Raw genomic sequence first — 111,066 nt, forward strand, 5'->3', positions numbered from 1 at the left:
AGCCCGTCTCGCCATGAGCCGGGCTTTTTTCATGACCCCAGGGTTTCCTCGATGACCTATGCCATCTACGTCCTGGCAGCCCTTGCCGAGATCGCCGGCTGCTTTTCCTTCTGGGCCTGGTGGCGGCTCGACAAGTCGGCGCTGTGGCTGATCCCCGGCGTCGCCGCGCTCATCGCCTTCGGCTGGCTGCTGGCCCTGGTCGATGCCGACGCCGCCGGCCGCAGTTACGCCGCTTATGGCGGCATCTACATCGCAGCGTCGCTGGCCTGGCTTTGGCTCGCCGAAGGCATCCGCCCCGACCGCTGGGACATGATCGGCGCCGCCATCTGCATCCTCGGCGCCTCGGTCATCCTGCTTGCGCCGCGCGGCGCCTAGCTGACCTCCGGCCAAACCGCGCGCGGCCTCGTCACCATTTGACCTGCAGGCCGATATTGCCTTCGAAGCTGCGGCTGCGCTCGCCGCCCAGATTGAAGCTGTAATCGGCGACCGCAAAGGCGCTGACCTTGTCGGTGAAGGCATGGCTGATGCCGGCGCCGAGCTCGAGCCGGGTGCCGCCGGTTTCAACCCGGATCGCGTCGCTGTCGAAATAGGTGACATCCTCGCCGTCGAAGCCGTGCCAGAGATTGGCCTTGAGATAGGGCTTGAGCTGGCCCGAGGCGGTGTCGAACGTGCCCTCGAGGCGCGCGCCGATGCGGCCGGTGACGCCGGGCCCCTCGTCGAAGCGCACGCCCGACAAGGTGTCGTCGGCGTCATCCAGGGACACATCCTGCCAGATGATCTGGGCCTGCGGCTCGAGCATCCAGCTTGCGGTCAAAGCGATCGGCGCCCCCGCCTCCAGCGAGGCGGTCACCACGCGGCCGTCGGCATCGATGGCGATGGCGCGGTCAGAGCCTGCATCGCCGCCGAGCCAGCTTCCCATCAGCACGGCATCGACATACCAGCCGCCCGCACCGACGTGGGTAAAGTAGCCGCCGACGCTGGAGGCATCGAGGTCGAGCTTGCCGGCGGCCAGATCGGCCTGGCCCTGCACCGCACCGCGGATATCGGCGTTGAGGCTGGCATAACCGAGGAACAGGCCGGCGGCGTGACGCGCGCCCGCTTCGGTCTCGCCGCGCCAGAGATCGAGGCCGGCCTGGATGCCGAGCGTCGTGCTGTCGGCCGACGGCGACACCGTGCCGGCCCAGTCCTGGCTGGAGCTTGAGCCGAACACCCGTCCCCATCCGACCGAAAGATCATCGCCGCCGGCAAGGAAACCCTGCTCGCCGCGGCGCTCGTGGAAGGTGCCGAGCGTCGCCAGCGCGACGTCGCGGGCCATTGGCGGCATCACGGAATAATCAGCCGTCTCGGGCCGGATCAGCGGGATGCCGGGCTCGCTCGGGTCGACCGGGTTGACCAGTTCGGAGCGCAGATACCAGTTCTCGCCCAGCCCCGCGGCATCGCCGCGGAACAGCAGATATTCGTAGGCGCCATAAGCCACCGGGCTCGCCAGCGTGAAGGCGCCGGCATCGGTGGTGCCGCCCGAGGTCGTTTCGACGACCAGGATGCCGTCGGCATCGGTCTGCTCGCCGGTGCCGCCGAGATTGACGATGATGATGCCGGTCGAGCCGCTGGCGTTGCCGCCCTCGATCACCAGCCGGTCCGACGGCGCGCCGTCACCTGAAACAACCGTGTCGAGCCTGATGTAACCGCCGGCGCCGATGTAGTTGCCGACGACGGTGAAGCTGTCTGTGGCACTTGCCGCACCATTGGTCAGGTCGACGGTGCCGGCATTGGTCAGCATCACCGCATTGCCTCCGGTGAAGGCGCGAACGGCGGCATTGACGCCGGCCCCGGCGCGCAGCGTGCTCGACGCGTCGATGCTCAGGCTGCCGGTGTTGGACAGGCCATCGCCCAGCACCAGATCGCCGTCGAGCGTGAATTGGGAGCCTTGCGTCAGATTGACGGTTTCCCAGTTGACGTAGCGGGCGACCGAGGTCGAACCGGTGCCCTCGAAGGTCAGCGTGTCGATACTGGCGCTGGTTCCGCCGTCGATGAGCTGGCCGGCGGCAAAACTGGCCTCGGTCAGGCCGCGCAGCAAGGCCGTGTCCTGCCCGGTGCCCATCGTGACATTGCCGCCGATGCTGCCGCCGCCGAGCCAGCGGAAGCTGTTGTTGCCGTTGCCGAGATTGATGAACGTGCCGACAGCGGCGGTTCCGGAGATCTCAAGCAGGTCGTTGCCCTGCACTGCGACAATCGAGGTGTCGACGCTGCCGCCCGACATCCGCATCTCGTTGTTGGCCTGCTCGAGATTGACGTTGCCGATGCGCCCGCCGGTCATGGTCACGAAGTCGCCGGCGAAGAATTCACCGATGATATGGCCGCCGCTGATCGTCGCCGTATCGAGGGCACTGCCCTGGTTGAGCGATCCGATCACGCCGCCTGACATGACGAAGTCGTCGATACCGCCGCTCTGGTTGACCGCGCCATTGATCACCCCTGAATGGATGGTGACGACATCGCGGAAATTGCCGAAGACGACGTCGCCGTTGATCGTGCCGGTGCCGCCAGCAGGCATCGTCAGCGCATTGGTGCCGTCCGTGTCAGTGAGCCCGGCGCTGGCGCCGCTGTCGCAGACATAGACGCTGTTGCCGGCCGTCGGCGTCAGGTCGCAGGCGGCGAAACCGGCCTCGGTCGAGGCCAACAGAACCATGGCGGTGGAAGCCAGCCAGACCAGTCGGGCCGGTGCCGGGCGAAGAACGTGCATGTTGCCTCCTCAAGCAGACGAGGCCCGCGCCGCAGCAGCGCAGAATTGGCCCCTGACAGCCCTCGGACATATGCTTCGCCATGTGCCGCATCGCGATGAACAAGCCCTCGGGATGGTAAGGATCAGCGAATGTCTGAATAAAATCAACAGCCGATGTATACGAACGACCCTGGAATTATGCTGAGCGGCTTCTTGGTAAACAAAACTGCTTGAGGAATATTCCTGTTTTGTTCCTTCCGATTTCCGGTTACGATTGCGCCGATTCGCGGACCGGTTTCCGCTGCCGGCGCCTGTGCCGTGGGGAGTCTGACTCGCAGGAGGCATCTTTCCCGTGGTTCAATGCCGTGCCGCGTGCAGTTCGGCCCTAAGGATTCGATGGTTTTGGAGAAATACGCGAGCCGGGATTCGGCAACAGTCAAATTGATTCCGGCGGTAGGATTCATGTCCTGTGGATGGTTTCGCCCGGCCTGTGAATTCTTGGGCAAACTGGCCTTGAAACCCAGCTAAAGCAGATTGAGCCAGCACTTCGATATCGGACTCTGCTACGGGAGTATCTGGTTCAGCGACGGGGACGACATTGGCAGAGGCAGCGCGCAAATTCGAAGTGGCGGAGGCGACCCCGCTCTATCGGGAAGCCCCCAACAACATCGAGGCTGAACAGGCCCTGCTCGGCGCGATACTGGTCAACAACGACGCCTTCTACCGCGTCTCCGACTTCCTCAAGGCGACCCATTTCTACGAGCCGCTGCACCGCAAGATCTTCGAGGTGTCCGCCGAGCTCATCCGCATGGGCAAGATGGCGAACCCGGTGACGCTGAAGACCTTCCTGCCGGCCGACGAGAAGGTCGGCGACATGACGGTCATGCAATATCTCGTCGCCCTTGCCGCCAACGCAGTGACCGTCATCAACGCCTCCGACTATGGCCGCGCCGTCTATGACCTCGCCACCCGCCGGGCGCTGATCACCGTCGGCGAGGACATGGTCAACATCGCCTATGACGCGCCCGTCGACATGTCGCCGGCCGAGCAGATCGAGGACGCCGAACGGCGCCTGTTCGAGCTCGCCGAAACCGGCCGCTATGACGGCGGCTTCGAAAGCTTCTCCGACGCGGTCAAGACGGCCATCGACATGGCCAGTGCGGCCTATATGCGCGACGGCCATCTTTCCGGCGTCGCCTCCGGCCTGCACGACCTCGACGCCCGCATGGGCGGCCTGCAATCCTCCGACTTGATCGTGCTCGCCGGCCGCCCGGGCATGGGCAAGACCTCGCTGGTCACCAACATCGCCTTCAACGTCGCCCATGCCTATGTGCCGGCACAGCAGGCGGACGGCTCGTTCAAGGCCGAAAACGGCGGCGTCGTCGGCTTCTTCTCGCTCGAAATGTCGTCCGAGCAGCTCGCCACCCGTATTATTTCAGAGCAGGCCGAGGTGCCCTCCTCCAAGATCCGCCGCGGCGATCTCACCGAGGCCGACTTCGAAAAGCTGGTCAGCTGCACCCAGACGCTGCAGAAGATCCCGCTGTTCATCGACTCGACCGGCGGTATCTCCATCGCCCAGCTCGCGGCACGCGCCCGCCGCCTCAAGCGCCAGCGCGGCCTCGACCTGATCATCATCGACTATATCCAGCTGATGCAGGGCTCGTCGGCCAAGGCGTCGCAGAACCGCGTCCAGGAAATCACCGAGATCACCACCGGCCTCAAGGCGCTGGCCAAGGAGCTCAACGTTCCGATCATCGCGCTGTCGCAGCTGTCGCGTCAGGTCGAAAGCCGCGACGACAAGCGCCCGCAGCTCTCCGACCTGCGTGAATCGGGCTCGATCGAGCAGGACGCCGACGTGGTGATCTTCGTCTACCGCGAGGAATATTACCTCAAGAACAAGGAGCCGAAGCCCGGCACCGACGAATACCTGCAGTGGGAAGCCAACATGAACGACGTGCGCGGCAAGGCCGAAGTCATCGTCGCCAAGCAGCGTCACGGCCCCACCGGCACCGTCAGCCTCGGCTTCCAGGGCGAATTCACCCGCTTCTTCGACCTCGCGCCCGAGCATCATCTGCCCGACAGGTTCGGGGAAGAGTAGGCTTTGGCCAACGCGGCATTCCTTCGCACCCCCCTCTGGCCTGCCGGCCATCTCCCCCGCAAGGGGGGAGATCGGCTGTCATCGCGACCTTCGCCAATCGGCGAGGTTGACGGATTGGTCCGGAGGGCGGCGCTGCCAATCTCCCCCCTTGCGGGGGAGATGTCCGGCCCTCTGATCAACATGGGGCCAGAGGGGGGTGCGAAGAAGCCCGACCTCTCCCAATCAGCATTGCAGCATTCCCATGGCTAAAGCCCGCGTTCAATTCATCTGCCAGAACTGCGGTGCCGCGCATCAGCGCTGGGCCGGCAAGTGCGATTCCTGCGGCGAGTGGAACACGCTGGTCGAGGAAGGCACGGCGGGCGGCATCGGCAGCGGTCCGGGCTCGCTGAAGAGCGCGCGAAAAGGCCGCGCCGTCACGCTGACCTCGCTCGACGGCGACATCGAGGATGCGCCGCGCATCGTCTCGGGCATCGGCGAACTCGACCGCGCCACCGGCGGCGGCTTCGTGCGCGGCTCGGCGCTTTTGATCGGCGGCGATCCCGGCATCGGCAAGTCGACGCTGTTGACCCAGGCGGCGGCGGCGCTCGCCGCGCGCGGCCACCGCGTCGTCTATGTCTCGGGCGAAGAAGCCGTTGCCCAGATCAGGCTGCGCGCCCAGCGTCTCGGCGTCGCCTCGACACCGGTCGAACTCGCCGCCGAGACCAATGTCGAAGACATCCTCGCCACCATCGCCGACGGCAAGCGGCCGGACCTGGTCATCATCGATTCGATCCAGACCCTGTGGACCGACCTCGCCGATTCGGCGCCTGGTACCGTCACCCAGGTGCGGGCGGCGTCCCAGGCGATGATCCGCTACGCCAAGTCGACGGGTGCGGCGGTGGTGCTCGTCGGCCATGTCACCAAGGAAGGCCAGATCGCCGGCCCCCGCGTCGTCGAGCACATGGTCGACGGCGTGCTCTATTTCGAGGGCGAAGGCGGCCACCATTTCCGCATCCTGCGCACGGTCAAGAACCGCTTCGGCCCGACCGACGAGATCGGCGTCTTCGAAATGTCCGACAAGGGCCTGCGCGAGGTCGCCAACCCGTCCGAGCTGTTCCTCGGCGAACGCCATTCCAAGGCGCCGGGAGCCGCGGTCTTTGCCGCCATCGAAGGCACGCGACCGGTGCTGGTCGAAATCCAGGCGCTTGTCGCCGCCTCCAGCCTGGGCACGCCGCGCCGAGCCGTCGTCGGCTGGGATTCGTCGCGGCTGTCGATGATCCTCGCCGTGCTCGAGGCGCATTGCGGCGTGCGCTTCGGCCAGCACGACGTCTATCTCAACGTTGCCGGCGGCTACCGCATCTCGGAGCCGGCGGCCGATCTGGCCGTGGCTTCCGCACTGGTTTCATCGCTCACCGGTATTGCCCTGCCTGCTGATTGCGTCTATTTCGGCGAAATCAGCCTTTCTGGCGCCGTGAGGCCGGTTGCGCATGCGCAGCAACGCCTTAAAGAGGCCGAAAAGCTGGGCTTCGGAAGGGCCGTGCTGCCCTCCGGCAGCGGGGAGCTCGCAGGTGGAATCGGAGCCGGTTCGTTCCAGCCGACCGCACTGGCGGATCTGGTGGCGCGGATAGCCGGCTCAAGGCGAAGCCGCGCGGAAGAGACGGACTGAAACCGTCGCCATGGAGTGAGTGGACACGATGCCGATTACGCTGCTTGACGGAATTCTTGTCGGCTTCACCCTGGTCTCGGCGATGCTCGCCATGGTGCGCGGTTTTTCCCGCGAGGTGCTGTCGGTCGCCTCATGGGCCGCTGCCGCCGCTGCCGCCTTCTTCTTCTACAAGCCTGTCGTGCCTTACGTTCAACCCTATATCGACAACGAAAAGATCGCCATGGCGGCTGCCGCCGGCATCGTCTTTATCATCGCGCTGATCGTCGTCACCATCATCACCATGAAGATCGCCGATTTCATCATCGACAGCCGCATCGGCGCGCTCGATCGCACGCTCGGCTTCCTCTACGGTGCCGCCCGCGGCATCCTGGTCGTTGCCGTCGGCCTTTTGTTCTTCAACTGGCTGGTCGGCCCCAACGCTCCGGCCTGGGTCGCGGAGGCGAAGTCGCGGCCGCTGCTCGAGAGCATCGGCACCTCGATCGAGAACCTTCTGCCCGAGGATCCCGAGAATTCGATCCTCAAGAAGCTCAATTCGCAGACCGGCGAACCGGAAGCCGGCGCCACCACGCCGCCTGCCGAGGCGCCTGCCGAAGGCGAGGCGCCGGCCGAGCCGGCACCGACCAACAACTGATTGCGCCTGAGGCGGGATGGCGCGTTGCCCTTGCCGCCTCATCGCACTATATAGCGTTTTTGCTAGAAGAGGCCGCCCCCGATGGCAGACGCAGCTGACGTGCTTTCCGCGGAAGCCGATGATCATTTCCACGACGAATGCGGTGTGTTCGGCATTTTTGGCCGACAGGACGCCGCGGCAATCGTCACGCTGGGGCTGCATGCGCTCCAGCATCGCGGCCAGGAGGCCGCCGGCATCGTCAGTTATGACGGCAGCCAGTTCCATGTCGAGCGCCATGTCGGCCTGATCGGCGACACCTTCACCAAGCAGCGTGTCATCGACAGCCTCAAAGGCAACCGCGCCATCGGCCACACCCGCTACGCCACGACGGGCGGCGCCGGCGTCCGCAACATCCAGCCTTTCTTCGCCGAACTCGCCGATGGCGGCTTCGCTGTCGCGCATAACGGCAACCTGACCAATGCGATGACGGTGCAGCGCGCGCTGCAGAAGCAGGGCTCGATCTTCTCGTCGACCTCCGACACCGAAACCATCCTGCATCTCGTCGCCACCTCGAAGGAACGCGACCTCAATGCGCGCTTCATCGATGCGGTGCGCCAGGTCGAGGGTGCCTTCTCGCTAGTCGCGCTGTCGTCGAAGAAGATGATCGGCTGCCGCGATCCGCTCGGCATCCGCCCGCTGGTGCTCGGCGATCTCGACGGCGCCTGGATCCTCGCCTCCGAGACCTGCGCGCTCGACATCATCGGCGCGCGTTTCGTGCGCGACCTCAAGCCCGGCGAGATGGTCATCGTCACCTCCAAGGGCATCGAGAGCATCTTCCCGTTCGAGCCGCAGAAGCCGCGCTTCTGCATCTTCGAATATGTCTATTTCGCCCGTCCCGATTCTTCGGTCGAGGGCCGCAACGTCTATGACGTGCGCAAGCGCATCGGCGCCGAACTGGCGCTCGAAAGCCCCGTCGACGCCGACATCGTCGTGCCGGTGCCGGATTCGGGCACCCCGGCAGCCATCGGCTTCTCGCAAGCCGCCGGCCTCCCCTTCGAGCTCGGCATCATCCGCAACCACTATGTCGGCCGCACCTTCATCTCGCCGGGCGATTCCATCCGCCACATGGGCGTCAAGCTGAAGCACAATGCCAACCGCCGCATGATCGAAGGCAAGCGCATCGTGCTGGTCGACGATTCCATCGTCCGCGGCACCACCAGCCAGAAGATCGTGCAGATGGTCCGCGATGCCGGTGCCAAGGAGGTGCATATGCGCATCGCCTCGCCGCCGACCCGCGCCTCCTGCTTCTACGGCGTCGACACGCCGGAAAAGTCCAAGCTTCTCGCCTCGCGCATGACGATCGAGGAAATGGCCGAGTTCATCCGCGTCGACTCGCTCGGCTTCCTGTCGATGAACGGTCTCTACCGCGCCGTCGGCGAGGCGAGCCGCAATGACGAGCAGCCGCAATATTGCGATGCCTGCTTCTCCGGCCAGTACCCGACCCGCCTGCTCGACCTCGAAGGCGCCGACAATGTGCGCTCGCTGTCGCTTCTGGCCACCGGCGGGCTGTAGCAGCGGCACCTTCAGCATGCTTCCGCGTCAATGCGCGGAAGCAGCCTTGTCCTTCCAGATCAAGCCTTGCCGCAGCGCGAGCCGCTCGCCCGGGCCGTGGACGGCTGCGTAAAGCAGTCCGGCCAGGAAGGTGAAGTGATCGACGAAGAAGCCGAATTCGGCTGGGTTGCCCTGCCAGTGCGACGGACCGTGGAAGGCGAAGGCCAGGAAAACGACATAGGCGCCGGCCAGCAGGGCCGCCTCCGAAAAGAACGCGCCGGTGAGGAAGGCCAGCACAAGCCCGAGTTCGAAAAAGGCCGCCAGCCATGCCAATGGCAAGGCAAAAGGAAAGCCGGCGGCCGAGATGTAGGCGGCGGTCTCGGTCATTCCGGCGAATTTGAACAAGGCCGCCATGCCGAAGGCGCCGGCGAAGATCAGTCTGGCCACCAGGATTGCAACGCTTCTGCCCATCATGTCCTCCTCCAGGGTATGTTTCATCCCTAGGACGGATACCGGCCGGCATTCCCGACATCGTCGGCAGGAAATAGGGCGACGGCGAGAAATAAGGCCCGCCGCCGGCGCCTGCGGCATCCATTCCGGACGCGTGGGGTTTTGTTCCAGACAAAATCGTCCTATCAGGCTGCGGACCGACAAGATCGAACTGGATGCCATGATGACAACCACTCCCGACCTCTCCGGCCGCATCGCGCTCGTCACCGGCGCATCGCGCGGCATCGGCTACAACACGGCCAAGCAGCTTGCCGCGGCGGGTGCCCATGTGATTGCCGTGGCGCGTACGGTCGGCGGGCTGGAAGAGCTCGACGACGAGATCAAGGCATCAGGCGGCCAGGCGACGCTGGTGCCGCTCGACCTCACCGACATGGCCGGCATCGACCGTCTCGGCAGCTCGATCAACGACCGCTGGGGCAAGCTCGACATTCTGGTCGCCAATGCCGCCGTGCTCGGCGTCATCGCCCCCATCGGCCATGTCGAGGCCAAGGTCTTCGACAAGGTCATGGCTGTCAACGTCACCGGCACCTGGCGCCTGATCCGCTCGGTCGATCCGCTGCTGCGCAAGTCGGATGCCGGCCGCGCCGTCATCGTCAGCTCCGGCTCCGCCCATTCGGCGCGCGCCTTCTGGGCGCCCTATGCCGCCTCCAAGGCCGCCGTCGAGGCGCTCGCCCGCTCCTGGGCCGACGAGACCAAAAACACCGCCTTGCGCGTCAACATCTTCGACCCCGGCACCAGCCGCACCGCGATGCGGGCGTTGGCCGTGCCCGGCGAGGATCCGGCGACCGTCACCCATCCGTCTGAGACGGCGCGCCACATCCTTGGCATGGTCGACCCTGCGCTGACCCGCACGGGCCAGATCTACCAGATCCGCGAGCAGCGCTGGGTTTCGCACCAGAAGCCGGCCTGATCTTTCCGCGCGACGCGTCGCTGCGGCTAGCGGCGATGCCGGCAACGATGTTGCCGCCGTCGCGTTGACCACTGCTTGAGCGCATCGCAGCGATGCGTGGAACGAAAGTCTTGCAAGTGCCCGCCCGGGCGCTCTATGTCCAGGCGCCCGGGCGCTCTATACTGATGTGGGGGACATCGGCCGCATGACCACCGACCAGTTGATGTCCTTCGCCGTCATAGCGCTGATGATGGCGGCATTCGTCTGGGGCCGGTTCCGTTACGATCTCGTCGCCTGCGGCGCACTCATCGCAGCGGTTGCGATCGGCATCGTGCCGCAGGCCGAAGCGTTCAGCGGCTTCAGCGACGACATCGTCATCATCGTCGGCTCGGCACTTCTGGTCAGCGCCGGCGTCGCGCGCTCGGGCATCATGGAATATGCCATCCAGCGCTTCGCCCCCGACGTCTCGAGCGTCAGGGCGCAATTGGCGCTTTTGGTGATCATCGTCACCATCCTGTCCGCCTTTGTGAAGAACATCGGCGCGCTGGCGATCATGATCCCCATCGCCTTCCAGTTCGCCCGCCGCTCCAACACCTCGCCCTCGGTTTTCCTGATGCCGATGGCCTTCGGTTCGCTGCTCGGCGGGCTGATGACGCTGGTCGGCACCTCGCCCAACATCGTCGTGTCGCGCGTGCGCCAGGACATGACCGGCGACGCCTTCTCGATGTTCGACTTCACCCCTGTCGGCGCAGCACTTGCCGTCGCCGGCCTCGTCTTCCTGGTTCTGTTCTACTGGCTCCTGCCGATCCGCACCCGCGCCTCGGCCTCGATCCACGAGGCGCTCGACGTCAACAACTACGTCACCGAGGCCCGCCTGGTCGCCGACTCCACCGTCGTCGGCAAGACGCTGGCCGACCTGTTGAAGCTCGGCGGCAGCCGCGCGGTGGTAACCTCTATCCTGCGTTCGCGCGCACTGCATGTGACGCCGTTCCCCGACGTCGTGCTGCGCGAGGGCGACATCCTGTTGATCGAGGGCGCCCCTGAAGCGCTCGACCGCATCGTCACCCAGTCCAAGCTCAGCGTCACCGGCAGCCGCGATTCCGCCGGCGGCAAGCATGCGGCCACCGCCGTCGAGGCGATCATCGGCGAAAACTCCACCCTGATCGGCGGCTCGGCGCAGCGCCTGGCGCTCTATGACCGTTTCAACGTCAACCTGCTGGCGGTCAGCCGCAAGGGCGAACGCATCCAGGAGCGGCTCGGCGCCGTCATCCTGCGCCTCGGCGACGTCGTCGTGCTGCAGGGCAACCCGCAGACGATGCCCGACATATTGCGTGAGCTCGGCTGCCTGCCCTTGGCCGAGCGCCCGATCCTGCTCGGCAGTTTCAGGCGCGGCATCGTGCCCCTCGCCATACTGGTTGCTGCGATGGGCGCCACCGCCCTTGGCCTTTTGCCGGTGCCGCTCGCCTTCTTCATCGCCGCTGTCGCCATGGTGCTGTTCCGCGTCATCCCGCTGCGCGAGGTCTATGGCGCCATCGATGGCCCGATCCTGGTGATGCTCGCCGCCCTCATCCCGGTCAGCGACTCGCTGCGCCGGACCGGCGCCACCGACATCATCTCGGCCTGGCTCGCCGAATTCGCCTCGACGCTGCCGCCTGCCGGGGCGCTGACATTGATCATGGTCGTGGCGATGGCGGTCACGCCATTCCTCAACAATGCCGCCACCGTGCTCGTCGTGGCACCGATTGCCGCCGGATTTGCCACCACGCTCGGCTTCCGCCCCGAAGCCTTCCTGATGGCGGTGGCGATCGGCGCCGGCTGTGATTTCCTCACCCCCATCGGCCACCAGTGCAACACCCTTGTCATGGGCCCCGGCGGCTACAAATTCTCCGATTATCCGCGCCTCGGCCTGCCGCTGTCGCTGCTGGTCATCGTCGTCGCCGTGCCGATGCTGATGCTGGTCTGGCCGATGTAGCGACACGCAAGCGTGATTGGCCGGTGAATTCGGCCAGTCCTAGTTTTGCGGCCCTCAAATCAAGAAAATGAGGGAGGACCACGCGATGAAACGCATTCTTCTGATGTCTGCGCTGCTTTTATCAGGCCTGTCGGCGGCCAGCGCGCAGGACGCCACGATGAGCTTCTTCGTCACCAGCAGCGGCATCGGCAAGGGCGCCAATCTCGGCGGCCTCGCTGGCGCCGACGCCCATTGCCAGAGCCTGGCCGAGGCCGCGGGCTCGACCGGCAAGACCTGGCACGCCTATCTCTCGACCAAGGACGTCGACGCCAGGGACCGCATCGGCCAGGGACCATGGGTCAACGCCAAGGGCCAGAAGATCGCCGACGACGTGGCGTCGCTGCACAGCGACGCCAACAACATCAACAAGGAAACCGCCCTCGACGAGAAGGGCAACACCATCAATGGCCGCGGCGACCAGCCCAACAAGCACGACATATTGACCGGTTCCAAACCCGACGGCACCCGCATCGCCGACCAGACCTGCGGCGACTGGACCCTCGACGGCACCGAGGGTGCGGCGATGATGGGCCATCACGACCGCATGGGCCTCGACGATTCCGCGGCGGCCAAATCCTGGAACGCGTCGCATGCCTCGCGCGGCGGCTGCAGCCAGGAGGCGCTGAAGGGAACCGGCGGCGACGCCCTGTTCTACTGCTTCGCCGCCAACTGATGGCAAGCGTCAGGCCGCGGCGCCTGGAACAGCTGATCTGTGAAGGCTCACCGCCACCCGGTGAGCCTTTGCACATCTGAGGCGCGCCGGGCGTCAACGTTCGCCGCAAGGGGTCGGCGCAACTGTACGTCCCGAACCTTAGCGTTCGGCCGAAACGCTCAGTTCCGGCCGGACGTTCAATGTCTGGAACACCACGCAATAACGTTCGGTCAGCCCGATCAGAGCATCGATGCGCTCCTGCGGCTCGTCGGTGTCGAGCTTGAAGGCAAGCCGGATGGCGCGAAAGCCGACCGGCGCACCCCTGGCGACGCCCAGCGTGCCGCGAAAATCGAGGTCGCCCTCGGCCGAGACCACTGCTTCACCGAGGCGGAACTCGAGTGCGGTCGCCACCGCCTTCAGGGTCACGCCGGCGCAGGCGACCAGTGCCTCGAGCAGCATGTCGCCCGAGCACAGCTCCATTCCGCTGCCGCCCGTCGCCGGGTGCAGCCCGGCGGTGACGATTGCCTTGCCGGTGTCGATCTTGCAGGAAATCGACTGCTCGTCGACGGCGCCGCGCGCCCGAAGCGTGATCAGCGCACGCCCGGCATCCGCGCGATAGGCGTCCTTCATCGGCGCCTGCAGCGCCTTCAGCCCAGCAGCATCCATCATTTTCCTCCCGGTCGACGTGGCGTACCATCTTGGCAGCCACCCTAGCATGCCGGCCTGCTGACAGCAGGTTGGCAGTTGCCCTGGGATAGGCTGGACCCGACAGACTGGGCCCCTGACCGGGAAAAGAGGATGACGACAGCAAGCGAAACCGCCGCGCAGCACCGGCTCGGCATGCTGCTTGTGGCAGCATCGGCGGCCGTTTTCGGCCTTGCCGGCATCCTGACAAAGTCGGTCGACGCCGATCCCCTGACCATCACCTCCTGGCGCGGGCTGGTCGGCGGCCTGCTGATATCGGCCTATGTGCTGTGGCGACGGCGAAACGGCACGGGCGAAAGCCTGCATCTCGGCTGGCAGGGCTGGCTGCTGGCCGTGCTGGGCACGATCTCCAGCGTCGCCTTCATCGCCGCCTTCAAGAACACCTATGTCGCCAATGTCGTGGTCATCTACGCCACCGTTCCGTTCGTCGTCGCTTTGTTCGCCTGGGTGATCGCCGGCGAGGTGTTCCGGCGCCAGACGGCAGTGGCAGCGGCCGTCTGCCTTGCGGGCGTCGCCGTCATGGTCTGGTCCGGGCTCGGCGGCGGCCATGCTTTCGGCGATGCGCTGGCGCTGATGATGACCTGCCTGTTTGCCTTCTACGCCGCCCTCGTCAGGCGGTTCCGCAACGCCTCCGTCGTCTGGGCCGGGGCCGTTTCCGCCTTTCTCGGCGTGATCCCGGCATGGCTTCTGACCGATCCGCTCACCGTGCCACGGTCGAGCATCGCGCCGCTCGTTTTCTTCGGCTTCACCTTCGCCCTTGCCGTCATCCTGTGGACCGAAGGCGCGCGCCGCATTCCGGCAGCGGAGGCGGGCCTGCTCGGCACGACCGACGTACCGTTCGGCATCTTCTTCGCCTGGCTGTTCCTGGCCGAGCTGCCGCCGACGGCCAGCCTTGTCGGCGGCGCCATCGTGCTTGGCGCGGTGTTCTGGCACGCCTGGCGCGACGCCCGCTCGGCTGATCGGTTCGCGACTGGCGGAAAATTCCGCCGTGAAACGAGCTAGACAGCCAGTGGCAATTCGAGATCCTGCCGTGAAGATGAGGAATGTGAGGCGTGCGGAGGAAAGAGCACGCGTTCTTGACCGTTTGAGTCCGGCAGTGATGTAACAGGATCCCAGGGTCTCCGCGACGGAGCTGCGCTCCTGCTTCGCCCTAGGATGACGAAGGGGTTGGGGCGTCGCGTGTGGTCCTGGCTTGCCGCGAGCGGCCTCTCGGCTTCGTCATCCCAGAGGCTTGACCCGAGGATTCATGCCGCGAAGGTGAGGAATGCGGAGCGGGTGGAAGAAAGAGCCCTGTTTGCTCGCACGAACACACCGCCTGCCCGACCTGTCGGCGGTCGCGACCTCCGGCACGGGCACGTTCTCCGTCTCTCGGCTGCTTCTCTGCCCGGACCGGCGCGACGACCGCATCGATATGGCGGTTCGCGACAGGACGCGCCGCTTGGTGCCTGCCGTCGCCTGATGCAGCCCGCTTCCGGGCCAGAACGTCTAGAAGCTGGTAATGGGTGGCTGATGGATCCTGATCCGCCGGCCATTGACGATCATGATGAGCCAGGTGCAGCCGGAGGATGTCGCTTCGAGCTTGGTCTCGAGCTTGAACTTCAGGTCTCCTCCGCCGTCCCGGCTTCTTTGCTCCAGCGCCTCTTCGAGAACAGCCGCAACAATGCTGCGCCCGAAGGACTCGTAATTGTGAGCGCCTAGGTGATCCTCAACATACTGTCTGTCTAGAGTATTGGGCATCAGGGCCTCCGTCGCCTTTCTAAGTTGGCAGGAGCGGCGCGACTAAACACGGACTTACAAGCACGGTCTAATATGAACATCGCCTTGGCGAGGGTCGCGGTCAATACGTCATGCCGAATACTGCAAGCGATCCGGTAAAGGTGAGCAGCTTGTCCTGGTTGCGCCCGAAACCAGATGCTCGAACACATCAGGCCCCATCGTCGCCGCTCGCCGGCAGCGCACTTCCGGCTGCGCAGAAGGATACCGTCAGCCGGCGAGAACTGCCCCCTGCCCGGCCCGATCGAAAAAGAATCACAAAAAGCATGATTGCCGTGGAACCAAATGTTAGCGACCGCGTTGTTGGGCTCAGGACGGGTTGCCCCATCCCCCCATCCCCTCCACCCGTCCCTCTGCTTCAAGCCGGTCGCAAGACCGGCTTTTTCCTGTCCTGGTGCCAAGGCCCGACGGCAGCGGGCCTGATGGCAGCGGGGGTGGCGGGATGACGATGCGCATTGACGTTGCGCCGTCATCGTCTAGTTTCGATGCGCGCGGTGGGCTTCGCGTGCATTGGGAGGTGCGGCATGGTCCTGGCCAGTGCAATTGTGCTCGGCTTCGTTGCGGCATGGATGCTTGCATCAGGCGTCTTGATGCACGGACGCGGCATCCGCTTCCGCCAGGCGCTGCTCTATCTGCCGCTCAAGCTGATCTACCGGATCGAGGACCGCGCGCTGATCCAGGCCCGCGACGCCGAAGCGCCCGTCATCTATGTCATTTCACACCAGTCGCGCCTCGAACCGGCGCTGATGCTGTCGCTGCTGCCCGATCAGACGCTGCATATCCTCGACGATGCTTCGGCCCAGGCGTTCTGGCTCGAGCCGTGGCGCGAGCTTGGCCGCACCATCGCCTTCAACGCCGAGCATGTCTTCGTCAGCCGCCGGCTGGTTCGCGTATTGCGCGGCAAGGGCCGCCTCGCCGTCTACCTGCCCGACACCGTCGAGCCCGACGTCAAAGCCTTCCGGCTGTTCCGCGCCGTCGCCCGCATCGCCATGCAGGCCGACGCGCGCATCGTGCCGATCTTCGTCAGCGGCGCCCGCCACCTGCCGTTTTCGCTGACGCCGGCCGAACGGGCGCCGCGCCACTGGTTCCAGCGCCTTCGCATATCAGCCCTCGCCCCGATGACTATGGCCGAGCTGCTGCAGCGCGCCGGCTACAGCCAGACGACGACGGCCAACGCCCTGTTCGACCGCTTCGCCGAGGCCCGCCTTTCCGGCACCGATCTCGACAGGGGCGTGTTCGGCGCAATGGTCGACGCTGCCAGGCGCTACGGCCCGTCGCAGCCGATCGTCGAGGATGTCGTCAGCGGCGCGCTCAGCTACCGCAAGCTGCTTGTCGGCGCGCGCGTGCTCGGCAGCCGCTTCGAAGCCATGTCCAAACAGGGCGAAGCCGTGGGCATCCTGTTGCCCAACGCCAACGGCGTGGTGCTTGCGATGCTCGGCCTGATCTCGGCCGGCCGCGTCGCTGCGATGATCAACTACACGGCGGGAGCCGCCAATGTCGCCTCGGCGGTGAAGACAGCGGCGATCACGACCATCGTCTCGTCACGCGCCTTCGTCCAGAAGGCCGATCTCGGCGACGTCGTCACTGCTGCCGAGCAGGCCGGCGCCAAGATCGTCTGGCTGGAAGAGCTGCGCGACAGCGTCACGACAGCGGAAAAGCTGACGGCCGCCCTGCAATGGTCGCGGCCGCTTGCGCCACAGGATGCGTCAAAGCCAGCCGTCATCCTGTTCACCTCGGGCTCCGAGGGCACGCCCAAGGCGGTGGTGCTGTCGCATCGCAACCTCGTCGCCAATGCCATGCAGGCCGAAGCGCGCATCAGCATCTCGCCAAAAGACAAGCTGTTCAACGTGCTGCCGGTGTTCCACTCCTTCGGCCTCACCGGCGGCACCATCCTGCCGCTTCTGACCGGCATCAGGCTGTTCCTCTACCCCTCGCCGCTGCACTACAAGATCATTCCCGATGTCGCGCGCAAGATCCGTCCGACGATCATGTTCGGCACCGACACCTTCCTCGCCGCCTATGCCCGCACCGCCGAGGACGGCGATTTTTCCAGCCTGCGTTTTGTCGTCGCCGGCGCCGAACCTGTCAGGGCGGAGACGCGCCGGGTCTGGCGCAGCCGCTTCAATGCCGAGATCATCGAGGGTTTCGGCCTGACCGAGGCCGCACCCGTCGTTGCCGTCAACACGGCGACGCATGGCCGCGACGGCACCGTCGGGCGGCTGCTGCCCGGCATGCGCATGCGCCTCGAAGAGGTCGAGGGCGTCGCCGAGGGCGGCCAGCTCTGGCTCACCGGCCCCAACCTGATGATGGGCTACATGACATCGGACCGGCCGGGCGAATTGCAGCCGCTCGACGGCTGGCACGACACCGGCGACATCGTCTCGGTCGACCGCGAGGGTTTCATCACCATCAAGGGCCGCGCCAAGCGTTTCGCCAAGATCGCCGGCGAAATGGTGTCGCTCGGCGCGGTCGAGATGCTGGTCCAGGCGCTGTGGCCGGAACAGCGCCACGCTGCGGTCGCCGTGCCCGACAAGCGCCGGGGCGAGCGCATCGTGCTGGTCACGACAGCCGGAAATGCCGATGCCGAGGCCCTGCGCCTCCATGGCAAGCAGGCCGGCGCCACCGAGCTGATGGTGCCGCACGACATCATCAAGGTGCATGAAATCCCGGTGCTCGGCTCGGGCAAGACGGACTATGTCGCCGCCCGCCGCCTGGCGCTCGACCAGCTCGGGCTGGCGGCCTAGAGCGTAGGCCCTCCAATTCGTCATCCCAGAGGCTTGACCCGGGGATTCATGCCGTGAGGGTGAGGAATGTTATGCAGGGTTGAGAAAGAACACACGTTCGTGACGGCTTGAGCCCGGCGGTAATGTCACGGCATGGATCCCAGGGTCTCCGCGACGGAGCTGCGCTCCTGCTCCGCCCTAGGATGACGAAGGCAGGTGGCGTTCTCCGCCAATCTGCGATGTTTCCTATTGGCTCGAGACAGGCGTTGGAGAATAGCCGGCAACGTCCCCGCTTCGTCATCCTCGGGCCTGACCCGAGGATCCATGCCGTGAGGGTGAAGGGCGTGATGCGGGTGGAGGAAAGTGCAGGCTTTCTCAACCGTCTGCGCAGTGCTGCAGCATCACGGCATGAATCCTAGGGTCTCAGCGACGCCGCTTCGGTACAGCTCAAAATTGTTCCGACTAGACCTTGGGTTCGGCGGGCGTTTCAGCCGCCGTGGCCGCAGCCGCAGCCGCTGCAGCTTCGATCTTGGAGCGGCGCGCATAAGCGCTGGCACTGAGCGGCAGGAAGATCAGATATGCGCCGACCGAGGCGGTCAGCGTCTGCCAGGGATAGACGGTCAGAAGCAGCACGTAGAACACCGCCAAAAGCATGACAGGCAGCAGGTGCTCGCGTTTGATCTTCAGCTTCTTGCCGGAATAGACGGGCAAGCGGCTGACCAGCAGGAAGGCGACCAGAATGGTGAAAACGGTGGCGATGTAGGCGGCGTTGCGGGTGCCTTCGAGGCCGAGGAAGCCGAGATACATCGGCAGCATCAAGGTGATGGCGCCGATCGGCGCCGGCACGCCGACGAAATATTCGGCCTGCCATGCCGGCCGGTCGAGATCTTCGTCGAGCACGTTGAAGCGCGCCAGCCTCAGCCCCATGGCGATGGCAAACAAAAGCGTCGCGATCCAGCCGAGCGAGCCGGCCTTGTCGAGCAGGTAGGCGTAGAGCACCAGCGCCGGCACGACGCCGAAATTGACGATGTCGGCGAGCGAGTCCATCTGCGCGCCAAAGCGCGAGGTCGCCTTGAGCATGCGCGCCAGGCGGCCGTCGATGCCGTCGAGAAAGGCCGCCAGCAGCACCATCACGACGGCCGATTCGAAGCGGCCCTCGAAGGCGAGCCGGATGCCCGACAGGCCGGCGCAGATCGCCAGCACGGTGATCAGGTTGGGCAGCACCATGCGCAGCGGGATCTCGCGAATGCGCGGGCCGCCGCTGCCATGCGGTTCAAAGGGCTTGAACGGCGCGACCATCAGGAGACCCGCACCAGCGGCGGATGGCTGGCGCCGCCAAATTCGGCAAGCACGGTTTCGCCGGCGACCGCGGTCTGGCCGACCGAAACGCGGGCAACCGCATGGTTGGGCAGGAACACGTCGACGCGCGAGCCGAAGCGGATCAGGCCGAAACGCTCGCCAACGGCGATGTTGCCGCCGACATCGGCCCAGCACAGGATGCGGCGGGCGACGAGGCCGGCGATCTGCACCGCCGCCACCTGGCCGTTGGGGCTGTCGATGACGATGCCGTTGCGCTCGTTTTCCTGGCTTGCCTTGTCGAGCTCGGCATTGAGGAATTTTCCGGGACGGTGCTCGATGCGGACGATCTTGCCACGCACCGGGGCGCGGTTGATGTGCACGGAAAAGACATTCATGAACACCGAGATACGGGTCATCTCGGCGGTGCCGAGATTGAGTTCGCGCGGCGGCACGGCCGGGCCGACGGCCGAGACGACGCCGTCGGCCGGGCTGATCACCAGCCTGTCGTCGACGGGGGTGACGCGCTCGGGGTCACGGTAGAAATAGGCGCACCAGGCCGTCAGGATCGCGCCGATCCAGAACAGCGAAGTAGAAAAGAAGCCCAGCAGGACGGCAACAGCCGCAAATCCGGCAATGAAGGGATATCCCTCGCGATGGACCGGAACGAAGGCGTTGCGGATCGTGTCGGCTATGCTCATGAAGTGGAGGCCGTTGCTGTTGAAGTCCCGGAGTGCTTACCGGAAACGACCGTCAGCCGCAACGCGGCATTGCCGGCGCCCACCGCAATCGCGGGCGACAAACGGCGCTGTCGCCGCTCGCATGAGAAATGATCATGCGAGCCTGATCATGGCAGGCTGTTCGTCTCAGCCGGCTAGCGAGCCGGCGGCTCACTCCGCGTCGTTGGTCACCTCAGGCGTGCGGCGGCGCACGACGACGCCGAGCTCGTCGCCCTCGCGGGCCTGGCGCAGGCGTTCCTCGGCCTCGGTCGCCTCGCGCTGGCGATCCCACATCGAGGCGTAGAGCCCGCCCCGGGCCAAAAGCTCGGCGTGGGTGCCGCGCTCGGCGATGCCGCCATCGGCGAGCACGATGATTTCGTCGGCCGAGATCACCGTCGACAGGCGGTGGGCGATGACGAGCGTGGTGCGGCCCTTGCTGACCAGGTCGAGCGCGCTCTGGATTTCCTGCTCGGTCTGGGTGTCGAGTGCGGAGGTCGCCTCGTCGAGCATCAGGATCGGCGGCGCCTTGAGGATGGTGCGGGCGATCGCCACGCGCTGCTTTTCGCCGCCCGACAGCTTCAGGCCGCGTTCGCCGACCATCGCCTTGTAGCCGTCCGGCAGGCGCTGGATGAAGCCCGATATCTGCGCCAGCTCGGCTGCCTTGCGCACATCCTCCTCGTCGGCGTTCACCCGGCCATAGCGGATGTTGTAGGCGATGGTGTCGTTGAACAGCACCGTGTCCTGCGGCACCATGCCGATCGCCCCGCGCAGGCTCTGCTGCGACACGTCGCGAATGTCCTGGCCGTCGATCAGGATCGCGCCCTGCTGAATGTCGTAGAAACGGAACAGCAGGCGCGAAATCGTCGACTTGCCGGCGCCCGAGGGACCGACGATCGCCACCGTCTTGCCGGCCGGCACTTCGAAGCTGACACCCTTCAGGATCTGGCGGTTCGGGTCATAGGCGAAATGCACGTCGCGGAACTCGACGCGGCCGGTGCCGACGACAAGTGCCTTGGCATCCGGCTTGTCCGTCACCTCCTGGCTGACGTCGAGCAGGTCGAACATCTGTTCGATGTCGGTCAGGCCCTGGCGGATTTCGCGATAGATGAAGCCGATGAAGTTGAGCGGCACCGACAGCTGCATCAGCATGGCGTTGATGAAGACGAAATCGCCGACGGTCTGGGTGCCGGCCATCACCTCCATCGCCGACATGGCCATGACGATGGTCATGCCGATGCCGAAGATGACGCCCTGGCCGAAATTCAGCCAGCCAAGCGAGGTCCAGATGCGGGTCGCCGCCGTCTCGTAGCGAGCCATCGAGCGGTCGAAACGCTCGGCCTCCATGGCCTCGTTGTTGAAATACTTCACCGTCTCGAAATTGAGCAGCGAATCGATCGCCTTGGTGTTGGCGTCGGTGTCGGAATCGTTCATCTCGCGCCGGATGCCGATGCGCCAGTCGCTCGCCCAGACGGTGAACCAGGTGTAGAGCCACACCGTCGCGGCCACCACGGCCACATATTTCCAGCCATAGGCGAAGCCGAAGATGCCTGCGGTGAGGCCGAATTCCAGCACCGTGGGCGCGGTGTTGAGGATGGTGAAACGGACGATCGTCTCGATGCCCTTGGTGCCGCGCTCGATGATGCGCGACAGGCCGCCGGTGCGGCGCTCGAGATGGAAGCGCAGCGACAGCTGGTGCATGTGCACGAAGGTGCGGTGGGCAAGCTGGCGCACCGCATATTGGCCGACGCGGGCAAACAGCGCGTCACGCAGCTGGTTGAAGCCGAGCTGGACGATGCGCACCACATTGTAGGCGATCACCAGCATCACCGGCGCCACCAGGAAGGCCGGCAGCGGCAGCGGCGAACGCTGGTCGCCGGCGAGCGCATCGGTCGCCCATTTGAAGAAATACGGGCCGGCGACCAGGGTCAGCTTGGCGACGAACAGGAAGATCGTCGCCCAGATGACCCGCGCCCGGAGGTCGGGTCGGTCTTCCGGCCACATATAGGGCCACAGGTTCCTGATCGTGCTGAAGGTCGAGCCGCGTTCGGCGGATACGGTTTTGCTGGCCACTGTGCTTGCCTTGATTAGATGTGCGCGCCGCCGGCGGCGCAAAAGGTGTCGACCAGCGCCGTGACCGACACGGAGACGGCGCGCAGCGCCGCCTGGTCGATCTCATAACGCGAGCGCTGCCGCTCCGGCGCGTAACGCACCAGACCGGCTTCGACCAGGATTTTCAGATGTTGCGAGACTGTCGACTGGGCGAGGTCGAGATGCTCGACCACTTCCTTGCAGCAGCATGACCTGCCGCCGGCCAGGCATTTCAGGATTTCGAGCCGCGCCGGATGAGACAGCGCGGCAAGCTTCTGCGTCACGTCGGTGACGGAGCTGCAGCAGGATGGCGGGGAGGAGAAAGAATTCATCGTTTATCGACGATAGACGATGAACTCTTTCCAATCAACCGGAAAAGCGGAAAACCGTTCCCGGCACTTACGGCTTGGGCGCCGGCATCGCCTGCTCGCCCATGGCGCCCATATTGGCGGCCTCGCCCTCTTTCGACTTTTCCGGAACGCGGAACACCTGGCCCGGCCAGATGCGGTCCGGATCCTGGATCTGGTCCTGATTGGCGAGATAGATGTTGGAGTAGCGCACGCCGTGGCCATAGACGCGGCGCGAGATGCGCCACAAGGAATCGCCGCGACGGATGATGACGGCGCCATTGACGGCTTCGAGCTTGGGCGCCGTGGTCTCTGGCGCAACAGGTGCGGCGGCGACTTCAGCCGGCTTGTCGGCAGTAGCCGTGGCGGCCGGAGCAGTTGCCTGTGCCGGTGCCGTCGCTTCGGCAGCCGGGTCTGCAGGCTTGGCAGGTACTTCGCCCGCCATCGCCGTCTTGGCCTCGGCCGTTGATGCAGCTGCGGGCGCGGGTGCGGCTGCGGCGGTTGCATCGACGGCCGGCGCTGCTGATACCGTCGGCTGCGGCGCGACCGCTGCCACCGCCTTCCCCGGCTCGCGCTGGAACGGCACGGCGGCGCGGGCGACGACCTTGGCGCCGTTCGGCTCGAGCGCGTCGACGCGGATGATGTAGTCGCCGACCGGCAATTCACGCTCGGCCTCGATCAGGAAGCGACCTTCGGGCGAGGTCTGCGTCTCGCCGATCAGGATCTCGTTGGCATAGGCGCGCACCTTGCGCCCGGCATCGGCCGAGCCGGCGATGAAGATCTTCTTGCCTTCGATCTCGACGGCCTCGACGGCGACCTTGATCTCCGCTGCCGGCGCGGCCGACTTGGCCGGTGCGGGTTCTGCTGCGGGGGCGGTCGCAGGCGCGCTGGCCTGTTGTTCGCCGCTGGCCGGCGCCGCCGGCGCGTCAGCCGGCTTCGGCACGGTGATCAGCTGCGCCGGCTTGCCCGGTTCCTCGACCAGGGCCAGCACCTGGCCACCCGGATCGGACGGCACCGAAACCACCGCCGTCTCGGTCGAGGTCGCCACGACATTGTCGGGCGCGGTTGCGCGCAGCACGATCTGGTAGTCGCCGGGCTTCAGCGGATCGTCGAGCACGACGGCGAAATCGCCGTCAGCGCCGGCAACCGCCGCACCGATGACCTTCGATCCGGTAACGATCTCGACCTTGGAATTGCCGGCGGCCTTGCCGGCGATGACCACGGAACCGTTGTTTTCGACACGCACCACGTCGAAGGACGGGGCGATCACGGCAGCGGCTGCGGCAGGCGCTGCGGGTGCCGGCGCGACCGCGGCAGGCGTCTCTGCGCCGGCTGCCGGCTTGGCCGGATCTGCGGGCTTGTCGCTCGTCGGCGTCGTTGTCGCGGGTGCCGGCAGTGACGCGATCGCGGCCGGCGGCGCCAGATAGGGATCGAGTGCTCCCGACACATATGCAACGGTCGCAGCAGCGGCTGAGCCACCTGCTGCGAGTAGGAAAATCTTCAACGGATTGATCGCCATATTCCTCTGCCCCTAGCCGCCCGCCGGGCATACCTTGTTTTGCCGGCAGCGACAAGAAAAAGCCCGGTTCGGGCTTGACCCTGCCTGTGGAGGCAATACCCAATCAGCCGATGAACAAGATTCGATCCATCTGCGTCTATTGTGGCTCCTCGCCGGGCCGTGACGAGGTCTACATCAAGGCCGGGCACCTGCTCGGCCATTCGATTGCCAAGGCCGGCGTCCGGCTCGTCTATGGCGGCGGCACCAAGGGCATCATGGGCGCTGTCGCCGATGGCGCGCGGCGCGCCGGCGGCAAGGTCACCGGCATCATCCCGCGCTTCCTGATGAACAGGGAAGCGACGGAAAGCGCGCTGACCAAGCTCGACGAAGTCATCGTCACCGACAACATGCACGAGCGCAAACATCTTATGTTCGAGAAATCGGACGCATTCGTGGCACTGCCCGGCGGCATCGGCACGGTCGAGGAGATCGTCGAGATCATGACCTGGGCCCAGCTCGGCCATCACCGCAAGCCGATCGTCTTTGCCAACGTCAAGGGTTTCTGGGATCCGATGCTGACGCTGCTCGACCATATGAAGACAGAGGGCTTCGTCCATACCTCGCATCTGGTCCAGCCGCTTGTCGTCGACCAGCCGGAAGCGGTGGTCTCGGCGATCATGGTCGCCGCGGGTGCTGATTCCACGCCGACCGAAGGCGTCCAGTCGGTCATCGACAAGATGTAGGTTCGAGGTCGGATCGAACCACGCTCGGCCTGTTTCAGGTCAGGCCGAGCCAAAGATGGTCGCTACCGAGAACCGGAGCGGCGCGTACATTCGGGCACGCGAGTACCGGAAGCGCAGGCAACGGCCATTTGCAGGCCGGCCTCACCTGAACCTCAGCCGTTCTTGGCGCGCTCGGAAAACATCGACCAGGTATAGATGGCCAGTGCCGCCCAGATCAGGGCGAAGGCAACCGCGCGTTCGCTCGAGAACGGCTCCCTGAAGATGAAGATGGCGATGACGAAGATCATCGTCGGCGCGATGTACTGCATGATGCCGATGGTCGACATGCGCAGCAGCTTGGCGCCATTGGCAAACAGGATCAGCGGCACGGCGGTGACGATGCCGCAGCCGAGCATCAGCCAGACGTCGGTCATGCCGGTGGTGCCGAAATGGCCGACGCCGGTGCCCTGGAGATAGGCAATGTAGACCAGCGCCGGGATGCCGAGGATCAGCACCTCGAGGAAAAAGCCCTGCGCCGGGCCGATCGGCAGCGTCTTCTTGAACAGCGCGTAAAAACCCCAGGACAGCGCCAGCACGATCGACACCCAGGGCAAGCCGCCGCTTTCCCAGGTCAGGAGTGCCACCGCGATCACCGCAAGCCCGATCGCCACCATCTGCGCCCGCGTCAGCTTCTCGCCGAGCACGACAGCGCCCAAAAACACCGAAAACAGCGGGTTGATGTAATAGCCGAGTGCGGTTTCGAGCGCCCGGTCATTGCCGATCGCCCAGACATAGACGCCCCAGTTGATGGTGATCAGCGTCGCCGTCAGCGTGCCCATCGCCAAAGTGCGCGGGGTGCGCAAGGCGGTCTTGATGTCGGAGGTGCGGCCGAGCCACCACAACAGCAACGCTGCAATCGGGATCGACCAGGTGATGCGGTGCGCGATCACCTCGGGCGCCGGAATATGGGCCACCGCCTTCATGTAGAAGGGCAGGAAGCCCCACATCAGATAGGCCGAGAGGGCAAACAGGAAGCCGCGGGTGGCTTCGTCGCGGGAAATCGCAGGCGTGTTGGTGCTCATGGCGGGCACCTATGCGCCCGCCCGCCAGCGCATGCCATTTCAAAATAGTGATGGTCCACCCGCTTTTCGTTGATGGATCAATCGACAGGGCCAGCCGCTGCGGCTGGCCCATCATCGCTCACCGCGCCTATTCGGCCGCCACCAGCCCGGCCATCTCGCGGTTCTTCATCAGCTTGTAGATGATCGAATCCATCAGCGCCTGGAACGAGGCGTCGATGATGTTGGTCGACACGCCGACGGTCCACCAGCGGGCGCCGGTCGAGTCATGCGATTCTATCAGCACGCGCGTGATCGCCTCGGTGCCGCCATTGAGGATACGCACCTTGTAGTCGACCAGCTCGAGGTCGCCGATCTCGTCCTGGAACTTGCCGAGATCCTTGCGCAAGGCGATGTCGAGCGCATTTATCGGGCCGTCGCCTTCGGCCACCGACATCTTTTCCTCGCCGTCGACCATGACCTTGACCACGGCTTCCGACACGGTCTTGAGATTGCCATTGGCGTCGAAACGGCGCTCGACGAGGCAGCGGAACGAGGTCACTCGGAAGAAATCCGGCAGGCTGTGCAGCATGCCGCGCGCCAGAAGCTCGAAGCTGGCATCCGCCCCTTCATAGGCATATCCCTCGGCCTCGCGCTCCTTGACCACGGCGATCAGCGCATCGAGCCGGCTGCTATCCTTGGGCACGTCGATGCCGCGCCGCCTGAGCTCGGCGATGAAGTTCGCCTTGCCGCCCTGGTCCGACACCATGACCTTGCGGCGGTTGCCCACCGTCTCCGGCGGCACATGCTCGTAGGTCTTCGGCTCCTTGACGATCGCCGAGGCGTGGATGCCTGCCTTGGTGGCAAAGGCCGATGCGCCGACATAAGGCGCCTGCGCCTCGGGCGCGCGGTTGAGCAATTCGTCGAAGGCGCGCGACAGCCTGGAAAGGCCCGCCAGCGCCTCGGCCGAGACGCCGGTTTCGAAACGTTCGGCGAAATGCGGCTTGAGCGCCAGCGTCGGAATGATGGTGACCAGATTGGCGTTGCCGCAGCGCTCGCCGATGCCGTTGATCGTGCCCTGCACCTGGCGCACGCCGGCTTCGATCGCCGCCAGCGAATTGGCCACCGCCTGGCCGGTATCGTCATGGGCGTGGATGCCGAGATTGGCGCCCGGAATGCCCGCGGCGATCACCTGGGCGACGATGTCGCGCACCTCCGACGGCTGGGTGCCGCCATTGGTGTCGCACAACACCACCCAGCGCGCGCCGGCGTCATAGGCCGTCCGCGCGCAGGCCAGCGCGTAGTCGGGATTGGCCTTGAAACCGTCGAAGAAGTGCTCGCAGTCGACCAGGGGCTCGCGGCCGGCGGCACGCGCCGCCTCGACCGAAGCGCGGATCGTTTCAAGGTTTTCCTCATTGGTGACGCCGAGGGCGACGCGGACATGGTAGTCCCAGCTCTTGGCGACGTAGCAGATGCCGTCGGCCTTGGCCTGCAGCAGGGTTGCCAGGCCCGGATCGTTGGAGGCAGACACCCCTGCCCGCTTGGTCATGCCGAAGGCGACGAACTTCGCCCGCTTGGTCCGCTTTTCCTCAAAGAAGGCGGTGTCGGTCGGATTGGCGCCGGGATAACCGCCCTCGACATAATCGAGGCCGAACTCGTCGAGCATCGCCGCGATCGCGATCTTGTCCTCGACGGAAAAGTCGATGCCCGGCGTCTGCTGGCCGTCGCGCAATGTCGTGTCGAAGAGATAGATGCGTTCTTTCATGGCAACACCTTGTGGGCTAGCGCCCTATGGCACCCCCGTCTGTCCTTGGGGGCCAGCGCCCTTTGGCGCCCCCCTCTGTCCTGCCGGACATCTCCCCCAAGAGGGGGGAGATCGGCAGTATTGACGCCTCGCTCCGTCCTGCAACGCCGGCGATTGGCGAAAGCCGGCATGCCAGCTGATCTCCCCCCCTGTGGGGGAGATGTCCGGCAGGACAGAGGGGGGCAACGTAGGGCGGAAGCGGTCACGACGTTTTCCCCGCGAACCTGTCGGTCGCCCGGACCAGCTGGTCCAATATGCCCGGTTCCGAATAAGCGTGACCGGCGCCCTCGATCAGGTGGAACTCCGCCTCGGGCCAGGCCTTGTGCAGTGCCCAGGCATATTTGGCCGGGCACGGCATGTCATAACGCCCATGGACGATGACACCGGGAATGTCGCGCAGCCTGTGGGCGTCGCGGATCAGCTGGCCTTCGTCCATCCAGCCGGCATGGACGAAATAGTGGTTCTCGATGCGGGCGAAAGCGACGGCGAAGTCGTCCTCGCCAAACTTGCCTGACGTGTCGGGGTCGGGCAGAAGCGTGATCGTCTCGCCTTCCCACAGGCTCCAGGCCAAAGCTGCCTCGACCTTGGCCTTGCGGTCGTCGCCGGTGAGGCGCTTGCGGTAGGCGCCCATCATGTCGCCGCGCTCGGCCTCCGGGATCGGCTTGACGAAACGCTCCCATTTGTCGGGGAACATTTCGGAGACGCCGAACTGGTAATACCAGTCGAGCTCTGCGCGGGTCAGCGTGTAGATGCCGCGCACCACCAGTTCGCTGACGCGATCCGGATGCGTCTCGGCATAGGCGAGCGCCAGCGTCGACCCCCAGGAGCCGCCGAACACCAGCCATGTGTCGTGGCCGGCCATCTCGCGCAGCCGCTCGATGTCGGCGACCAGGTGCCAGGTGGTGTTGGCGTCGAGCGAGGCGTTGGGCAAAGACTTGCCGCAGCCGCGCTGGTCGAACAGCATGATGTCGTACAGCTTGGGGTCGAACAGGCGGCGATGCTTGGGCGAGGTCGCGCCGCCCGGGCCGCCATGCAGGAACACCGCCGGCTTGCCGCCCTTGGTGCCCGAACGTTCCCAGTAGACCTGATGGCCGTCGCCGACATCGAGCATGCCGCTGTCGAAGGGTTCGATCTCGGGATAGAGGCCGCGCAGTTCAGTCGTCATATCTTCAGTCCATGCTCCGGCCAATGGGCCGTCTCTTCATCGGGATGCTGGAAGGAGATGATCTGCTCCTGCCGCTGGTAATAGTCGGGATTGTCGAGCACCGGCTGGTCGAAGATCGTCTCGACCCAGGGCAGGCGGAAGCCGTGATTGATCTGGATCGTCGGCGCGAGGTCGGAGCGGTCGTCGAACGAGCCGATCGACAGCTCGAGGCCTTCCGCGTGGCGGTAGGCCATCGGCGTGCCGCAGCGCTGGCAGAAGCCGCGCGATATGTTGATCGACGACTGGAAGTAGCTCGGCTCCTCGCGGATCCACTCGACGCCATCCACCGGCACCGCGACGAAGGCGCCGAAGAACGAGCCGAACTGCTTCTGGCACATGCGGCAATGGCAGATCGAGCTGCGCCCCAGCGCGCCGTGGATACGGAAGCGGACGGCGCCGCACTGGCAGCCGCCTGTCCTTGCAGTCTCGGTCATGACCTTTTCTCCGCTGGCCATTGTTCAGTGTCGTGGTCGGGGTGCTGGTGGTTCGAAGGGGCAACCGCCGCGTACCAGGCGGTTTCATCGTCCGACAATTCGACCGTGTCGAGTCCGCCGAACCATGGCATCTTCTCGGCCGATCCGCACTGGAATGTCGGTATCACCGCCTTGGGATCGTCGAGCGCGCCGAGCACGACATTGATCGTGTCGCGGTCGATCACGTCGAACAGAAGCGGCGTGCCGCAGTCGCGGCAGAAGCCGCGGCGCACGATGTCGGACGAGTGGAACCAGCCGATCTCGCCGCGCGTCACCGAAAACGTCGCCTTCGGCGTGCGCGCCAGCGGCTGGAAGTAGTTGCCCGATGCCTTCTGGCACATGCGGCAATGGCAGATATGCGCATTCTCCAGCGCCTGGTCGATGCGGTAGCGCACGGCACCGCACTGGCAACCGCCTGTCGTAACGGTCATGTGCGCTCCTCCGGCGGCCAGGTCTCGGTGTCGTGGTCGGGGTGCTGGAACGAGACGATGTCGTTGACGAAGTCGGCCGCGTCAGGGTCCTCTTCGGTCGAATAGCCCTCGAGCTCGTGGATATTGTCGACATAGGGCAGCTTGCCCTCGAGCCCCCACTGCATCGTCGGCGCGATCTCCTCCGGCTCGTCGAATGCGGCGATCGCCAGCGCCACGCCGTCGGGTGCCTCGTAGGTCAGCGGCGTGCCGCAGTCGCCGCAAAAGCCGCGCAGGCCGAAATTCGACGAGCGAAACCGCTTCGGCTCGCCACGCGTCCAGACGAGCCTGGAGTCGCGATGCACCGAAACCAGCGGCGCATAAAAATTGCCGAACGCCTTCTGGCACATGCGGCAATGGCAGACCGAGGCGGCGCCGAGCTTGCCGTCGACATGGAAACGCACGGCGCCACACTGGCACCCGCCGGAATAATGCGGCCTGTTGTCGAGGCTCATCGCGTCAAACCCTCACGCCTCAAACCCTCACGCCGGGACATGGCACACCGCCTCGATGTTGTTGCCGTCGGGATCGAAGACAAAGGCGGCATAATAGTCGGGATGGTAATGCGGCCTCGGCCCCGGCCTGCCATTGTCCCGTCCGCCGGCGGCGATGGCGGCGGCATAAAACGCATCGACCTCGGCCCGGCTGCGCGCGGTGAACGCATAATGCCGCCCCGGTCCGGCCTCGGCTTCATGCAGCCAGAACACCGGCCGCTCGCGGCCATAACCGCCGACCTTGACCCCGCCGGTATATTCGCCCGGCACCATCATCAGAAGCTGTGCCCCCAGCGGCGCGAACGCCTTGTCGTAAAACGCCTGCGCCCTGTCGAAATCGGCGACCGAAATTCCCGTATGGTCGATCATTGCACGAACTCCTCCGTCATGCGGACGGCCATCCCGGCCGAGATCACAATGTTCTGGCAGACGTTATCCATATCGCGAACAACGTCGTCGTTCCAGAAGCGGAGAATGGTCCAGCCGTTGGCCTGAAGAAATGCGGTCCTTGCCGCATCACGTTCGACGTGTTCGGCCCGCGCATGCTGGCTGCCGTCGACCTCGACGATCAGGCGATGCGACGAACAGGCGAAGTCGACGATGTAAGGCCCGATCGGCACCTGTCGCCTGAAACCCAACCCCATCAGCCGATGCGCACGCAACTCGTTCCACAGCTTCAGCTCGGCCTCGGTCATGACATGACGCATTGCCTTGGCATTCTTGCGCTGACGCCGGGGGACGAGGTCGTGGCCCATGGTCAGGTCCTTGCCTTGCGCCGCAAGGTCAGAAGGAGTGCTCTGTCACACCCCCCTCTGTCCTGCGCCCCGCGCCGCAAGATCAGGAGTTGCGTTTTGTCACACCCCCCTCTGTCCTGCCGGACATCTCCCCCGCAAGGGGGGAGATCAGCCGTCACGTCGACCTTCGCCAATCGCAGACGTTGCAGAAAGGACGGTGCGCGCGCCGCTGCCAATCTCCCCCCTTGCGGGGGAGATGTCCGGCAGGACAGAGGGGGGTGCTGTCCCGCAACCCTCTCCGTCAAGACCAGCGCAGTCTGCCCGGCAAGGCAGAGGGGGGCGTGCAGCCCCACCCTATCCTGCCCCGCCGTCATCACCGCTTCACTTCCCACGTCGTCACGCGCTCACCCGTGACCGCGTCCTTGCCGTCCTTGAGCTGCACGCCCTGGGCCAGCAACTCGTCGCGGATGCGATCGGCTTCGGCCCAGTTCTTGGCGTTGATCAGCTCCAGCCGCCGCGCGATGGTAACCGCGACCGCCGCCTCGTCGACATCGGCCGCCTCGAGCCCGAAGCCGAGGAACAGCAGCGCTGCCTTGAGTTCGGCCGCGGCTTGGACATTGCCGGCCGCCTCGCCGGCGAGCTGCGACAGGCCCTGGAAGACGCTCGACGTGGCGAGGTCGTCGCTGAGGGCCGCGATCAGTGCCGCCGGCACCTCGGCTTCGGTGGCGCCGGCGCTGTCGGCCGCACGCTTCCATTTGCGCAATGTGTTTTCGGCTTCCTCCAGCTTGCGCAGCGAGAAGTCGATCGGCTCGCGGTAATGCGTCATCAGCATCGCCAGCCTGAGCACCTCGCCCGGCCAGGTGCGGCCGCCGAAATTCTCCGTCGCGAGCAGTTCGTGGATCGAATAGAAGTTGCCCAGGCTCTTGGACATCTTCTGGCCTTCGACCTGCAGGAAGCCGTTGTGCAGCCAGTAATTGGCCATCACCTCGGTGCCGTGGGCGCAGCGCGACTGGGCGATCTCGTTCTCGTGGTGCGGGAAGATCAGGTCGAGCCCGCCGCCATGGATGTCGAAGACCTCGCCGAGATAGGCGGCCGACATCGCCGAGCACTCGATGTGCCAGCCCGGGCGGCCGCGGCCCCAGGGACTATCCCAGCCCGGCTCCTCGGGTGAAGACGCCTTCCACAGCACGAAGTCGCCGGGGTTCTTCTTGTGCGCCTCGACCTCGACGCGGGCGCCGGCCTGCTGCTCGTCGAGATTGCGCTTCGACAGCTGGCCATAATCTTCCATCGAGCCGGTGTCGAACAGCACTTCGCCTTGCGCTTCATAGGCATGGCCGCGTTCGATCAGGCGTTGAATCAACGACACCATATCCGTCTTGCCGTCCGGCCGCGCGAGCACGAACTCGGTCGCCCTGGGCTCGACTGAAGGCTCGAGGCAACCGAGCGCCTTGACGTCGGCCTGGTACTGGTTGGCGGTCTTTTCGGTGACCCGCCGGATCGCCTCATTGAGCGGCAGATCAGGAAAATCGCGCAAGGCGCGGGCGTTGATCTTGTCGTCGAGGTCGGTGAGGTTGCGCACATAAGTGACGTGGTCTTCGCCATAGACATGGCGCAGCAGGCGGAACAGCACGTCGAAGACGATCGCCGGGCGCGCATTGCCGATATGGGCGAAGTCGTAGACCGTCGGGCCGCAGACATACATCCTGACGTTGTCAGGATCGATCGGCACGAAGTCCTCCTTCGTGCGTGTCAGCGTGTTGGTAAGGCGCAAGCCCTTGAATGCGTCAGACATGGTTCTCCCCGTGTGCGTAACCCCAAGGGATTCTGCACGCAAATTCAGTTTCACGGCGTCCTTTGCGCGTCCAAACGGACGTGCGGCGCCGTGGCCTGCTGGCCCGGGCGTTCAACCTGTCTCGTGTGAAGATGAGGCGAAAACGTCCTGACCAGCGCGAACGCTAGCCAATAAAACAAATGCCGGAAATGGCGAAAGACGTTTTCATCGCGGGCTTTATCGCCTCACCGGGCTGTTGCCGTCAAGACGCAGCGACACGAAACTTTACCGCCCGGACCGGAACGGAAGCGGTACTGAAACACTTTGTTAAACATCCCGGCACCGTAATGAAACATCGCCCGGATAAAAGGCGCCGCACTGCCACGAATTCGACCGAATCCGTAAGCAAATGCAGCCGCTCTCGACAGAGCTGACTTAAGGGAAGAGACCGATGAAACGAAAACAATCCGACCAGGACCGAGCGCGTCACCAGTACGCCGAACTGACCAAGCACTACCGGGCCATCGGCCCCGCCGCAATTCTTGCCGCGCTGATCTGCGCGCCGAAGAAAGAAAAGACAGCCCCCAAGCTAAACAAGGCTGCCTAACAGGCTGAGGCCGATCGCCGCCATCACCAGGCCGATCAGCACATCGAGCACGCGCCACGCGGCAGGCCGGGCAAAGACCGGCTCCAGCAGCCGGGCGCCATAGCCGAGCCCGAAAAACCAGACGAACGATGCGGATGCAGCGCCGATGCCATAGGCAAGGCGCGCCTGTCCTTCATGGGCTGCCGAAAGGCTGCCCAACAGCACCACCGTGTCGAGATAGACATGCGGGTTGAGGAAGGTGAAGGCGAGACAGGCGGCGACCGCAGGCCATAGCTTCGTCCCGACCGATTTTGCCGCCTGCATCGCAGCCGGCTTCATGGCGCGGCGGAAGGCAATGATCGCATAAGCAAACAGGAACAGCGCGCCGCCGACCGTCACCACTGATATCAGGCGCGGCGACTGCGAAATCAGCGTGCCGAGCCCGGCGACGCCGAGGCCGATCAGCAACGCATCCGAGGCGGCACAGATCAGGCTCAGGATGAAGACATGCTGGCGCAGCAGCCCCTGGCGCAGGATGAACGCGTTCTGCGCGCCGATGGCGATGATCAGCGAGGCACCAAGCAGGAATCCGGAGATGGCGGCGGAGAGAATGGGCGTGGACACGCCGCTCTTCTAATGCACCGCCCGGAAAATCAAAATCGATTTCCAGCAGGCAGGATGCAGGGATTGATGATGCCAGAGCGCCCAGCAGCGCGTGGTTCCGCTCCAATCAGAACAGCGTCATCTGTCCGTCATCGGGCTTTTGTTTCTCCGGCTTCGGCTTCGCCGCCCGCTCAGGTGCTGCTTCAGGCAGCGGCTCGACCCGCGCCTGGATCTCCGGCCCTGTATTGGCGACCTTGTTGACCAGCTCCGACACCGGGATCTGCTCGAAGAAATCGGGCTGCGCCGGCCGCATCAGACGGGCGACATCGCGCGGCTCCTGGGTGCGGCAGTCGAGCCAGCGGGCAAAATCCTCCGGCTGGATCACCACCGGCATACGGTCGTGGATATGCATGATGTCGGCGCTGGCACCGGTGGTCAGGATCGCCGCGGTGTCGATCTCCGAGCCGCCCGGCTCGCTCCACGTCTCCATCAGCCCGGCCAGCGCCACCAGTCCGCCCTTGCGCGGCCTCAGCCAATAGGGCTGACGCCGGTTGCCAGGCAGCTTTTTCCACTCATAGAAACCCGAGACAGGGATCAGCGCCCGCCTGTGGCGCATCGCGGTCTTGAACGACGCCTTTTCGATCGCCGTTTCGGAACGCGCATTGATCAACAGCGGCATGTCGGCCGGGTTCTTGGTCCAGGCCGGGATCAGCCCCCAGCGCGCCAGAAGCGCCATGCGGTCTGAGCGATTCGAGCCCGGCGGCCGCTGCGGCCCTGCCGTCACCACCAGGATCGGCTGGGTCGGCGCCACATTGTAGCGCGGCGGAAAGCTCTCGAGATCGTCCAGCCCGAGAAAGGCGGAGGTTGCGTCGGGCGACGCCAATACCGCGATGCGTCCGCACATCAGGTCAGGTTCCGGTTCATCGCCTGAAAGTGGCGATGGATCGCGCCGGCCGCAACCGCTAAAGCGGATAGGATCGGCTGTTCCACAATGGAACGCATTGCCCGAGGTAAAATCATGATCGACGCGACCATCATCCCTGCCGTCTCCGTCGCCGTCCTGCGCAACCGCTCGATCATGCTGGTGCGCCGCGGCCGCGCGCCGTCGAAAGGGCTCTACGCCTTCCCCGGCGGACGTGTCGAAGCAGGCGAGGCGCTGGAAGAGGCCGCCCGCCGCGAGCTGATGGAGGAAACGGGCATTGCGGTCGGCGACCTCGTCCGCTTGCGCGAGCTGCTCATCGACAGCCGCAACGACAGCGGCTCGGTCTACCTGCTCACCGTCTTCGGCGCCCGCCACCTCGAAGGCGAACCGGTTGCCGCCGACGATGCCGACGAGGCCGCCTATTTCGACCTCGCCGAGATCGAACGCCTGCCGCTGACCGATTCGACGCTCGAAATCGTGCTCGAACTGCTCGGCGGTGCGGTCGTACTGCCGGCATAGAGCAATTCCAGGAAAAACCGTGCAGCGCGCATCCCAAGGATTTCGCAAGTCGAAGATCGAGGGATTCCGCTTTTTGACGAAAAGTGAAAGGGATAGAGGCCTCGGCGGCCTTGCCGGGGACAAATTGTTTCGCCACAAAAGCTTATGATGCGCGCTTCGACCTACATCATGGCTATCACGCTTGCCGCGACGACCGCGTTCGCAGCACCGGTACGCGCCGTCGAAGCGCCGTTCGAGCCGGGCCTGATGCGCCTTGCCGAGGTTCTCGGCTCGCTGCATTTCCTGCGCAATCTGTGCGGCGAAAAGGGCAGCCAGTGGCGCGGCGAGATGGAAAAGCTGCTGCAGGCCGAGAACCCCTCGCCCGAGCGCCGCGCCCGTTTCATCGCGTCCTTCAACCGGGGCTATCGCTCCTTCGACGGCACCTACACCGCCTGCACGCCGTCGGCAACCGAAGCGATCAGCCGCTACATGAAGGAAGGCGAGGCTTTGAGCCGCGACATCGCCTCCCGCTTCGGTAATTAACAGGCTATTTACTCTCCCGGCATTGCTTGCCGTACACGAACGGGCGATTGTGCTAGGTGTCTTAACGGGACATTAAAGGGATAGCTCAAGTTGATCCGAATCATCGGGTTGCTGGGCAGGGTGAAAGACCGCAATGGAACAAAGCGTAAGCGACATCGACGCCCTGGTTCGGGAAGAAAAGCGCCTGACCGCTGTCGAGAGCCACAATGAGGCGTGGGCCGAAGGCCTGTCCGCCGGCATCGAGCCCGAGATCATCGCCGAAGCAGCCCTTGCCACGGCTTTTGCCGAGATCGTCGCCGCCAATGGCGAGCCTGCAGCACTGGCCATGCTCGATCGCATGCGCGCCAGGGTGGAAGCCGGTGACTTCGAGCCGGTGCGCCTGCGGCATTGAGCGCCGCCCCACTTCTTTGACTAGCCGACACGGTTTCGGCATCATGCTGGCACATTGAGGGCGTAACCACGCATTGTCGGAACATGATTCCGGGCGGGGTCATGCGATTGAAAGCGTTGCAGCGTCGGCCCGAGAGGGGGCAAACGCTCGGGAATACCGGAGCCAGGGATCTGATGCGGCCAAAGACTGAAACTGCGCCCCGCGGCGCATTGCGACTTGCCGTTCTCGGCCTTGCCGCCTCGCTCGTCCTGCCGCTTCACGCCTCGACGGCTTTTGCGCTTTCCGAAATCAAGCGCGAGGAAATCCCCGCCCCCGTCATGCCGCCCAAGCCGGCCGCCGACCAGGATGCCGTGCCGGAAAAGTCGGTGCCGATGCCCGACCCGATCCAGACGCCGGCGACCACGGCACCTCAAGGGACCGAAGCACCTGCAGGCACCGAAGCACCGTCCGGTTCCGAGCAACCGGCCGACGACCAGCCGGCCGAACCGGATGCCACGCCCACCGAACCGGGCGGCGCCACCGGTCCCGCCGCCCCCAATCTCGATCCGGAAGGCCCGCTGCCCGAAATCGTCTACGACCTCAGCCGCCTGCCCGAGCCGGTCGCGCGCATGCGCAGCCTCTTGGTCGAAGCCGCCAAGACCGGCGACATCGAAAAGCTGCGGCCGCTGGTCGGCCAGGGCGAAGCGATGCCGCAATTGTCGTTCGGCGACATCGAGGGCGATCCGATCGCCTTCATCAAGGGGCTATCCGGCGACGGCGAAGGCCAGGAAATCCTCGCCATCATGGAAGAGGTGCTGAACGCCGGCTACGTCCATTTGGGCGAAGGCACCGACGAAGACCTCTATGTCTGGCCCTATTTCTTCGGCATCCCGCTCGACAAGCTCGATCCGCGCCAGAAGGTCGAGCTGTTCAAGATCGTCACCGCCGGCGACTACGAAGACATGAAGCAATATGGCGCCTACGTCTTCTATCGCCTCGGCATCACTCCCGAAGGCCGCTGGGCGTTTTTCGTCGCGGGTGATTGACCCTCGTTCCTTCGCCCCGTTCACGGGGAGAAGGTGGCCCGAAGGGTCGGATGAGGGGCAGCGCTGACGGCCGGCAAATGTGGAGGGCACTCCCGATCGCCGGCTCCGTTTCCAGAAGGCTTTCGCACCAGTCGATCTTCCGGCAACGGCATGGACTGGGATGACGAATTGGAGAGGCCGCTCGCGGATGGCAGGATTGTCAGCCATTGAGGTCGCATGACCGAGCGACCCCCATGCCCTGCAGTCCGATCTCGCCCACGAACGGCGGGAGGAAAGTCTACTTCACCACGGCTTCCGAAAACTCCACCGCCCTGCCCTGCGACGGCGTGGTGATCTCGGCTTCCCACATGACGCGCATGCCGCGGACGATGGTGCCGACCGGCCAGCCGGTGACCTTCTTGCCGTCATAAGGCGTCCAGCCCGCCTTGGAGCCGGCCTGGGCGTTGGTGATGGTCTGCTCGCGCTTCATGTCGACGACGGTGAAGTCGGCGTCGTAGCCGGCGGCGATGCGGCCCTTGCGGGCCATGCCGAAGATGCGGTTGGGGCCGTGGCTCGCAAGGTCCACGAAGCGCTCCAGCGTCAGCCGGCCCGCATTGACGTGGTCGAGCATGATCGGCACCAGCGTCTGCACGCCGGTCATGCCCGAGGGCGAGGCCGGATAAGGCTTGGCCTTCTCAGTCAGCGTGTGCGGCGCGTGGTCGGAGCCGAGCACGTCGACGATACCTTGCGAAATACCGTGCCAGATGCCGTCGCGGTGACGTGCTGCGCGTACCGGCGGGTTCATCTGCAGCAGCGTGCCGAGACGGGCGTAGTCGTCCGCGCTCATGGTCAGATGATGCGGGGTCGCCTCGCAGGTGGCGACGTCCTTGTGCTGTTCGAGGAAGGTGATTTCCTCCGCCGTCGAGATGTGCAGCACGTGGATGCGGGCGCGCTCTTGCCGGGCGATGCGCACCAGCCGCTCGGTGCACTGAAGTGCTGCGATCTCGTCGCGCCAGATCGGGTGCGAGGACGGGTCGTTGTCGACGCGCAGGTTCTGGCGCTCGCGCAGGCGGAACTCGTCTTCCGAGTGGAAGGCGGCACGGCGGCGGGTGTTGCGCAGGATCGAAGCGACACCCTCGTCGTCCTCGACCAGAAGGTCGCCGGTCGACGAGCCCATGAACACCTTGATGCCGGCAGCACCCGGCAGACGCTCCAGCTCGGCGACGTCGCCGGCGTTGTCGCGGGTGCCGCCGACCCAGAAGGCGAAGTCGCAATGCATGCGCGCGGTCGCCCGGCTGACCTTGTCGGCCAGCGTCGCTTCGCTCGTCGTCAGCGGGTTGGTGTTGGGCATCTCGAAAACAGTGGTGACGCCGCCGAGAACGGCCGCGCGCGAACCACTCTCCAGGTCTTCCTTGTGCTCCAGCCCCGGCTCGCGGAAATGCACCTGGCTGTCGACGACGCCGGGCAGGATGTGCAGGCCGGTGCAATCGATGGTCTCGCCGGCCGAAGCGCGGCCGAGATCGCCGATGGCGGCGATCCTGCCATTGGTGACGCCGACGTCGCGAACGCCGCTGCCGTCATGATTGACGACCGTGCCGCCCTTGAGGATGAGATCGAAGGTGGTAGCCATGTCGCGCGTGCCCTTGTCTGGGAATTGCCTGCGGCTTACGTAATGGCTCTCCGAAATGCAAGATCAGGTCCATGCCGACAGCCATCCTCGCCGACCGCGCCATCATCGATGTTTCCGGCCCCGATGCCGAGCATTTTCTGCAGAACATCCTGACGCTCGACCTGGATGCGCTTGGCCGCAACGAGGCCAAACCCGGTGCGCTGCTCGCCCCGCAAGGCAAGATCATGTTCGATTTCCTGGTCTCGCGCAGCACAGACAATGCGCTCAGGCTGGAATGCCGGGCCGACATAGCAGACGATTTCGTCCGCCGCCTGATGCTCTACCGGCTGCGCGCCAAGGCCGAAATTTCCAAGCAGGATCAGGCTGTTGTTGCGGTTACGTGGCAAGATGATTCAGCTGCTTCGCACTCTGATTCAACTGTCCGCGACAGCCGCTTCCAGCAGCCGGTCTTCCGCCATTACGGCACCGCCCCCGCGCCTAGCGCCTCCGAGGCCGACTGGCACGCGTTCCGCATCGACAATGGCGTCGCCGAAAGCGGCCCCGATTATGCGCTCTCCGACGCCTTCCCGCATGACGTGCTGCTCGACCAGATGGGCGGCATCGGTTTCAGGAAAGGCTGTTTCATCGGCCAGGAGGTCGTGTCGCGCATGCAACATCGCGGCACCGCGCGGCGCCGCGTGCTGCTCGTCTCGGCTGCCTCAGGCCTGCCGGCGCCGGGCACGGAACTCAGGGCCGACGGCAAGGTTCTGGGCACGCTCGGCTCCGTCGACGGTTCGAACGGCCTCGCCATCGCCCGCATCGACAGGGTCAAGGCCGCGCTCGACGCCGGCAGCGCCATCACCGCCGGCGAGGTCACCGTGGCGCTCGCCATTCCCGCCTGGGCCAGCTTCACCTATCCCGAAGCCACCAGTGCGGAAGACGCCTGAGCCATGGCCGACCGTCCCGGCGCCCCGCCCCGCGCCTGGCAGCGCATGCTGTCGGGCCGACGCCTCGACCTGCTGGACCCCTCGCCGCTCGACGTCGAAATATCCGACATCGCCCACGGCCTGGCGCGTGTCGCGCGCTGGAACGGCCAGACCTCGGGCGACCACGCATTCTCGGTGGCGCAGCACTCGCTTCTTGTCGAGCAGATCTTCCGCCGGATCGTGCCGGATGCCGAACCCGAAGCGCTGCTGGCGGCGCTGCTGCATGACGGGCCGGAATATGTCATCGGCGACATGATCTCGCCGTTCAAGTCGGTCGTCGGCGGCGGCTACAAAAGCTGCGAGGAGCGGCTGCAACACGCCATCCACCTGCGTGTCGGCCTGCCGGCCGAGATCGGCCAGGGCCTGAAGAAGGACATCAAGCGCGCCGACCAGATATCGGCCTATTTCGAGGCGACAGTGCTTGCCGGCTTTTCCATCGCCGAGGCGACCGAGTTCTTCGGCCGCCCGCGCGGCATCACCGCCGACGGGCTCGAGCTTGCGCCGCAGCCGGCCAAACGCGTGCAGGAGGCCTTCCTCAAGCGCTTTGCCGCGATCGAGAAGCTGCGCGCTTTCAGGGCGTGAACGCGAAAAACCGCCCGTCTGTTTCCGGGCAGGCTCTGCCGAAAATCCTCAGGCCGGCGGGATGAACTCCTGGCTGATCTCCTTGAACACCGCCGTTGCCTCCAGCCGTGCCGCATCGGCGGCAAGGGCGGGGAATTCGGCCATGTCGAGCAGGCCCTGATGGGCGTCGTTGATGAAGCGCAGCACACAGACAACGGCAATGTCGGCATGGCCGATGCGGTCGCCGAACCAATACGCGCTGCCGCGTTTGGCACGCTCGGCCTCCAGCACCTTGAGCACCGAGGCGATCTGCGTGCGGCAGCGTTCGACCCAGACCTCCGAGACATGGGTGTGCAGCCGCTTCTCGTAGAACAGGCTGACCGCCTTCTCGCCGACGCCGGTGGCGAGCGTCGCGATCTTCAGCGCCTGGTGCCGGGCCGGCTCGGTCTGGGGAAACATCGCCGCGCCTGAAGGCGCAAGATGGTCGAGATAGTCGAGCATCATGTGGCTGTCGATCAGCACCTCGCCATCGTCGAGCACCAAAGTCGGCACCCGGGTCAGCGGGTTGTAGGCACGGATCTTGTCGGCGTCGCCGAAGGCCGACCATGTCTCATGCCGGAACGGGATGCCGTAGAACCGAAGCGCTATGCCGACGCGGCGGACGAAAGGGCTGTCATACTGGCCGATGAGGATCATGTCGTAACGTCCCGCTGCAAAACATCGGGAGATAGTACATCAGGCATCGTTGCGATCCAGAAGCCAGGGATCGGGTTCCGACGCACCAGCCCGTCACATCCCGCCTTGCCTGCGGACTGCAACTGCCTGAGAACGGCCAGGCAATTCCTATCGGGCGGGGCTGAGTCGTGACCCTTGGTGACGTAGCGCTGTGGCAATATCTGCTGGTGGCGGCGGTGTCGTTCTGCGCAGCCATTCTTGGCGGCGTCACAGGTTACGGAACGGGGCTGCTGCTGCCGCCGGTCCTGCTGCCGATCGTCGGACCCGAGGCGGTGGTGCCGATCATCAGCGTCTCGGCCCTGATGACGAACGGCAGCCGGCTGGCGGCCTTCCATGCGCAGTTCGACCGTCGCACCGCCCTCGTCGTCGGCGCTTTCGCCTTGCCCGCCTGCCTTGCCGGCGCCTATGGCTACACCCTGCTTTCGGGGCCCGGCATCACACTGCTGATCGGAACGATGCTGATCATCCTGGTGCCGGTCAGGCATCTCCTGCTGCGCGCCCGCGGCAATCTCCGCGGCGCGGGCCTGCGTGCCGCCGGGCTGGGCTACGGCCTGCTTGCCGGCGGCACGTCGGGGGCCGGTGTCGTCCTCATCACCATCCTGCTTGCCGCTGGCCTTGGCGGCAGGGCGGTGATTGCCACCGACGCCGGCATTTCGATGACTTTGGGCCTCGCCAAGGCTTTGGTCTTCCAGACCACCGGCTTCCTGCCGCTGTCGTCGGTGGCGATGGCCCTGCTCATCGGCCTGTGCGCAACACCGGGCGCCTTCATCGCCAAGCGGCTCGCATCCGGCCTCTCCAACCGGGCCCATATCGCCATCCTCGACGCGGTCGTTGTCGTCGGCGGCGTGCTGCTCATCGCCCAGGGTTTGCGCAGCTGGCTCTAGCCTCGACCCAGTCTTCTAGTCCGCATGATGGTCGACGTGATGTCTGGCCGGCTGCCCCCTGAGTTCGAGCACGGCCACCAGCACCATCACGACAGTGGTCGCCGCCCCGATCGCCAGCGGCGACATGTGGCTGGCAAAGGGCACCATGGCCGCAAGGATGGCGATGCCGATGACATGCGACAGCGGCGCGCGGCCGACGACATAGAATTTGAACAGCAGGTTGCCGGCGAGGTAGAGCGCCGAGCCGCCGATCGCCGTCCAGATCAGCGCCGGCTCGGCATGGCCGAGCGGATGGGCGAGCACCAGCTCGTCCGACACCGCCACGACGATGATGCCGGCGACCAGGATGACCGGGATGTAGGTGTAAGCGACACGGGCGATCTGGCCGGTGTCTGAGGCCGAGGCGATCTTGTGGTGGGCGAGTTCCTGCCCGACGTTGAAATAGACAAGCCACATCGCCACCGAGGCGAAGAATGTGGTCAGGAATGCCGCCAGGTTGACCCAGTTCAGTTCGAGCTCGGCAAAGGTCACGCCCGACACCAGGATCGATTCGCCGAGCGCGATGATGATGAACAGCGCCGAGCGCTCGGCCATGTGGCCACCCTCGACGTCCCAGCCCGTTGTCGACGAGGCGCCGTGCCAGGGCGTCCAGAAGCCGAGCGCCGGCGACACCAGTTCGATCAGCAGTGCCACCGCCCACAGCGCGAAACGGTTCTCGGGCTCGGCCAGTCCGCCCGCAATCCAGAACACACCCGACAATCCGAGCCAAAGTCCGATGCGGACGAAGTTGAGGTAGTTGTCGCGGTTATGGTTCTTCAGCGCCCAGATCACGAACAAAGTGCGCCCGACCTGCATGACGACATAAGCAAGCGCGAATTGCAGGCCCCGCCCCTCGAACGCCTCGGGGATCGAGGTCGACAGCATCAGCCCGGCCAGCATCAGGGCAAACAGCATGCCGCGCACCGGCGCCTTGCGCGGGTCGAGCCAGTTGGTCACCCAGGCGGTGTAGTTCCACACCCACCAGACGGCGACCAGCATCAGCAGTCCCTCGAGCGCACCTGACACCGACAGGTGCTTGAGCAGGAAATGCGACAGCTGCGTCACCGCAAAGACAAAGACGAGGTCGAAAAACAGCTCGACGAACTCGACCCTGGCGCTCTCGCCCTGCTGCCGCTTGCGCTGGTAGTCGTTGCTTGCACCGCTCAATGCCATGCCTGTTTCCTCTGATGTTCAATCATCGATAGCCTCGCGGCATCCCGTTCGGTCCGGCCCATGCGCGGGCTGACCGGACGGCCTTGCCACTCAATCCGGCGGCGGCGGCAAGGATTTGTCGGCCCGGCACCTGGCGAGCGGCAGGATGTCACCGGCAAAAACCTTTCTAATGCGCTGGTTGCCGGCATCGGTCTCGACGGTCATGCAGGCGCAGCCATAACCATAGCCGGCCCCCGGCACGTTGGTCTCGACGAACTGCCTGGGATTGAAGTCAGGCGCCTTGTCGGCACCGGCCGCGTCGGGCCCGTCGGCCTCGCCCTGCGATGTGATCGTCCAGGTCGCATCCTTGTCGATGAGCCAGAGATTGCCCGGCGTCGGGTTGGCGTACCAGCCGCAGCGTCGCTCGGCCGCCGATGCATCACCCAGCGACGCGAGTGCTCCAACCGCAAGAGCAAGAGAGAGAATCCGCCGCATGCACGCCTCCAATGCATCGGCAGGAAAACAAGCCGCCCGGTCATTTGCAAGCGGCATTTGCAAGTCTCGATTGATATGGCGCGCGAGCACACGCGGCTCAAAGATGGGGCGCCAGCCCCGCGGCGGTATCTTTGCTCGATGCCACCGGCACGATCTCGAAGCCGACGAGGTCGGCCCATTCGACGACCCAGCGCTGCAGCAGCGTGACGTTTTCGGCCTCCACCAGCATGAAGCAGCGGCTCATGTCGGCGGCGATCCAGCTGTGGTGAACGATGAAGCCTTCGGGTGCCAGCCGTCCCTTGTCGCGAAATCGGCGGTAGATCGCCTTCGGGTCGCGCCCGCGAAAATCCTCGATGACAAAGAAAAGCATCTTTTGTCCGTGCCCCCAACTCTCCGTGGGAGAAGATCAGGGGGCACGGAACTTGGCAAGCGGTCAGTCGACCAGCGTGCCGCAGCTCAGATTGGCGATCGCCCCGGTCATCGCGCCGGCACGGTCGGATGCGGCGAAGGCGGCGAAATCGCCGATCTCGGCCAGCGTCGGAAAGCGCCTGAGCAACGGCCCGCTGGCGGCGCGGGCGGAAAGCATGTCGTCGACCGACATGCCCGCGCGCTGCGCAAAACCCTCGAAGGCCGCGCGGACATGCGAAACATCAATCGCTTCCGGGATGGCGTCGGGCCGGAGGCAGATCACCCTGATGCCCTGCGCCCCGAGCTCGCCGGCGAGGATGCGCGAAAACGCCTCCACCGCCGCACTTGCCACGCCGTTGCCGAGAAAGCCTGCGCCCGACAGCCGCGCGCCCGGTGTCGACAGGGTCAGGATCACGCCCCTGCCCCTGAAGTGCCGCGCCACCGCTTTCGCGGTCAGGAAGTTGGTCCTGGTGTAGGCTGCGACAGGCAGCTCGAAATCGGCATAGGACAGCTCCGCCAGCGGCGTGCCCTGGACATGGAATATGCCGATGGCATTGAGCGCGATGTCGATGCCGCCGGCCTTTGCCGCCACCATCTCGGCGTGGCGTTCGACTTCGTCCTCGTCGAGCGCGTCGACGACGGCGATATCGACGTCACCGCCCAGCGCCCGGATGTCGCCGGCAACCGCCTCCATCTTCGCCCGCGTCCGCCCGGCGAGGAACACACGCGCCCCGTCGCGGGCGAAGGCCCGGGCCGCGGCGCCGCCGATCGCGCCGCCGCCGCCATAAACAACCGCAATGCGGTTCACGAGCGACATGTCACGCTCCATCCGCATTGCCGATACGCTCGGCATATTCGCTGACAAGCCTTGTGTGGGTGCGCCAGAAGCCGTCGGGCTCGCGGCCCTCGAGCCTGTCGGCCAGGATGCCGAGATGGGTGTGCCAGCCGGCGGCGACATTGAGCATCGCGCCGTGGTCGGTGAGCCGGCGATGGGTGACCGTCAGCAGCACCTTGTCGTTGCGCGGCTCGAGCTCGAAACGCACCTCGGAGCTTTCGCCGGCTTCCGCAGCCCCACCCCAGCTATAGGCCAAAAGATGCGGCGGCTCGCAGGCGATGACCTCGCCCGGCACCCGATGTTCGGCAAAGGCGGCGAGATGCGCCGGCGGCGGATCGTCGTTGCGGGTCAGTTCGGAGTTGCGGAAACGGTTCTCGACCTGCCCGCCGGCCCGCAGTTCCATCGGGCCGCCGGCGAGCCAGGTGCTGCGCTTGTCGGAGTCGGTGAGGTAGCTCCAGATGCGCTCGACCGGGCCCGGCAGCAGGCGCTCGATGCGCACGGTTCCGGGCTCGGTGACGACGCCGTAAGAAGTATGGATATTCATGACCTTTTCCCTTTCTTCTTCGCTTCAGTGGTTTCGGATGGTTTGGCCGCCGCGGCCTGGTCCTCGGCGACGAGCAGGGCTTCGAGGACGTCGAGCTGCTGGTTCCAGAATTTCTCGTAGTGCCGCATCCACTCGACGCCGGCATGCATCGGCATGGCGTCGAGGCTGCAGACATGGGTGCGCCCCTGCACGCTGCGGCGCACCAGCCCGGCCTTCTCCAGCACCTTGATGTGCTTGGAGGCGGCGGCCAGCGTCATGTCGAAGGGTGCGGCGAGGTCGCCGACATTGCGCGGCCCCTTGGCCAGCCCCTGGAGCATCGCCCGGCGGGTCGGATCGGACAGCGCGTGAAAGACCGCGTCAAGATGTTCGGAATGTTCAACCATAAGGTATAATATATGGCGGCAAATCCGAATAGTCAACCGTTCGGTATAATGTTTTTCGAGGCTACTTGCCGTTGCGCTCCAGCCGGTCGAGGAACCATTGGGTCAGGCGTACCCAGACCTCGTCCTTCTCGCCAGAATCCTCGACGCCATGGTCGAGGTTGGGATTGTCGTTGACCTCGATGACGAAGACACCCTCCTTGGTCTCCTTGAGGTCGACGCCATAGAGCCCGTCGCCGATGCAGCGCGCGGCGCGCACGGCGGTGTCGATGACATGCGCCGGCGCATGCTTCAGCGTGAACGTCTTGATGCCGCCCTCGTCGGGCTTGCCGGCGCGGTCGTGGTTGACGATCTGCCAGTGTTTCTTGGCCATCAGATAGTGGATCGCAAACAGCGGCTGGCCGCCGAGCACGCCGACACGCCAGTCATAGTGCGTCGGCATGAATTTCTGCGCGATCAACAAGTCGGAATCCTCGAGCCAGGCGGTTGCCAGCGCCTTCAGCTCGTCAAAGTTCGACGCCTTCTTGACGCCGCGCGAGAACGAGCTGTCCGGTATCTTCAGCACCAGCGGAAAGCCAAGCGTGTCGGCGGCAAGCTTAAGGTCCGAGACACCCGCAATCATCACCGTCGGCGGCACCGGCACGTTGTTGTAGGTCATCAGCTCGTTGAGATAGACCTTGTTGGTGCAGCGGATCATCGACAGCGGATCGTCGATGACAGGCATGCCCTCCTGCTGCGCCCGGCGGGCGAAGCGGTAGGTGTGGTTGGAAATCGAGGTCGTCTCGCGGATCAGGAGCGCATCGTAATTGGCAAGCTTGGCCAGGTCCTTTTTGGTGATCGGCTCGACCTCGACGCCCATCTTCTCGGCGATACGGGCCCAGTAGCGCAGCGAGGCGATCTCCGACGGCGGCAGCTGCTCGTTGGGGTCGATCAGCGTGGCGAAGGTGTAGCGCGACGGCGTACGCGCCTTGGTGTCGCGCCACTCCCGGCTGGTATAGGTCTCGAGCGCCGCAACGAAGCGCTTCTTGTCGGCATCGTCGAGCCGGCCGAGTGCGGCAAAGCCTATTCTGTGGATCGAGGCCCACTCGCCGTCCTTGATCGCCACCTCCAGCGCCGGCGCACGGAACCAGTCGAACAACAGCCTGGTCAAGCGGTCCCAGGCCTTGGACGGGCCGATGCCGAAAAAGATCGTCACCTTGGCCGGAAACGAGCCGCCGAGATCCTTGCGGCACTTGTTCAGCGCCAGCTCAAGCTCGGGCAGCGCGTTTTCGTAGAGCTTGCGTTCCGACAGGTCGATCATCGTCTCGACCGTCGGGATCACCTTGTGGCCGCGCGAGCCGGCCAGCAGCGAGGCGTAATAGCCGCGGCTCTGATAGGCATAACGGTTCGACAGGTTGATGATCTTCGGCCGCTGGCCGCGAAACAGCGCGGGGTGGGCGAGATAGTCGCGGTTGGTGATGATCTTGTGCGGCGTCGCCGTCTGGTCGAGATCGCTTTGGCGGCCGGTGAGAATGACCCAGGTCATCGTTTCGAAGGCTTTCCGAGAGTGATTGCGGCGCGCAGGCCGTCGCGGCCGAACTGCGCCATGCGCATGAAGATGTCGTAGGGGACGGGAATATTGGCGGCGTCCGACGCCGTCTCGCGCTGCTCGTCCTCGATCCAGGGGTCATGGATCAGGATGTGGCCGCCATCGTCGCCAATGGCCAGCACCCAGTGCGGCACCTTCTTGCCGAACATCAGGAAGCCCGAGATCAGCACCAGCACCAGCTTGCCCTCGGCCAGCCTGGCCCTGATGTCGTCGAGCGCGAAGGGACGGTAGGTCACGGGGATGGCGTATTTTTCGGCGCGGGCACGAAAATCGGCCTGGGCCAGCTCCATCACCCGTCGCTTCTCGGCGCTGCGGACGGACTGCAGGAACAAGGCGCCTTCGGCCGAGACGAAGATCTCGGCGCCAAGCCCGGCCTCGTGCCCTGCCACCGCCAGCCCGAACGGCTCGCAGCCGCCCGGCCCCGACATCATGAAGATGGTGGTCGCCTCACGCCACAGCCTGACCTCCATCACCGGGTCGGGTACGAATGTGCTGTCGAAATTGGCCATCGCCATCATCAGGCAGCACGGGCCGCAGGTGAAATCACAGGTCTGGGCGTAGAACGGCACCTTGGTGGCCACGGGCACGTCGCCGCGCAGCGTCTTTTCGTAGCGAAGCGCCGTCATGCCGTCTTCGTAATAGTCGGGCTCGTGGCCGATCCGGCGGTAGCCGTTCTTTTCATAGAGGCCGATGGCGCGGGCATTGTCCTGGCGCACCTCGAGCCTCAGCAGCATGCGGCCATGCCCGTAGGCGACGTCTTCGGCGGCATCAAGCAGCAGGCGGCCGATGCCCTTGCCGCCGAAGTCGGGGGCGATGGCAAAGGAATAGAGCCGGGCGACGCCGCTGCCCTTGCGAAACAGCACCATGGCGTAACCGGCAAGGCGGCCGTCGATCTCGGCGACGAGCGCCTCGGCGGTTTCGTGATCGATGAGCTGGCGGAAGGAGCGGCGCGAGATCCTGTCGCCCGGAAAGACGGCGTTCTCGATGGCGACGAGCGCATCGACATCTTCAGCGCGGGCCGTACGAATGTCGGCAGCCATCTGGTCCTGAGAACCTCGTCTGGGCAGGAGGAGCCCTGAAGGAATGACCTGCGAAGCGCTGGCGCGCGCCGCATTTGCCCTGCGCAGTCACGCCTCGATTCGGGCCTTATTGTGACATGGGCGGCGGCCGGTCGGGCATATGAATCTCATGGGGAGAATGGCGAAATCAGGTGGTGCCGGCACCCCCTGTTTCCCGACCTCACCGGTTGGTGATCGCCGTGTCGTGGTGGATGGATGAAGCCGTTGCCATCTCTCCCGGCTTGAACCTGATGGCGTGTGGCCACTCGACTGTCACGGCATGGCAGCTGGTGATCGCCATGTTGCGCATGTGGATGATCTGCAAAGCCGTTGCCGTCTCTCCCGGCTTCTCCTGATGGCATGTGGCCGTTCGACGGTCACGGCCTGGATCCTAGGGTCTACGCAGTTCGCTGCGCTCCCTGCTTCGCCCTAGGATGACGAAGGCGTAGACGTTGTCGGCCAATCTCCGACGCTTGGCTCAAGGCTTCCGCCAACAGGAAACGTTGGCGATTGGCGGAGCGCTCCCGCACCTTCGTCATCCTAGGGCGGAGCAGGAGCGCAGCTCCGTCGCGGAGACCCTGGGATCCATGCCGTGACCTCCCAACGACCGCAAGCCGTCAGGATCGAGCCACTACGATCAAGAGAAACACGCACTCCGAAAGCACGACCAACCGCGCCACCCTCAAGTCCGCGCCGCCCCGGCGATCAGCTGCTTGTAGGCGTTCCTGGCGACCGTTCCCATCTGCTCGGGCGGCAGCGTGCCGACGATGGCGCAGCCATAACCTTCGTCCTGCCAGTAGACGGCCTCGGGGCCGCCACTCGCCAGGGTGAAGGTGCCCTTGCTCCGCTCGGTGCCTTCGGCCACGACATAGACCGAGATGCGGTTGCCGTCGGCGTCGGCATAAAGCATCAGCGCTGCGGTGGCGCCATCCGCCGGCACCAGGCGCCCGCCAAGCAGCGTGAAGCCGTCCTTGCTGAGATCGGGCGCCACCAGGGTGAGGCCGGTGCGCTTGGAGAGCCAGCCGGTCAGATAGGCCTGGTCGCTGCCGTCGACCTCGACCGGCCGGTTCTTGTCTGAAGCAAAGGTCTGGTGGGCGGCGATTGCCAGCTGCGCCATGCGGTCGTCGGAATCGCCGCCCATGCCAAGGCCGCTCATGCCGGCAAGATAGCCGCCGAGACCGCCTGCGATCAGCAATGAAGCTGCCGCCACCATGCGCCACCACGGCGTCGCCTGCTTGCGCCTCGGCCCCTCGCCATTGACCGCCGTTACCAGCCGTGCCGGCACCGGCTCCTCGAGCACGCCGGCAAACAGGTTGCGCAAGGCGGCGTTGTCGGCGGCATAACGCAGGCTCCTCGCCTTCATGTCGGGATTGGCTTCCAGCCAGATCTGATAGGCGGCGCGCTCGTCTTCGGGCAGCTCGCCATCGAGAGCCAGATGAATGTCACGGTCGGTGAAGCTGCGCGCGCTCATTTCTCGACGATCCTTATCGCCCGCCGGCGTGCCTGGTCGTCAAGCAGCCCGCGCAATTCCTCGCGGCCACGCGCGATGCGCGACATCAGCGTGCCGGCCGGCACGCCGAGCATGGTTGCGGCCTCGGCATAAGAAAAACCTTCGATCGCCACCATTACCAGTGCCGCGCGCCGGTCGGGGCTGATCTGCTGCAACGCGTCGACGATCTCGCGCGAGGCGACGCTCTCGGCCTGGATCGCCGGCGTTGCCAGCGCCTCGCTTGCCTCGAGCGGCAGGATCGCCGCTTCGCCGCGGCGGCTGACCTTGCGCATCTGGTCGATGAAGAGATGGTGCATGATGGTAAACAGCCACCTCCTGGGGCTTTCTCCTGTTCGCCAATTGTCCATGCGCGAAAGCGCGCGCTCGAGACTGTCCTGGACAAGATCGTCGGCGGAATCACGGTCGCGCAGCAGCGCCCTGGCATAGCGGCGCAGGCGGGGGATTTCCTGAAGTATCGCTGCCTTCTTGTCGTCCATGAGCCGGGATCGCAAGCCGTCCTCTTCCACGCCGATTGAACGCGCCCAATTGAACGCGGCTTGTCTGCGCTGCGCAAGCGCCTGGCCATGGCTTTCGCCACCCCGGCCACCCAAGCGCACAACTAACGATTGGCAGCTGCACTCTATTCCCGACACATCAGAATTCTTGAACCATTTCCCTAGTTCAATTGATTTTGAACATCGCGCCGGATCGGGTAAAAACATTCCACTCACGGGAGATTTGACGATGACGGCAGCGGCGGTGAACACCAGGTCGGGGTCGAAAATACCCTGGCTCATCATCATTTGTGGCTGCCTGATCGCAGCGCTGACCTTTGGCCCGCGCTCGGCGATGGGCTTCTTCCAGCTGCCGATGCTTGCCGAAAAGGGCTGGGACCGCACCACCTTCGGCCTCGCCATGGCGATCCAGAACCTGTGCTGGGGCCTCGGCCAGCCGATCTTCGGCGCCATCGCCGACCGTTTCGGCAGCTGGCGCGTGCTGACGCTGGGTGCCGTGCTTTATGCGCTCGGCCTCTATCTGATGGCTCATGCCGACAGCGCCGGCATGCTGCATCTTGGCGGCGGCGTGCTCGTCGGCCTCGGTGTTGCCGCCGGCTCGTTCAGCATCGTGCTGGCCGCCTTCGCCCGCAACACCAACCCGCAGAACCGTTCGATCGTGTTCGGCATCGGCACCGCCGCCGGTTCCGCCGGCATGTTCATCTTCGCCCCGATCAGCCAGGGCCTGATCGACGCCTATGGCTGGTCCGACACGCTGGTCTACATGTCGCTCGCCATGCTGGTGATCCCGGTGCTGGCGATCCCGCTTGTCGGCAATTCGCGCTCCGGCAACGTCTCGCAGGCCGAGGTCGAGCAGACGCTCGGTCAGGCGCTGTCGGAGGCCTTCGGCCACAGAAGCTACCTTCTGCTGGTCTCCGGCTTCTTCGTCTGCGGTTTCCAGGTCGCCTTCATCACCGCCCATTTCCCGGCCTATATCAGGGACATCGGCATCGACGCGCGTTATGCCGTGATAGCACTTGCGCTGATCGGCTTCTTCAACGTCATCGGCTCGCTCGCCTCCGGCGTCATCGGCCAGAAATACTCCAAGCCGCATTTCCTCGCCTGGATCTATCTCGCCCGCTCGGCGCTGGTGACCGCCTTCCTGCTGCTGCCGCAGACGCCGACATCAGTCGTCGTCTTCGCCATCATCATGGGCCTGTTGTGGCTGTCGACGGTGCCGCCGACAAACGGCCTTGTCGCCATCATGTTCGGCACCCGCCATCTCGGCATGCTCGGCGGCATCGTCTTCTTCTCGCACCAGATCGGCTCGTTCCTCGGCGTCTGGCTCGGCGGCTATCTCTACGACCATTTCGGGTCCTACAACCCGGTCTGGTGGCTCGGTGTGATCCTTGGCCTCTTTGCCGCCGCCGTGCACTGGCCGATCAAGGAACGCCCGGTCGCCCGGCCGGCGGTGCTGGCCCCGGCGGAGTGATCTGCCTGCCGGCCTGGCGACCCGCGTCAGGCCAACTTGGCTAGGCAAGATCGGTCAGGCCAGATCGGTCCTGGAAAAGTCGTTGCCCTTGTAGAGCAGTCCGGCACCGAGCGAGATGGCGCAGGCATAGGCAAAACAGTCGCCGAAATTGAGGTCGGCCGGATGGCCTACCGCCTTGCCGTAGCGCATGCCGGCATCGATGGCGAGCGAACCGACATCGCTTGAGATCGCCATGTCCAGCGCCCCGATCTCGACAATGAAGTCATCGACCAGTTCACGCGCCCGCTCGACGAGGTCGGGCGTCGGCTTCCGTCCCGTAGGCTCGGCGGCAGCGCGAGCCAAGGCCATCACCGCCTCGAAGCGAACAAGTGGCGAAACATGAAAGGCGCTGGGCAGGTCGCCCAGCCGCTTGACCAGCTCTTCCCAGCCGGCTTCCTGGTTCAGTATGGCGACGATGACCGACGCATCGACGAACATCATTCGCCGTCCCACATCTCGTCGCTGAATTTCTTCATGTCGAAATCGCTGTTGGGCAGGCCGATGCCGGCAGCCCTGGCCTGCAATTTGGCCAACCGGTCGCGCAGCGGCACCTTGGCGCGGTTGCGCGCAAGTTCATGCAGAAGTGCTGTGCGCACCGCCTCAGTCTTGCTTACGGCACCCGAGACCGCCTGCAGCTCGGCAGCCAGGGCATCGACTTCATTGTCTCTGATGTAGAGCGGCATCTGAATATTCCTTTAAGATATTCAGATATCCCATTTTGCATATTCATTCAAGGTCACCACGCGACTGCCGGCCCTTATCGACAGTAGAAGCGCCGGCCGCCCTCGCCGATGAAGGTGTTGCTGCGGCGGTCGTAGCCGTAGCGCCGGTGGCAGGGGCCGCTCCACTGGTCGCGCTGGCGATCCCGGGAATTCTGCTCGGCCACCGATCCGGCGACGATCGCGCCGACGGCGAGGCCGAGGATGCCGAGGCCGATGGCGGCTTCGGTGTCCTTGTCGCGCTTGTGGCGGTCGCGGCGATCCTGCCTGTCGCGCCAGCGCTCGCATTGGCGGCGCTCGTAGCGGTCACGCGGCCAGTCGCAGTCGATGTCGTCATCGTCGTCCCAATAGCCGCCACCGACCAGCAGCACCGGCGCGTTGCCGGTGTAGCTGCCGCCGGCCTGTGCCGGCAGGCTTGTGGGCAGGCTGCCGCCGGCCTGCGCCGGCAGGCTTGTGGGCAGGCTGCCGCCGGCCTGCGCCGGCAAGCTTGTGAGCAGGCTGGCGGCAATCGCGCAAGCCAGGATCCGTGACACGGACATGAGACATCCTTTCCGGGCCTAGCCCGGTCATCGAAAACAGGCCGATTGGGAGCTGGGCCTGTCTTCGATGTGATGGGTCAGCGTTGTCGGCGCGGCTCGCGTCCCCCTGGAGGACCGGGACGCTGGCCAGCGCCTTGACGGGCAATCTCCTCCCGGGCGACGTGAGCGCCCGGAAAGTGCTGATCAGAAGCCGTAGTTCAGGCCGAGCTTGACGCTGTGGCTGGCGAGGTCTTCGCTGCGTTTTCCGCCGCCCTTGACCACCGCGTTGACGTCGCCATAGTTGACATAGTTGTACTCGACACGCGCCCTGAGGCCGCCGTCGAAGGCCTGTTCGATACCGCCGCCGACGAGGTAGCCGCCTTCCCATTTGTCGTCTGATATGACGTTGCCCTTGCCCTTGAACTTGGCCATCGAGTAGCCGGCCGTGCCGTACACCAGCGTGCGGTCGAGGGCGACGCCGGCGCGGACCTTGGCCGCACCGTTCCAGGTGCGCTGCAATTCGGCGCCGCCGCCGAGATTGTATTTCGAACCCTTGGAGTAGCTGCCTTCGAGCTCGGCGCCATAGACCATCGAGCCGGACTGGAAGTTGGTGCCGACCTGGCCGCCGAGCTGCCAGCCGCTCTTGTCGGCAAACGGGTTCGGGAAGCCCGAGGAGGCCGAGCCGAGATGGACGCCGGCATAAGTGCCCGACCAGTCATAGGCCTGGTTGGAAAAGTCCTGCGGCGCCTCATAGTTCTGGGCGATATCAGCGGCCATTGCAGGCATGGCGAAAGGCGCGAGGCCCGCGAATACGACGAAAAACAGATTTCGCGTGGACATGATAGATCTTGCTCCGACATTTGCGTGGGGCTGCGAAGCAAAGCCTCGCAGCCCGTTGACGGGGCCTCGACGCAGCGGCAACGGGGGGAGATCCCGCCGGCCAAGTCCCGTGCACCATATCATTGGTTGCGAGCGTAACCTCGGCCTTCTGCATTGCAGCAACATTGCATCGAATATAATAAAATCAACTATTTAGCGGTAACCTTTCGGTAATCTTCATTAAGCCTTTCTTAGGCTGACACGCGCGGACAGGCGGCGGCCCGGGATCAACCGAACCGCAGCTGAAGGCAACGCGTCGTGAAGATTGGCTCGCTGGAAGTGAGGCCGGCGCTGACACGCCGACCTCATCCAGCACATGTCAGCGCGCTGCCCGCGTCAGCAGGCGCTGGTAGAACAGGCCGATGCCGATCAACACGCCGCCCAGGCCGATGAAGGACAGCGCCCGCAGCACGCCCTCCAACTCGGACATGTCGAACAAAAAGACCTTGGCCACCGCGATCGAGATCAGCGCTGCCGAGGCGATGCGCAGGACCTGCGACTTCAGCGTCACCCCGGCGACAAGCAGACCGACGCCCATGACCAGCCACAGCGCCGAATAGCTGTAGGTCTCGACCTGGCCGAGCCCGGCCCACATGCCGATATGCTCGCCCTGGAACAGGCGCCGGACCGACAGCGTGGCATAGGCAAAGACCAGCAGGGCTGCGACCAGCGCCAGCATCGCCGAATACCAGTGCGGCCGCTTGTTGCGGGCATAGAGCGCGAGGCCGGCGGCGGCCGCCGCCGGCAGCAGATAGGCGAGGAACAGAAGGTTGAAGAAGACGATGGTGCCGGTGTTTTCGTTGGTGAACAGCGGATTGAGCACCAGGAAGTGCTGGCCAACGATCGACAGCACCGACACGACGCCGATGCCGAGCGAGCCGTAGCGCAGCACCGGGCTCGGCGAGCGCATGTCGAGCGCCACCAGCATCGCGCCACCGCCAAGCGCGATCAGCGTGTAGATCGCCTGTTCGGCCAGCGTCGGCACGTCGGAGGTGATGACGCCGCCATTCATCGCGTGACGCACCAGCATCGCCAGCGTCAAAAGCGCAAACAATGCCGCCACCGCCTCCATCACCAGCCGCGGCCGGCCATTGGTTGTGCGCGCCAGCTGCCAGGCGGCAAAACCGAAGGCTGCCGCCGGGATGCCATAGCCCGGCAGGATCCAGTTGAACACAGGCGTCGTGCCCAGCACGTCGGCGCCGACGATGGTCGGGTCGAAGGCGATGCGCGCCAGCACTGCAACGGCCGCAGCCACGCTCAGCCAGCCGAGCACCGGATAGGAGCGCTGCCTGGTCGCCAGCGCCGGCAGTGCGGCGGCAGCGCCCAGCAGCGCCGTCGTCCAGCCCGAGCCGAAACCCATATGCAGGGCGAGCAGCAGCGCCACCCCTGCCCCGCCAAGGGCGAAGGACACGGCATGCCCGCCGGCCAGCGGCGGCTGCTCGCTGCGGGCGATCCATTCGCCGCCGGCAACGAAGGCGGCAACCATGGCAACAGCCAGAAGCGCGCGCAGGAGATCGCGGTCGGGATTGCCATAAGCGAGCCAGAGCGAGAACAGCACCGCCAGCGGCACGGCAACGCCCCAACCGGCCCAGGACGCCGCACGCCAAGGAGCTGCTACGACCTCGCGCCGTGCGTTCCACAGGCCGGCCGCTGCAAAGACCAGCCCGAGCAGCCAGCCGATCGGCGTCAGCGACGAGCCGGCGACCTCGATCGGCAGCCCCTCGACGGTCAGCGCGCCGATCGGCAGGTCGAGGTCGAAGGTGCCGCCCAGCGCGTTGCGCAGATAGACCAGCACCGAGGCGATGCCTGCGGCAAACAGCAAGGACAAAGCTTGCGGGCGATACAGCGCCACCGCCAGCATGCCGACCAGAAGGATGGTGCCGCGCAGCGGTCCGCCAAGCGAGGCATAGGTCGGGTGGATGAACAGCACGACGGCGGTCACGGCGACGAAAAAGGCCGGCACCATGGACGGCCAGTCGAGCGCCGATGGCTCCTCGTCGCGGCCGAGCCACACAAACGCAAGCGCGCCAAGCGTCACCGCACTGATGAACAGCACGACGGCGAAGCTCGCCAGCGGGGCGTCGGCAAGATAGAGCAGCGTCCACAGGCCGGTGCCGATGAAGGCAGCGCCCATCAAAAGCGACCAGCGGCGGATGCGGGCAACGGCTGATGTCGCCACCAGGACGATGGCGAGATAGCCGAACAGCGCCCAGTAGCTCGGCGCCGTAGACGCCACCAGCACCGGCGTCACCATCGAGCCGAGAAGGCCGAGCCCGGCCAGCGCCTGGCCGTGGGCAAGGGCCGCGGCAATCGTCGCGACGCCGACGATGCCCAGAAGAACGAAGGCCGGGCCGGCACCGATGAAGCCGTAAATGCCATGCGCGGCATAGATGGCGCCGAACAGGGTGAAGGCGCCCGCCGCCGTCAGGATCGCAGGGATATAGGCATTGGAGCCATTCTGGATCGGCACGCGGTAGCCGGTGCGGCGGATGAATTCGCCGCCGCCGACAAGCACCAGTCCGAGCAGTGCTGCCATGCTCAAGCGCAGGCCGGGACCGAAGATGCCGGATTCGATGGAAACCTTGATCAGGAACACGGCGCCGAAGGCCAGCGCCAGGCCGCCGACCCACACCGCCCAGCGGGTGCCGAGCGTTGTTTCAATGTCGGGCGCAGCACGCGCGGCTGCCTGTGCCGGCGCGGCGCGAGCGGCCGCCCACGGCCCGGAAGCTGCCGCATCCGCCTCGACATTCGCCGCCACGGGAAGCTCTTCGGCAGGGGCTGTCTCCGGTATCGTTTCCGGCGCCGCTGCGGTGGGCTGTTCAGCCGCCGCCGGCGCCTCGGGCACCTCGCTCACCGTCTCGGCCGCGACCTCCGCCGAACTGACCTCCACCGGCTTGACCTCCGCCGGCTTGGCGACAGGCGCCGGTGCGGCGCCCGACAGCACCAGCGAGCGCAGCGCGCCCAACTCGCGCTCGAGCAGGCCGAGCCGACTCTGCTGCTTCGAAATGATGATGAACAGCGCCACGATGGCGATGACGCCCAACAGGCTCTCAAGCATGGCCGTTCCCCCTCAGATTGGCCGGCTTACCGCGCCGCCAGATTGGCGACCGGAAAGATCGAACATGTTTCGGTGCCGAAGGCGAGCAGCTTGCCGTCCTTGTCCTTCAGCGTCGCTTCCGACACGGCAAGCGTGCGGCCCTTGTGGATCACCCTGCCCTCGCAGACCACTTCACCGGTTTTCGGCGTGATCGGCCGGGTCAGGTTCACCTTGAACTCGACAGTCGTGTAGGCCTCGCCCTTGTCCAGCGTGCTGTGCACGGCGCAGCCCAGCGCCGAATCGAGCAAGGTCGCGGCCCAGCCGCCATGCACCGTGCCGAGCGGGTTGAGATGGCGGTCGCCGGGCAGGCCACGAAACACCGCGCGGCCCGTTTCGACCTCGGTCAGGCCGAAATTCATCGCAGCCGCGATCGGCGGCGCGGGGTAGAGCCCGTCGACGACGCGCTGCAAAAGCTCGGTGCCGGAATGGAGATGCACGTCCTCATGCGGGATCGTGCCCAGGCCAAGCGGAGACACCAGGCCGGGGAACAGTTCGACTTCGCTCATGCGGCAGTGTCTCCATGGGAAATCGCGCCTGGCGAGATGGCTCGGGCGGCGTGGAATTTCCGCAGCGCCGTCAGAAGCCCGCCGCGCGCATCCGGCGGCTCGATGCCGCGCGGCTCGTAGACATGGCGGGCAAAGAAGAAGCTCGACAGCCGGAAGGCATCCTCGATGGCCTTGAGGTCGGCGCCCTGCCGCGCCCCGCGCTGCAGGAAATGTGGCAGCGGCAGCAGCTTGTCGCGCCATGGCTCGCCGGCGGCGCGCGACACGGCGCGGCCCGACTTTGGCGAGACATAGGTCAGCTCCTCGAGCGCGCCGGTGGCGGCGCATTCGGTGAGATCGAGGCCGAAGCCGAGTTCATCGAGCACCAGCAGCTCGAAGCGCACGACGAGTTCGCCGACGGCGTCGGCATCGTTCAGATGTTCGATCAGGATCGCCAGCGTCTCGTAGAGGCCGGCATGCGGGTCGCGCTCGGGCAGCAGCCGGAGATGGGCGGCGAGTGTCTGCAGCGCATAGACGGCAACCGCGCTGTCGATCAGCCTGGCTGCGTTGAGCTCGATCGGCTCGGCCTGGAAGGTGCCGAGATGTTCGTCGAGGCGGGCGCGCCAGATCAGCTCGACGCGGTTGCCGGCCTGCAGCACCGGCTGCTGCTTGCGCGAGCGGCCGCCGCGCACCAGGCCGAGATGCCGGCCATGGGCGCGCGTCATCACCTCCAGCACGGCGGAGGTTTCGCCATGCCTGCGGGTGCCGAGGATGATTCCTTCGTCGCGCCACTCCATGGCCGGACCATCAGCCGGTTGGGCGACGAAATCAAGAACTATGGCTGGCCAAGACGGTTGGCCGGAACCAGGCCCGGCGGCTCAGCGCTCGGGCAGCGGCGGGATCAGTGCCAGCAGCAGCAACGCGCCCAACACCAGTGCCGCTGCGGCGAGCGCCAGCGGCAACAGGCCAAGCGTGATGAAGGGCGCGACGACTGCCGTGCCGGCCGCCGTCGTGCCGAGGATGGCGACAACCACGAGGGCTGCGCCGCGGGCATCGTCACCATGCGCGGCAACCACCGCGCGGTGGAAGCCGGGCGGACCACGGAAGCCGAGGCCGAAGTTGAACGGCACGAACAGTGCGGTCACCACCAGCGTGCTCGCCCCGCCGATCAGCGCATAGGCGAGCATCGCCACGCCGCCGAGGGCTGAAAGTGCAGTGCCGAACCAGATCATCCGTTCGGCGCCGAAACGCGCCGTCAGCCTGCCGGTGGCATTGGCGGCAACGATGAAGGTGGCGATGCCGGTCAGCTGCATGGCGATGAAATCGCTGAGCCCTGCGCCAAGGGCCGCGACGAACACCGTCGGTGCGGCAAAGACGATGACCAGCAGCGCGCCGAGCGTGAAGGCGTGGCTCACCGCATAACGCAGGAAGGTGGCGTTGCGCAGCAGATGGGCATAGCCGCCGCTGCGGCGGCCGCTGACGACAGCGGGCAGGTGCCGCCCGAGCGTGGCGACGGCCGCGGCAAGCAGCAGCGCGAGTGCGGCGATGACCTCGAACGAGGCATTCCAGCCGCCGACCGACAACAGCCAGACACCGGCTACCGGCGCCAAGGCAGGGGTCAGCGATTCGATGCTTCCGAGCAGGCCGAGCTTGCCTATGGCGCGCTCGTCGCCATAGAGCGCGCGGATCATGCCCGGTGCGAACACCGCCGCGGCCGATCCCGCCGCCCCTTGCAGGAAGCGCAGGCCGATCAGCATGTCGAGCGAGGTGCTGAAGCCGGCCAGCGCCGAGACCAGGCCATAGGCGACAAGCGAGCCGACCAGCAAGCGGCGCTGGTCATAACGCGCGCCGAGCGTGCCGAAGGCCAGCAGGCCAACTGCAGCGCCGGTGACGAAGGCCGCCAGCACGAATTGCGCCTGGGCATAGGTGCCGCCCAGCACCTCGGGCAAGCCAGGCACGGCCGGCAGCACGAGGTCGGTGCCGGCGATGCCGAGCACGGTGCTTGTCACGATGAGCGCAAAGGCGATGCCTGCATGGCCGCCATGCTTGCCGGTTGTCATTGTCTTGCCTGTTCTTGTCTTGGCCCAGCCTTGACCTTGGACCGATCCCGGTCTTGGGCCAGTCCTGGATCGAGGGCTTTTTCGGGACGGCGTCAGTGCCCCAGGACAGGCCACGGGTCAAGCAAAGCCGGTTGGTCCAGCTTGCTGGCGAAAGCCGTTCGAGCCTTACGGGCAGTCGCTGTCGCGGACGAAACGCGCCTTGACCCAGCCCTTGGTGGTGCGGTCGCCATTGTAATGGGTGACCGGGCACCAGCGGCTCGCCCAAGGGGCGCTCGCCGGCCGGCAGGCGGCGTCGAGATGGATGATGCCGTGCGTCTCAGGCGGCAGCACGTCGACGATGCGGGCATTGGCCGAGGGCCGCGCCCGCATGTTGAGCGCATCATTGCCAGCGACATTGACCACCACAAGGCAGCCCGGCCCCGAGGTCGCCATCACAGGCGTGGCGATGGTGAGCGTCAGCAGTGCTGCCAGAAATGCTCCCCGAAATGCTCTCCGCATATTGGTCCTCGCTTGCTCCCGGCCGATGACGCCGGCGCGTGAGCTTAGCCCGACGACTGAGCAGCGCCAAGGCGGCCGCCGCCGATCAAGCGGCGGCCGCCCCCCCTGCCAGGCAAAGCATGTTAGGCGAAGCGTGGTCGCATCACCCGCGTTCCGGCCCAGTCGAGCACGAGCATCACCAAAAGCGAGATGCCGACGAGCGGAAAGGCGATGCCGCCCAAGGCAAGGATGGCGATCAGACCGCGGAACACCTTTGGGTCGTCGGGCAGCGGCGGCACGCCGAGCGAGCCGGACGGACGGCGCTTCCACCACATCACCCCGGCAGACACCGCAAGCAGCACGATGCCGAGGCAGGCGGCCAGCAGCACGAGCTGGGTGACCAGCCCGAACTCCTGGCCCATATGCACCGAGATACCCCACTCCATCCATTTGCCGCCGAGGCCGTAATCGGCAAAACCCATATCGATCAGCGGCTCGCCGCTATACTGGTCGAGATGGACCACCCTCTGCTGGCTGGCAGCATCCGGATAGACCGAGCCGGTGTAGACGCCGGCCGGCTTGCCTGGGATCGCCACCGTATAGCCGCGATGCAGCCCCAGCCTGTCGAAGGTCTCGACAGCCTTGTTCAGCCCGATCGGCGTGCCCGCGGCAGCAGACGATTCCGGCAGCCTGGCCTGCTCCAGCGACCACGACGTCTTGGCGACATGGTCGAGATGTTCGCCCGACATCGGCACGTCGACGCGCACGCCCGAGGGGTAGCCAAAGTTGCTGCCATTGGCCCATTCATTGACCTTTTCGCCCCAGACGCCCGACCAGGGCATGCCTGTTATCGCCAGGAAGACGATGAAGACGCCTGCGAACAGGCCGGTCACCGCATGCAGGTCGCGCCAGAACATGCGGTTCCTGGGCTTGCCGCGCACCGAAACGACGCCGCCCTTCTTGCCGCGCGGCCACCAGAGATAGATGCCGGTGCCGACAAGCAGGATCGACCAGCCGCCGGCAAGTTCGATCACCATGCGCGCGCCGTCGCCGAAATATTTCAGGCTGTGCAGGTAGCGGATGGTCCACATGATGGTGCCGCGATCGGGCAAGGCGCCCAGCACCGACCCGTCATAAGGGTTCACATAGACGGCGAGCTTGCCGAAATCGGCTGATGCGACAGTGATTTCGGCCGAACTCCCAGGCGTTGCCGGGTCGAGATATTTCACCGCCGTGCCGGGATAGTTGGCAAGGGCTGCGTCGACCATGACCTCGGGCGTGACCTTGGTCTGCGCGACGGTCACGCGCTTGAGGTCGGAGTAGACTGATGTGTCGATCTCGTCCTTGAACAGATAGAGCGCGCCAGTGACGGCGAGCGTGATCATGAAGGGCAGCACCATCAGCCCGGCATAGAAGTGCCAGCGCCAGACGGCGCGGTAAAGGTTGGACGCGGAGCGCGCGACGGCGTTCTCCCGTCCGAGGGTCATATCGGACATTGTTGTCTCCATAGCGTGGAAGCACGGGCCTATCGGCCCGCAGGGTTCGACGTCAGACGGAGACAGACGGAGGCGCCCTCGCCTCGGCGATCAGGCCGCGTTGGCCCTGGGGCGCAGGCTGCCCAGGTTCGGCAACGACAGTGCCGGAGGCTTCGGGCCGTTCGAGAATGAAGGCAAGCTGCTCGCCAGGCAGTCCGGGCGACACGCCGACAGCCAGCTGGCACAGCGTGCCGCAGGGACAGTCGGCCGGGCTGCGGGCGGGCCTGGTGTCGCCGCCGGCCGGACCCATGCCGTCCATGGTGCAGATGACGCCGAGCGGGTCGGCGGCGGAGGCGGCCATGGCGCCGGAAGCAGCGCCCGAAAGCAGCGCCTGGAACAGCAGCATGAAGGCGATCATGCCGGCGATGACGCCAGCCGACAGCCTGTCCCGCAAGATGAGCCGCATCCCCTTCATGTCAGCGCCATGCCACAGTGCCGCCGCAAAGTCACTGCGGCACGAGCGCTTGACGCGACAGCCGTGTCAGATCTGCAATGTCACGTCGGCCGTGGCCTTGTCAGCCATGGCGCGGCCATTGCTGGTGCAGCGTATCGATGACGAAGCCATGGGCATGGCGGTGGCCATGACGATGTCCGCCCTCGGTCCAATGCGGGTCGTCATCGGCGAGGCCGTGATGGTGATGGTCGACGATTTCGGGGTCCGACGACGGCCACAGCGCCAGCGCAGTGGCGACCGCAGCAGCCGTGATGCCGGCCATGATGACGAAGGTCATGGGCAGGCCGACCGAGACGCCGAGCCAGCCGGCCAGCGGATAGGTGATGAGCCAGCAGGCATGCGACAGCGCGAACTGCGCGGCAAACAGCGCCGGCCTGTCCTCGGCGTGCGACGAGCGCCGGAGCAGCCGGCCCGCCGGCGTCTGCGCCATCGAATAGCCGAGGCCGAGCAGGAACCACAGCGGCAAGAGCGCGGCAAAACCCTGCACCAGCGTGCCGCAAACGAGCCCGACAGCCAAAAGGGAAATGCCCGCCAGCATGATCGAGCGGTCCGGCACCTTGTCGAGAATCCTGGGCAGCATCAGTGCCGCCGTCATCGAGCCGGCGCCATAGGCGGCGAGCGCCAGTGCGGTCGCCTTCTGCGTCAGGCCATACTCGCCCTGCACGATGACGACGGTGTTGACGATCACCATCGCGCCCGACGCCGCCACCGCCATGCTCACCGCCAGCAGGCCCTGCAGCCGCGGCGTCGCCAGATAGATCTTCAGGCCCCTGGTGGTGCGCTCATAGATGCCGCGCGGCACAGACGGTTTCGGGCTCGGCAGCGTCACCGAGACGACAAGTGCGGCGGAGGCGAGGAAACCGATGACCGTGCCGGCGAACAGCTCGTGGAAGCTGACCACCGTCAGCAGTGCCGCCGCCAGTATGGGGCTGACAAGGCTCTCCAGATCATAGGCAAGCCGGGTCAGGGACAGCGCGCGCGTATAGTCCTTCTCCTCGGGCAACACGTCGGGGATGGTCGCCTGGAATGCCGGGGTGAAGCCGGCGGAGGCCGACTGCAGCACGAAGATCAGCACATAGACCTGCCAGACCTCGGTGACGAAAGGCAGAAGCAGCACCACCGCCGCGCGCACGAGATCGAGGCAGACTAGCATCGAACGCCTGGGCAGCCGCTCGGCGAAGGCTGCGGCAACGGGTGCGACGAGGACGAAGGCGATCATCTTGATCGCCAGCGCGGTGCCGAGAACGACACCCGCATCGGGTCCGGCCAGCTCATAGGCCAAAAGCCCGAGCGCCACGGTGGCGAGGCCGGTGCCGATCAGCGCGATCAGCTGTGCGGCAAAGAGATGCCGGTAGGTTCGGTTGGACAGGATCTGAAGCATGGTCGGGCTCTGGCGGTATCAGGCACTCTGGGACAGCACGGCGACCGGCGCATAGCCGGCGGCCTGCTCAGAGGTACTTGGTGATTTCCTTGAAGTCGTCGATCGACTGGCGCTGCGCGCGCGGCAGGCTTCCGACCGCGTCCTCCAGGCAATGGTCGAGATGATCCTGGATCAAAGTGCGCTTGGCCTGGCCGACGGCTTTTTCCACGGCATGAAGCTGCTGGGCGATGTCGAGGCACGGCCGGCCCGCCTCGATCATGGCGATGATGCCGCGCAGATGGCCCTCGGCCCGCTTCAGCCGCTTGATGGTGTCGGGATGGGAGGTGTGGGGATGAGCATGTTCCGTCATGCCTAATTGCTATCCCCCTGGAGGGGATATGGTCAAGGCCGGCCCCGTGCGAAAATTCCTGGCCTACCCGCTCACCAGCCGCGGAAGCGTGGCCCTCCAACAGGCGAGGCGATGAAAAACGCCGCCGGCCGATCTCCGCCATGCCATCGGCATCTCGGGGACTGGCGCAGACCCGGCTGCAGACGCGTCGTCGCGTTCAGCGATAGCCCGTCGTATCGGCCGGCTTGCCGGCATCCTGCACCTCGACGACATAGGGCCAGGCATTCGGACGGGAACCGTCGAGATCGGTGAAACCATAGACCTGCGCCAGGCCGCCGCTGGACAGCGACTGGCCGTTCCAGCGCGCCACATCGGGGTCGGCCGCCAGGGCCGCCACGGCGCGGCCGACGAAGCGCGGCGTCTCGGAAATGGCGAAATGCGGAACATTTTCAAGCGCGTCGCGCCAGTTGGCTTCGGTGACGCCGAAATGCTCGAGCATCATTTCCGAGCGCAGCCAGCCGGGCGTGATCGCCACCGCGGTCGCGCCATGCGGCGCGAGATCCCTGGCATGCGCCCAGGCCATGCGCAGCACCGCCGACTTGCACAGGTCGTAGAAGGGCGACAGGCGGTAGTTCACCGCATTGTATTCGGCCGTGCCGTCGGTGACCTCGACCAAGAGCCCGCCCGGCTTCTCGATCATCAGCGGCAAAGCATGATGGGCGGTGATCAGATGGGTGTCGATGGAGAGCCGCAGCATCCTGAGGCCGTTGTCGAGATTGTGGTCCCACACCGGCTTGTTCCATTCGAACAGCTTTTCGCCACCCCAGATGTCGTTGACCAGTATGTCGAGCCGGCCCTCGTCCTTGCGGATGCGGGCAACGAGATCGCGGACCTCGTCGGAAACGAGATGGTCGACGCGCACAGCGACGCCCTTGCCGCCAAGCGCGTCGATGGCCTCGGCGGTTTCCTCGATCGTCTCCGGCCGCTGGTATTCGGACTGGCGGTCGCGCGTCGTCCGCCCGGTGACGTAGACGGTGGCGCCGGCCGCGCCCAGTTCCATGGCAATGCCCCTGCCCGCGCCGCGGCTGGCGCCGGCAACAAGCGCTACTTTTCCTTGCAGTGTCATCGATCTCTCCCGAGAGTGTTGCTGTCGGAGGCTGGTCATCGGCTTCGAAGCGATATATAAATGAATATTCGTTTATAAATAAAGGTCAAGATGCCCCGCCGCAAAACCCTGTCCGACGAAGAGGTTCTGGTCGCCGCCTCGCGGCTGCTGCATGAGCACGGCCCCGATGCGCTTACCTTCGAAAGCCTGGGGCGCGCCTGCGGCCTGTCGCCGGCAACGCTGGTGCAACGCTTCGGGACCAAGGCCCGGCTCAAGCAGGCAACACTTCTGCACGCCTGGGACGGGCTCGACGCCAAGACAGCGGCACTTGCCGCCGCGACGCCGAAAACGCCTGAGGGTGCGATCGCCCTGCTTGTCGGCCTGTCGGATTATGGCGGCATCGAAACCTATGCCGAAGGTCTTCTGGTGCTGCGCGAGGATCTGCGCGATCCGGTGCTCAGGGCGCGCGGCGCTGCCTGGAAGGCTGCGCTGTCGGCAGCACTCGACGAGCGTTTCGCCAGGGTTGCCGCAGCACCCCAAGGGATCGGCCTGCTCATGGCCTCGCAGTGGCAAGGCTCGCTTTTGTGGTGGGGCTTCGACCCGCAGGGGCGGGTCGAGGATTTTGTCGCCGCCGGTCTGCGCGGCTTCGTTGCGGCGGTGCTGGCCGAGCCGGCGACGACATGAGAGGGCTGGCATGGCAGCCCGCAGCCTGCCGCGAGCCTGTTCGGCCACCTCATAAGCCTCTCCATAGTGCAGGGATACCTGCATTGACGCTAGGTTATTTTAGACTTAAAAAATTTAAGCTCAAAATAATTTGATTGCTGATTGGGAGGAACTTTATGAGCCATTCCGGTTCCACGGATAGCGGAGCACCTGCATCGAAGATCGGCCGTCGCGGCTTTCTGAAGGCAACGCTGGTCATGGGCGCCGCTGCTGCCGCGCCGGTCGGCAGCAGTGCGCAGACCCAGGGCGCTGCAGCCGGAAATCCGGCATTGGGCAACGAGTTCGTCATTCGCGCCGGTCACATCCTGTCCATGGATGGGGACGTCGGAGATTTTGCCAGCGGCGAGGTTCACGTCAAGGATGGCCGGATCGTTGCGGTCGGCGAGAGACTGAGTGTTGCGGGGATCGAGGCGGTCGATGCCACCGACATGATCGTCATGCCTGGCTTCGTCGACACACATTCTCATCTCTGGAATGCCTTCCTGCGCGGTTCGATAAGAGGCGACGATCCGGTCCGGGGTTACTTCCCGACGACCAATAGGGCAGCCTCGCTGTGCACGCCCGACGACGCGGCCGCCTCGGCAAGGTTCGGGCTTCTGGAAGCGCTTCTCTCCGGCACCACCTGCATCAACAACTTCTGCCACAACACCCGTTCGGTCGAGCACGCCAACGCCGAGATACGCGCCTCGATCGATCTCGGAGTCCGCACACGGTACTCCTATGGAACGCCAGGCCGCGGAGAACGCCTCGACACCAACGGCGTCGAAGCCGTGCGCAAGCAGTGGGCCACGGGACACCCGCTCATCACGATCGGCGTCAACCTCCAGACGCCTGCCCCGGACATCCTGAAAAGCGGCGGCGACGACGACAAGTTCGTCGCAGAAGCACGGTTTGCAAAAGAGCTAGGATTGCCGATTTCGCTTCACTACGGCAACACTGCCCACGGGCTTGTCGGCTTCATGGACAAGCATGGCCTGCTCGGCCCGCATCTCCTGTTCATCCATGCGCAAGGCCTGACCGAGGAAGAACGCGAGACACTGGTCGCCAAGAACGTGCAGTTCTCGATGTCGCCTGCGATCGAGATCCCCTACTCGACGGTCAGGAACGGCTACATCCAGTTCGCCGAGCTCGAGCAGTTGGGTGCGAGCCTCAGCCTGTCCGTCGACGCGTCGAGCGCCATGGCCACCGCCGACTTCTTCACCGTCATGCGGGCACTGCAATGGTCCCACAAGCAGCGTGCCGACGTCGACCGGACGCTTGAGCCGAAACGGATCCTTGAAATCGCTACGCTCGGAGGCGCCAGGGCCCTCGGCCTCGATCGGGAGATCGGCTCGCTGACGCCGGGAAAGAAGGCCGACATCATTCTGGTCCGCAAGACCGACCTCAACATCGCGCCGGTGATCGATCCGTATTTCTCCCTGGTCTTCTCGGGAGGCGCGCGCAACGTCGACACCGTCATCGTTGACGGCGTCCTGGTCGTGAAATCTGGCCAGCATGTCCGAGTCGACGGCTCCGACGTGGTGGCGAAGGCCGAACAGGCCGGGCGTGCCATGCACGAAAAGCTCGAGCACATCATCGCCAACACGAAGGAAAGCGTCGAGCAACTGAACAAAAAGGGATAGTGCGGGCCGGGCGCAGGTTTCGCCTGCGCCCGGATGCCTGATCTCGCAGCCAGACGAATGTCCAGCAGACGGCGACAGCTACTTGTCGCCGGGCTTCCTCTTGCCGCTGAGCAGCGCATAGACCGCCATCGAATGGCCGTGGCCGAGGCCGAACTCGGAGCCCAGCCATTCGACGATCTGCCCGGCCTTCACGCCAGCCTTCAGCTTGCCGGCGTCGGAAAATCCCTTGCCGTCGGCGAGTGCGGCCAATTCCTCCGGTCCCTTGCCGGTCTTGGTCTTGATGGTGTCGAGATAGGCCTGGAAGGACATGTCGTTCTCCTCGTTGAAGTTTGGTTGATCAGGCGCGCTTGCGGTTGGCCAGCACGCCGCCGGCGATGATCGCCGCCAGACCTGCGACCGACAGCACAGTCAGCACGTCGTTGAACAGCATGGCCGCCAGCACCACACCGAAGCCGGTGCCCCAATAGCCGAGCTGGCTGAAGAACACCGGCCCGCCGATCTCCTGCAGGCGGAAGTTGAGCAGATAGGACGAGGCTGACGTCGCGACCATGCAACCGATCCAGAACAGGATGTCGCGGTCGAAAAAGACCCAGCTCGACGGCGCCTCGAAGAACGGCGCCACCAGCGCCACCATCAGACTCGAGCTCAACAGGATGCCGCAGGAAAAGGCGAGCGCCGACGAGCCCTTGGGCCAGTACGCCGTGCGGATGATGTTGCCGGCGGCGGCACAGGCCGGAACGATGATGCCGAGCAGCACCCAGACAGTCTGCGAGAAGTCGATCTCGGCCAGTTGCTGCTGCACCAGGGCCGCCATGCCGGCGAGGCCGATCAGGATGCCGGCGAAACGCCGGAGATACATGCGCTCGATGCCGAGGCCGGCGGCAAAGCTCATCGTCAGCAGCGGCGACAGCGAATAGACCGTCGAGGTGTAGGCCGGCCCGACCCGGTCGACGATGTAGTAGCCGAGCACCGTCGGCACGGTGAAGCTGATGATGCCGAGCACCAGATAGAGCAGGATGTGGCTGCGCTGGCGCGGAATGCCCTGCCCGGAGGCGGCGAGCAGCGGCAGCAGCACCATGCCGGCGCCGACATTGGCGACCAGCGCCAGCTGGAATGGCTGCATGCCGGCATTCAGCGCCGCCTTGGAGATCATGATGCGGGTGGCGAAGACCAGGCCGCACAAGGCCAGCAGGATCAGCGGCGAGCGTGCGGCATAGGACACCGGCAAACGAAGAACTTCCTGTTGCGTCATGGTCAGCCCCGAGATATCTTAGTGCTAAGATAAAAGTGGAATTATCTTAGTGTCAAGACATCTCGACGAGAATATTGGGGAACTGGCCGGCGACGGCCTGCAGGACGGCATCGATGCCCGCCGGGCGCAATGGGCCAGGGAACTGCCGCATCTCGACACGCGCGGCATGGCGATCCTCGGCCGCGCCCGCTGGATCACGCTTGTCGCCCGGCCGAAGATCGAGGCGATCTTCGCCTCCTACGGGCTCGACACCGGCGAGGCCGACGTGCTGTTCACGTTGCTGCGCTCGGGCCCGCCCTACCGGCTGCGTCCGACCGAGCTCTACAAGTCGATGATGATCTCGTCGGGCGGCGCCACCAACCGCATCGTCAAGCTGGTCAAGGCGGGCCTGATCAGGCAGGTCGCGTCCGATGGCGACGGCCGCAGCCTGCCGGTCGAATTGACCGAGGAAGGTCTTGCCCGTGCCCGCGAGGCCTTCGAGGCCGACATGGCGGTGGAAACGCTGATGCTCGAAAGCCTGAGCTGGGACGAGCAGGCGCAACTGGCGCGGCTGCTGCGCAAGCTGGCGCTGTCGCTCGGCAGTTCGCCGTCGCTGGAGTGAAGACCGTCGGCCCCGCCTCGCCGGGCCTTCGCTCAGGACTTCGTCCTGCGCGCCAGTTCCCGGTCGATCTGGCCGATCTCCCTACCCGCCTGCTCCAGTTTCAGCAGGCAGCCGAGGATGCGTCTTTGCAGCTCGCGCACGGGACCGCTGATCCGTGCTGCGTCCAGTCCGCCCATTCCCAGGCGCAGCAGCTCATAGCCGGCGATGGCCAGCGACAGGCCGCCGGTGACAGGCGAAGCGATGATCCCGATCACGAAGACGGTGCCGTCGGCGGCCAACCACAGGCCCGCCGACCGCAGTTCCGCCTTGCGGACCTTCAGCTCAGCCTCGAGCTGGTCGAGTTCGACCGAAATGGCGGATACTTCCACCCGCCTGGCAGCCCGTTCCTTCAACAACTCTGCCTGGGGACGTCCGGCAAAGCGGGACATGACAGCAGGTCAGCCGCCTGGAGAGGCGTAGCCGCTTTCAGCCTCCTCCCGTTGCGCACCCGATGCTGCGTCACGATACCCGAGACCACGCGAAATCCGCGCAGCCTCCAGCCTGGCGGTGGCAAGACTTCGCTCAGTGCTCTCGATGGCCCGCCGGTCGGCAAGGAGGCCCTGCAGCCGCACCGCCACCACGGCGGCGCCGATGATGCAGAGCCCGACGACCACCGCGCCATGAAGAATGTCTGCCTCAGCGCCAAACAAGCGGGGCAGGTTAATGCCCAGGGTGGGCGCCAGGATCATCGCGGCGAGGAGGATCACGGCGGCCGACAGCGACAGCAGCGGCCAGAGCTGTGACCGCTTGCCGTAACCTTCATCCACCAGGACGGCTGTCGGAACAGGCTCTTGAACGGGCTCCGGCTCAGCAGCATCCACGACCTCGGCCGGGCGCTGCTCGTCATTGGCCTCGTCAGAGCCAAAATCGGGCGCGACATCGGGCGATCGATCGAGGAGATCCTGAAAACGCTTTGGCATGCTTGCGACATAACCGGCCCCGACGAGGACCTCGAGGGCTTTTGCCGCGCCTGGCTGATACTGGCGAAGTCCGTCGTCGATGTGCTGCAGCTTGCTTGCCGCGACCCACAGCAACCGCTGCAATTCGGACACATCCGCCGCCGAACCGGTCTCTTGACCTGTCACCTCGCGCAGCAGCCACTCCAGGTTTCTGGTCCGCTCGTCCAGTGACGATCGCTCGAAAGCGCCAAGGCGCACCGATGAGCTTTTGCCTGGATGACCAAAAAGAGCAACGAAGCCGATGACCTCGCGTATCGACAGCAGGATCGACGGATCCCAGTCGAGAGCAAAGTCGAATCCACGGGCTTCGCTGTAACTGCGAATCTTTGCGAGGCTTTCCAGCAATTCGGTATCGGTCATAAAGCGCCCTGCGCCCCACGAACAACTTGGCAACGACAGCATATTAGCAAACCCACATCGAAGAATACAGGCCGACTGGAGAGACGTTCGTCGCGCCGCCGACACGGCTGGCCAGGCTGTTACGCCAACTGGCGCTATGCCTCGCCGGCACCGCCGGAGAGACTGACCCGCGAATCATGATGCGGCCGCGTCGCCGCGGGGGACATGGATTGAACCGGAAAGAGCTTGTCGACCTTGTCAGCGAGCAGCGGATCCCGCTGGCACTCTACGCCACGGGCCAGGGCCTTGAGCGGCCCTGGGCCACGGCCGCGGGCATGGCCGACGAACAAACCGGCCGACCGATGTCGCTCGACACGCCGCTCCGGGTCGCCAGCAACACCAAGACCTTCGTTGCCGCCACCATCCTCCGCTTCTGGGAACGCGGGCTGATCGATCTCGACGGCCCGGTCGCACGGTTGGTCGACCCGCTGTTCAACGCGTTGCTCGCTACCGCCGGCTACAACACCGACAGGATCACCGTTCGCCATCTGCTCGACCACAGCGGCGGGCTCGTCGACCACACCAACGCCCCCGAATTCTTTGCCACCGTCCTGCGCGAGCCGCAGCATTTGTGGACGCGCGAAGAGCAGGTTCGCCTCGGCGCCAAATTCTCGGCGCCGCTCAGCGAGCCGGGCACGCGCTTCAGCTATTCCGACACCGGCTATATCCTGCTTGGCGACATCATCGAGCGCATCTCGGGCACGACGCTTGCGGCAACCGTCCGACGCGAGATGGGATTCGAGCGGCTCGGCCTTGCAACGAGCTGGTGGGAGATATCCGAGCCGCAGCCGCCGCACGTCGAGCCGCGGGCGCGCCAGTTTTTCGGCGATGTCGATGCCACCGGGATCAGCGCCTCGATGGATCTTTATGGCGGCGGCGGGCTGGTGATGTCGGTGCGCGACCTCGCCACCCTCTTTGCAGCGCTGTTCGAAGGCCGTGTCTTCGACAGCCCCGACACGCTGCGCGAAATGCTCTCCCAGGGCAGCCACGACGGTGCCGCCACCTATCGCCTCGGCATATCAGTCGACACCGTCGACGGTGCCGAGGTCTACTCGCATCTCGGCTTCTGGGGCACTGCGGCCTATTACGCACCGGCAAAGGGCATTGCCGTCGCCGGTTTTGCGACCCGGCGCGACGCACGCGACACGTTGGTGTCGGTCATCCGCCGGCTGCTTGCCGCCGAAGGCTGGCATGGTTGACCCCGCCACCGGCTGCGAGCCGCTGTTCGAATGGCGCGGTGCCTTTGCTAATGCCGAGCTGAACGCCTTGCACGCCGCATGTTTCGAGCACCGGCTCTTCGACGACGACTGGTGGACGCAGGTCAACAGGTTCAGCCTCGGCTGGGTCTGCATGCGGCAATCCGGCAGCCTCGCCGGCTTCGTCAATGTCGCCTGGGACGGCGGCCTCCATGCCTTCCTGCTCGACACGATGGTCGCAGCACGGCTGCGCCGGCGCGGCCATGCCGCGACCCTCGTCCGGCTGGCGATCGACAATGCCAGGAACACGGGCTGCGAATGGCTTCACGTCGATTTCGATCCGCATCTGCGCGGCTTCTATCTCGATGCCTGCGGCTTCGAGCCGACACAGGCCGGGCTCGTCCGCTTTCTGTAGCCGGCCAGGATGAGGACCGCCGCCGGGATCAGGCGGCGGAATCGGGCGAAACCACCTCCCAGGTGCCGAACAGCTCGAGGCCGGCCTTGCCGGCGAGCAGGATCGACGCCGCATTGTCGAGCTGGCAGCGATATTGCGGCTCATATCCCAGGTCCCAGGCGTGCCGGCTGATCGAACGCACCACCTTGCGGGCGTGGCCCTTGCCCCGGTAGGGCTCGAGCGTCAGCACGCCGAGATCGGCGACGCGACCGTTCATCCAGGGATACATGCTGCCGGCACAGACAAGACGGTCCTGCTCGAAGGAACCGAACACCAGCCAGTGGTCGAGTTCGACCGAGGCACCAGCGAGGCCCTTCTCCGACGCCTGCGCCTGGAAACCTGAAAACAGCGCCGCGTCCTCGGCGCTCAGACGCCTCGACCCAACAACCGGCTCGTCCAGTGCCAGCCGCTTCTTCTCCGCCTCGGTGAAATGATAGATGCGGTCGGCGCCATGCAGCATCACACCCGCGCCATCAAGGGCGTGGCGAAAGCCGGCGATGGACAGGCCCTGCCTTTTGCGCAGGCCGGCCCTGGCCGCCAGCTCGGGCGTCACCACCGCCATGGCCCGACCATCGATCGTCTCCAGCACCATGACCCGGCAGTCTTCGTCGAGATCAGGGTCGGCGGCGACAGTAAAATTGTCGTCGCTGTGGAGAATGTCGCCGTTGAGAAACTGCGCCCGCCAAAAATCGACGATCGTCTGCGAAAAATATGACATAGTGAATACTCGGTCTCGTCTGGACGAGCGTGAGCGCGGAAAGTGTAGGCCCACGATTCTCACGACTTCGTGAAGAAAGCCGTAGCCAGCAAAAACCGGCAAATGTGCGGCATAACAGCGCTTCGCGATCGCTGGACCAAATATAGGCCGGGCTGGCAGACGGGTTTCGCCTACCGAACGATCGCGCCCTGTGCGAATTTGCCGGCATGGGTCGCGCCATTTTGGTGCGACGGGAGCCTGCCATGCCGTCAGCCGAACTGTTGATCGCCTTTGTCGCCACCACCGCGATCTTCGCCTTCATGCCGGGCCCGGCCATGCTCTATGCCGCTGCCCAGACGCTGGCGCGCGGGCGCTGGTCGGGGCTGATGGCGGCACTCGGCATCCATCTCGGCGGCTACGTTCACGTCATAGCCGCCGCCGGCGGCCTGTCGGTGCTGTTCCACGCCGTGCCGCTGGCCTATTTGGTCGTCAAGCTTGCCGGTGCCGCCTATCTCGTCTGGCTCGGCATCGCCATGTTCCGCGCCAGGAATGAGGGTGACGGCGACCTGCCCGCCATCGCGCCGAAATCCGCCCGCCGCGCCTTCGTCGAGAGCATCGCCGTCGAGGTGCTCAACCCCAAGACGGCGATCTTCTTCATGGCTTTCCTGCCGCAGTTCATCGACGCTTCGGCGGCCTTTCCGGTCTGGCTGCAGTTCTTCATCCTGGGCACCGTGGTCAATGCGATGTTCACCCTGGCCGACGTCGTCGGCGTCATGCTGGCCGGGGCGATGACTGACCGGCTCAAGCGGTCGCGCCGTGCCCAAAGGCTGATGCAGCGTGCCGGCGGTGCGGTGCTCGTCGGCCTTGGCGTCCACGTCGCGTTGCAGAAAAGCTGACCCGCCGACACCTCGGCCGCCCGCGACAGTTTCGAAAACCATGCCAGCCGACCCGCCCGCCACCGCCCTCGTCGACCTCATCGCCCAGGGGCAGCGCTCCTTCAGCGGCCTGCAACTGGCAGGCCACGATCTGTCGCGGCTCGACTTCAGCGGCTGCACATTCGCCGACTGCACTCTTTCAGACGCCGACCTCAGGGGTTCGACGCTGACCGACACACGCTGGACCAGCTGCCGCATGGCGGGCGCCAAACTCATGGCCATCGACGGCGTCGACGCACAGTTCCACAATTGCGACCTCTCCAACACCGACTGGACAAGGTCGCGGCTCAACGGCTCGACCTTCAGCCAGAGCAAGCTGACGGGGGCGAATTTCGTCGCCAGCACGTTCATCGGCGCCGACTTCCGGCAATGCCGGCTGGTCAGCGCCCTGCTGCCGGCGATCTCGTTCCGGCGCAAGACGCTTGACCATCTCGATTTCAGCGACGCCGAGCTCACCGGCTGCGATTTCCGCGAGGCGATCTTCGACGGCTGCAGCCTGCGCGGCGCCAGCATGCGCTCCTGCCGCTTCGAAGGTGCCGATTTGCGCGGCTGCGACCTCGGCCCGCTGAAGCTCAACGAAGCGGCGATCCTCAAGGGTGCGGCGATCTCGAAAAGCTAGGCAACCGAGCTGTTGCGCGGCCTCGGCCTGCTGGTGCTGTAGCGCACCGCCTCATGCCGCCACGCCTCGGCTGTGCCCGGCTGCGAACAGGTTGCGGCCGATGGCGCGTGCGGCTTCCAGATGCCCGTCCGCCCCCAGCGTTTCGGTGTCGAGCAAAAGCTCCGATGTGGCGACCAGCGCGCCGACATAATCGAAGATGCCATGGTCGATCTGGGTCTTCATCGCGCCGAAATAGCCGTGCCGGGCATAGGTCCGTGTGCTGGCGCCGCCAAGGGCGACGAGATGCACCTTGAGATGACGCAGCCGCTTGACCGGCCTGATGCCGGCGCCTTCGTCATAAGCCCAGCCATTGGCGAACACCCTGTCGATCCAGCCCTTGAGCAAAGCCGGCATCGACCACCAGTAGACGGGGTAGACCAGCACCAGCGTGTCGGCGCGGTCGATCCGCGCCTGCTCGGCGGCGACGTCGGCAGCAGGTGCCACTTCCCGGCGGTGAACGGCGAGATCGGTGGCGGTGTAGCGCGGGTCGAAGCCTTCCCCGGCAATGTCGGCGATCTCGAAGGTGTGGCCGGCCATCTCAACCCCTGCGGCGAGCTGTGCTGCGATGCCGTGGCTGAGTGACTTGGGATCGGGATGGGCGACGACGATGAGCGCGTGCATATCGACATTCCTGTTAGCAGTTGCGGGCGACGGTCACAGCTTATATACTTTTTGTAACCTACTTTTAGTATATACTTTTGGTACATTATGACGTCAAGCGCTGAAACACCGCAACCGCGCCGCCGCCTGTCGCGACAGGACCGGCGGCGGCAGCTCGTCGACGTCGCCTGGAGCATCATCCGCGCTGAAGGCACCGAGGCGCTGACCTTGCCCCGGCTGGCCGAGCAGGCGGGCGTGGCAAAACCCGTCGTCTACGATCATTTCGCCACGCGGCCCGCCTTGCTCGCAGCGCTGTACCAGGAGTTCGACACGCACCAGACCGCGCTGATGGACGCGGCATTCCAGGCCAGCGAGCCGACCCTGCCGAGCCGGGCGATGGTCATCGCCGCGTCTTATGTCGGCTGCGTGCTCGAACAGGGCCGCGAGATCCCCGGGGTGATCTCGGCGCTCGCCGGCTCGCCCGAGCTGGCCAGGGTCAAGCGCGACTATGAAGCTGTTTTCATGGAGAAGTGCCGGACCCTGCTCGCCCCGTTCGCGCCGGCCGGTACCGTAGCTGCGTCAGGACTTCTGGCGATGCTGGGTGCCGCCGAAGCGTTGTCCTTCGCCGCCGCAAGCGGCGACATCACGCCTGACGAGGCCAAGGACGAGCTGTTCCAGACCATCCTCGCCATGGTCGCCCGAAACGCGCGGTGATTGCGCGACAGCGGCAGATCGGCCCGCCGCCGGTTTCGAAGACATGCCTCAGCGCCTGCGGACCTTCGCAGCGGCGCCGGCCAGTCCAGCCGCCATCGCCATCGCGGCCAGCAGCAGCGCCGTGCCGCCGAACAGCGTTCCGTAGCCATGCCAGGCGATCAAAGGCGTGACGAGCAGCGGCGAGACGAACTGGCCGATGAAGATCGACGCCGTCAGCACGCCGCCGCTGACGCCCCGGTGCCGCAACGGCGCAAGGTTCAAGGTCAGCGCAACGAAGCTCGGCGAAACCAGCGCGTAACCGGCGCCGATCGCAGCGGCCGCCGCAAACAGCACAGGCGTCGTTGCGGCCAGGACCAAAAGCAGGAAGCCAAGCGCCATCGCGGCATAACCGATGAGGAAGATGCCGGCATAACCGGTGGCGCGCTGCAGGCGGGGATAGAGCAGCGCGAAGCTGCCGCCGGACAGCATCACCGTGCCGAGGATCGCGCCGGTCATCATCGCGGCGTCATAGCCTTTGGCTTCAAGAAAGAACGACATCTGCGTCGGCATGACGAAGAAGATCATGTTGGTGAGCGCCTGCAGCAGCACCAGCAGCGACAGCAACAGCACAAAGGACGGATGCCCGGCAGCATCACTTGTTGCCTTGGCGCCCGGTGCCTGCGACCGCCTGGGGTCGACGATGACCATCCACATCAGGGGCAGGAAGACAATGGCGAGGCCATAGATGGCGAAGGGCCAGCGCGGCGAGATTGCCGCCACCCATCCGGCAAGCGAGATGAAGACGAGGCCGCCAAAATTGCGCGCCGAGATCTGCAGCCCGGTCATGGCGCTGCGCTTGTCGCCGCTGAAATAGTCGCCGACAAGGGCGGTCTGCGCCGTCATGATGAGTGCCACCGCCACCCCGAGAACGAGGCGGCTCATGAAGATGCTGGGCAGGTCGGGCAGGACCAATCCGGCGCATCCGGCAACGGCAAACAGGATCACGCCCCAAAGCAGCAGCAGGCGGCGGCCGAACCGGTCCACCGCCAAGCCGGCGAAGGGCGCGAACAAGGCGACGCTGAGCGACGGCGCCGGCACCAGCAGCCGGGTCAGCATCGCCGCGTTCGGGTCATCCGTAAACAGCCGCTCGAGCCCCGGCAGCGCCGGGCTGATGGTCGCATTGGCCATGGTGGTGAGCGACGCGGCGAGCAGCAGGGCGAGCGCGCGCCCATCCAGCCAGACCGGTCTTTCCAGTGTTTGTTGAATGACTTGCATGATTTTTCCTCTTGCTGAATTCGACTGTTCGGCACAGCGTACGAATTCAAGCCAACTTGAGGTCAAGCATGCATTTTCTGGATATTGGCGAGGTCGTTGAACGCTCCGGCGTGCCGCCATCGACGTTGCGCTATTACGAGGAGATCGGCCTGATCCGCTCGGTGGCGCGGCACGGCCTGCGCCGGCAGTTCGATCACGACGTGCTGATGAAGCTGTCGCTCATCGCCATGGGCAAGGCTGCCGGCTTCTCGCTGCCCGAGATATCGGGCATGTTCGGCAGCGATGACCGCCCCGACATTCCGCGCGACCAGCTCCATGCCAGGGCCAGGGAGCTGGAGCGGCAGATCGTCGAGCTCAGGATGCTGCGCGACGTCATCCGCCACGTCGCCGACTGCCCCGCTCCATCACATCTGGAATGCCCGAGCTTCCGCAAGCTGTTGAAGTCGGCGACGCACCAGACCCCGAGCCGCTCTCCGAAACCTGCGCCAGGACGGGCAAAATCACTACGGTAGCGGTAGAATTTTTTTGATGGCCTGCGGCTGCACATGCTGGCCATCCAGGGTGCAACCGGGCGCCAGCTCGTTTTGAGCGCAGGCATCGGGCCTGGCGTTTCTTGACTTTGCCAGTCAGCCAGACAGCAGGCTGGCAAATATCTCGGCCAGCTGCTTGTCCATGAACGGCTTCTTCAAAAGGGGGCGGTCGCGGTAGCCATCCCTCATGTCGTGGCCGCTGTAGCCCGTCGAGAAAATGAAAGGCACGCCGCGCGCAGCGAGCGCGTCGGCCACGAAATAGGTCTTGTCGCCGTTCAGGTTCAAGTCCAGCATAGCTGCATCGAAGTCGTGTGCTTCAATAAGGGCGAGTGCCTGCTTGACCGTGGCGACAGCGGTTACCGATTCACATCCGAGGTCGGCCAGCATGTCTTCGATCATGATGAGCACGAGCATTTCATCCTCGACGACAAGGATGCGTCGATCGGAAAGCAGCCGATTCATCCCGGACACCGTAAAAAGGTGATCGTGCAGACCAGGCCTTCCACCCGGTAGTCGAGATCGACCGCGCCATCCAGTTCGTGTGCCAGGCCGCGCTCCAGGACCCGCGAGCCAAACCCCTTACGGGACGGCGGCATGGCGGGCGGACCGTCCTTCTCTTGCCAGCGCAGAACCAGCCGATCGCCTTCAGGCGACAGCTCGTTCGTCCATGAAATCAGCACGGACCCTAAATTGTTGGAAAACGCGCCGTATTTCACCGCGTTGGTCGCGAGTTCATGGAAGGCGATGCCGAGTGCCAGGGCAACTTTGGGCGAGACGCGGATGTTGCTGCCCGTGATGACAAAGTGCTCCGACCTGCCATTTGCAATCCCGAACGGCTCCAAGGCCGCCTTGATCAGATCGAGCAGCCCCGCACCTTCCCAGTTCTCACGGGTCAGCAGGTCATGTGACCGCGAGAGCGCGAACAGGCGCGACTCAATCGAGTCCCGGATCACTTCGGGATCGGAGGTATTTCGCAATGCCTGCCAGACAATCGACTGCACCGTGGCAAGCGTATTCTTCACCCGGTGGTTCAGCTCATCGATGAGCATCCGCGACTGGGCCTGCTCCTGCTTGTGATCGGTGAGGTCGACGAGGGAGGCGAAGTGCTGCACGACATCGCCGCCCTCATCCCGGACCGGGCTGATGAGGATTGCCGACCAGAATTCGCTGCCGTTCTTGCGACGGTAGCAGATTTCCGAGCCGCCCGTGACATCGCCCGCGAAAGCGGCTTCGATGCGCGCCAAACAATCGACATCGGTGCCGCGCGCCATCAGGAAGTTGAAGCTTTGGCCAAGCAACTCGTCGCGGGAATATCCGGTCAGACCAAGAAAAGCGTCGTTGGCGAAAATGATCGGATTGCCGGGCTCTTTCGCATCGGTGAAAACCATCGCCATGCGTGTCGTTTCAGCCGCAACGACAAACGGCCCAAGATCCCTTCGAAAGCTTTCGACCTCAGCTTCGGCGAATTTTTGGCCTGCGGATTTGATTACTGGTTCAGCCATGCCTCAGCTTCATTCGATTGGCGGCAGGCCGCAGCTAACTAGCAACGTTTGGAGCCGGGCGAAATTCCTGGATTGGCACGAGGCTGTAACTTACGTCGCCGACATCTTGCCAAACGAGAAGCGGCAATATTTGCCGCCACGCTCGCGCTTGAAAGCGTTGATCAATACCAGCGACCGCGGCCGAACCAGCCGCCGCCCAGCAGAACAAGTACGATAAGTATGATGAGTAGAGTGGTGGTATCCATGTCTGTCTCCTGGGAGTGCTCTTGACCTCCCGCCACTCTTTTCACGGAGCGGTGGATTGCCTGCTCATCGCACTCCAACCATAAACAACGCTCCACATGCTTTCTTGTTCCAATGAAACCGCGATTTTGGAGGTCTATTTCACGCGAAGATTTTTCAACTTCCAACCGGCAACACCGCAGGTGCTGGATCACGCCTTCCCAAACATCAAACCATCCTCTATTTGCTGCTTGCTTTTAGCGGATAGATTGGATCGAGACGTGATCAGGCCGGCCAACTTGACGGATGCTTCCAGCCTCGCCGCACTCGGGCTGGAAGTCTGGCTGAACACCTATATTCGCCACGGCGTCAATACGTTCTTCGCCGACTATGCGCTTGCGCATTTCACCGCCGCTCGTTTCGAAGAGATCATGGCACGGGCGGATCAGACAATCCTGGTCTCGCAGAATGCCGTCGGCATCGACGGCTTCATCCAGATCGCATCGGGCGCGCCGGCACCTGTGCCGGAATGCTCCGATCTCGAGATAGCAAAGCTCTATGTCCAGCCCCGGCATCAGGGCAGCGGCGCCGGCGGGCGTTTGCTCGATGCCGGCTTGCGACACTGCGTCTCCACCGGCCGTCCAAATGTCTGGCTGGCGGTCAATGCCGAAAACCAGCGCGCCATGGAGTTCTACCTGAGGAAGGGTTTTGCCAAGGCCGGCGAAACCCGGTTCCAGATCGACCGGCAGTCCTACCCCAACCACGTATTGCGCTACGATCTGGCTCTTGTCGCAGCATGATCTTTTCCGAAAACCGGCACCCACTTTTCGGGATCATGCTCTGACTCAGCCCGCCTGCGCCAGGGCCACCGCGTCGGGTCCCGCCGGAAAGCGCAGCTGCCCCGACACATCGTTCGCGGCCAACCACACGGCTTCGGCTACGTCGGTTTCCTTCGTCACCATTTCAGGTGTCGCAAACCCGGCGAAGATCGGCCCGGCAAATCCGGCATAGGCTTCGGGAATGAGATCCTCGACCCGCAGCTCGGTGTTGTGGGCAAAACGCGTGCTTGGCGCATAGCCCGGCTCGACCAGCTTGACCCTGACATCGAAGGCGCCGAGCTCATGCGCCAGCGAGCCGGTGAACCCCTCGATCGCCATCTTGCTTGCGGTGTAGGCGGCGGCCAGCGGCATCGGTGCCAGCGTCACACTCGACGTCACGTTGACGACGACGCCCGACCGGCGCGCGCGAAACTGCGGGATGACCGCCTGGGTCATCGCCATCACGCCAAAGGTGTTGGTCTCGAACAGCTTGCGCACATGTACCATCGGCGTCGCCTCGAAGGCGCCGACGAGGCCGATGCCGGCATTGTTGACCAGCACGTCGATCGGACCGCAGGCGGCGAGCGCCGCAGCGATGCTGTCCTCATTGGTAACGTCGAGTGCAACCACCCGCATCCGCTCCGAGCGCGGCAGGATGTCCTGGCGTGGGCTGCGCATGGTGGCAACGACGTTCCAGCCCCCGGCATGGAAGTGACGGGCGGTCTCCAGGCCATAACCCGAGGAGCATCCGGTGATCAGTACGGTTTTCATGACATTTTCCCTTGATGATGTTGACGCCACGAAAATACCGTCCAATATCAGGACTATCATCAATCTATAATCCGTATTTTATTGGCAATAGTCCTGATATGGCAGACACCCTCACCACCGACCCGCTCGCCCAGGTCATCGAGCTGCTGCAGCCGCGCACCGTGTTCTCGAAGGGGATCAGCGGCGCTGGCGCGTGGGGCGTGCGTTATTCGGAATTCGGCCAGCCCGGCTTCTGCGCCGTGCTCGAAGGCCGATGCCGCCTCGCCGTCGATGGGGAAGCACAGGTTGTGCTCGAACAGGGCGACTTCGTGCTGTTGCCGGCCACCCCTGCCTTCACCATGTGCGGTTTCGAGCCGGTGACGCCACGGCGCATCGATCCAAAGACTGCACCGGCGCCGACGGAGGAGGTTCGCCACGGCCGGCAGGACGGCCCCGCCGATGTCCGCCTGCTCGGCGGCTATTTCGTCTTCGGCTCGCCCGATGCGGCACTTTTGGTGTCGCTGCTGCCAGCCATGATCCATATCAGCGGTGTCGAGCGGCTATCGACGCTGGTGCGGCTCGTCGGCGAGGAGGCGAGCCGGGACAATGCCGGCCGCGAGCTGGTGCTCGGCCGCCTCGTCGAGATCCTGCTGATCGAAGCGCTCAGGGCAAGTCGGGCCAAGGGCTCGGCCCCCGGCTTCCTCAGCGGACTTGCGGATGCCAGGATTTCAGCGGCGATCAGGCGGATGCATGGCGATCCGCAGCGGCCGTGGACGGTGGCCGAACTGGCCGGCGCGGCCGGCCTGTCGCGCTCGGCCTTCTTCGACCGCTTCACCCGAACCGTCGGGCTCAGGCCGATGGAATATCTGCTCGCCTGGCGCATGGCGCTCGCCAGGAATCTGCTCGGTAAAAAGGACATCGCGCTCGACGAGGTCGCCCGCCAGGTCGGCTACGGCTCGGCCAGCACCTTCAGCACCGCCTTCAGCCGCCATGTCGGGCAGCCGCCGGGCCGCTACGCGCGCAGCGACCGGGAATGATGAAAGGGCGGTCATGTCGCACCACCGCGCCCCGATTCAGAATAAGTATAGCGAGAGCGGCGGAACATAGTTCCAGATCGGTGACCAGCCCAAGCTGAACTTGTTGCTCCAACACGAATTTGTTCTTTAGACTGTCTTGCGTGGAAAAGCCTGCGAGGATCCACTGGATCAAAATGCAGACCCTACGAATTTCGCTCCATCATCTGGAAGACGATGTCTCGCAGTTCGCCATTCTTCTCGGAGCCGAATTCAAAGTCGAGGCTGCGCTGGACCTCTTTCAAGGTTGTGACGAGCGTCTGGATAGCTGCATCGGCGTCTCCCTTGGAGAGATGTTCTACGATCTTGCGATGATGTTTGCTGTCCGTTGAGACAAATCCCGACGGAGGAAAGACCGCCAGCGCTACCGACGTACGCGAGACCAGTTCGCGCAGCATCCGGTTGAGTTCCTCGTTGCCAAGGATGCGGCACAAGGCGATGTGAAATTCACCGGTGTAGCGGATCAGCGCACTGTGATCGCCTTTGGCAAATGCCGCCTCCTCCATGTCGATGATCTCCCGCAGGAGACGGAGGTCTTTCGGCTGAATGCACTGAGCGACGCGAGCAAAAACTCCAGACTCCAGAATGATCCGCGCCTCAAAGGACTCACGCGCACGTTGTGCCGAAGGTTTCGCGACAAACGCGCCCCTGTTAAGATGGATATCGACCATCCCGACATGATTGAGTTTCTGCAGCGCTTCGCGGATTGGCGTCCGACTGATATCGAAGGCCTCTGCCAGTTCGTCTTCCCGCAGTTTGGCGCCAGGCAACAAACGGTGCTCTGTAATGGCGTCGAAGAGTGCCTGGTATATGATATCGACCGTAACTGGCTTTTTCTTGGCCTTTCGCGACGGCGCCTTGCTCCCCTCGGAACTGTGTTCAGTCTCGAAATCGAGCTTATTGTTGCGTGGCATATGGTCTTCGCGATTCGCGTTGGAGAGTCTTGTTGAAATTAACGAACTCTGCGCCGAAATTCAGCACCCACCTTGCCTGAAGTCCCGTGTGCTTTGACCTGTTTTTAGTCGAGGCCCAAATAGGCTCGCTTCATATGGTCGTCATCGAGAAGCGCCCGCCCTTCGCCTTCCAGCGCGACCCGGCCGTTTTCTATGACGTAAGCCCGATGCGCGATTTCGAGTGTCTGGCGAACATTCTGCTCGACGAGCAGCACGGGTACGCCCTCGCGATGGATGGCGACCAGTGACTCGAAGACATCGCCGACGATGCGAGGCGCAAGTCCGAGCGACGGTTCGTCAAGCAACAGCATCTTAGGCTTCTGCATCAGCGCGCGGCCGATCGCGACCATCTGCTGTTCACCCCCGGACAAGGTCCGTGCCACTTGGCTTCGGCGCTGCTTCAGCTTCGGAAACAGATCGAAAACCCGTTCGAGTCTTGCCTGGACTTCACGTTTGTCCGAGCACAGATATGCGCCGAGCCGCAAATTCTCGTCAATCGTCATGTCCGGAAACAGCTTGCGCCCTTCGGGGCACTGGGACAGTCCTTCGGCGACGCGGCGATGCGACGGCAACCGGTTCATTTCCCGGCCCTGAAAGCAGATCGTGCCGCGCTGGACCGGAACAATCCCCGAAACTGCGTTGATCAGCGTCGTCTTGCCTGCTCCATTGGGGCCGACGATGGCGACGATCTCATCCGAACCCACCTTGAAGGATACATCCCAGACGGCCGTGACCTGGCCATATCCAACCATCAAGCCGTTGATCTCAAGCACGGTAAGCCTCCCCGAAATAGGCGTCGACGACCGCGCTCTCCTGCATGCAAGCCCGCGGTTCGCCGGACGCGATTAGACTGCCGTGCTGCAGAACATAGATACGCTCGCACAATGCCAGAATGGCCTGCATCAGGTGTTCGACAATGAGGATCGTGACCCCAAGCGCGCTGATGCGCTTGATCAGGTCGACGGCAACAGTCACCTCCGATGGCCTCAGGCCCGCCATGATCTCATCGAGAAGAATGAGCTTGGGTTCGGTGGAGAGGGCCTTGGCCAGTTCAAGGCGTTTGCGGTCTGGCAACGACAATTCCGCCGCCATCGTTTCGCTGCGCGAGCCCATGCCGACGAAATCGACTATCTCCGCGGCACGTTCCCTGGCCTGAGGCAGGGACCTGCCGGAGGCAAGGCAGCCGACAACAACATTGTCCAGCACGCGCAATCCCATGAAGGGCTGCACGATCTGGAACGTTCGCGCCAGGCCGAGGTTGCAGATCTCGTGCGGCTGCATGCCTTGGATCGGCTTGCCGTCAAACTCGATCGTGCCAGCGTTTGGCCGCAGGAAGCCCGACACCGTCGAAAACAGGGTCGTCTTGCCAGAGCCGTTCGGACCAAGAATACCCACGACCTCACCGGCGGAGACCCGCATGGAGACGTCATTGACGGCTGTGAGCCCGCCGAAACGCTTGACGATACCGTCGAGCTTCAGGATGGGGGGTAGAGACGATGCGCTCATCACTTTGTCTCCCGCTTGCTGAAATAGCGCCGGTGGGCGGCTTCCATGACGCCGGCTATGCCCTTCGGCAGCAGCAGGATCGCAACGATCAGGATCAGGCCGTAGACGATGAGATAATAGGCGTCGGCCTGGCCCCCGAGCATGCCGCGAAGGACGTCCTTGGTCGGCCTGAGGACGATCGCACCGAGCAGCGGCCCGATCAGACTCAACCTGCCACCCAGCACGGGCGCCATCAGGAATTCGAAATTGAGACCGAGGCCAAATACCTTGCTCGGGTCGATAAAGGTCGTGAACTGCGAGAAGAAGGCGCCGCATGTACCGGCAACGCCGCTGCTGATGCCGATCGCGAGCACCTTTGTCCTGGTTACGTTGACGCCCACCGCTTCGGCAGCGTCCGCGCCTTCGCGGATGGCGGCGAGATAGTAGCCGAACCTGCTGCGCTGGATGGCATAAGACAGCAGCAGCGCAAGCAACAACAATCCCAACGCGATGAACAGATACTCCGTCTTGTCGGGAAAGCTCATCGTCCAGGCGTTTTTCTGGGAGATGGAAATACTGATGCCGACGGCTTTGCCGGCCAAAGCCCAGTTGAAGAAGATGACCATGAAGACCTGCGACATGGCTACGGTGAAGAGACCAAAATAGTCGTCCTTCAGCCCATAGCGCAGGCACAGCCGCGCCATCAGGATCGCAGCAAGCCCGCCAGCCAGCCCACCCAGAACCAGATTGATCCAGGGGCTGACGCCAAACTGGCTGTAGAGAATTCCGTTGGTGTAAGCGCCGATGCCGAAGAAGGTGATGTAACCGATCAACAACTGGCCGGCCAAGCCGCCGGCGATCGTCCAGCCGACACCCATGATGGCGAAGACGACCGTGAGGATAATGATCTGTAGTTCGTAGGGAGAAGCCCTGGCGCCGAACAGCGCTGCAATTGCGATGACAAGCAGGGACAATGCCAGCTGGAGGTTCAGCCAGTTTGATACGATCCTGTGCACCATGCCGTTGCGTGACACGAACTTTTGCTCCGCTTGATCGCCGATGCTCATCCTTGACGTCCTCCGAAAAGGCCCCGCGGCATCAGCAGCAGGATCGCGATGAAGATGGAAAGTGATACCAGTTGCTTGAGGGACGAGCCGAGCACGTAGCCGCCAAGTCCTTCGGCTACGCCTATGATCAGGCCGCCAATCAAAGCACCCAGGAAGTTGCCCATCGTGCCCAGAACCACGATGACGAAAGCTGGCAGAAGGTAGATGTCGATGCCGACATTGGGATAGATCGACAGCGAGGGCGCAATCAGCACGCCGGCGAGAGCGGCCAACGCCAGCCCCAAACCGAAGACGATCGAATTGATGAAGCGCGTATCGATGCCCATCAACTGGGCAGCATCGGGATTCTGCGAGGCAGCGCGGATCGCCAGGCCGATGCGGTGCTTCTTGAGGAAGTACCAGAAAGCAAAAGCGAGCACCATCGCCGAGGAAAAGGCAATCAGCCTGACGACCGTCAGCCTGATGTCGAAGATCGTGACAGCACTCCTTGCGAAGGGCACGTTCACCACCTGTGCGTCAGCGCCCCATATCAGTTGCATGACGCCAAGCATGATGGTCGAAATGCCGATGGTGATCAGCATCTGGTTGATCGGCGGCTGCCGCATCGCCGGCCGAATGCAGACACGCTCTATCAGCGCACCGAGCACGAAGACGGCAAGGACGATCGGGATCAGCGCCGTGTACGGCAAGATACCCAATTGGTTGAAGGAAAAGGCCGCCATGTACATGCCGAGGGTCACAAACTCGGCATGGGCGAAATTGACGATCTTGATGACGCCGTAGATGAGCGTCAGCCCAGCTGCGATAAGGGCATAGACGCCGCCTTGCAGCAGGCCCAGCATCGCGGCTTGCACCAGAATTTCGAAGCTCATGTCACCTCCCGCGGGCTCTGAGCCCGGATGCTTCAAGCTGAACGGGGCAAATGATCGGTTCGAGAAGAACCGCGGCACCAGCCGCTGGGCAGCCGCATGCGTATTATCCTGACCGGCAGTAGGCTCCGCGCACCGGAACAGACCGCGGCAGCCTGGCCATATGTCGTGTTGAAGGTGCGCCGGCCGGGCAGGTTTCCGCCCGGCCGCGCTTGCGTCTGCCTAGCGCTTGTCCCAGCCGGGCACTGGCCACTGCGCCTCGCCGACCGCAAGTGTTTCAGGCCAGATGACCTCCGCCTTGCCGCCACGGATCTGTGCAGCAACGTTCTTGGCGTATTTCATAAAGCCAGTATCGTCGAACTCGACCTTCTCGTACATGAACATCGGAACGCCTTCGGTCAGCGACAATCCGGCAAGTGCATCGCGGATCGCCTTGGGATCTGCCGACGCGGCCTTCTTGATCGCTTCGGCAAAAATCCAGACACCGGCATAGGTGGTGTTGGCGTTGCCGAGCATGTCGACGCCGGTACGCTCCGTGAAGCGCTTGTTGATCTCGGCCGCGCCCGGGCGCTTGATCTGCGGGAACCAGTCATTGATGACGATGACGCCATCCGAAAGTCCGGCGAGGTTCTTATGGGTGATCGGATTGGTGTAGCCGCCGCCGACCCCGATCCATCCCAGCTTCGGCCAGTAGGCCAGTTCTGCCAACTGCTGGAAGAGCAGCGTGATCGCCGCCGGTTCGCCTGTCGCCAGCACGACATCGGGGTTTGCGCCACGCAATTGCAGGATGGTGTCTTCCATCGTGCTCGCATTGTTGGGGTAGGTGTTGTCGGAGATGATCTCCAGGCCGACACCCGGGAGCTTGGTGTTGAACTGCTCGCCGACGACATTGCCGAAAAAGTCGTCGGGACGCACCAATGCGACGGTCTTGGCCACCTGCCCGCTCTTCTTGCCGAGTTCGGCAAGCAGCGCGCCGGCGTCGGTGGCGAATTGGGAAACATGCGGCACGGTCTTGAACGCATATTTGAGGCCGCGACCGGTGATCGCATCGGCCAGCGCATTCGGCACCAGGTACGGAACCTGAGCACGCTCGGCGAGCTCGGTGCCGGCAAGGGCGACGCCACTGGCATAAGGGCCGATAACGCCGACGACCTTTTCCTGGTGCAGCAGCCTTTCGGTTTCGGTGTTGGCTTCGGAGACATCGGTCTGATAGCTGCCATAGGCGGCAACGATCCTGGCGCCGCCCAGGCTTTGGATTCCGCCGGCAGCATTGATGTCTTCGATGGCCATGTCGACGGCCGCCTTCTGCAGTTGCCCCGCTTCGGCAAACGGACCGGTGAGCGGCAGAACGATGCCCACCTTGATCTCGTCCGCCGCCGCGGCGCGGCGTACAAAGGGCATGGACAAGGCTGCGGCCGAAGCTGAAACGGCCAGCAGCTGGCGACGATTCATGGATGTCTTGATGATCATACTCGTTCCCCTTTTCTTGCGGCGACCCTCTTTGAGGTCGACCTGTTGCCCTTCACACAGCAAATGTGCGCGGGATCTTCCGATGCAAAGCTCCTAAATTTTCAATACATTCTTGCATGCACTTTTCCCGCCTATGCCCAGCGAGAAAAACCGACATCCCGCCTGAGCGACCGCAGATACATGTCGCGGTAATATGGCTCGAGGCGATCTGCCCCAACACTGCTTGCCTCGTGGTAGCGTGCGGCCTCCGCCGCCAATTCCTGCGCCTCGGCCTTGAGCGCTTTCTCGTCGATGCTCAGCAGCCTGCCGTTCTCGACGACGACCTTGCCCGCCACCATGACGGTGCGAACCGACGATCCGCTCTCGCAATAGACAAGCTGGCGCTTGACGTTGTTGAGTGGGGTTAGCGCCAGCGTCTTCTTGTCGAGCAGCACCAGATCCGCCTGGGCTCCAGCCGCCAGCACGCCGATCTCGCCTTCCTGGACCATGCCGCGAGCGCCACCCATCGTGGCCGCCTCCAGGATCTCATCCTCCCTTGGCCACTGGCGGTACTCGGGATCGGTGACGTTATGGATCAGGCCGGCAACCTTCAGCACGGTCCAGAAATTGATACCGTCGTCGGCGATGGCCTCGTCAGTCCCGAGTGCAATAGGCACGCCGGCGTTGCGAAGCTTGCGAAACGGCATGATGCCGCTGCCGATCTTGAGGTTGCAGACCGGATTGTGTGCCACGGTGCAGCCGGATTCGGCGAGGAACTCGACGTCGCGGTCGTCAATCCAGATGGCATGGATCGCCAGGGTCCGCCGATCGAGGACACCCACGTCGCGAACATACTCGATCAGTGATTTCCCAAGTTTTTCAATGCCAAACACGCGCTGCTGACGTGTCTCGAGCAAATGGATGTTGTGGGGAATATTGTGCTGCCGGCTGAGCTCGGAAAGCGCCTGCAGGTAGTTGACCGTCACGCGCTGGGGTGCGGAACAAGACATTGCCACGCGCAGCCGCCCGCCTTCGGCCCGATGCCATGTTTTCAGAAACCAGCCATATATTGCCAGAAGCTCGGCCTCCGACATCAGCGGCGCCTTATCCATGGCGTGACGCAGTTCGGGTGGCAGAATGTCCTCCAGATACGGATACTTCGCGTACTCGACCACGTTCGGATGATCGATGGATACCGTCGCGCGCATGCCGGAGTCACGATAGGCCTCCATGACGGCATTGATTTCATCGCCGGTTGGCGTCGGCACGTAGAAGGCGTCGTCGTGAACTGCCGTAACGCCCTGCTTCAGCATCTCCGCCGCGCCCAGCATGGTGCGGACATAGGCCGAGCGCGTGCTGTTGCGCCCTTCCATCAGCGGCGGCACTTCATACAGCATGAAGAGCTCCAGCGGCATGTTTGCCACGGTCCCCTTCAGCAGGTTGGCCGAAGAGTGAAAATGCCCGTTGATCAGGCCCGGGATCGCCAGCATGCCACTGGCATCGATTTCGCGCTCGAAGTCGATCCCGGCCGGTGCTGGTTCTCCGACACTGACGATCTTGTCGCCGTCAATAATGATGTCGGCCTTGCGAGAGGCGCTGGGCCCTTCACCTGGAATGACGACTTCGGCATTTCGAATGATGATCACATGCGCCTCGCTTCAAGAATGTGATGCAATCTTGCATACGATTTTGCATTGGATATGTCTAGGGAAAAATGTCGCGGTCGCGGCGCGCCCGTGATCTGGGACCGCAATCATGAATGTGAATCAATGTGCAATGCACTGATCGATTTTGTCTTGCCCGGAAAGTCGGAAGACGCTAGCCTCTCGATTAGCGCATGGGATCAAACAATAGCCCATAAGCGGTTGGCGTGCCGATTTGCCGGTCTTTGAACTGGAGCAGATCGAGTATGAGCAACGCCACAGTTCCGCTTTTCCCCTTGGCAGGTAAGACGCCTTCGGTGTTATTCCGCAGCGCTTCCGTGCTGACGATGGATGCTGACGACCGGCTCCTCACCGATACCGATGTGTTGGTGGAAAGGGGGCAGATTTCTGCCGTCGGCGTCGGTCTCGCGGCGCCGGATGGCACGCGCATCATCGACGCGTCCCAGCACCTGCTGATGCCCGGGCTGATCAATGGCCATGTCCATTCTCCGGCAAATTTCCTGAAAGGCGCGCTCGACGACGCGCCACTGGAAATGTTCATGCTCTATGAAGTACCGCCGTTGGCCGGTGCGCCCGACAGCGCCCGGATGTGCAATCTCAGGACGTTGCTGGGCGCTGCCGAGATGTTGAAGCTCGGCATCACTTCGGTCCACGACGATGCGTTCTTCAATCCCGTGCCGACGCCGGAGACCATCGACGCGATCATGGACGCCTATGCCACGTCAGGCATGCGGGCCAGCGTCTCCCTCGACCAGCCCAATGTCGTCGAGTTCGACAAATATCCGTTTCTGAAGGACCTGCTGCCACAGGACTTGCGTCTCCATATGGAAAAAGCGCCCCGGCAAAGCGATGGCGAGCTGATCGCGCACTATCGCGCGTTCATCGCGAAGTGGCACGGCGCCGCAGGCGGCCGGCTGCGTGCTTCGGTGTCGTGTTCGGCGCCGCAGCGCGTCACGGTTCCGTATTTCGAGGCACTGACCGAACTGTCCGCCGAACACGGGCTGCCGTTCATCATCCATATTCTCGAGACGCGCCTGCAGCGCGTGCTCGGCCAGGAAAAATACGGCAAATCGCTTGTCCGCTATGTCGACGACCTTGGCCTGCTGGACGAGCGCAAGCTGGTCATTCATGCCGTGTGGATCGACCGGCACGACATCGACCTTCTGGCCGCGAGCGGCTGTACCGTTGCGCATAATCCGATCTCCAACCTCAAGCTTGGCAGCGGCGTCATGCCCTATAGGGAGCTACGCGATGCCGGCGTGCCGATTTGCCTCGGCACCGACGAGGCGGCGGTCGACGACACTGCCAACATGTGGGGCGTCGCCAAGGTGGCAGGGCTGATCCACAAGATCGCCGATCCGGAATGGCAACGCTGGCCGAAGGCGAACGAGGTGCTGAACGATCTGCTGCTCGGCGGCGCGCGTGGCATGGGCCTGGCGGACAGGATCGGTCGCATCGTGCCTGGCTATGCCGCCGATATCATCCTCGTCGATCTCGATACCCTTGCCTTCACCCCGCTCAACGACATCCGGCGCCAGCTGGTGTTCTGCGAGAATGGCAGCTCGGTGACGCTGACCATGGTTGACGGACGCATCGTCTATGAGGACGGCAAGCTCACCACCATCGACGAAAAGGCTTTGCGCGCCGAGGTCCGGAGCCTCATGGCCGAGCACCAGGCAAATCTCGCGGAAACGCGGCTGCAGGCCGATCGCCTCGCCCCCTACTACAGGGAGATGTACCTGAAAACGCTTTCCCGACCAGTCGGCATGAACCGCTGGGTCGGATCGAACGAGGACGTGCATAACAACCAATATAAGAGGAGAACATCATGACCAGGAACTTCGTCAGACCACAAATTGCCCTTGCTTTGTCTCTTGCTCTCGGTGTTGCCGCAGGCCAGGCGTCAGCCGCCGAACTCAGGATTGGAGGCGTCGGTGGCGCCGCGCAAGCAGCTGCCACCGCAGCCATGGTCCAGCCCTACGAGGCCAAATCAGGCATCAAGATCATTGAAGACGAGTACGACCAGAAGCTCGCGGAAATCCGCTCCCAGCAGGAGGCCAAGAGCCTGAAGTGGGACATCATCATGGTTGGTCCTTCGATCGGCCCGCTGGCATGCGATGAAGGGTTGCTCGAAGACATCTCGAGCAAGGAGATCGTCAAGCAGTCCGACTTCACCAAGCCGCTCATTCCGTGCCTTGTGCCGATGTTCTCGTCGTCGGGCGTGATGGTCTACAACGGCGCGAAGCTGGGCGAGGACGGACCCAAGACATGGGCCGATTTCTGGGACGTGAAGAAGTTTCCGGGCAAGCGCGGCTTCTACAATGCGCCCAATGAAACGATCGAGCTGGCTCTCCTGGCCGACGGCGTTTCCACCGCCGATCTGACCAAGGTGCTGACCTCGCCAGGTGGCGTCGACCGTGCTTTCAAGAAGCTCGATGAGCTCAAGCCCCACATCCAGTGGTGGAACAGCTCGAGCGAGGCGCTGCAACTGCTGGCTTCGGGCGACATCGCCATGACCTATGCCTGGAACGGCCGCGTCACCAAGGCCAACATGGACGACAAGCGGGATTTTCGTATCGTCTGGGATGCCGGCCATCTCAACGGCAGCGAGTATTATGCGGTGATGAAGAACACGCCCAATCTTGATGGCGCCGTCGGCTTCCTGAAGTTTGCCGCCGAAGCCAAGCAGCAGGCGGCCTTCACCAACATCACGCCTTATGCTCCGCTGAACAATGCCGCGGTGCCGTTGCTCGATCCAAAGTTGGCCGAGGTTCTGCCGTCTAGCCACATGAACACCGCCGTCGACCAGGACGACCCTGCCTATGTCTCGTTCTGGCTCGACAACATGGACAACCTGAACGAACGCTTTGCCGCCTGGCAGGCACAATAATTGGCTGGCAGCTGGGAGCGGTTGATGGAAATCGGCGGACTGGAATTGACCAGGGCATTGCGGGCGACACGCCGTCGCCAGCAGATCGGCGCGCTGACGCTCGTTGCGCCTGCCCTGATCTTTCTGATCGTCGTGTTCGCGATCCCGCTCGCGCTGTTCACCTTTCGCAGCGTCGACAATGCCGAAACCTGGAGCGTGCTGCCCTTGACGCGCGACGCTCTGGCCAACTGGGACGGCAAGAATCTGCCACCGGAGGCAGTCTACGCGGCCTTGGCAACCGACGTGCAGGCGATAGAGCGATCCGCAGCAGCGACGCTTGGCCGGCGGCTCAACTACAGCGAGCCGGGCATGCGCAGCCTGGTCATATCTCTGCATGGGCTGAAGCTTGATCCGGCAAGACCTGCTGCCCCGCAGATGATCGCCGCCAACGCGCGTTGGGGCGAGCATCGCATCTGGCAGGTCATCGACAGCGAAAGCGGCCGGCTGACACCCTACTACGCTTTGCGGGCGCTCGACCTGCAGCTGGCCGACGGCCGCATCATGGCAGCCAGCAATGAAGACTCGGCGACGTTCCGCTCGATCTTTGCCCGCACCTTCTGGATCAGCGGCATCGTCACACTGGTCTGCCTGATCGTCGGCTTTCCTGTCGCCTATGTGCTGGCAACAGCCAAGGGCTGGTTCGGGCGTATCCTGTTCATCTCGATCCTGCTGCCATTCTGGACATCGGTGCTGGTCCGTTCGATGTCGTGGATCTTGCTGCTGCAGCAGAACGGTATCCTCAACCGCTTCCTGATGGACATCGGTTTGATCAGTTCGCCGTTGACGCTGATCTACAACCGCACCGGCGTCTACATCGCCATGGTGCATGTGCTGCTGCCGCTGTTCGTGCTGCCGCTCTATGGCGTCATGCTCAAAGTCGACCGCGCATTGCTTCGCGCCGCGGCAAGCCTGGGCGCGAGGCCGCTGGCTGTCTTCCGGCATGCCTATCTGCCACAGGTCATCCCCGGTGTCATGGCGGGCCTCGTGCTGGTGTTCGTCACGGCCATCGGCTTCTACATCACCCCTGTCCTCGTCGGCGGGGGAGGCGACCAGATGATCAGCTACTTCGTCGCCTTCTACACCAACGCCTCGGTCAATTGGGGCCTCGCCGCCGCCCTGGGCACGCTGCTTCTGCTGGCGACGCTGTTGTGCCTTGGCGTCTTCCGCTGGGCTTTCGGCAGCGCAACCATGGTGACCGGGCGATGAAAGCAGACAGATCCACGACCATGACCGAACGCGCTTTCGATCTCGGCGCCAAGCTGATTGCCGTGTTGGTGGCGATCTTTCTGGTCACGCCGATCCTGGTCATCTTTCCGCTGTCGTTCACCGCGGACTCGCTGATGATCTTTCCGCTGCCCGGCGTTTCGATGCGCTGGTACGTCGATTTCTTCACCAACCCCGTCTGGCTAACCGCCTTGCGCAACAGCCTGATGCTGGCCGTGGTGACCATGGTGGTGGCGACGGTGCTGGGGACTCTGGCGGCGCTGGGACTAGTGCGACTGTCCAGGGGATGGCGGAGCGTGATTTCGACGCTGCTGCTCAGCCCGCTCATCGTGCCCGTCATCATCATCGGCGTTGGAACCTTCTTCTACTTCGCCCGGCTTGGTCTGGCCGGCAGCTTCTTCGGCCTCGTCCTGGCCCACACGGTGCTGGCGCTGCCACTGGTCATCATCGCCGTCACCGCGACGCTCGAAGGCTTTGACCCCAACCTCGTCCGTGCCGCCTATGCATCGGGTGCAGCACCTTTTCCGGCGTTCTGGCAGGTCACGCGGCCGCTGATCATGCCCGGCATCGTCACCGGTGCGACATTCGCCTTCATCACCTCATTCGACGAAATCGTCTGTGTCATTTTCCTGGGCGGTCCGGAGTTCCGCACCTTGCCGCGCCAGATCTGGAGCGGAGCCAAGGAGACGGTGACGCCGACCATCGCGGTCGCAGCGGTCCTGCTGGTGATTGCCTCGGTGGTGATGACGCTGGTCGTCGAGGCCTTGAGGAAACGCGCGCAGCGACTGAGCAAGGGAGCAGCAAGGTGACACCAAACGACAACAGGCAAACACTCATCCGCGCCAAGTGGATCGTCGGCTATCAGAATGGCGAGCATCGGCTGATCGAGGATGGCGTCGTCGTCGTCGAAGGCGACCGCATCCTGCATGTCGGGCAGGATTGGACAGGCACGGCCGACGAGGTCATTTCCGCCGGCAACAGCCTGGTCATTCCAGGCTTTATCAGCGCGCATGCCCATGTCGCGGCCCAGGTCACCGACCGCCTCGTCCTTGATGGCGGCCGCCGCGATTTCCTGCGCTCGGGCTTTCTCAACTGCGCGCCGCGCATGGTGTCGGGTGGGCCGAGCCTCGGCTCGTTCGAGGACGCCGATGCCTCGATCGCCTTCGCGTTTGCAGCGCTGCTGAGCCAGGGCGTGACGACCATCGTGGAGGCAGGCAACACCGGCGATGTCGGAAGTACGATGCTGTGCCATGCCGAGGCATGTGGCGCGCGGCTCTACTATTCGCCGGCATTCGCGACCGGTGAGTATCTTTTCGAAGACGATGGCCGGATGATCGTTCATCGCGACGAGAAGATGGGTTTCGCCGGGCTCGAACGCGCCGTCGCTTTCATCGAAGCGCATGACGGTGCCTTTGACGGCCGCTTTCACGGCATCCTCAACCCGGATGAGTTCTATCTCTCGACGCCAGATCTGCTGCGCCGGACGAGGTCAGAGGCGGACAGGCTGGGCGTCGGCATCACCATGCATTTCTGTGAACAGCTGTTCGAGTTCCACGAGACGCTGCGCGTCACCGGCCGCACGCCGGTCCAGCAACTTGTCGACGATGGCATTCTCCGCGACGACGTACTGCTCGGCCACTGCATCTATGTCGCCGGCCATCCCATGGTCGCCTATCCCTGGGACACGGACCTCAAGCTCATTGCAGCCGCCGGCGCCACCGTTGCCCATGCGCCGGTTGCACTGGCGCGTCGCGGCGTGTCGCTGGCGAATTTCGACCGCTACACCAACGCCGGCATCAACATGGCGATCGGTACCGACAGCTATCCTTACGACCTGATCGCCGAGATGCGGACCGCGTCGCTGACGGCAAAGGTTGTCGGCATGGACAATGAAGCGGCCAAGGCGCGGCAAATGTTCGACGCGGCAACGCTGGGCGCGGCGCGCGCGTTGAAGCGCGACGATCTCGGCCGCCTGGCAACGGGTGCCAAGGCGGATCTCGTGGTGGTCGATTTCGACGATCTGGCGATTGGGCCGGTCTGGGATCCGATCCGCAGCCTGGTCATGTGTGCCACCGGCCGGCACGTCCAAACGGTTTTCGTCGACGGCAAGATCGTGGTCGCCGAAGGCCGCGCCCTGTTTGCCGACGAACAGAAATTGTTGAGAAGGACCCAGGCATCATGCGAGACGGTTTGGAGCAAATTTCCCGAGACGCACTGGTCGGGCAAGACGGCAACGGAGATTTTCGCGCCCTCGCTACGCAAGTGGGAGCCGCACGCTTGACGAGGCCGAGTGCAGACGACGTCCTGGTTCGCTTTTCGGGCGTCCACAAGAGTTTTGACGGGTCTAGTCTCGTCGTCAGCGACCTCAATCTCGAGGTGCGCCGGGGCGAATTCCTGTCGTTGCTGGGGGCTTCCGGTTCGGGAAAGACCACCACTTTGATGATGCTGGCCGGCTTCGAGCGTCCGTCGTCGGGCACGATCGAGCTTGCCGGCAAACCTCTCGAGAACGTGCCGCCATGGCAGCGCGACATCGGCATCGTGTTCCAGAGCTATGCGCTGTTTCCGCACATGACCGTCGCCGACAACATCGCCTTCCCGCTCAAGCAGAGGCGCCGAAATGCCGCCGAAATTACTGAGCGGGTCAATGCGATGCTGACCCTGGTCAAGCTTGAGGGCATGGGCGACCGGTTGCCGGCGCAACTTTCCGGCGGTCAGCAGCAGCGCGTGGCGCTGGCCAGGGCGCTGGTCTTCGACCCCGCGCTGGTGCTGATGGATGAGCCGCTGGGCGCGCTCGACAAGCGGCTGCGCGAGCATATGCAGCTTGAGCTCAAGCGCATCCACGAACGTCTTGGCGTGACGATCGTCTATGTGACCCATGATCAGGGCGAGGCGCTGGTCATGTCGGACCGCGTCGCGGTGTTCGCCGGCGGCCGGATCCGGCAACTGGCATCGCCGAATGAGCTCTATGAGCGACCGGCCGATGCACTGGTGGCCGATTTCGTCGGTGAGAACAACCGGCTCGAAGGCACGGTGATTGAAATCGCCGGCGGGCGCTGCCTGACAAAACTTGCCAACGATCTTGTCGTTGCCGCCGTAACCCCACAGCAGCTCGAGAAAGGGCAGGCCGTGGTCCTTGCGTTACGCCCCGAACGCATTGTGGTGGGCGCGGACGCGAACGCGGAAAACCACCAGGCCGCGATCGTGACATCGGTCGTCTATCTCGGCGACCACGCCCGGCTGGAACTTGCGTTCGGCGGCCTGACGCTGGTGGCCAAGGTGCCCAACGATGCCCGCTACAGGGCGCCGCAAGCCGGCGAGAGCGTCACGATCGCATGGCGCTCAGAAGATTGCCGTGCGTTTGCCGGCGAAGACCGAAATTGAACAGGCAGGGATCATCCATGAGCCACCGGACACATATCAGGAACGCCGACTGGGCCGTTGTCTGGGATGAAGAAACGCATCGCCATGTCTATCGCAACGATTGCGACGTGGTGTTCGAAGGCAGCAAGCTGATCCATGTCGGCAATGCCTGGAAAGGCCAGGCCGACACGGCCATCGACGGCCGCGGCCGCATGATCATGCCCGGCTTCGTCAACATCCATTCCCATTCCCGCTCCGGCCCGATCGGCAAGGGCATCATGGAAGAGCTGGCAACGCCGACCTTCTGGGGCAGCGGGCTCTACGACGCCAAGGCGGCGTTCTGGAAAGGCAGCGCGGTGGAGGGTGACAATGCGACGCCCGTCGCCTCGTCACGGCTCACCTATCGCGAATTGCTGCTGAGCGGAGTGACCACCGTTCTAGACCTGTCGGCGCCGTATGAAAGCTGGCTCGACATTGCCGAAGAGAGCGGCCTGCGGGTGGTCCTTGGGCCCTGGTATGCGAGCGCGGACTGGTCGACCAGGAATGGCCACGAGGTCGAATATATCTGGGATCACCAGGCTGGCCGAAAGCATTTCGACACGGCGATCCGCGTCATCGAAAAGGCCAATGCGCATCCATCCGGGCGATTGAGCGGCATCCTCGCCCCTGACACGCTCGACACCACGTCAGAAGATCTGCTGCGCGATACGCTTGCACTCGGCGCCGAGCGCCACTGGCCGCTGACCATCCACTGCGCCGAAAGCATGGTCGAGTTCCACGAATTCACCCGGCGCACCGGTCACACGCCGGTCGGCTACGCAAAGAAGATGGGCGTGCTGCGCCCTGGGACGATCCTGGGACACTGCATCTTTCTCGATACGCACTCCTGGCCGCACTGGCATACCCGTGACGATCTCAGGTCGATCGCCGAGAGCAAGACGGCAGTGGCGCATTGCCCGACGGCCTTTGCCCGGGGTGGGGTAACGATGGAAAGCTTGCCCGACTATCTCGCCGCCGGCGTCACTGTCGGTATCGGCACCGATACCTTCCCGCACAACATGATCGAGGAAATGCGCCTGGCGCTGATACTGGCCCGCGTCGCAAGCGAAGATTTCAACCGCATGCCGACAGGGGAGATTTTCCATCTGGCAACTGCCGGCGGCGCAGATGCGCTCGGTCGCAGCGACATCGGCCGTCTAGCGGTCGGTGCCAAGGCTGATCTCGTTTCGGTCGACCTAAGCGACCCGAATATGCGCCCGCTGCGGGACCCGCTGAAAAGCCTGATCCATTGCGCTGCGGATCGTGCCGTGCGTGACGTCTGGATCGACGGTCGGCAGGTCGTCTTCGACGGCAAGGTGCCGCAGATCGACCTGGACGCGGTCGCGCAAGCGTCAGAAGTGCTGGAAGCTGCCCAACGCGCAGCCGAAGCCACCATCCCCAGGGTCGACTGGGCAAAACGCGATGCGCGTGCGCTTGCCCCGCTGTCGCTTGCCACGCGCCGCTGAACGGAAAACATCATCGTGAAATTGCTGGTCGTGAACCCAAACAGCACCGCAAGCATGACGGCCAAGATCGGAGCCATGGCGCGCGCGGTTGCATCAGTGGGAACCGAGATCGTGGCGACCAATCCCGCTGCCGGACCCGAGAGCATAGAAGGTTATTTCGACGAGGCCTTTTCGGTACCCGGGATGCTGAACGAGATCAGGCGGCATCCGGGCATGTGCGGATACATTGTCGCCTGTTTCGACGATACCGGTCTTGATGCCGCCCGCTGCATCGCCGACGCACCGGTGATCGGCATCGGCGAGGCCGCGTTCCACATGGCGGCGCTGCTTGCCCATCGCTTCGGCGTCGTGACGACATTGCCGCGCTCCATTCCGGCGATCGAGAACAATCTGCTCAGATACGGCCTGGCAAGTCGCTGCGCGAAGGTGCGTGCCGCGGATGTTCCAGTGCTGGAGCTGGAGCACGCGCAGGACCAGGCGCTGAAAAGGATATCCGCCGAAATCACCCGCTTGCTCGACGAGGACGGGGCGGAGGCGATCGTGCTCGGCTGCGCCGGCATGGCGGACATCGCCACGACGCTTTCGTGTCGCTTCGGCGTGCCGGTTCTCGATGGCGTCGCCTGCGCGGTCAAGCTTGCCGAAGGCACGGCCGCGATGGGGCTGAAGACGTCAAGGGTGCGGGCTTATGCCAGTCCGATCGCTAAGCCATACCAGTCCTGCGAGCTATCCGCTCATCGGTAGTCGGGAGAAAATCCGCGTCTGGGCTGCAATTCTGCCGCGGCAACGACCAGTCGGGAAGCAGTCAGTTCGCCAACGACAAGGCCGGGCACCGGGAATTCGCAGGCGGGTCGATGTGGTGCGCTACGAGCCGACCGGTGCTTATCACCCGACCTTCAAGCGCAAGCTGGTGGAGGCGGGCTTCGGCCTCGTCAAGGTCAACCGCGGCAGGCCAGGCGATTTGCAGACGCCACCGGCAGGCTCGCCAAGACCGACCGCCTCGACGCCGCCATGCTGGCAACGATGGGCGCGCTGCTCGACCTTGGGGCAAGGCCAGGTGCGCAGCCCGATCCTCGACGACCTCAGCTGACCTGCACATGGCGCGCGCGGCACTGGTCAACACACGGCGGTAAAGAACAGGGCAAGTACGCTCGCCCTTGTCACCCTCAAGCGCCACTACGCCGACACGGATGGTCTAGCGCGGGAAATCCAGTCCCATCTCGCGGTAGCGCTCGGGGTCGTCACCCCAGTTTTCGCGCACCTTGACGAACAGGAACAGGTGCACCTTCTGCTCGAGGATGCCGCCGATTTCCATGCGCGAGGCCTGGCCGATGGCGCGGATGGTCTCGCCCTTGTGGCCGAGCACGATCTTCTTCTGGCTGTCGCGCTCGACATAGATGACCTGCTCGATGCGCACCGAGCCGTCGGGCTTTTCTTCCCACTTCTCGGTCTCGACATGCGAGGAGTAAGGCAATTCCTGGTGCAGCCTGAGATAGAGCTTTTCGCGGGTGATCTCGGCCGCCAGCTGGCGCATCGGCAGGTCGGAGATCTGGTCTTCCGGGTAATACCACGGCCCCTCGGGCAGCCGCCTGGCGAGGAAATCAAGCAGATCCTTGCAGCCGGAGCCAGTCAGCGCCGACACCATGAAGGTGCGCTCGAAGTCGACGCGCTCATTGGCGGTTGCGGTCAGCTTCAACAGCTTTTCGGGATCGACCCGATCGACCTTGTTGAGGATCAGCACCTTGGGCTGACGCACATCCTTGAGCCGTTCGAGGATGGCGTCGGCATCGCCCTTGATGCCACGCTCGGCATCGATCAGCACCAGGATCAGGTCGGCATCCTTGGCGCCGCCCCAGGCAGTCGTCACCATCGCGGTGTCGAGGCGGCGCTTCGGCTTGAAGATGCCCGGCGTGTCGATGAACACGATCTGGGCGGTGTCGTGGGTGGCGATGCCGCGCACGATGGCGCGGGTGGTCTGCACCTTGTGGGTGACGATCGACACCTTGGCACCGACGAGCTCGTTGACCAGCGTCGACTTGCCGGCATTCGGCGCACCCAGCAGGGCGACGAAACCCGAGCGGGTGCCGCCCGTCGCGGGCAGTGTGGTTTCAGGGGCATCGGTCACGATGCGGTCTCCTCATTCTTCCATACGCCCTCGCGCACCAGCAAGGCTGCGGCAGCGCTCTGCTCGGCCTCGCGCTTGGAGCGTCCGGTGCCGGTGGCGGGCAAAAATTGTCCGACCCGCACGATCACCGAAAAGACGGGGTCGTGATCAGGGCCGGTGCGGCTTTCGATCGAGTAGGCAGGCACTGAAGTCGACGCCTGGTGCGCCCATTCCTGCAGTTCGGTCTTGGGGTCGCGGCGTGCCGCCCCCACGGCCTTGGCGCGCGGCTTCCAGAATTTGTGGATGAAGCGCTTGGCCGCGTCCAGCCCGCCGTCGAGATAGATGACGGCGATCAGCGATTCCAGCGCGTCGGCACGCAGGTTGACGCGTTTGCGCTCGGCCAGATTGCGCACTTCCGAGCCGGCGCGGATCAGTTCGGCAAGGCCGATCTCGTCGGCGATCTGTGCCAGCGCCTCGGCGTTGACCAGCGCGTTGAGACGGACCGACAGCTCGCCTTCGGGCGCATCGGGAAAATCCGACACAAGCATGTCGGCAACGGCGAGGCCGAGCACCCGGTCGCCCAGGAACTCGAAACGCTCGTAGTCGACGCCGGCATTGGCGCTGCGCGCGCTGCCATGCGTCAGCGCCCGTTGCAGGCGCTGATGGTCGCGGAAATTGTGGCCGGTGCGGAGTTGCAGCGCGTCGGCGAGTTCCGTGGCTGTGAGCCGTTTGCCTGCCATGCCTATCGGACGAAGTTGAACAGGCGCGAGGCGCGCATCTCGGTCGGCCACTTCCAGATCTCGAGCGGGCTTGCGCCGCTGGCGATCGAGAAGAAGATGATGTTGGCGCGGCCGACGAGGTGATCGGCGGGCACGAAGCCGACATTGAAGCGGCTGTCGGTCGAGTTGTCGCGGTTGTCGCCCATCATGAAGAAGTGGCCTTCGGGCACGACGAATTCACGCGTGTTGTCGCCGATCGCATCCGGCGTCAGGTCGAGCGTGTCGTAGGAGACGCCGTTCGGCAGCGTCTCGCGATAGACGTCGACCGGACGGCTGACCTCGGTGATATCGGGGTTGTCGATCTGGCCGACCTTCTCGCGCGGCACGGCGGTGCCGTTGATGTAGAGCTGGCCGTCCTTCATCTGGATGCGGTCGCCGGGCAGGCCGACGACGCGCTTGATGTAGTCGAGCGACGGATTGGGCGGGAACTTGAAGACGACGACGTCGCCGCGCTCGGGATCCGAGCCGAAGAGGCGGCCCGAGAACAGGTCCGGTGAGAACGGCAGCGAATAGCGCGAATAGCCATAGGCCCATTTGGTGACGAACAGATAGTCGCCCTCGAGCAGCGTCGGCCGCATCGAGCCCGACGGAATCGAGAACGGCTGGAACAGCAGCGACCGGATCACCAAAGCGAGCAGCAGCGCCTGGACGATGACGCTCACGGTCTCGCCGAGCCCGCCGGACTTCTTCTGTTTTTCAGCCACGCTCATGTCGTCCTCGTTTTCAACCACGCCCTTGTCGTCACCGATTGGGGGCGCGATGGGTATAAGGGCTCACCGCCCCAGGAGCAATGTCCAAGCCGGTGCCAAAACCCTAAGATAGTGGCGGTTGTTCGACCGGCAGCGCCTCGATGACCACAAAGGCTTGCGCAAGCGGAAAATCGTCGGTGATGGTCAGGTGAACCACCGCGCGATGGCCTTGGGGCAGCATGGTTGACAGCCTGTGCGCCGCACCGCCGGTCAGTTCCATCGTCGGCCGCCCGCCCGGCAGGTTGACCACGCCCATGTCGCGCCAGAACACACCTTCTGATATGCCGCAGCCGAGCGCCTTGGAACAGGCCTCCTTGGCGGCGAAACGCTTGGCATAAGACGCGATCCGCCCCCGCCGCCCCTCGGCGCGCGCCTGCTCGGCATCGGTGAAGATACGCTGGATGAAGCGCTCGCCATGACGGACGATCGATTTCTCGATCCGCCTGATGTCGACAAGGTCGCTGCCGATGCCGAGGATCATTGTTTCCCTCTCGCGGCACTTGGCCCAAGCTGCCGATCTCCCCCCTTGCGGGGGAGATGGCCGGCAGGCCAGAGGGGGGTGACCGGGCTCAACGAGAACCTCAAATGTTCCGGCTGCCCGGCTTGATCGCCGGGATCGCCGCCAGTTCCGGCGGCAGCTGGTCGGCCGGATAGGCCGGCACTTCATATTCGGCAAGGGCTACCAGCGGCACGCCGACATCGGTCTTGCCGGCCGAGCGGTCGATGATGCAGGCGGCGGCCACCACCTCGGCGCCGAGTTCGTTCAGGCAGGCGATGGTCTCGCGGATCGACAGGCCCGTCGTGACGATGTCCTCGACGATGACGACACGCGCGCCTTTCTCGATCTCGAAGCGGCGCAGGCGGAAGGTGCCCTGCTCGCGCTCGACCCATATCGCCGGCACCTTGAGGTGCCTGGAGGTCTCATAGGCCGGGATCAGCCCGCCGATCGCCGGGCCCACGACATAGTCGATGTCGCCCTTGACCTCGGCGCGGATCTTCTCGGCCAGCGCCTTGCACAACGCCTCGGTCTTGTCGGCATGCATGAAGACGCGTGCCTTCTGCAGGAACACCGGGCTGCGCAGGCCCGAGGTCAGGATGAAATGGCCTTCGAGCACGGCGCCGGCCGAGCGGAAAATGTCGAGAACGTCTTGTGTCTGCATCGTCGTCTTTCCTGTCTTCAGTCCAGCGCGCCTGCCTCAGCCCCTGCCTCAGCCGTTGACGCGGCGGGCATCGCTGACGCTGGAGTTGTCCTTGAGCTGGGAGATCAGCCGGTTCAGGTGCTTCAGATCCCAGACTTCGAGATCGAGCAGCATTTCGGTGAAGTCGGGTGCGGTGCGGATCATCGACAGCGTATGGATGTTGGCGTCGTTGGCCGCCACCACCTGGGCGATGTCGGCGAGCGAGCCCGGCGCATTGATCGCGGTCACCGAAAGCCGAGCCGGGAAACGCTCCTTCGAGCCCTCGTCGAGGTCCCAGCGCACGTCGATCCAGCGCTCCGGCTGGTCGTCAAAGGCCATCAGCGACGGCGACTGGATCGGGTAGATGGTGATGCCGGAGCCCGGCTGCATGATGCCGACGATGCGGTCGCCCGGCACCGCCCCCTCGGGGGCGAAACGAACCGGCAGGTCGCCGCTGACGCCGCGGATCGGCACGGCACTGCCTTGCGCCTTCTGTTCCTTGCGCGACGGCGCGGTCGAGCGGCCGGGAATCTGGAACAGCATGCCGGCGGCGTTGCGGATCTTCGACCAGCCCTCCTCGCGCGGCTTGGCCGGATGGGTGGCGCGCTCTTCCTTGTAGTCGGGGAAGACGGCGCGGACGACGTCGTTGGACGACAGCTCGCCACGGCCGACGGACGCCAGCACGTCCTCGATGTCCTTGCGCGCCAGGCGGTGCAGCACCGACTTCAGGCTGTCCTTGGAGAACTTCTTGCCGGCGCGCTCGAAGGCGCGTTCGAGGATGCGGGCGCCGAGGCCGGAATATTGCTTGCGGATGGCGTTCTTGGTCGCCCGCCGGATCGCCGAGCGCGCCTTGCCGGTGACGACGATCGATTCCCACGCCGCCGGCGGCACCTGCGCCTTGGAGCGGATGATCTCGACCTCGTCGCCATTCTTGAGCTCGGTCATCAAAGGCATCACCCGGCCGTTGACCTTGGCGCCGACGCAGGTGTCGCCAACGTCGGTATGCACCGCGTAGGCGAAGTCGATCGGGGTCGCCCCCCTGGGCAGCGCGATCAGCATGCCCTTGGGCGTGAAGCAGAAGACCTGGTCCTGGAACAGCTCGAGCTTGGTGTTTTCGAGGAAATCCTCGGGATTGTCGCCGTCGGCGAGTTGCTCGATGGTGCGCCTGAGCCAGCCATAGGCGTTGGTTTCCTTCGAGATGGTGTGACCGGCGCCGTTGCTCGCCTTGCCGGCATTGTCCTTGTAGATCGAGTGCGCGGCGACGCCATATTCGGCGATCTTGTTCATCTCGCGGGTGCGGATCTGCAGCTCGATGCGCTGGCGCGACGGACCGACGATGGTGGTGTGGATCGAGCGGTAGTCGTTCTGCTTCGGCGTCGAGATGTAGTCCTTGAACCGCCCCGGCACCATCGACCACGTCGTGTGGATCGAACCCAGCGCACGATAACAATCCTCGACGGACTCGACGACGACGCGGAAGCCGAAGATGTCGGACAGCTGCTCGAACGACAGCGCCTTGGTCTCCATCTTGCGGAACACCGACCACGGCTTCTTCTGCCGGCTCTTCACCGTCGCCTTGATGTCGTATTTCTCGAACTGCGCCGACAGCGCCTTCTCGATGTCGCCGAGCACGCCCTTCGAGCGCTCCGACATCTCCGCCAGCCGTTCGGTGACGGTGCGATAGGCCTCGGGATTGATGTAGCGGAAGGCGAGCTCCTCGAGCTCCTCGCGCATGCCCTGCATGCCCATGCGCCCGGCGAGCGGCGCATAGATGTCCATCGTCTCCTCGGCGATGCGCAGGCGCTTGCTCTCGGGCACGTGGTGCAGCGTGCGCATGTTGTGCAGCCGGTCGGCGAGCTTGACCAGGAGAACGCGCACGTCCTCGGAGATGGCCAGCAGAAGCTTGCGCAGGTTTTCCGCCTGCTCGGCCTTCTTGGAGACGAGGTCGAGCTTCTTGAGCTTGGTCAGGCCCTCGACAAGCTTGCCGATGTCGGGACCGAACAGCTCGTCGATCTCCGCGCGGGTCGCCGAAGTGTCCTCGATGGTGTCATGCAGCAGGGCGACCGCGATGGTCGCCTCGTCGAGATGCATGTCGGTGAGGATCGCCGCCACTTCGAGCGGATGCGAGAAATAAGGATCGCCCGAGGCGCGGCGCTGATGGCCATGCTTCTGCATGGCATAGACATAGGCCTTGTTGAGCAGCGCTTCGTTGACGTCAGGCTTGTAGCGCTGGACGCGCTCGACAAGCTCATACTGACGCATCATGGGCGGCTTCCCGGAACTCGAAATGAATCATGCGCCGCAAGGGCTTGCGACGCATGTCATAGATAAACACAGATATGGCGGCGCGGAAGTGCCGATAAGCCGGTTTGGCAGCGTTTTGGCACGCCGCGAGACCTTTTTGAGAATTCGCCCTGCCGAGTCAGATGGCGTGGCTTTCGAGAACCGGAGCGGAGCGGACTTTCGGGTCCGTGAGCACCGGAAGCGGAGAAAGCCGCGTCAGGTGGCCGGCAGGGTAGAATTCTCGATAGGTCTCAGTAGTCGTCGCTCTTTTCGGGAGCCACGAGGCTCTCGATGCCGGCGAGCAGGTCTTCTTCCGACATGCGGTCGAAGTTGATGTTCTCTTCCGGCTCGTCCGCGTCGATCGCCGAGGCGGTCGTCTGGTCGGCGGCCTCCGGTGCCTCGGGCTCCGGCTCGTCGACTTCGACATGCTTCTGCAGCGAGTGGATCAGGTCTTCCTTGAGATCGTCGGGCGACAGCATCTCGTCGGCGATTTCGCGCAGTGCCACGACGGGGTTCTTGTCGTTGTCGCGCGGCAGGGTGATCTGCGCGCCCTGCGAGATCTGGCGGGCGCGGTGGCCGGCGAGCAGCACCAGCTCAAAGCGGTTGTCGACCTTGTCAATGCAGTCTTCAACGGTTACGCGGGCCATGAAGTGCCCCTTTCATGCATGGATTTGACGGAAAGCTGACGCGTGCCATAACCTGAACGGCCGCGCAATTCAAGCATCAAGCCGGCTTTGCCACCGACGCGTCGGATTTCGGACAGCCATCCACCCACAATTAATTTACCGCTCCGCGACGCTGCCCCCTTGGAATGAACCATCGCGAGCGATATTTGCCGCAGTGGGGTAAGTCATTGATTTGGGGGAACGGGCGCTCGGTTCAGCGTATGTGGCGTCAGCCTATTTCAACAAGGAAATTTTCCTATGTTTGATCCTCGCGAGAAAATCGCACTTTTTATCGACGGAGCTAATCTCTACGCAACCTCCCGCTCCCTCGGCTTCGACATCGACTATCGCAAACTGCTTTCCAGCTTCCAGAAGCGCGGCTATCTGTTGCGCGCCTATTATTACACTGCACTCGTCGAGGACCAGGAATACTCCTCGATCCGCCCGCTGATCGACTGGCTCGACTATAACGGCTTCAAGGTCGTCACCAAGCCGGCCAAGGAATTCACCGACGCCTCGGGCCGGCGCAAGATCAAGGGCAACATGGACATCGAACTGACAGTCGATGCCCTGGAACTCGCCGATGTCGTCGACCACTACGTCATCTTCTCCGGTGACGGCGATTTCCGCACGCTTGTCGAAGCGCTGCAGCGCCGCGGCCGCAAGGTCTCGGTCATCTCGACGATGGCTTCCCAGCCGCCGATGATCTCGGACGATCTGCGCCGCCAAGCCGACCATTTCATCGACCTGATGACGCTAAAGGCCGAGATCGGCCGCGAACCGTCCGAACGTCCGGCGCGCAAGCCCGACCCGGTCGAACCTCCGGCCGACGAGATTTGATGCCCGCTATTCAAGCCAGCCGGCCTGCCTTGCCGGTCGATCCCGACCGGGACTGCCCGCTCTGCCCGCGCCTGCACGACTTCATCGCCAGTTGGCGCGCCCGCGAGCCGGGCTGGTACAACGGACCCGTCCGCTCCTTCCTTCCTCCCGAAGGCGAAGAGGCGGTGCGTTTCCTGATCGTCGGATTGGCACCGGGCGTACGCGGGGCCAACCGCACCGGTCGCCCGTTCACCGGCGACTATGCCGGCGAACTGCTCTACTCGACGCTCAAGCGCTTCGGCATGGCCCGCGGCGTGTTCGAGGCGCGGCCCGACGACAGCCTGGAACTGATCGGCACGGCGATCACCAATGCCGTGCGCTGCGTGCCGCCCGACAACAAGCCGGTGGGCGCGGAGATCAACACCTGCCGCTCCTTCCTGGTGCCGACGATCGCGCGCTTTCCCAACCTGAAGGCGATCCTGACGCTGGGCTCGATCGGCCACCAGTCGACGGTCAGGGCGCTCGGCGCGCGTGTCGCGGCCGTGCCCTTCAAGCACGGCGCGCGTTGCGATGTCGGCAACATCGCGGTGTTTTCGAGCTATCATTGCTCGCGCTACAACACCAATACGGGCGTGCTGACCGAAGAGATGTTCGTCAACGTCTTCCGTGACGTGGCCGAATTCCTGCAGAAATAGTTTCCGCGCAGCCCGGCTCTTCGCCGTTACGTTTCCCAAAAAAGGCCCGGTTGCGCTGTGGGGCGACAACCAGGCAAGGGGCACCAGCAGATGGAACGGCTGGCTTATCGCGCCGATGCATCAGCCGCGAGGTCCCTGGGCACCATCTCGAGCCGCAATTCTGCCTGATGCCGATCGAAAGCGGCCTTTGGCAAGGATCATGCTCAACCCAGGATTAGAACCCCACCCAAATCTCAGCCGGCCTCGAAAAACGAACGTTTTCCCGTTTTGCTACTTGGAGCAGCACCACCGCTAGTGGGCTTGTTGTTTCCCTTGACCTGCAGGATCACCCCGCCCTGTGTCGTCTGGCTGCTCAGTGCAGGCTTGGACACTATCTTTGGCGCCATCGGTGCTGCGGCGAATGCCGCCGGCGACAGCATCAGCCCTGCCATTGCCGCTATCATGATCGTCTTCATTGGGTCGCCTCCTTCATTGGCCATCCGGCCGTCGCGTGACGCAGATGGCACCGCCCCCGCTTGGTGCCGGACCACGCCTGCGCCAAAAACGCGGTCTGCACGGAGAAATGGAAGCAAACTCGGGACTTTGGCATACGGCAGATGCCGTATTTCGACAGACGTCGGCAGAGGAATCAGCGCGTTGGTTAAGCGATTGCGCCGGCCGCGCGCGCCAGGATTATGCGAGCTGGTGAACAAGCTTGGCGCGCCAACATCGACGCGTCATCCCGGAAACCGAAGCGCAGCGGAGGTTATCAGCGCCAGCGCCGTCATCCCGGCCGAGCGCAGCGAGAACCGGGACCTATTGACCGACGCGGCCGCGATCGGGGTTCGCGGTTGCATTCATGAAGGCCAGGACGAGGACCCGGCCGTTCGCCAAGATGATCCAGTCAATGGGTCCCGGGTCTCGCTGCGCTCGCCCGGGATGACGAGCGCATCATGCGACAGCTAGCCGTTCAGCGTCTCATACAGGTCCACCCAGCCGGGGTTCATCGCCTCGATCAACTCGAGCTTCCATTTCCGGCGCCACCGCTTGATGCGCTTTTCGTCGACGATCGCGTCGCCGATGTCTTGGTAATCCCGGTACCAGACCAACCGTTTGACGCCGTATTTCTTGGTGAAGCCGCCGGTGATTTGCTCCCGGTGCTCCCAGACGCGCTGTTCCAGGTTGCTGGTCACGCCAGTGTAGAGCGTGCCGTTCTTGCGAGACGCGAGAATGTAGACATAGCCAGACATCAGCAGATGCAATCAGAAGAGCAGCAAATTGCAAGATCAGTTTCGTCTCGAATGAGATTTGCGGTCGGTTGGACTCTGACGGACAAACATTTTCGTTAAGAACGCACCACCTCAGTCATCCAGGAAACTGAAGCGCAGCACAGGTTGTCAGCGCCAGCGCCGTCATCCCGGCCGAGCGAAGCGAGAACCGGGACCTATTGACCGGCGCGGCCGGGATCTGAGCTCGCGGTTGCATTCATGACGGCCAGGACGAGGACCCGGCCGTGCGCCACGATGATCCAGTCAATGGGTCCCGGGTCTCGCTGCGCTCGCCCGGGATGACGGGCGTATCATGATGGCCGGCAGGCCAGAGCGCGTGCGAAGAATTGGGAGGTGGCAAACAAGTTTCGCGCGCCAAACATCTACGCCGTCATCCCGGAAACTGGAGTGCAGCACAGGTTGTCAGCGCCAGCGCCGTCATCCCGGCCGAGCGAAGCGAGAGCCAAGACCTATTGACCGGCGCGGCCGGGATCTGAGCTCGCGGTTGCATTCATGACGGCCAGGACGAGGACCCGGCCGTGCGCCACGATGATCCAGTCAATAGGTCCCGGGTCTCGCTGCGCTCGCCCGGGATGACGGGGCGTAACATGATGGCCGACAGGCCAGAGGGGGTGCGAAGAATTGGGAGGTGGCAAACAAGTTTCGCGCGCCAAACATCTACGCCGTCATCCCGGAAACTGGAGCGCAGCACAGGTTGTCAGCGCCAGCGCCGTCATCCCGGCCGAGCGAAGCGAGAGCCGGGACCTATTGACCGGCGCGGCCGGGATCTGAGTTCGCGGTTGCATTCATGACGGCCAGGACGAGGACCCGGCCGTGCTCCACGATGATCCAGTCAATGGGTCCCGGGTCTCGCTGCGCTCGCCCGGGATGACGGGTGCATCATGATGGCCGGCAGGCAAGAGGGGTGCGAAGAATTGGGAGGTGGCAAACAAGTTTCGCGCGCCAAACATCTACGCCGTCATCCCGGAAACTGGAGCGCAGCACAGGTTGTCAGCGCCAGCGCCGTCATCCCGGCCGAGCGAAGCGAGAGCCGGGACCTATTGACCGGCGCGGCCGGGATCTGAGCTCGCGGTTGCATTTATGACGGCCAGGACGAGGACCCGGCCGTGCGCCACGATGATCCAGTCAATGGGTCCCGGGTCTCGCTGCGCTCGCCCGGGATGACGGGCGTATCATGATGGCCGGCGGGCCAGAGCGCGTACGAAGAATTGGGAGGTGGCTAACAAGTTTCGCGCGCCAGCATCGACGTCGTCATCCCGGAAACCGGAGCGCAGCGCAGGTTATCCGGGACCCATTGGCTGGACATCGTGTGGCACGGCCGGGTCCTCGTCTTGGGCTTCATGCATTCAATCGCGACGCCACAACCCGGCCGCGCCGGTCAATGGGTCCCGGGTCTCGCTGCGCTCGCCCGGGATGACGAAGCGTTGTCACCTCGTCTCCCCAGGGGGCGATCTGTAGCGTCCCCTACCCCCGCTCTTTCAGCAGCCGGCCCTTTTCGCGGTTCCAGTCGCGCTGCTTTTCGCTTTCGCGCTTGTCGTGCAACTTCTTGCCGCGGCTGACGGCGAGCAGCATCTTGGCCATGCCGCGATCGTTGAAATAGATCTTGAGCGGGATCAGCGTCATGCCTTCGCGCTCGATGTTCTGGGCGAGCCTGGCCATTTCGCGCTTGCTGACCAGAAGCTTGCGGCGGCGGCGTGTCTCGTGGTTGAAGCGGTTGGCCTGCAGATATTCCGGGATGTAGGAATTGATCAGCCACAATTCCCCACCCTCGAACGAGGCGTAGGAATCCTGGATATTGGCCTGGCCCAGGCGCAGCGCCTTGACCTCGGTGCCGCTCAGCACGATGCCGGTCTCGAGCGTGTCGAGAACCTCATAGTTGAAACGCGCCTTGCGGTTTTCCGCGGCGATCTTGTTGTTGGGGTCGGATTTCTTGCCCTGGCTCATGACGTCGCTACTTTTCTGGTGCGTCCACCGATGCTCGGCCGCCGGGCACGCATCTCAGGATGGGAAAGCACTGCGCGCCCACAACCCTGCGCCAACAGCGCATCAGATCCCGGACGCCATGTGCTGACTGCCCTTCTCCCGAGGCACG

The 111,066-nt window shown here is 64.4% G+C and carries 117 protein-coding genes; 43 read left to right on the forward strand and 74 right to left on the reverse strand.

Annotation, left to right across the window (positions count from 1 at the left end):
- The first annotated feature begins 51 nt into the window (after nt 1–51).
- Nucleotides 52–375, forward strand: coding sequence for a YnfA family protein (locus IG197_RS06120; RefSeq protein ID WP_192317686.1), 324 nt, complete (start codon nt 52–54; stop codon nt 373–375).
- A 31-nt stretch (nt 376–406) separates the two neighbouring features.
- On the opposite strand, the gene IG197_RS06125 is transcribed toward IG197_RS06120, so the two are convergent.
- Entirely contained in the window at nt 407–2,743 is a 2,337-nt protein-coding gene (locus IG197_RS06125; RefSeq protein ID WP_192317688.1) for an autotransporter domain-containing protein, read from the reverse strand.
- Between the two features lie 577 nt (nt 2,744–3,320).
- Here IG197_RS06125 and IG197_RS06130 point away from each other — a divergent pair.
- The 4 genes from IG197_RS06130 (at nt 3,321) to purF (ending at nt 8,647) form a co-directional block, all read left to right on the forward strand.
- Nucleotides 3,321–4,820 (forward strand): replicative DNA helicase, encoded by a 1,500-nt coding sequence (locus IG197_RS06130; protein WP_067964088.1) that lies wholly within the window; start codon nt 3,321–3,323, stop codon nt 4,818–4,820.
- 241 nt (nt 4,821–5,061) lie between these two features.
- The gene (gene radA, locus IG197_RS06135) at nt 5,062–6,465 is read left to right on the forward strand and encodes a DNA repair protein RadA (RefSeq protein ID WP_067964089.1); all 1,404 of its coding nucleotides are present in this window, start codon (nt 5,062–5,064) and stop codon (nt 6,463–6,465) included.
- Between the two features lie 28 nt (nt 6,466–6,493).
- The gene (locus tag IG197_RS06140) at nt 6,494–7,096 is read left to right on the forward strand and encodes a CvpA family protein (RefSeq protein ID WP_067964091.1); all 603 of its coding nucleotides are present in this window, start codon (nt 6,494–6,496) and stop codon (nt 7,094–7,096) included.
- 81 nt (nt 7,097–7,177) lie between these two features.
- On the forward strand, nt 7,178–8,647 hold the full coding sequence (gene purF, locus IG197_RS06145; protein WP_067964093.1) for an amidophosphoribosyltransferase: 1,470 nt from the start codon (nt 7,178–7,180) through the stop codon (nt 8,645–8,647).
- A gap of 27 nt (nt 8,648–8,674) precedes the next feature.
- On the opposite strand, the gene IG197_RS06150 is transcribed toward purF, so the two are convergent.
- Complete coding sequence (locus IG197_RS06150; RefSeq protein ID WP_067966855.1) at nt 8,675–9,097, reverse strand: DoxX family protein; 423 nt, start codon at nt 9,095–9,097, stop codon at nt 8,675–8,677.
- Nucleotides 9,098–9,299: 202 nt separating this feature from the next.
- On the opposite strand from IG197_RS06150, the gene IG197_RS06155 reads away from it, so the two are divergent.
- The 3 genes from IG197_RS06155 to IG197_RS06165 all read left to right on the forward strand — a co-directional run bounded on the left by IG197_RS06155 (nt 9,300) and on the right by IG197_RS06165 (nt 12,709).
- Nucleotides 9,300–10,046: an SDR family NAD(P)-dependent oxidoreductase gene (locus tag IG197_RS06155; RefSeq protein ID WP_067966857.1), complete on the forward strand. Its 747-nt coding sequence runs from the start codon at nt 9,300–9,302 to the stop codon at nt 10,044–10,046.
- 184 nt (nt 10,047–10,230) lie between these two features.
- Entirely contained in the window at nt 10,231–11,997 is a 1,767-nt protein-coding gene (locus tag IG197_RS06160; RefSeq protein WP_192317690.1) for an SLC13 family permease, read from the forward strand.
- A gap of 85 nt (nt 11,998–12,082) precedes the next feature.
- A complete protein-coding gene (locus IG197_RS06165; RefSeq protein ID WP_192317692.1) occupies nt 12,083–12,709 on the forward strand; it encodes a hypothetical protein in 627 nt (208 codons plus the stop codon).
- A gap of 138 nt (nt 12,710–12,847) precedes the next feature.
- Here IG197_RS06165 and IG197_RS06170 read toward each other — a convergent pair whose 3' ends face one another.
- Entirely contained in the window at nt 12,848–13,354 is a 507-nt protein-coding gene (locus IG197_RS06170) for an OsmC family protein (RefSeq protein ID WP_192319601.1), read from the reverse strand.
- A 132-nt stretch (nt 13,355–13,486) separates the two neighbouring features.
- On the opposite strand from IG197_RS06170, the gene IG197_RS06175 reads away from it, so the two are divergent.
- The gene (locus IG197_RS06175) at nt 13,487–14,395 is read left to right on the forward strand and encodes a DMT family transporter (RefSeq protein WP_192317694.1); all 909 of its coding nucleotides are present in this window, start codon (nt 13,487–13,489) and stop codon (nt 14,393–14,395) included.
- Nucleotides 14,396–14,687: 292 nt separating this feature from the next.
- The gene (locus IG197_RS06180) at nt 14,688–14,852 is read left to right on the forward strand and encodes a hypothetical protein (RefSeq protein WP_192317695.1); all 165 of its coding nucleotides are present in this window, start codon (nt 14,688–14,690) and stop codon (nt 14,850–14,852) included.
- A 26-nt stretch (nt 14,853–14,878) separates the two neighbouring features.
- Here IG197_RS06180 and IG197_RS06185 read toward each other — a convergent pair whose 3' ends face one another.
- Nucleotides 14,879–15,130, reverse strand: a complete 252-nt coding sequence (locus IG197_RS06185) for a hypothetical protein (protein WP_192317697.1) — start codon at nt 15,128–15,130, stop codon at nt 14,879–14,881.
- A gap of 560 nt (nt 15,131–15,690) precedes the next feature.
- On the opposite strand from IG197_RS06185, the gene IG197_RS06190 reads away from it, so the two are divergent.
- Nucleotides 15,691–17,910, forward strand: a complete 2,220-nt coding sequence (locus tag IG197_RS06190) for an AMP-binding protein (RefSeq protein ID WP_192317699.1) — start codon at nt 15,691–15,693, stop codon at nt 17,908–17,910.
- A gap of 441 nt (nt 17,911–18,351) precedes the next feature.
- On the opposite strand, the gene pssA is transcribed toward IG197_RS06190, so the two are convergent.
- The 5 genes from pssA to IG197_RS06215 form a co-directional block, all read right to left on the reverse strand.
- The gene (gene pssA / locus IG197_RS06195) at nt 18,352–19,188 is read right to left on the reverse strand and encodes a CDP-diacylglycerol--serine O-phosphatidyltransferase (protein WP_192317701.1); all 837 of its coding nucleotides are present in this window, start codon (nt 19,186–19,188) and stop codon (nt 18,352–18,354) included.
- Nucleotides 19,188–19,886: a phosphatidylserine decarboxylase gene (locus IG197_RS06200; RefSeq protein ID WP_067964110.1), complete on the reverse strand. Its 699-nt coding sequence runs from the start codon at nt 19,884–19,886 to the stop codon at nt 19,188–19,190. The genes pssA and IG197_RS06200 overlap by 1 nt, the downstream gene beginning before the upstream one ends.
- A 189-nt stretch (nt 19,887–20,075) precedes the next feature.
- Nucleotides 20,076–21,974: an ABC transporter ATP-binding protein/permease gene (locus tag IG197_RS06205; RefSeq protein WP_182574411.1), complete on the reverse strand. Its 1,899-nt coding sequence runs from the start codon at nt 21,972–21,974 to the stop codon at nt 20,076–20,078.
- A gap of 14 nt (nt 21,975–21,988) precedes the next feature.
- Complete coding sequence (locus IG197_RS06210; protein WP_182574410.1) at nt 21,989–22,324, reverse strand: helix-turn-helix transcriptional regulator; 336 nt, start codon at nt 22,322–22,324, stop codon at nt 21,989–21,991.
- 67 nt (nt 22,325–22,391) lie between these two features.
- A complete protein-coding gene (locus tag IG197_RS06215) occupies nt 22,392–23,858 on the reverse strand; it encodes a LysM peptidoglycan-binding domain-containing protein (protein ID WP_192317704.1) in 1,467 nt (488 codons plus the stop codon).
- Between the two features lie 110 nt (nt 23,859–23,968).
- Here IG197_RS06215 and IG197_RS06220 point away from each other — a divergent pair, with 110 nt between their 5' ends.
- Complete coding sequence (locus IG197_RS06220) at nt 23,969–24,580, forward strand: TIGR00730 family Rossman fold protein (protein WP_067964119.1); 612 nt, start codon at nt 23,969–23,971, stop codon at nt 24,578–24,580.
- A 152-nt stretch (nt 24,581–24,732) separates the two neighbouring features.
- Here IG197_RS06220 and rarD read toward each other — a convergent pair whose 3' ends face one another.
- From rarD to cysS, 9 genes are all read right to left on the reverse strand, one after another.
- Nucleotides 24,733–25,650: an EamA family transporter RarD gene (rarD, locus tag IG197_RS06225; protein WP_371746512.1), complete on the reverse strand. Its 918-nt coding sequence runs from the start codon at nt 25,648–25,650 to the stop codon at nt 24,733–24,735.
- A gap of 118 nt (nt 25,651–25,768) precedes the next feature.
- A complete protein-coding gene (gene cimA / locus IG197_RS06230) occupies nt 25,769–27,382 on the reverse strand; it encodes a citramalate synthase (protein ID WP_192317709.1) in 1,614 nt (537 codons plus the stop codon).
- Nucleotides 27,383–27,623: 241 nt separating this feature from the next.
- Nucleotides 27,624–28,586: a prolyl aminopeptidase gene (gene pip, locus IG197_RS06235; RefSeq protein ID WP_192317712.1), complete on the reverse strand. Its 963-nt coding sequence runs from the start codon at nt 28,584–28,586 to the stop codon at nt 27,624–27,626.
- Complete coding sequence (locus tag IG197_RS06240) at nt 28,583–29,059, reverse strand: GFA family protein (RefSeq protein WP_154385074.1); 477 nt, start codon at nt 29,057–29,059, stop codon at nt 28,583–28,585. The genes pip and IG197_RS06240 overlap by 4 nt, the downstream gene beginning before the upstream one ends.
- The gene (locus IG197_RS06245) at nt 29,056–29,529 is read right to left on the reverse strand and encodes a GFA family protein (RefSeq protein WP_192317714.1); all 474 of its coding nucleotides are present in this window, start codon (nt 29,527–29,529) and stop codon (nt 29,056–29,058) included. The genes IG197_RS06240 and IG197_RS06245 overlap by 4 nt, the downstream gene beginning before the upstream one ends.
- Nucleotides 29,526–30,020 (reverse strand): GFA family protein, encoded by a 495-nt coding sequence (locus IG197_RS06250; protein WP_154385072.1) that lies wholly within the window; start codon nt 30,018–30,020, stop codon nt 29,526–29,528. Before IG197_RS06250 ends, IG197_RS06245 begins: the two co-directional genes overlap by 4 nt.
- A gap of 27 nt (nt 30,021–30,047) precedes the next feature.
- Entirely contained in the window at nt 30,048–30,428 is a 381-nt protein-coding gene (locus IG197_RS06255) for a VOC family protein (protein WP_192317716.1), read from the reverse strand.
- On the reverse strand, nt 30,425–30,814 hold the full coding sequence (locus IG197_RS06260; protein ID WP_067964136.1) for an endonuclease domain-containing protein: 390 nt from the start codon (nt 30,812–30,814) through the stop codon (nt 30,425–30,427). Before IG197_RS06260 ends, IG197_RS06255 begins: the two co-directional genes overlap by 4 nt.
- A 352-nt stretch (nt 30,815–31,166) precedes the next feature.
- Complete coding sequence (gene cysS / locus IG197_RS06265) at nt 31,167–32,585, reverse strand: cysteine--tRNA ligase (protein ID WP_192317718.1); 1,419 nt, start codon at nt 32,583–32,585, stop codon at nt 31,167–31,169.
- Nucleotides 32,586–33,015: 430 nt separating this feature from the next.
- Between cysS and IG197_RS06270 the strand changes: the two genes are divergently transcribed.
- Nucleotides 33,016–33,171 (forward strand): transcriptional regulator, encoded by a 156-nt coding sequence (locus tag IG197_RS06270; RefSeq protein ID WP_083948641.1) that lies wholly within the window; start codon nt 33,016–33,018, stop codon nt 33,169–33,171.
- Here IG197_RS06270 and IG197_RS06275 read toward each other — a convergent pair.
- Both IG197_RS06275 and IG197_RS06280 read right to left on the reverse strand, forming a co-directional pair.
- Nucleotides 33,154–33,762 (reverse strand): LysE/ArgO family amino acid transporter, encoded by a 609-nt coding sequence (locus IG197_RS06275; protein WP_192319603.1) that lies wholly within the window; start codon nt 33,760–33,762, stop codon nt 33,154–33,156. The two genes, IG197_RS06270 and IG197_RS06275, sit on opposite strands and share 18 nt — an antisense overlap.
- A gap of 118 nt (nt 33,763–33,880) precedes the next feature.
- Nucleotides 33,881–34,657: an SOS response-associated peptidase gene (locus IG197_RS06280; RefSeq protein ID WP_154385067.1), complete on the reverse strand. Its 777-nt coding sequence runs from the start codon at nt 34,655–34,657 to the stop codon at nt 33,881–33,883.
- Nucleotides 34,658–34,771: 114 nt separating this feature from the next.
- Here IG197_RS06280 and IG197_RS06285 point away from each other — a divergent pair, with 114 nt between their 5' ends.
- The 4 genes from IG197_RS06285 to IG197_RS06300 all read left to right on the forward strand — a co-directional run bounded on the left by IG197_RS06285 (nt 34,772) and on the right by IG197_RS06300 (nt 37,132).
- A complete protein-coding gene (locus tag IG197_RS06285; RefSeq protein WP_192317720.1) occupies nt 34,772–35,194 on the forward strand; it encodes an NUDIX domain-containing protein in 423 nt (140 codons plus the stop codon).
- Between the two features lie 144 nt (nt 35,195–35,338).
- Complete coding sequence (locus tag IG197_RS06290) at nt 35,339–35,716, forward strand: TIGR02301 family protein (protein ID WP_067964142.1); 378 nt, start codon at nt 35,339–35,341, stop codon at nt 35,714–35,716.
- 133 nt (nt 35,717–35,849) lie between these two features.
- Nucleotides 35,850–36,107: a hypothetical protein gene (locus IG197_RS06295; RefSeq protein ID WP_067964147.1), complete on the forward strand. Its 258-nt coding sequence runs from the start codon at nt 35,850–35,852 to the stop codon at nt 36,105–36,107.
- Nucleotides 36,108–36,280: 173 nt separating this feature from the next.
- A complete protein-coding gene (locus IG197_RS06300) occupies nt 36,281–37,132 on the forward strand; it encodes a hypothetical protein (RefSeq protein ID WP_154385065.1) in 852 nt (283 codons plus the stop codon).
- A gap of 277 nt (nt 37,133–37,409) precedes the next feature.
- Here IG197_RS06300 and IG197_RS06305 read toward each other — a convergent pair whose 3' ends face one another.
- Entirely contained in the window at nt 37,410–38,741 is a 1,332-nt protein-coding gene (locus tag IG197_RS06305; RefSeq protein WP_192317721.1) for a dihydroorotase, read from the reverse strand.
- A gap of 71 nt (nt 38,742–38,812) precedes the next feature.
- Here IG197_RS06305 and IG197_RS06310 point away from each other — a divergent pair, with 71 nt between their 5' ends.
- Together IG197_RS06310 and IG197_RS06315 are read left to right on the forward strand one after the other, a co-directional pair.
- A complete protein-coding gene (locus IG197_RS06310) occupies nt 38,813–39,667 on the forward strand; it encodes a folate-binding protein YgfZ (RefSeq protein WP_192317723.1) in 855 nt (284 codons plus the stop codon).
- A 3-nt stretch (nt 39,668–39,670) separates the two neighbouring features.
- Entirely contained in the window at nt 39,671–40,288 is a 618-nt protein-coding gene (locus IG197_RS06315; RefSeq protein WP_192317725.1) for an HD family hydrolase, read from the forward strand.
- A gap of 48 nt (nt 40,289–40,336) precedes the next feature.
- Here the strand turns inward: IG197_RS06315 and IG197_RS06320 are convergent, their stop codons facing one another.
- Nucleotides 40,337–40,963: a glutathione S-transferase family protein gene (locus IG197_RS06320; protein WP_192317727.1), complete on the reverse strand. Its 627-nt coding sequence runs from the start codon at nt 40,961–40,963 to the stop codon at nt 40,337–40,339.
- A 167-nt stretch (nt 40,964–41,130) separates the two neighbouring features.
- Between IG197_RS06320 and IG197_RS06325 the strand changes: the two genes are divergently transcribed.
- A complete protein-coding gene (locus tag IG197_RS06325) occupies nt 41,131–41,886 on the forward strand; it encodes a sulfite exporter TauE/SafE family protein (protein ID WP_192317729.1) in 756 nt (251 codons plus the stop codon).
- 15 nt (nt 41,887–41,901) lie between these two features.
- Here the strand turns inward: IG197_RS06325 and IG197_RS06330 are convergent, their stop codons facing one another.
- From IG197_RS06330 to IG197_RS06380, 11 genes are all read right to left on the reverse strand, one after another.
- On the reverse strand, nt 41,902–43,098 hold the full coding sequence (locus IG197_RS06330; RefSeq protein ID WP_192317731.1) for a low temperature requirement protein A: 1,197 nt from the start codon (nt 43,096–43,098) through the stop codon (nt 41,902–41,904).
- Nucleotides 43,099–43,188: 90 nt separating this feature from the next.
- Complete coding sequence (locus IG197_RS06335) at nt 43,189–43,572, reverse strand: DUF4087 domain-containing protein (protein WP_192317733.1); 384 nt, start codon at nt 43,570–43,572, stop codon at nt 43,189–43,191.
- A gap of 97 nt (nt 43,573–43,669) precedes the next feature.
- Entirely contained in the window at nt 43,670–43,942 is a 273-nt protein-coding gene (locus IG197_RS06340; protein ID WP_154385058.1) for a DUF3303 domain-containing protein, read from the reverse strand.
- Between the two features lie 63 nt (nt 43,943–44,005).
- The gene (locus IG197_RS06345; protein ID WP_192317735.1) at nt 44,006–44,797 is read right to left on the reverse strand and encodes an SDR family NAD(P)-dependent oxidoreductase; all 792 of its coding nucleotides are present in this window, start codon (nt 44,795–44,797) and stop codon (nt 44,006–44,008) included.
- Nucleotide 44,798: 1 nt separating this feature from the next.
- Nucleotides 44,799–45,359, reverse strand: a complete 561-nt coding sequence (locus IG197_RS06350) for an SRPBCC family protein (protein ID WP_192317737.1) — start codon at nt 45,357–45,359, stop codon at nt 44,799–44,801.
- A complete protein-coding gene (locus IG197_RS06355; RefSeq protein ID WP_192317739.1) occupies nt 45,356–45,742 on the reverse strand; it encodes a helix-turn-helix transcriptional regulator in 387 nt (128 codons plus the stop codon). The genes IG197_RS06350 and IG197_RS06355 overlap by 4 nt, the downstream gene beginning before the upstream one ends.
- Before the next feature lie 61 nt (nt 45,743–45,803).
- On the reverse strand, nt 45,804–47,264 hold the full coding sequence (locus IG197_RS06360) for a RimK family protein (protein WP_192317741.1): 1,461 nt from the start codon (nt 47,262–47,264) through the stop codon (nt 45,804–45,806).
- The gene (locus IG197_RS06365) at nt 47,261–48,367 is read right to left on the reverse strand and encodes a peptidase C39 family protein (RefSeq protein WP_192317743.1); all 1,107 of its coding nucleotides are present in this window, start codon (nt 48,365–48,367) and stop codon (nt 47,261–47,263) included. The genes IG197_RS06360 and IG197_RS06365 overlap by 4 nt, the downstream gene beginning before the upstream one ends.
- Nucleotides 48,368–48,566: 199 nt before the next feature.
- Nucleotides 48,567–48,710: a hypothetical protein gene (locus IG197_RS06370; protein ID WP_192317745.1), complete on the reverse strand. Its 144-nt coding sequence runs from the start codon at nt 48,708–48,710 to the stop codon at nt 48,567–48,569.
- Nucleotides 48,711–49,067: 357 nt separating this feature from the next.
- A complete protein-coding gene (locus IG197_RS06375) occupies nt 49,068–49,856 on the reverse strand; it encodes an anti-sigma factor (protein WP_182574393.1) in 789 nt (262 codons plus the stop codon).
- Nucleotides 49,853–50,371, reverse strand: coding sequence for a sigma-70 family RNA polymerase sigma factor (locus tag IG197_RS06380; RefSeq protein WP_192317747.1), 519 nt, complete (start codon nt 50,369–50,371; stop codon nt 49,853–49,855). The genes IG197_RS06375 and IG197_RS06380 overlap by 4 nt, the downstream gene beginning before the upstream one ends.
- A gap of 247 nt (nt 50,372–50,618) precedes the next feature.
- Between IG197_RS06380 and IG197_RS06385 the strand changes: the two genes are divergently transcribed.
- Nucleotides 50,619–51,860 carry an MFS transporter gene (locus IG197_RS06385; protein WP_371746513.1) on the forward strand — a complete coding sequence of 414 codons (1,242 nt, stop codon included), beginning with the start codon at nt 50,619–50,621 and terminating at the stop codon, nt 51,858–51,860.
- 54 nt (nt 51,861–51,914) lie between these two features.
- Here the strand turns inward: IG197_RS06385 and IG197_RS06390 are convergent, their stop codons facing one another.
- The 14 genes from IG197_RS06390 to IG197_RS06455 all read right to left on the reverse strand — a co-directional run bounded on the left by IG197_RS06390 (nt 51,915) and on the right by IG197_RS06455 (nt 64,955).
- Nucleotides 51,915–52,340, reverse strand: coding sequence for a type II toxin-antitoxin system VapC family toxin (locus IG197_RS06390; protein ID WP_192317750.1), 426 nt, complete (start codon nt 52,338–52,340; stop codon nt 51,915–51,917).
- Nucleotides 52,337–52,582, reverse strand: a complete 246-nt coding sequence (locus tag IG197_RS06395; protein ID WP_154385048.1) for a type II toxin-antitoxin system VapB family antitoxin — start codon at nt 52,580–52,582, stop codon at nt 52,337–52,339. The genes IG197_RS06390 and IG197_RS06395 overlap by 4 nt, the downstream gene beginning before the upstream one ends.
- 74 nt (nt 52,583–52,656) lie before the next feature.
- Nucleotides 52,657–53,157 (reverse strand): hypothetical protein, encoded by a 501-nt coding sequence (locus tag IG197_RS06400; RefSeq protein WP_192317752.1) that lies wholly within the window; start codon nt 53,155–53,157, stop codon nt 52,657–52,659.
- 183 nt (nt 53,158–53,340) lie between these two features.
- On the reverse strand, nt 53,341–53,976 hold the full coding sequence (locus tag IG197_RS06405) for an outer membrane protein (protein WP_154385046.1): 636 nt from the start codon (nt 53,974–53,976) through the stop codon (nt 53,341–53,343).
- 358 nt (nt 53,977–54,334) lie between these two features.
- Complete coding sequence (locus tag IG197_RS06410; protein WP_192317754.1) at nt 54,335–57,073, reverse strand: DUF2339 domain-containing protein; 2,739 nt, start codon at nt 57,071–57,073, stop codon at nt 54,335–54,337.
- 26 nt (nt 57,074–57,099) lie between these two features.
- Nucleotides 57,100–57,618 carry a PaaI family thioesterase gene (locus IG197_RS06415; protein WP_067964183.1) on the reverse strand — a complete coding sequence of 173 codons (519 nt, stop codon included), beginning with the start codon at nt 57,616–57,618 and terminating at the stop codon, nt 57,100–57,102.
- The gene (gene recO, locus IG197_RS06420) at nt 57,615–58,391 is read right to left on the reverse strand and encodes a DNA repair protein RecO (protein ID WP_192317756.1); all 777 of its coding nucleotides are present in this window, start codon (nt 58,389–58,391) and stop codon (nt 57,615–57,617) included. Before recO ends, IG197_RS06415 begins: the two co-directional genes overlap by 4 nt.
- A gap of 81 nt (nt 58,392–58,472) precedes the next feature.
- On the reverse strand, nt 58,473–59,654 hold the full coding sequence (locus tag IG197_RS06425; RefSeq protein WP_192317758.1) for an MFS transporter: 1,182 nt from the start codon (nt 59,652–59,654) through the stop codon (nt 58,473–58,475).
- 165 nt (nt 59,655–59,819) lie between these two features.
- A complete protein-coding gene (locus tag IG197_RS06430; protein WP_192317760.1) occupies nt 59,820–60,152 on the reverse strand; it encodes an SH3 domain-containing protein in 333 nt (110 codons plus the stop codon).
- 122 nt (nt 60,153–60,274) lie between these two features.
- Nucleotides 60,275–61,627, reverse strand: a complete 1,353-nt coding sequence (locus tag IG197_RS06435; RefSeq protein ID WP_192317763.1) for a PepSY domain-containing protein — start codon at nt 61,625–61,627, stop codon at nt 60,275–60,277.
- 52 nt (nt 61,628–61,679) lie between these two features.
- On the reverse strand, nt 61,680–62,072 hold the full coding sequence (locus IG197_RS06440) for a DUF2946 family protein (protein ID WP_192317766.1): 393 nt from the start codon (nt 62,070–62,072) through the stop codon (nt 61,680–61,682).
- Between the two features lie 109 nt (nt 62,073–62,181).
- A complete protein-coding gene (locus IG197_RS06445) occupies nt 62,182–63,501 on the reverse strand; it encodes an MFS transporter (protein ID WP_192317768.1) in 1,320 nt (439 codons plus the stop codon).
- A 67-nt stretch (nt 63,502–63,568) separates the two neighbouring features.
- Nucleotides 63,569–63,850, reverse strand: coding sequence for a metal-sensing transcriptional repressor (locus IG197_RS06450; protein ID WP_067964193.1), 282 nt, complete (start codon nt 63,848–63,850; stop codon nt 63,569–63,571).
- A gap of 196 nt (nt 63,851–64,046) precedes the next feature.
- Nucleotides 64,047–64,955, reverse strand: coding sequence for an SDR family oxidoreductase (locus tag IG197_RS06455; RefSeq protein ID WP_192317770.1), 909 nt, complete (start codon nt 64,953–64,955; stop codon nt 64,047–64,049).
- 90 nt (nt 64,956–65,045) lie between these two features.
- On the opposite strand from IG197_RS06455, the gene IG197_RS06460 reads away from it, so the two are divergent.
- Nucleotides 65,046–65,618, forward strand: a complete 573-nt coding sequence (locus tag IG197_RS06460; RefSeq protein ID WP_192317772.1) for a TetR/AcrR family transcriptional regulator — start codon at nt 65,046–65,048, stop codon at nt 65,616–65,618.
- A 155-nt stretch (nt 65,619–65,773) separates the two neighbouring features.
- A complete protein-coding gene (locus IG197_RS06465) occupies nt 65,774–67,279 on the forward strand; it encodes an amidohydrolase family protein (RefSeq protein WP_192317774.1) in 1,506 nt (501 codons plus the stop codon).
- A gap of 78 nt (nt 67,280–67,357) precedes the next feature.
- Here the strand turns inward: IG197_RS06465 and IG197_RS06470 are convergent, their stop codons facing one another.
- Both IG197_RS06470 and IG197_RS06475 read right to left on the reverse strand, forming a co-directional pair.
- Nucleotides 67,358–67,588 (reverse strand): DUF4287 domain-containing protein, encoded by a 231-nt coding sequence (locus IG197_RS06470; protein ID WP_154385033.1) that lies wholly within the window; start codon nt 67,586–67,588, stop codon nt 67,358–67,360.
- A gap of 28 nt (nt 67,589–67,616) precedes the next feature.
- Entirely contained in the window at nt 67,617–68,531 is a 915-nt protein-coding gene (locus IG197_RS06475) for a DMT family transporter (RefSeq protein WP_192317776.1), read from the reverse strand.
- A gap of 49 nt (nt 68,532–68,580) precedes the next feature.
- Between IG197_RS06475 and IG197_RS06480 the strand changes: the two genes are divergently transcribed.
- The gene (locus IG197_RS06480) at nt 68,581–69,132 is read left to right on the forward strand and encodes a MarR family transcriptional regulator (protein ID WP_192317778.1); all 552 of its coding nucleotides are present in this window, start codon (nt 68,581–68,583) and stop codon (nt 69,130–69,132) included.
- A 32-nt stretch (nt 69,133–69,164) separates the two neighbouring features.
- On the opposite strand, the gene IG197_RS06485 is transcribed toward IG197_RS06480, so the two are convergent.
- Nucleotides 69,165–69,560, reverse strand: coding sequence for a hypothetical protein (locus IG197_RS06485; RefSeq protein ID WP_192317780.1), 396 nt, complete (start codon nt 69,558–69,560; stop codon nt 69,165–69,167).
- A gap of 9 nt (nt 69,561–69,569) precedes the next feature.
- Nucleotides 69,570–70,490 carry a hypothetical protein gene (locus IG197_RS06490; RefSeq protein ID WP_192317782.1) on the reverse strand — a complete coding sequence of 307 codons (921 nt, stop codon included), beginning with the start codon at nt 70,488–70,490 and terminating at the stop codon, nt 69,570–69,572.
- A gap of 209 nt (nt 70,491–70,699) precedes the next feature.
- Here IG197_RS06490 and IG197_RS06495 point away from each other — a divergent pair, with 209 nt between their 5' ends.
- Both IG197_RS06495 and IG197_RS06500 read left to right on the forward strand, forming a co-directional pair.
- The gene (locus IG197_RS06495) at nt 70,700–71,728 is read left to right on the forward strand and encodes a serine hydrolase (protein WP_210346898.1); all 1,029 of its coding nucleotides are present in this window, start codon (nt 70,700–70,702) and stop codon (nt 71,726–71,728) included.
- The gene (locus tag IG197_RS06500) at nt 71,721–72,140 is read left to right on the forward strand and encodes a GNAT family N-acetyltransferase (protein ID WP_192317784.1); all 420 of its coding nucleotides are present in this window, start codon (nt 71,721–71,723) and stop codon (nt 72,138–72,140) included. Before IG197_RS06495 ends, IG197_RS06500 begins: the two co-directional genes overlap by 8 nt.
- A 28-nt stretch (nt 72,141–72,168) precedes the next feature.
- Here the strand turns inward: IG197_RS06500 and IG197_RS06505 are convergent, their stop codons facing one another.
- A complete protein-coding gene (locus IG197_RS06505; protein ID WP_192317786.1) occupies nt 72,169–72,897 on the reverse strand; it encodes a GNAT family N-acetyltransferase in 729 nt (242 codons plus the stop codon).
- A 242-nt stretch (nt 72,898–73,139) separates the two neighbouring features.
- Between IG197_RS06505 and IG197_RS06510 the strand changes: the two genes are divergently transcribed.
- Both IG197_RS06510 and IG197_RS06515 read left to right on the forward strand, forming a co-directional pair.
- Nucleotides 73,140–73,772, forward strand: coding sequence for a LysE family translocator (locus tag IG197_RS06510; protein ID WP_192317788.1), 633 nt, complete (start codon nt 73,140–73,142; stop codon nt 73,770–73,772).
- Nucleotides 73,773–73,812: 40 nt separating this feature from the next.
- A complete protein-coding gene (locus IG197_RS06515) occupies nt 73,813–74,430 on the forward strand; it encodes a pentapeptide repeat-containing protein (protein WP_192317790.1) in 618 nt (205 codons plus the stop codon).
- 51 nt (nt 74,431–74,481) lie between these two features.
- Here IG197_RS06515 and IG197_RS06520 read toward each other — a convergent pair whose 3' ends face one another.
- A complete protein-coding gene (locus tag IG197_RS06520; protein ID WP_192317792.1) occupies nt 74,482–75,090 on the reverse strand; it encodes an NAD(P)H-dependent oxidoreductase in 609 nt (202 codons plus the stop codon).
- Between the two features lie 87 nt (nt 75,091–75,177).
- Here IG197_RS06520 and IG197_RS06525 point away from each other — a divergent pair, with 87 nt between their 5' ends.
- Nucleotides 75,178–75,783: a TetR/AcrR family transcriptional regulator gene (locus IG197_RS06525; RefSeq protein ID WP_192317793.1), complete on the forward strand. Its 606-nt coding sequence runs from the start codon at nt 75,178–75,180 to the stop codon at nt 75,781–75,783.
- A gap of 48 nt (nt 75,784–75,831) precedes the next feature.
- On the opposite strand, the gene IG197_RS06530 is transcribed toward IG197_RS06525, so the two are convergent.
- The gene (locus IG197_RS06530) at nt 75,832–77,037 is read right to left on the reverse strand and encodes an MFS transporter (RefSeq protein ID WP_192317795.1); all 1,206 of its coding nucleotides are present in this window, start codon (nt 77,035–77,037) and stop codon (nt 75,832–75,834) included.
- 68 nt (nt 77,038–77,105) lie between these two features.
- Between IG197_RS06530 and IG197_RS06535 the strand changes: the two genes are divergently transcribed.
- Nucleotides 77,106–77,549, forward strand: a complete 444-nt coding sequence (locus IG197_RS06535; protein ID WP_192317797.1) for a helix-turn-helix domain-containing protein — start codon at nt 77,106–77,108, stop codon at nt 77,547–77,549.
- A 114-nt stretch (nt 77,550–77,663) separates the two neighbouring features.
- Here the strand turns inward: IG197_RS06535 and IG197_RS06540 are convergent, their stop codons facing one another.
- Both IG197_RS06540 and IG197_RS06545 read right to left on the reverse strand, forming a co-directional pair.
- Nucleotides 77,664–78,029: a response regulator gene (locus tag IG197_RS06540; protein WP_192317799.1), complete on the reverse strand. Its 366-nt coding sequence runs from the start codon at nt 78,027–78,029 to the stop codon at nt 77,664–77,666.
- Complete coding sequence (locus IG197_RS06545) at nt 78,026–79,069, reverse strand: HWE histidine kinase domain-containing protein (protein ID WP_192317801.1); 1,044 nt, start codon at nt 79,067–79,069, stop codon at nt 78,026–78,028. Before IG197_RS06545 ends, IG197_RS06540 begins: the two co-directional genes overlap by 4 nt.
- Before the next feature lie 521 nt (nt 79,070–79,590).
- Between IG197_RS06545 and IG197_RS06550 the strand changes: the two genes are divergently transcribed.
- The gene (locus IG197_RS06550) at nt 79,591–80,091 is read left to right on the forward strand and encodes an N-acetyltransferase (protein ID WP_246765321.1); all 501 of its coding nucleotides are present in this window, start codon (nt 79,591–79,593) and stop codon (nt 80,089–80,091) included.
- Between the two features lie 45 nt (nt 80,092–80,136).
- Here IG197_RS06550 and IG197_RS06555 read toward each other — a convergent pair whose 3' ends face one another.
- Complete coding sequence (locus IG197_RS06555; RefSeq protein WP_192317805.1) at nt 80,137–80,880, reverse strand: SDR family oxidoreductase; 744 nt, start codon at nt 80,878–80,880, stop codon at nt 80,137–80,139.
- 98 nt (nt 80,881–80,978) lie between these two features.
- On the opposite strand from IG197_RS06555, the gene IG197_RS06560 reads away from it, so the two are divergent.
- On the forward strand, nt 80,979–81,896 hold the full coding sequence (locus tag IG197_RS06560; protein ID WP_192317807.1) for an AraC family transcriptional regulator: 918 nt from the start codon (nt 80,979–80,981) through the stop codon (nt 81,894–81,896).
- A 182-nt stretch (nt 81,897–82,078) separates the two neighbouring features.
- Here IG197_RS06560 and IG197_RS06565 read toward each other — a convergent pair whose 3' ends face one another.
- The 7 genes from IG197_RS06565 to IG197_RS06595 all read right to left on the reverse strand — a co-directional run bounded on the left by IG197_RS06565 (nt 82,079) and on the right by IG197_RS06595 (nt 89,401).
- Nucleotides 82,079–82,846 carry a GntR family transcriptional regulator gene (locus tag IG197_RS06565; protein ID WP_192317809.1) on the reverse strand — a complete coding sequence of 256 codons (768 nt, stop codon included), beginning with the start codon at nt 82,844–82,846 and terminating at the stop codon, nt 82,079–82,081.
- 104 nt (nt 82,847–82,950) lie between these two features.
- Nucleotides 82,951–83,658: an ABC transporter ATP-binding protein gene (locus IG197_RS06570; protein ID WP_192317811.1), complete on the reverse strand. Its 708-nt coding sequence runs from the start codon at nt 83,656–83,658 to the stop codon at nt 82,951–82,953.
- A complete protein-coding gene (locus IG197_RS06575; protein WP_210346919.1) occupies nt 83,651–84,391 on the reverse strand; it encodes an ABC transporter ATP-binding protein in 741 nt (246 codons plus the stop codon). The genes IG197_RS06570 and IG197_RS06575 overlap by 8 nt, the downstream gene beginning before the upstream one ends.
- A complete protein-coding gene (locus IG197_RS06580; RefSeq protein WP_192317813.1) occupies nt 84,391–85,437 on the reverse strand; it encodes a branched-chain amino acid ABC transporter permease in 1,047 nt (348 codons plus the stop codon). Before IG197_RS06580 ends, IG197_RS06575 begins: the two co-directional genes overlap by 1 nt.
- Nucleotides 85,434–86,309: a branched-chain amino acid ABC transporter permease gene (locus IG197_RS06585; protein ID WP_192317815.1), complete on the reverse strand. Its 876-nt coding sequence runs from the start codon at nt 86,307–86,309 to the stop codon at nt 85,434–85,436. The genes IG197_RS06580 and IG197_RS06585 overlap by 4 nt, the downstream gene beginning before the upstream one ends.
- Nucleotides 86,310–86,528: 219 nt before the next feature.
- Nucleotides 86,529–87,776 carry an ABC transporter substrate-binding protein gene (locus IG197_RS06590; protein WP_192317817.1) on the reverse strand — a complete coding sequence of 416 codons (1,248 nt, stop codon included), beginning with the start codon at nt 87,774–87,776 and terminating at the stop codon, nt 86,529–86,531.
- A 131-nt stretch (nt 87,777–87,907) separates the two neighbouring features.
- Nucleotides 87,908–89,401 (reverse strand): amidohydrolase family protein, encoded by a 1,494-nt coding sequence (locus tag IG197_RS06595; protein WP_246765322.1) that lies wholly within the window; start codon nt 89,399–89,401, stop codon nt 87,908–87,910.
- A gap of 263 nt (nt 89,402–89,664) precedes the next feature.
- Here IG197_RS06595 and IG197_RS06600 point away from each other — a divergent pair, with 263 nt between their 5' ends.
- The 9 genes from IG197_RS06600 (at nt 89,665) to IG197_RS36795 (ending at nt 99,524) form a co-directional block, all read left to right on the forward strand.
- Nucleotides 89,665–91,251, forward strand: a complete 1,587-nt coding sequence (locus IG197_RS06600; RefSeq protein WP_246765323.1) for an amidohydrolase family protein — start codon at nt 89,665–89,667, stop codon at nt 91,249–91,251.
- Complete coding sequence (locus IG197_RS06605; RefSeq protein WP_192317819.1) at nt 91,248–92,309, forward strand: ABC transporter substrate-binding protein; 1,062 nt, start codon at nt 91,248–91,250, stop codon at nt 92,307–92,309. Before IG197_RS06600 ends, IG197_RS06605 begins: the two co-directional genes overlap by 4 nt.
- A 24-nt stretch (nt 92,310–92,333) precedes the next feature.
- Entirely contained in the window at nt 92,334–93,554 is a 1,221-nt protein-coding gene (locus IG197_RS06610; RefSeq protein ID WP_192317821.1) for an ABC transporter permease, read from the forward strand.
- A gap of 20 nt (nt 93,555–93,574) precedes the next feature.
- Nucleotides 93,575–94,381: an ABC transporter permease gene (locus IG197_RS06615; protein WP_192317823.1), complete on the forward strand. Its 807-nt coding sequence runs from the start codon at nt 93,575–93,577 to the stop codon at nt 94,379–94,381.
- Nucleotides 94,378–95,853, forward strand: a complete 1,476-nt coding sequence (locus IG197_RS06620; protein WP_192317824.1) for a chlorohydrolase family protein — start codon at nt 94,378–94,380, stop codon at nt 95,851–95,853. Before IG197_RS06615 ends, IG197_RS06620 begins: the two co-directional genes overlap by 4 nt.
- Nucleotides 95,751–96,953 (forward strand): ABC transporter ATP-binding protein, encoded by a 1,203-nt coding sequence (locus IG197_RS06625; RefSeq protein WP_210346901.1) that lies wholly within the window; start codon nt 95,751–95,753, stop codon nt 96,951–96,953. The genes IG197_RS06620 and IG197_RS06625 overlap by 103 nt, the downstream gene beginning before the upstream one ends.
- Before the next feature lie 17 nt (nt 96,954–96,970).
- Entirely contained in the window at nt 96,971–98,437 is a 1,467-nt protein-coding gene (locus tag IG197_RS06630) for an amidohydrolase family protein (RefSeq protein ID WP_192317828.1), read from the forward strand.
- Nucleotides 98,438–98,452: 15 nt separating this feature from the next.
- A complete protein-coding gene (locus tag IG197_RS06635) occupies nt 98,453–99,178 on the forward strand; it encodes an aspartate/glutamate racemase family protein (protein WP_192317830.1) in 726 nt (241 codons plus the stop codon).
- A gap of 112 nt (nt 99,179–99,290) precedes the next feature.
- The gene (locus IG197_RS36795; protein ID WP_371746514.1) at nt 99,291–99,524 is read left to right on the forward strand and encodes a hypothetical protein; all 234 of its coding nucleotides are present in this window, start codon (nt 99,291–99,293) and stop codon (nt 99,522–99,524) included.
- 105 nt (nt 99,525–99,629) lie between these two features.
- On the opposite strand, the gene era is transcribed toward IG197_RS36795, so the two are convergent.
- The 7 genes from era to rpoZ form a co-directional block, all read right to left on the reverse strand.
- Complete coding sequence (gene era, locus IG197_RS06645) at nt 99,630–100,559, reverse strand: GTPase Era (protein WP_192317832.1); 930 nt, start codon at nt 100,557–100,559, stop codon at nt 99,630–99,632.
- Complete coding sequence (gene rnc, locus IG197_RS06650; protein WP_192317834.1) at nt 100,556–101,278, reverse strand: ribonuclease III; 723 nt, start codon at nt 101,276–101,278, stop codon at nt 100,556–100,558. The genes era and rnc overlap by 4 nt, the downstream gene beginning before the upstream one ends.
- A 2-nt stretch (nt 101,279–101,280) precedes the next feature.
- Nucleotides 101,281–102,027 (reverse strand): signal peptidase I, encoded by a 747-nt coding sequence (lepB, locus tag IG197_RS06655; RefSeq protein WP_192317836.1) that lies wholly within the window; start codon nt 102,025–102,027, stop codon nt 101,281–101,283.
- Nucleotides 102,028–102,130: 103 nt separating this feature from the next.
- On the reverse strand, nt 102,131–102,547 hold the full coding sequence (acpS, locus tag IG197_RS06660; RefSeq protein ID WP_192317838.1) for a holo-ACP synthase: 417 nt from the start codon (nt 102,545–102,547) through the stop codon (nt 102,131–102,133).
- Nucleotides 102,548–102,647: 100 nt separating this feature from the next.
- Nucleotides 102,648–103,226: an orotate phosphoribosyltransferase gene (gene pyrE, locus IG197_RS06665; protein WP_192317840.1), complete on the reverse strand. Its 579-nt coding sequence runs from the start codon at nt 103,224–103,226 to the stop codon at nt 102,648–102,650.
- Nucleotides 103,227–103,274: 48 nt separating this feature from the next.
- Nucleotides 103,275–105,509 (reverse strand): bifunctional (p)ppGpp synthetase/guanosine-3',5'-bis(diphosphate) 3'-pyrophosphohydrolase, encoded by a 2,235-nt coding sequence (locus tag IG197_RS06670; protein WP_192317841.1) that lies wholly within the window; start codon nt 105,507–105,509, stop codon nt 103,275–103,277.
- A gap of 269 nt (nt 105,510–105,778) precedes the next feature.
- On the reverse strand, nt 105,779–106,174 hold the full coding sequence (gene rpoZ, locus IG197_RS06675) for a DNA-directed RNA polymerase subunit omega (protein WP_192317842.1): 396 nt from the start codon (nt 106,172–106,174) through the stop codon (nt 105,779–105,781).
- 276 nt (nt 106,175–106,450) lie between these two features.
- Between rpoZ and IG197_RS06680 the strand changes: the two genes are divergently transcribed.
- Nucleotides 106,451–107,032, forward strand: a complete 582-nt coding sequence (locus IG197_RS06680; RefSeq protein ID WP_154385015.1) for an NYN domain-containing protein — start codon at nt 106,451–106,453, stop codon at nt 107,030–107,032.
- Nucleotides 107,032–107,706 (forward strand): uracil-DNA glycosylase, encoded by a 675-nt coding sequence (locus IG197_RS06685; RefSeq protein ID WP_192317843.1) that lies wholly within the window; start codon nt 107,032–107,034, stop codon nt 107,704–107,706. The genes IG197_RS06680 and IG197_RS06685 overlap by 1 nt, the downstream gene beginning before the upstream one ends.
- A gap of 233 nt (nt 107,707–107,939) precedes the next feature.
- Here IG197_RS06685 and IG197_RS06690 read toward each other — a convergent pair whose 3' ends face one another.
- The 3 genes from IG197_RS06690 to smpB all read right to left on the reverse strand — a co-directional run bounded on the left by IG197_RS06690 (nt 107,940) and on the right by smpB (nt 110,918).
- On the reverse strand, nt 107,940–108,161 hold the full coding sequence (locus tag IG197_RS06690) for a hypothetical protein (RefSeq protein WP_192317844.1): 222 nt from the start codon (nt 108,159–108,161) through the stop codon (nt 107,940–107,942).
- A 486-nt stretch (nt 108,162–108,647) separates the two neighbouring features.
- Nucleotides 108,648–108,935 (reverse strand): GIY-YIG nuclease family protein, encoded by a 288-nt coding sequence (locus IG197_RS06695; protein ID WP_192317845.1) that lies wholly within the window; start codon nt 108,933–108,935, stop codon nt 108,648–108,650.
- Nucleotides 108,936–110,438: 1,503 nt separating this feature from the next.
- On the reverse strand, nt 110,439–110,918 hold the full coding sequence (gene smpB, locus IG197_RS06700) for an SsrA-binding protein SmpB (protein WP_067964246.1): 480 nt from the start codon (nt 110,916–110,918) through the stop codon (nt 110,439–110,441).
- Nucleotides 110,919–111,066 lie beyond the last annotated feature (148 nt).

It is taken from the genome of Aminobacter sp. SR38 (assembly GCF_014843375.1).
Classification (GTDB): Bacteria; Pseudomonadota; Alphaproteobacteria; order Rhizobiales; family Rhizobiaceae; genus Aminobacter; species Aminobacter ciceronei.

Bases quoted from the DNA above. Each gene is read 5' to 3' on its own strand.
- IG197_RS06545 (WP_192317801.1), bottom strand. From the start codon at position 79,069: ATGGCTGAACCAGTAATCAAATCCGCAGGCCAAAAATTCGCCGAAGCT.
- IG197_RS06390 (WP_192317750.1), bottom strand. From the start codon at position 52,340: ATGATGTTCGTCGATGCGTCGGTCATCGTCGCCATACTGAACCAGGAA.
- IG197_RS06605 (WP_192317819.1), top strand. From the start codon at position 91,248: ATGACCAGGAACTTCGTCAGACCACAAATTGCCCTTGCTTTGTCTCTT.
- cimA (WP_192317709.1), bottom strand. From the start codon at position 27,382: ATGAAAGAACGCATCTATCTCTTCGACACGACATTGCGCGACGGCCAG.
- cysS (WP_192317718.1), bottom strand. From the start codon at position 32,585: ATGTCTGACGCATTCAAGGGCTTGCGCCTTACCAACACGCTGACACGC.
- IG197_RS06455 (WP_192317770.1), bottom strand. From the start codon at position 64,955: ATGACACTGCAAGGAAAAGTAGCGCTTGTTGCCGGCGCCAGCCGCGGC.
- IG197_RS06530 (WP_192317795.1), bottom strand. From the start codon at position 77,037: ATGCAAGTCATTCAACAAACACTGGAAAGACCGGTCTGGCTGGATGGG.
- IG197_RS06440 (WP_192317766.1), bottom strand. From the start codon at position 62,072: ATGCGGCTCATCTTGCGGGACAGGCTGTCGGCTGGCGTCATCGCCGGC.
- IG197_RS06670 (WP_192317841.1), bottom strand. From the start codon at position 105,509: ATGATGCGTCAGTATGAGCTTGTCGAGCGCGTCCAGCGCTACAAGCCT.
- IG197_RS06445 (WP_192317768.1), bottom strand. From the start codon at position 63,501: ATGCTTCAGATCCTGTCCAACCGAACCTACCGGCATCTCTTTGCCGCA.
- IG197_RS06160 (WP_192317690.1), top strand. From the start codon at position 10,231: ATGACCACCGACCAGTTGATGTCCTTCGCCGTCATAGCGCTGATGATG.
- IG197_RS06685 (WP_192317843.1), top strand. From the start codon at position 107,032: ATGCCCGCTATTCAAGCCAGCCGGCCTGCCTTGCCGGTCGATCCCGAC.
- IG197_RS06400 (WP_192317752.1), bottom strand. From the start codon at position 53,157: ATGTCCGTGTCACGGATCCTGGCTTGCGCGATTGCCGCCAGCCTGCTC.
- IG197_RS06125 (WP_192317688.1), bottom strand. From the start codon at position 2,743: ATGCACGTTCTTCGCCCGGCACCGGCCCGACTGGTCTGGCTGGCTTCC.
- IG197_RS06165 (WP_192317692.1), top strand. From the start codon at position 12,083: ATGAAACGCATTCTTCTGATGTCTGCGCTGCTTTTATCAGGCCTGTCG.
- IG197_RS06320 (WP_192317727.1), bottom strand. From the start codon at position 40,963: ATGATCCTCATCGGCCAGTATGACAGCCCTTTCGTCCGCCGCGTCGGC.
- IG197_RS06340 (WP_154385058.1), bottom strand. From the start codon at position 43,942: ATGCTTTTCTTTGTCATCGAGGATTTTCGCGGGCGCGACCCGAAGGCG.
- IG197_RS06185 (WP_192317697.1), bottom strand. From the start codon at position 15,130: ATGCCCAATACTCTAGACAGACAGTATGTTGAGGATCACCTAGGCGCT.
- recO (WP_192317756.1), bottom strand. From the start codon at position 58,391: ATGGAGTGGCGCGACGAAGGAATCATCCTCGGCACCCGCAGGCATGGC.
- IG197_RS06395 (WP_154385048.1), bottom strand. From the start codon at position 52,582: ATGCCGCTCTACATCAGAGACAATGAAGTCGATGCCCTGGCTGCCGAG.
- IG197_RS06520 (WP_192317792.1), bottom strand. From the start codon at position 75,090: ATGCACGCGCTCATCGTCGTCGCCCATCCCGATCCCAAGTCACTCAGC.
- IG197_RS06695 (WP_192317845.1), bottom strand. From the start codon at position 108,935: ATGTCTGGCTATGTCTACATTCTCGCGTCTCGCAAGAACGGCACGCTC.
- IG197_RS06555 (WP_192317805.1), bottom strand. From the start codon at position 80,880: ATGAAAACCGTACTGATCACCGGATGCTCCTCGGGTTATGGCCTGGAG.
- IG197_RS06575 (WP_210346919.1), bottom strand. From the start codon at position 84,391: ATGAGCGCATCGTCTCTACCCCCCATCCTGAAGCTCGACGGTATCGTC.
- IG197_RS06175 (WP_192317694.1), top strand. From the start codon at position 13,487: ATGACGACAGCAAGCGAAACCGCCGCGCAGCACCGGCTCGGCATGCTG.
- IG197_RS06690 (WP_192317844.1), bottom strand. From the start codon at position 108,161: ATGAAGACGATCATGATAGCGGCAATGGCAGGGCTGATGCTGTCGCCG.
- IG197_RS06510 (WP_192317788.1), top strand. From the start codon at position 73,140: ATGCCGTCAGCCGAACTGTTGATCGCCTTTGTCGCCACCACCGCGATC.
- IG197_RS06210 (WP_182574410.1), bottom strand. From the start codon at position 22,324: ATGAATTCTTTCTCCTCCCCGCCATCCTGCTGCAGCTCCGTCACCGAC.
- IG197_RS06120 (WP_192317686.1), top strand. From the start codon at position 52: ATGACCTATGCCATCTACGTCCTGGCAGCCCTTGCCGAGATCGCCGGC.
- IG197_RS06200 (WP_067964110.1), bottom strand. From the start codon at position 19,886: ATGAGCATAGCCGACACGATCCGCAACGCCTTCGTTCCGGTCCATCGC.
- acpS (WP_192317838.1), bottom strand. From the start codon at position 102,547: ATGATCCTCGGCATCGGCAGCGACCTTGTCGACATCAGGCGGATCGAG.
- IG197_RS06220 (WP_067964119.1), top strand. From the start codon at position 23,969: ATGAACAAGATTCGATCCATCTGCGTCTATTGTGGCTCCTCGCCGGGC.
- IG197_RS06150 (WP_067966855.1), bottom strand. From the start codon at position 9,097: ATGGGCAGAAGCGTTGCAATCCTGGTGGCCAGACTGATCTTCGCCGGC.
- IG197_RS06355 (WP_192317739.1), bottom strand. From the start codon at position 45,742: ATGGTTGAACATTCCGAACATCTTGACGCGGTCTTTCACGCGCTGTCC.
- IG197_RS06290 (WP_067964142.1), top strand. From the start codon at position 35,339: ATGATGCGCGCTTCGACCTACATCATGGCTATCACGCTTGCCGCGACG.
- pyrE (WP_192317840.1), bottom strand. From the start codon at position 103,226: ATGCAGACACAAGACGTTCTCGACATTTTCCGCTCGGCCGGCGCCGTG.
- IG197_RS06515 (WP_192317790.1), top strand. From the start codon at position 73,813: ATGCCAGCCGACCCGCCCGCCACCGCCCTCGTCGACCTCATCGCCCAG.
- IG197_RS06385 (WP_371746513.1), top strand. From the start codon at position 50,619: ATGACGGCAGCGGCGGTGAACACCAGGTCGGGGTCGAAAATACCCTGG.
- IG197_RS06680 (WP_154385015.1), top strand. From the start codon at position 106,451: ATGTTTGATCCTCGCGAGAAAATCGCACTTTTTATCGACGGAGCTAAT.
- IG197_RS06335 (WP_192317733.1), bottom strand. From the start codon at position 43,572: ATGCGGCGGATTCTCTCTCTTGCTCTTGCGGTTGGAGCACTCGCGTCG.
- IG197_RS06250 (WP_154385072.1), bottom strand. From the start codon at position 30,020: ATGAGCCTCGACAACAGGCCGCATTATTCCGGCGGGTGCCAGTGTGGC.
- smpB (WP_067964246.1), bottom strand. From the start codon at position 110,918: ATGAGCCAGGGCAAGAAATCCGACCCCAACAACAAGATCGCCGCGGAA.
- IG197_RS06485 (WP_192317780.1), bottom strand. From the start codon at position 69,560: ATGTCCCGCTTTGCCGGACGTCCCCAGGCAGAGTTGTTGAAGGAACGG.
- IG197_RS06240 (WP_154385074.1), bottom strand. From the start codon at position 29,059: ATGACCGAGACTGCAAGGACAGGCGGCTGCCAGTGCGGCGCCGTCCGC.
- IG197_RS06500 (WP_192317784.1), top strand. From the start codon at position 71,721: ATGGTTGACCCCGCCACCGGCTGCGAGCCGCTGTTCGAATGGCGCGGT.
- IG197_RS06600 (WP_246765323.1), top strand. From the start codon at position 89,665: ATGAGCAACGCCACAGTTCCGCTTTTCCCCTTGGCAGGTAAGACGCCT.
- IG197_RS06590 (WP_192317817.1), bottom strand. From the start codon at position 87,776: ATGATCATCAAGACATCCATGAATCGTCGCCAGCTGCTGGCCGTTTCA.
- IG197_RS06610 (WP_192317821.1), top strand. From the start codon at position 92,334: ATGGAAATCGGCGGACTGGAATTGACCAGGGCATTGCGGGCGACACGC.
- IG197_RS06215 (WP_192317704.1), bottom strand. From the start codon at position 23,858: ATGGCGATCAATCCGTTGAAGATTTTCCTACTCGCAGCAGGTGGCTCA.
- IG197_RS06380 (WP_192317747.1), bottom strand. From the start codon at position 50,371: ATGGACGACAAGAAGGCAGCGATACTTCAGGAAATCCCCCGCCTGCGC.
- IG197_RS06580 (WP_192317813.1), bottom strand. From the start codon at position 85,437: ATGAGCATCGGCGATCAAGCGGAGCAAAAGTTCGTGTCACGCAACGGC.
- IG197_RS06310 (WP_192317723.1), top strand. From the start codon at position 38,813: ATGCCGACAGCCATCCTCGCCGACCGCGCCATCATCGATGTTTCCGGC.
- pssA (WP_192317701.1), bottom strand. From the start codon at position 19,188: ATGGTCGCGCCGTTCAAGCCCTTTGAACCGCATGGCAGCGGCGGCCCG.
- rnc (WP_192317834.1), bottom strand. From the start codon at position 101,278: ATGGCAGGCAAACGGCTCACAGCCACGGAACTCGCCGACGCGCTGCAA.
- pip (WP_192317712.1), bottom strand. From the start codon at position 28,586: ATGACGACTGAACTGCGCGGCCTCTATCCCGAGATCGAACCCTTCGAC.
- IG197_RS06560 (WP_192317807.1), top strand. From the start codon at position 80,979: ATGGCAGACACCCTCACCACCGACCCGCTCGCCCAGGTCATCGAGCTG.
- IG197_RS06360 (WP_192317741.1), bottom strand. From the start codon at position 47,264: ATGACCTGGGTCATTCTCACCGGCCGCCAAAGCGATCTCGACCAGACG.
- IG197_RS06630 (WP_192317828.1), top strand. From the start codon at position 96,971: ATGAGCCACCGGACACATATCAGGAACGCCGACTGGGCCGTTGTCTGG.
- IG197_RS06535 (WP_192317797.1), top strand. From the start codon at position 77,106: ATGCATTTTCTGGATATTGGCGAGGTCGTTGAACGCTCCGGCGTGCCG.
- IG197_RS06280 (WP_154385067.1), bottom strand. From the start codon at position 34,657: ATGTGCGGACGCATCGCGGTATTGGCGTCGCCCGACGCAACCTCCGCC.
- IG197_RS06140 (WP_067964091.1), top strand. From the start codon at position 6,494: ATGCCGATTACGCTGCTTGACGGAATTCTTGTCGGCTTCACCCTGGTC.
- radA (WP_067964089.1), top strand. From the start codon at position 5,062: ATGGCTAAAGCCCGCGTTCAATTCATCTGCCAGAACTGCGGTGCCGCG.
- IG197_RS06350 (WP_192317737.1), bottom strand. From the start codon at position 45,359: ATGAATATCCATACTTCTTACGGCGTCGTCACCGAGCCCGGAACCGTG.
- IG197_RS06525 (WP_192317793.1), top strand. From the start codon at position 75,178: ATGACGTCAAGCGCTGAAACACCGCAACCGCGCCGCCGCCTGTCGCGA.
- IG197_RS06460 (WP_192317772.1), top strand. From the start codon at position 65,046: ATGCCCCGCCGCAAAACCCTGTCCGACGAAGAGGTTCTGGTCGCCGCC.
- IG197_RS06540 (WP_192317799.1), bottom strand. From the start codon at position 78,029: ATGAATCGGCTGCTTTCCGATCGACGCATCCTTGTCGTCGAGGATGAA.
- IG197_RS06425 (WP_192317758.1), bottom strand. From the start codon at position 59,654: ATGACAACCGGCAAGCATGGCGGCCATGCAGGCATCGCCTTTGCGCTC.
- IG197_RS06245 (WP_192317714.1), bottom strand. From the start codon at position 29,529: ATGACCGTTACGACAGGCGGTTGCCAGTGCGGTGCCGTGCGCTACCGC.
- IG197_RS06490 (WP_192317782.1), bottom strand. From the start codon at position 70,490: ATGACCGATACCGAATTGCTGGAAAGCCTCGCAAAGATTCGCAGTTAC.
- IG197_RS06300 (WP_154385065.1), top strand. From the start codon at position 36,281: ATGCGGCCAAAGACTGAAACTGCGCCCCGCGGCGCATTGCGACTTGCC.
- IG197_RS06405 (WP_154385046.1), bottom strand. From the start codon at position 53,976: ATGTCCACGCGAAATCTGTTTTTCGTCGTATTCGCGGGCCTCGCGCCT.
- IG197_RS06295 (WP_067964147.1), top strand. From the start codon at position 35,850: ATGGAACAAAGCGTAAGCGACATCGACGCCCTGGTTCGGGAAGAAAAG.
- IG197_RS06625 (WP_210346901.1), top strand. From the start codon at position 95,751: ATGCGAGACGGTTTGGAGCAAATTTCCCGAGACGCACTGGTCGGGCAA.
- IG197_RS06470 (WP_154385033.1), bottom strand. From the start codon at position 67,588: ATGTCCTTCCAGGCCTATCTCGACACCATCAAGACCAAGACCGGCAAG.
- IG197_RS06415 (WP_067964183.1), bottom strand. From the start codon at position 57,618: ATGAGCGAAGTCGAACTGTTCCCCGGCCTGGTGTCTCCGCTTGGCCTG.
- lepB (WP_192317836.1), bottom strand. From the start codon at position 102,027: ATGAGCGTGGCTGAAAAACAGAAGAAGTCCGGCGGGCTCGGCGAGACC.
- rpoZ (WP_192317842.1), bottom strand. From the start codon at position 106,174: ATGGCCCGCGTAACCGTTGAAGACTGCATTGACAAGGTCGACAACCGC.
- IG197_RS06410 (WP_192317754.1), bottom strand. From the start codon at position 57,073: ATGCTTGAGAGCCTGTTGGGCGTCATCGCCATCGTGGCGCTGTTCATC.
- IG197_RS06565 (WP_192317809.1), bottom strand. From the start codon at position 82,846: ATGCCACGCAACAATAAGCTCGATTTCGAGACTGAACACAGTTCCGAG.
- IG197_RS06475 (WP_192317776.1), bottom strand. From the start codon at position 68,531: ATGACGCAACAGGAAGTTCTTCGTTTGCCGGTGTCCTATGCCGCACGC.
- IG197_RS06345 (WP_192317735.1), bottom strand. From the start codon at position 44,797: ATGTCGCTCGTGAACCGCATTGCGGTTGTTTATGGCGGCGGCGGCGCG.
- IG197_RS06435 (WP_192317763.1), bottom strand. From the start codon at position 61,627: ATGTCCGATATGACCCTCGGACGGGAGAACGCCGTCGCGCGCTCCGCG.
- IG197_RS06615 (WP_192317823.1), top strand. From the start codon at position 93,575: ATGACCGAACGCGCTTTCGATCTCGGCGCCAAGCTGATTGCCGTGTTG.
- IG197_RS06285 (WP_192317720.1), top strand. From the start codon at position 34,772: ATGATCGACGCGACCATCATCCCTGCCGTCTCCGTCGCCGTCCTGCGC.
- purF (WP_067964093.1), top strand. From the start codon at position 7,178: ATGGCAGACGCAGCTGACGTGCTTTCCGCGGAAGCCGATGATCATTTC.
- IG197_RS06465 (WP_192317774.1), top strand. From the start codon at position 65,774: ATGAGCCATTCCGGTTCCACGGATAGCGGAGCACCTGCATCGAAGATC.
- IG197_RS06375 (WP_182574393.1), bottom strand. From the start codon at position 49,856: ATGAGCGCGCGCAGCTTCACCGACCGTGACATTCATCTGGCTCTCGAT.
- IG197_RS06585 (WP_192317815.1), bottom strand. From the start codon at position 86,309: ATGAGCTTCGAAATTCTGGTGCAAGCCGCGATGCTGGGCCTGCTGCAA.
- IG197_RS06305 (WP_192317721.1), bottom strand. From the start codon at position 38,741: ATGGCTACCACCTTCGATCTCATCCTCAAGGGCGGCACGGTCGTCAAT.
- IG197_RS06155 (WP_067966857.1), top strand. From the start codon at position 9,300: ATGACAACCACTCCCGACCTCTCCGGCCGCATCGCGCTCGTCACCGGC.
- IG197_RS06330 (WP_192317731.1), bottom strand. From the start codon at position 43,098: ATGGCATTGAGCGGTGCAAGCAACGACTACCAGCGCAAGCGGCAGCAG.
- IG197_RS06190 (WP_192317699.1), top strand. From the start codon at position 15,691: ATGGTCCTGGCCAGTGCAATTGTGCTCGGCTTCGTTGCGGCATGGATG.
- IG197_RS06260 (WP_067964136.1), bottom strand. From the start codon at position 30,814: ATGGGCCACGACCTCGTCCCCCGGCGTCAGCGCAAGAATGCCAAGGCA.
- IG197_RS06315 (WP_192317725.1), top strand. From the start codon at position 39,671: ATGGCCGACCGTCCCGGCGCCCCGCCCCGCGCCTGGCAGCGCATGCTG.
- IG197_RS06365 (WP_192317743.1), bottom strand. From the start codon at position 48,367: ATGGCTGCCGACATTCGTACGGCCCGCGCTGAAGATGTCGATGCGCTC.
- IG197_RS06255 (WP_192317716.1), bottom strand. From the start codon at position 30,428: ATGATCGACCATACGGGAATTTCGGTCGCCGATTTCGACAGGGCGCAG.
- IG197_RS06430 (WP_192317760.1), bottom strand. From the start codon at position 60,152: ATGCGGAGAGCATTTCGGGGAGCATTTCTGGCAGCACTGCTGACGCTC.
- IG197_RS06505 (WP_192317786.1), bottom strand. From the start codon at position 72,897: ATGTCATATTTTTCGCAGACGATCGTCGATTTTTGGCGGGCGCAGTTT.
- IG197_RS06450 (WP_067964193.1), bottom strand. From the start codon at position 63,850: ATGACGGAACATGCTCATCCCCACACCTCCCATCCCGACACCATCAAG.
- IG197_RS06270 (WP_083948641.1), top strand. From the start codon at position 33,016: ATGAAACGAAAACAATCCGACCAGGACCGAGCGCGTCACCAGTACGCC.
- IG197_RS06170 (WP_192319601.1), bottom strand. From the start codon at position 13,354: ATGGATGCTGCTGGGCTGAAGGCGCTGCAGGCGCCGATGAAGGACGCC.